This window comes from Pseudomonas sp. NY11955 (assembly GCF_048068035.1).
In the GTDB taxonomy this organism is placed as follows: domain Bacteria; phylum Pseudomonadota; class Gammaproteobacteria; order Pseudomonadales; family Pseudomonadaceae; genus Aquipseudomonas.
Genome location: NZ_JBLUPS010000021.1, coordinates 1 through 91,361 on the forward strand (window position 1 = coordinate 1; position 91,361 = coordinate 91,361).

At 61.7% G+C, this 91,361-nt stretch carries 108 protein-coding genes and 2 pseudogenes; 77 read left to right on the top strand and 33 right to left on the bottom strand.

Annotated features, from left to right (window positions below; translation table 11 throughout):
• Window positions 1-97: 97 nt before the first annotated feature.
• The 5 genes from ACNFBR_RS26380 to ACNFBR_RS26400 form a co-directional block, all read right to left on the bottom strand.
• Complete coding sequence (locus ACNFBR_RS26380) at window positions 98-295, bottom strand: hypothetical protein (protein ID WP_416737448.1); 198 nt, start codon at window positions 293-295, stop codon at window positions 98-100.
• A gap of 320 nt (window positions 296-615) precedes the next feature.
• The gene (locus ACNFBR_RS26385; protein WP_416737449.1) at window positions 616-816 is read right to left on the bottom strand and encodes a hypothetical protein; all 201 of its coding nucleotides are present in this window, start codon (window positions 814-816) and stop codon (window positions 616-618) included.
• 63 nt (window positions 817-879) lie between these two features.
• Entirely contained in the window at window positions 880-1,113 is a 234-nt protein-coding gene (locus tag ACNFBR_RS26390) for a hypothetical protein (RefSeq protein WP_416737450.1), read from the bottom strand.
• Window positions 1,114-1,619: 506 nt separating this feature from the next.
• A complete protein-coding gene (locus ACNFBR_RS26395; protein ID WP_416737451.1) occupies window positions 1,620-2,003 on the bottom strand; it encodes a hypothetical protein in 384 nt (127 codons plus the stop codon).
• A gap of 22 nt (window positions 2,004-2,025) precedes the next feature.
• Window positions 2,026-2,742, bottom strand: a complete 717-nt coding sequence (locus ACNFBR_RS26400; protein WP_416737452.1) for an XRE family transcriptional regulator — start codon at window positions 2,740-2,742, stop codon at window positions 2,026-2,028.
• A 107-nt stretch (window positions 2,743-2,849) separates the two neighbouring features.
• Between ACNFBR_RS26400 and ACNFBR_RS26405 the strand changes: the two genes are divergently transcribed.
• From ACNFBR_RS26405 to ACNFBR_RS26610, 42 genes are all read left to right on the top strand, one after another.
• Complete coding sequence (locus ACNFBR_RS26405) at window positions 2,850-3,053, top strand: transcriptional regulator (protein ID WP_075044575.1); 204 nt, start codon at window positions 2,850-2,852, stop codon at window positions 3,051-3,053.
• Between the two features lie 30 nt (window positions 3,054-3,083).
• Complete coding sequence (locus ACNFBR_RS26410; protein WP_103444649.1) at window positions 3,084-3,284, top strand: hypothetical protein; 201 nt, start codon at window positions 3,084-3,086, stop codon at window positions 3,282-3,284.
• Between the two features lie 18 nt (window positions 3,285-3,302).
• Window positions 3,303-3,509 carry a hypothetical protein gene (locus ACNFBR_RS26415; protein WP_416737453.1) on the top strand — a complete coding sequence of 69 codons (207 nt, stop codon included), beginning with the start codon at window positions 3,303-3,305 and terminating at the stop codon, window positions 3,507-3,509.
• 152 nt (window positions 3,510-3,661) lie between these two features.
• On the top strand, window positions 3,662-4,390 hold the full coding sequence (locus tag ACNFBR_RS26420) for a Rha family transcriptional regulator (RefSeq protein WP_416737542.1): 729 nt from the start codon (window positions 3,662-3,664) through the stop codon (window positions 4,388-4,390).
• The gene (locus tag ACNFBR_RS26425; RefSeq protein ID WP_416737454.1) at window positions 4,387-4,842 is read left to right on the top strand and encodes a hypothetical protein; all 456 of its coding nucleotides are present in this window, start codon (window positions 4,387-4,389) and stop codon (window positions 4,840-4,842) included. Before ACNFBR_RS26420 ends, ACNFBR_RS26425 begins: the two co-directional genes overlap by 4 nt.
• Window positions 4,839-5,738: a helix-turn-helix domain-containing protein gene (locus ACNFBR_RS26430; RefSeq protein WP_416737455.1), complete on the top strand. Its 900-nt coding sequence runs from the start codon at window positions 4,839-4,841 to the stop codon at window positions 5,736-5,738. Before ACNFBR_RS26425 ends, ACNFBR_RS26430 begins: the two co-directional genes overlap by 4 nt.
• Window positions 5,728-6,531: a hypothetical protein gene (locus tag ACNFBR_RS26435; RefSeq protein ID WP_289713881.1), complete on the top strand. Its 804-nt coding sequence runs from the start codon at window positions 5,728-5,730 to the stop codon at window positions 6,529-6,531. Before ACNFBR_RS26430 ends, ACNFBR_RS26435 begins: the two co-directional genes overlap by 11 nt.
• Window positions 6,528-6,926 carry a recombination protein NinB gene (locus ACNFBR_RS26440; protein WP_416737456.1) on the top strand — a complete coding sequence of 133 codons (399 nt, stop codon included), beginning with the start codon at window positions 6,528-6,530 and terminating at the stop codon, window positions 6,924-6,926. Before ACNFBR_RS26435 ends, ACNFBR_RS26440 begins: the two co-directional genes overlap by 4 nt.
• Window positions 6,926-7,522: a recombination protein NinG gene (locus ACNFBR_RS26445; protein ID WP_416737457.1), complete on the top strand. Its 597-nt coding sequence runs from the start codon at window positions 6,926-6,928 to the stop codon at window positions 7,520-7,522. Before ACNFBR_RS26440 ends, ACNFBR_RS26445 begins: the two co-directional genes overlap by 1 nt.
• Window positions 7,519-7,668, top strand: coding sequence for a hypothetical protein (locus ACNFBR_RS26450; protein WP_165605142.1), 150 nt, complete (start codon window positions 7,519-7,521; stop codon window positions 7,666-7,668). Before ACNFBR_RS26445 ends, ACNFBR_RS26450 begins: the two co-directional genes overlap by 4 nt.
• On the top strand, window positions 7,659-8,249 hold the full coding sequence (locus ACNFBR_RS26455) for a hypothetical protein (RefSeq protein ID WP_416737458.1): 591 nt from the start codon (window positions 7,659-7,661) through the stop codon (window positions 8,247-8,249). Before ACNFBR_RS26450 ends, ACNFBR_RS26455 begins: the two co-directional genes overlap by 10 nt.
• A gap of 405 nt (window positions 8,250-8,654) precedes the next feature.
• Window positions 8,655-8,966 carry a hypothetical protein gene (locus tag ACNFBR_RS26460; RefSeq protein ID WP_019751350.1) on the top strand — a complete coding sequence of 104 codons (312 nt, stop codon included), beginning with the start codon at window positions 8,655-8,657 and terminating at the stop codon, window positions 8,964-8,966.
• Window positions 8,966-9,235 (top strand): hypothetical protein, encoded by a 270-nt coding sequence (locus tag ACNFBR_RS26465; RefSeq protein ID WP_416737459.1) that lies wholly within the window; start codon window positions 8,966-8,968, stop codon window positions 9,233-9,235. Before ACNFBR_RS26460 ends, ACNFBR_RS26465 begins: the two co-directional genes overlap by 1 nt.
• Window positions 9,236-9,334: 99 nt before the next feature.
• Window positions 9,335-11,080, top strand: coding sequence for an anti-CBASS protein Acb1 family protein (locus ACNFBR_RS26470; RefSeq protein ID WP_416737460.1), 1,746 nt, complete (start codon window positions 9,335-9,337; stop codon window positions 11,078-11,080).
• Window positions 11,081-11,118: 38 nt separating this feature from the next.
• Window positions 11,119-12,009, top strand: coding sequence for a phage minor head protein (locus ACNFBR_RS26475; protein WP_416737461.1), 891 nt, complete (start codon window positions 11,119-11,121; stop codon window positions 12,007-12,009).
• Between the two features lie 3 nt (window positions 12,010-12,012).
• On the top strand, window positions 12,013-13,125 hold the full coding sequence (locus tag ACNFBR_RS26480) for a DUF2213 domain-containing protein (RefSeq protein ID WP_416737462.1): 1,113 nt from the start codon (window positions 12,013-12,015) through the stop codon (window positions 13,123-13,125).
• Window positions 13,125-13,640, top strand: coding sequence for a hypothetical protein (locus ACNFBR_RS26485; RefSeq protein WP_416737463.1), 516 nt, complete (start codon window positions 13,125-13,127; stop codon window positions 13,638-13,640). Before ACNFBR_RS26480 ends, ACNFBR_RS26485 begins: the two co-directional genes overlap by 1 nt.
• Before the next feature lie 10 nt (window positions 13,641-13,650).
• Window positions 13,651-14,628 (top strand): major capsid family protein, encoded by a 978-nt coding sequence (locus ACNFBR_RS26490; RefSeq protein ID WP_416737464.1) that lies wholly within the window; start codon window positions 13,651-13,653, stop codon window positions 14,626-14,628.
• Between the two features lie 9 nt (window positions 14,629-14,637).
• Window positions 14,638-14,997 carry a hypothetical protein gene (locus tag ACNFBR_RS26495; protein WP_416737465.1) on the top strand — a complete coding sequence of 120 codons (360 nt, stop codon included), beginning with the start codon at window positions 14,638-14,640 and terminating at the stop codon, window positions 14,995-14,997.
• A gap of 45 nt (window positions 14,998-15,042) precedes the next feature.
• On the top strand, window positions 15,043-15,480 hold the full coding sequence (locus tag ACNFBR_RS26500) for a DUF4054 domain-containing protein (RefSeq protein WP_416737466.1): 438 nt from the start codon (window positions 15,043-15,045) through the stop codon (window positions 15,478-15,480).
• A complete protein-coding gene (locus ACNFBR_RS26505) occupies window positions 15,471-15,974 on the top strand; it encodes a hypothetical protein (protein WP_416737467.1) in 504 nt (167 codons plus the stop codon). Before ACNFBR_RS26500 ends, ACNFBR_RS26505 begins: the two co-directional genes overlap by 10 nt.
• The gene (locus ACNFBR_RS26510) at window positions 15,974-16,393 is read left to right on the top strand and encodes a hypothetical protein (RefSeq protein WP_416737468.1); all 420 of its coding nucleotides are present in this window, start codon (window positions 15,974-15,976) and stop codon (window positions 16,391-16,393) included. The genes ACNFBR_RS26505 and ACNFBR_RS26510 overlap by 1 nt, the downstream gene beginning before the upstream one ends.
• Window positions 16,386-16,943: an LIC_12616 family protein gene (locus tag ACNFBR_RS26515; protein ID WP_416737469.1), complete on the top strand. Its 558-nt coding sequence runs from the start codon at window positions 16,386-16,388 to the stop codon at window positions 16,941-16,943. Before ACNFBR_RS26510 ends, ACNFBR_RS26515 begins: the two co-directional genes overlap by 8 nt.
• Window positions 16,927-18,054, top strand: coding sequence for a DUF3383 family protein (locus ACNFBR_RS26520; protein WP_416737470.1), 1,128 nt, complete (start codon window positions 16,927-16,929; stop codon window positions 18,052-18,054). Before ACNFBR_RS26515 ends, ACNFBR_RS26520 begins: the two co-directional genes overlap by 17 nt.
• Window positions 18,055-18,067: 13 nt before the next feature.
• Window positions 18,068-18,472 (top strand): hypothetical protein, encoded by a 405-nt coding sequence (locus tag ACNFBR_RS26525; protein WP_416737471.1) that lies wholly within the window; start codon window positions 18,068-18,070, stop codon window positions 18,470-18,472.
• The gene (locus tag ACNFBR_RS26530) at window positions 18,469-18,948 is read left to right on the top strand and encodes a phage tail assembly chaperone (protein ID WP_416737472.1); all 480 of its coding nucleotides are present in this window, start codon (window positions 18,469-18,471) and stop codon (window positions 18,946-18,948) included. The genes ACNFBR_RS26525 and ACNFBR_RS26530 overlap by 4 nt, the downstream gene beginning before the upstream one ends.
• A 269-nt stretch (window positions 18,949-19,217) precedes the next feature.
• Window positions 19,218-19,739 carry a KilA-N domain-containing protein gene (locus tag ACNFBR_RS26535; protein WP_054572992.1) on the top strand — a complete coding sequence of 174 codons (522 nt, stop codon included), beginning with the start codon at window positions 19,218-19,220 and terminating at the stop codon, window positions 19,737-19,739.
• Between the two features lie 21 nt (window positions 19,740-19,760).
• Entirely contained in the window at window positions 19,761-21,539 is a 1,779-nt protein-coding gene (locus ACNFBR_RS26540) for a phage tail tip lysozyme (protein WP_416737473.1), read from the top strand.
• The gene (locus tag ACNFBR_RS26545) at window positions 21,536-22,180 is read left to right on the top strand and encodes a phage baseplate protein (protein ID WP_416737474.1); all 645 of its coding nucleotides are present in this window, start codon (window positions 21,536-21,538) and stop codon (window positions 22,178-22,180) included. The genes ACNFBR_RS26540 and ACNFBR_RS26545 overlap by 4 nt, the downstream gene beginning before the upstream one ends.
• Window positions 22,177-22,482: a phage baseplate plug family protein gene (locus tag ACNFBR_RS26550; RefSeq protein WP_416737475.1), complete on the top strand. Its 306-nt coding sequence runs from the start codon at window positions 22,177-22,179 to the stop codon at window positions 22,480-22,482. Before ACNFBR_RS26545 ends, ACNFBR_RS26550 begins: the two co-directional genes overlap by 4 nt.
• Window positions 22,472-23,407 (top strand): baseplate hub protein, encoded by a 936-nt coding sequence (locus tag ACNFBR_RS26555; RefSeq protein WP_416737476.1) that lies wholly within the window; start codon window positions 22,472-22,474, stop codon window positions 23,405-23,407. The genes ACNFBR_RS26550 and ACNFBR_RS26555 overlap by 11 nt, the downstream gene beginning before the upstream one ends.
• A gap of 41 nt (window positions 23,408-23,448) precedes the next feature.
• Window positions 23,449-24,090, top strand: coding sequence for a Gp138 family membrane-puncturing spike protein (locus tag ACNFBR_RS26560; protein WP_416737543.1), 642 nt, complete (start codon window positions 23,449-23,451; stop codon window positions 24,088-24,090).
• Window positions 24,087-24,452, top strand: coding sequence for a hypothetical protein (locus tag ACNFBR_RS26565; protein WP_416737477.1), 366 nt, complete (start codon window positions 24,087-24,089; stop codon window positions 24,450-24,452). The genes ACNFBR_RS26560 and ACNFBR_RS26565 overlap by 4 nt, the downstream gene beginning before the upstream one ends.
• Window positions 24,453-25,712, top strand: coding sequence for a baseplate J/gp47 family protein (locus ACNFBR_RS26570; protein ID WP_416737478.1), 1,260 nt, complete (start codon window positions 24,453-24,455; stop codon window positions 25,710-25,712). It abuts the gene before it with no gap.
• The gene (locus ACNFBR_RS26575; RefSeq protein WP_416737479.1) at window positions 25,709-26,368 is read left to right on the top strand and encodes a DUF2612 domain-containing protein; all 660 of its coding nucleotides are present in this window, start codon (window positions 25,709-25,711) and stop codon (window positions 26,366-26,368) included. The genes ACNFBR_RS26570 and ACNFBR_RS26575 overlap by 4 nt, the downstream gene beginning before the upstream one ends.
• Window positions 26,368-27,234: a phage tail protein gene (locus ACNFBR_RS26580; RefSeq protein WP_416737480.1), complete on the top strand. Its 867-nt coding sequence runs from the start codon at window positions 26,368-26,370 to the stop codon at window positions 27,232-27,234. The genes ACNFBR_RS26575 and ACNFBR_RS26580 overlap by 1 nt, the downstream gene beginning before the upstream one ends.
• A complete protein-coding gene (locus ACNFBR_RS26585; protein ID WP_416737481.1) occupies window positions 27,234-27,443 on the top strand; it encodes a hypothetical protein in 210 nt (69 codons plus the stop codon). Before ACNFBR_RS26580 ends, ACNFBR_RS26585 begins: the two co-directional genes overlap by 1 nt.
• A gap of 7 nt (window positions 27,444-27,450) precedes the next feature.
• Window positions 27,451-27,900 carry a terminase small subunit gene (locus ACNFBR_RS26590; RefSeq protein ID WP_416737482.1) on the top strand — a complete coding sequence of 150 codons (450 nt, stop codon included), beginning with the start codon at window positions 27,451-27,453 and terminating at the stop codon, window positions 27,898-27,900.
• Window positions 27,897-29,507 (top strand): phage terminase large subunit, encoded by a 1,611-nt coding sequence (gene terL / locus ACNFBR_RS26595; RefSeq protein ID WP_416737483.1) that lies wholly within the window; start codon window positions 27,897-27,899, stop codon window positions 29,505-29,507. The genes ACNFBR_RS26590 and terL overlap by 4 nt, the downstream gene beginning before the upstream one ends.
• Before the next feature lie 542 nt (window positions 29,508-30,049).
• Window positions 30,050-32,416: a hypothetical protein gene (locus ACNFBR_RS26600; protein WP_416737484.1), complete on the top strand. Its 2,367-nt coding sequence runs from the start codon at window positions 30,050-30,052 to the stop codon at window positions 32,414-32,416.
• A 59-nt stretch (window positions 32,417-32,475) separates the two neighbouring features.
• Entirely contained in the window at window positions 32,476-32,907 is a 432-nt protein-coding gene (locus ACNFBR_RS26605; RefSeq protein ID WP_416737485.1) for a lysozyme, read from the top strand.
• A complete protein-coding gene (locus ACNFBR_RS26610; protein WP_416737486.1) occupies window positions 32,904-33,434 on the top strand; it encodes a DUF2514 domain-containing protein in 531 nt (176 codons plus the stop codon). Before ACNFBR_RS26605 ends, ACNFBR_RS26610 begins: the two co-directional genes overlap by 4 nt.
• On the opposite strand, the gene ACNFBR_RS26615 is transcribed toward ACNFBR_RS26610, so the two are convergent.
• Entirely contained in the window at window positions 33,412-33,651 is a 240-nt protein-coding gene (locus ACNFBR_RS26615; protein ID WP_416737487.1) for a hypothetical protein, read from the bottom strand. The two genes, ACNFBR_RS26610 and ACNFBR_RS26615, sit on opposite strands and share 23 nt — an antisense overlap.
• A 146-nt stretch (window positions 33,652-33,797) precedes the next feature.
• Between ACNFBR_RS26615 and ACNFBR_RS26620 the strand changes: the two genes are divergently transcribed.
• The 10 genes from ACNFBR_RS26620 to ACNFBR_RS26665 all read left to right on the top strand — a co-directional run bounded on the left by ACNFBR_RS26620 (window position 33,798) and on the right by ACNFBR_RS26665 (window position 46,742).
• Complete coding sequence (locus ACNFBR_RS26620; RefSeq protein ID WP_416737488.1) at window positions 33,798-34,091, top strand: hypothetical protein; 294 nt, start codon at window positions 33,798-33,800, stop codon at window positions 34,089-34,091.
• Window positions 34,088-34,387, top strand: a complete 300-nt coding sequence (locus ACNFBR_RS26625) for a hypothetical protein (RefSeq protein ID WP_416737489.1) — start codon at window positions 34,088-34,090, stop codon at window positions 34,385-34,387. Before ACNFBR_RS26620 ends, ACNFBR_RS26625 begins: the two co-directional genes overlap by 4 nt.
• 107 nt (window positions 34,388-34,494) lie before the next feature.
• Entirely contained in the window at window positions 34,495-35,481 is a 987-nt protein-coding gene (locus ACNFBR_RS26630; RefSeq protein WP_416737490.1) for a LysR family transcriptional regulator, read from the top strand.
• Between the two features lie 213 nt (window positions 35,482-35,694).
• Window positions 35,695-37,236, top strand: a complete 1,542-nt coding sequence (locus ACNFBR_RS26635; RefSeq protein ID WP_416737491.1) for a UxaA family hydrolase — start codon at window positions 35,695-35,697, stop codon at window positions 37,234-37,236.
• 35 nt (window positions 37,237-37,271) lie between these two features.
• Window positions 37,272-38,330 (top strand): Ldh family oxidoreductase, encoded by a 1,059-nt coding sequence (locus ACNFBR_RS26640; protein ID WP_416737492.1) that lies wholly within the window; start codon window positions 37,272-37,274, stop codon window positions 38,328-38,330.
• 20 nt (window positions 38,331-38,350) lie between these two features.
• Entirely contained in the window at window positions 38,351-39,568 is a 1,218-nt protein-coding gene (locus ACNFBR_RS26645) for a fumarylacetoacetate hydrolase family protein (protein WP_416737493.1), read from the top strand.
• Window positions 39,569-39,667: 99 nt separating this feature from the next.
• A complete protein-coding gene (locus ACNFBR_RS26650) occupies window positions 39,668-40,975 on the top strand; it encodes an MFS transporter (protein WP_416737544.1) in 1,308 nt (435 codons plus the stop codon).
• Window positions 40,976-41,221: 246 nt separating this feature from the next.
• A complete protein-coding gene (locus ACNFBR_RS26655; RefSeq protein WP_416737494.1) occupies window positions 41,222-42,871 on the top strand; it encodes a VRR-NUC domain-containing protein in 1,650 nt (549 codons plus the stop codon).
• Window positions 42,868-45,129, top strand: coding sequence for an ATP-dependent DNA helicase (locus ACNFBR_RS26660; protein WP_416737495.1), 2,262 nt, complete (start codon window positions 42,868-42,870; stop codon window positions 45,127-45,129). Before ACNFBR_RS26655 ends, ACNFBR_RS26660 begins: the two co-directional genes overlap by 4 nt.
• A gap of 212 nt (window positions 45,130-45,341) precedes the next feature.
• Window positions 45,342-46,742, top strand: a complete 1,401-nt coding sequence (locus tag ACNFBR_RS26665; RefSeq protein ID WP_416737496.1) for a PAAR domain-containing protein — start codon at window positions 45,342-45,344, stop codon at window positions 46,740-46,742.
• A 393-nt stretch (window positions 46,743-47,135) separates the two neighbouring features.
• On the opposite strand, the pseudogene ACNFBR_RS26670 reads toward ACNFBR_RS26665, so the two are convergent.
• Window positions 47,136-47,486: pseudogene (locus ACNFBR_RS26670) on the bottom strand (hypothetical protein); the annotation flags it as partial.
• A gap of 70 nt (window positions 47,487-47,556) precedes the next feature.
• Here ACNFBR_RS26670 and ACNFBR_RS26675 point away from each other — a divergent pair.
• The 4 genes and pseudogenes from ACNFBR_RS26675 to ACNFBR_RS26690 all read left to right on the top strand — a co-directional run bounded on the left by ACNFBR_RS26675 (window position 47,557) and on the right by ACNFBR_RS26690 (window position 50,352).
• Window positions 47,557-48,964 (top strand): annotated as a pseudogene (locus ACNFBR_RS26675) (PAAR domain-containing protein).
• The gene (locus ACNFBR_RS26680) at window positions 48,951-49,352 is read left to right on the top strand and encodes a hypothetical protein (RefSeq protein ID WP_416737497.1); all 402 of its coding nucleotides are present in this window, start codon (window positions 48,951-48,953) and stop codon (window positions 49,350-49,352) included. The pseudogene ACNFBR_RS26675 and the gene ACNFBR_RS26680 overlap by 14 nt, the downstream one beginning before the upstream one ends.
• Window positions 49,353-49,494: 142 nt before the next feature.
• Entirely contained in the window at window positions 49,495-49,896 is a 402-nt protein-coding gene (locus ACNFBR_RS26685; RefSeq protein WP_416737498.1) for a hypothetical protein, read from the top strand.
• Between the two features lie 42 nt (window positions 49,897-49,938).
• On the top strand, window positions 49,939-50,352 hold the full coding sequence (locus ACNFBR_RS26690) for a hypothetical protein (protein WP_416737499.1): 414 nt from the start codon (window positions 49,939-49,941) through the stop codon (window positions 50,350-50,352).
• Between the two features lie 94 nt (window positions 50,353-50,446).
• Here the strand turns inward: ACNFBR_RS26690 and ACNFBR_RS26695 are convergent, their stop codons facing one another.
• Window positions 50,447-51,628: an NnrS family protein gene (locus ACNFBR_RS26695; RefSeq protein WP_416737500.1), complete on the bottom strand. Its 1,182-nt coding sequence runs from the start codon at window positions 51,626-51,628 to the stop codon at window positions 50,447-50,449.
• Between the two features lie 215 nt (window positions 51,629-51,843).
• Between ACNFBR_RS26695 and ACNFBR_RS26700 the strand changes: the two genes are divergently transcribed.
• The 9 genes from ACNFBR_RS26700 (at window position 51,844) to ureG (ending at window position 58,696) form a co-directional block, all read left to right on the top strand.
• Window positions 51,844-52,758 carry a site-specific integrase gene (locus tag ACNFBR_RS26700; RefSeq protein WP_416737501.1) on the top strand — a complete coding sequence of 305 codons (915 nt, stop codon included), beginning with the start codon at window positions 51,844-51,846 and terminating at the stop codon, window positions 52,756-52,758.
• A gap of 374 nt (window positions 52,759-53,132) precedes the next feature.
• Complete coding sequence (locus ACNFBR_RS26705) at window positions 53,133-53,966, top strand: urease accessory protein UreD (protein ID WP_416737502.1); 834 nt, start codon at window positions 53,133-53,135, stop codon at window positions 53,964-53,966.
• A 9-nt stretch (window positions 53,967-53,975) separates the two neighbouring features.
• Window positions 53,976-54,278 (top strand): urease subunit gamma, encoded by a 303-nt coding sequence (locus ACNFBR_RS26710; protein WP_416737503.1) that lies wholly within the window; start codon window positions 53,976-53,978, stop codon window positions 54,276-54,278.
• 19 nt (window positions 54,279-54,297) lie between these two features.
• Window positions 54,298-54,615, top strand: a complete 318-nt coding sequence (locus ACNFBR_RS26715; protein WP_416737545.1) for an urease subunit beta — start codon at window positions 54,298-54,300, stop codon at window positions 54,613-54,615.
• Window positions 54,612-56,315, top strand: a complete 1,704-nt coding sequence (ureC, locus tag ACNFBR_RS26720) for an urease subunit alpha (protein ID WP_416737504.1) — start codon at window positions 54,612-54,614, stop codon at window positions 56,313-56,315. The genes ACNFBR_RS26715 and ureC overlap by 4 nt, the downstream gene beginning before the upstream one ends.
• A gap of 10 nt (window positions 56,316-56,325) precedes the next feature.
• Window positions 56,326-56,823: an urease accessory protein UreE gene (ureE, locus tag ACNFBR_RS26725; protein WP_416737505.1), complete on the top strand. Its 498-nt coding sequence runs from the start codon at window positions 56,326-56,328 to the stop codon at window positions 56,821-56,823.
• Window positions 56,824-56,841: 18 nt separating this feature from the next.
• Complete coding sequence (locus ACNFBR_RS26730) at window positions 56,842-57,387, top strand: HupE/UreJ family protein (RefSeq protein ID WP_416737506.1); 546 nt, start codon at window positions 56,842-56,844, stop codon at window positions 57,385-57,387.
• The gene (locus tag ACNFBR_RS26735) at window positions 57,387-58,061 is read left to right on the top strand and encodes an urease accessory protein UreF (protein ID WP_416737507.1); all 675 of its coding nucleotides are present in this window, start codon (window positions 57,387-57,389) and stop codon (window positions 58,059-58,061) included. Before ACNFBR_RS26730 ends, ACNFBR_RS26735 begins: the two co-directional genes overlap by 1 nt.
• An 11-nt stretch (window positions 58,062-58,072) precedes the next feature.
• A complete protein-coding gene (gene ureG / locus ACNFBR_RS26740) occupies window positions 58,073-58,696 on the top strand; it encodes an urease accessory protein UreG (protein WP_010953755.1) in 624 nt (207 codons plus the stop codon).
• 123 nt (window positions 58,697-58,819) lie between these two features.
• Here ureG and ACNFBR_RS26745 read toward each other — a convergent pair whose 3' ends face one another.
• From ACNFBR_RS26745 to mcpP, 11 genes are all read right to left on the bottom strand, one after another.
• Entirely contained in the window at window positions 58,820-59,548 is a 729-nt protein-coding gene (locus tag ACNFBR_RS26745) for a DUF899 domain-containing protein (protein WP_416737508.1), read from the bottom strand.
• A gap of 94 nt (window positions 59,549-59,642) precedes the next feature.
• Complete coding sequence (locus tag ACNFBR_RS26750) at window positions 59,643-61,844, bottom strand: LTA synthase family protein (protein ID WP_416737510.1); 2,202 nt, start codon at window positions 61,842-61,844, stop codon at window positions 59,643-59,645.
• A 136-nt stretch (window positions 61,845-61,980) separates the two neighbouring features.
• Window positions 61,981-63,261, bottom strand: coding sequence for a hypothetical protein (locus ACNFBR_RS26755; protein WP_416737511.1), 1,281 nt, complete (start codon window positions 63,259-63,261; stop codon window positions 61,981-61,983).
• A gap of 46 nt (window positions 63,262-63,307) precedes the next feature.
• Complete coding sequence (locus ACNFBR_RS26760) at window positions 63,308-64,060, bottom strand: hypothetical protein (RefSeq protein WP_416737512.1); 753 nt, start codon at window positions 64,058-64,060, stop codon at window positions 63,308-63,310.
• Window positions 64,061-64,105: 45 nt separating this feature from the next.
• A complete protein-coding gene (locus tag ACNFBR_RS26765) occupies window positions 64,106-64,786 on the bottom strand; it encodes a C39 family peptidase (RefSeq protein ID WP_416737513.1) in 681 nt (226 codons plus the stop codon).
• Window positions 64,787-64,846: 60 nt separating this feature from the next.
• Window positions 64,847-66,298: a heme utilization protein gene (locus ACNFBR_RS26770; RefSeq protein ID WP_416737514.1), complete on the bottom strand. Its 1,452-nt coding sequence runs from the start codon at window positions 66,296-66,298 to the stop codon at window positions 64,847-64,849.
• A 49-nt stretch (window positions 66,299-66,347) separates the two neighbouring features.
• Complete coding sequence (locus ACNFBR_RS26775; RefSeq protein ID WP_416737515.1) at window positions 66,348-66,926, bottom strand: adhesin; 579 nt, start codon at window positions 66,924-66,926, stop codon at window positions 66,348-66,350.
• Between the two features lies 1 nt (window position 66,927).
• Window positions 66,928-67,368, bottom strand: coding sequence for a hypothetical protein (locus ACNFBR_RS26780; RefSeq protein WP_416737516.1), 441 nt, complete (start codon window positions 67,366-67,368; stop codon window positions 66,928-66,930).
• Window positions 67,369-67,665: 297 nt separating this feature from the next.
• Entirely contained in the window at window positions 67,666-68,223 is a 558-nt protein-coding gene (locus ACNFBR_RS26785) for an AAA family ATPase (RefSeq protein ID WP_416737517.1), read from the bottom strand.
• On the bottom strand, window positions 68,220-68,786 hold the full coding sequence (pnuC, locus tag ACNFBR_RS26790) for a nicotinamide riboside transporter PnuC (RefSeq protein ID WP_416737518.1): 567 nt from the start codon (window positions 68,784-68,786) through the stop codon (window positions 68,220-68,222). Before pnuC ends, ACNFBR_RS26785 begins: the two co-directional genes overlap by 4 nt.
• A 179-nt stretch (window positions 68,787-68,965) precedes the next feature.
• Window positions 68,966-70,600 (bottom strand): methyl-accepting chemotaxis protein McpP, encoded by a 1,635-nt coding sequence (mcpP, locus tag ACNFBR_RS26795; RefSeq protein WP_416737519.1) that lies wholly within the window; start codon window positions 70,598-70,600, stop codon window positions 68,966-68,968.
• A gap of 299 nt (window positions 70,601-70,899) precedes the next feature.
• Here mcpP and ACNFBR_RS26800 point away from each other — a divergent pair, with 299 nt between their 5' ends.
• Both ACNFBR_RS26800 and ACNFBR_RS26805 read left to right on the top strand, forming a co-directional pair.
• A complete protein-coding gene (locus ACNFBR_RS26800) occupies window positions 70,900-71,730 on the top strand; it encodes an undecaprenyl-diphosphate phosphatase (protein WP_416737520.1) in 831 nt (276 codons plus the stop codon).
• Window positions 71,723-72,136 carry a DUF1294 domain-containing protein gene (locus tag ACNFBR_RS26805; RefSeq protein WP_416737521.1) on the top strand — a complete coding sequence of 138 codons (414 nt, stop codon included), beginning with the start codon at window positions 71,723-71,725 and terminating at the stop codon, window positions 72,134-72,136. The genes ACNFBR_RS26800 and ACNFBR_RS26805 overlap by 8 nt, the downstream gene beginning before the upstream one ends.
• Window positions 72,137-72,194: 58 nt before the next feature.
• Here the strand turns inward: ACNFBR_RS26805 and ACNFBR_RS26810 are convergent, their stop codons facing one another.
• Complete coding sequence (locus ACNFBR_RS26810) at window positions 72,195-72,554, bottom strand: MmcQ/YjbR family DNA-binding protein (RefSeq protein ID WP_416737522.1); 360 nt, start codon at window positions 72,552-72,554, stop codon at window positions 72,195-72,197.
• Window positions 72,547-73,449, bottom strand: coding sequence for a LysR substrate-binding domain-containing protein (locus tag ACNFBR_RS26815; RefSeq protein WP_416737523.1), 903 nt, complete (start codon window positions 73,447-73,449; stop codon window positions 72,547-72,549). Before ACNFBR_RS26815 ends, ACNFBR_RS26810 begins: the two co-directional genes overlap by 8 nt.
• Before the next feature lie 133 nt (window positions 73,450-73,582).
• Here ACNFBR_RS26815 and ACNFBR_RS26820 point away from each other — a divergent pair, with 133 nt between their 5' ends.
• Window positions 73,583-74,194, top strand: a complete 612-nt coding sequence (locus ACNFBR_RS26820; RefSeq protein WP_049277030.1) for an FMN-dependent NADH-azoreductase — start codon at window positions 73,583-73,585, stop codon at window positions 74,192-74,194.
• Window positions 74,195-74,333: 139 nt separating this feature from the next.
• On the opposite strand, the gene ACNFBR_RS26825 is transcribed toward ACNFBR_RS26820, so the two are convergent.
• From ACNFBR_RS26825 to ACNFBR_RS26835, 3 genes are read right to left on the bottom strand one after another with little or no spacing between them, the layout of a single operon-like run.
• Window positions 74,334-75,536, bottom strand: a complete 1,203-nt coding sequence (locus ACNFBR_RS26825; protein WP_416737524.1) for an NAD(P)/FAD-dependent oxidoreductase — start codon at window positions 75,534-75,536, stop codon at window positions 74,334-74,336.
• An 11-nt stretch (window positions 75,537-75,547) separates the two neighbouring features.
• Window positions 75,548-76,147 (bottom strand): helix-turn-helix domain-containing protein, encoded by a 600-nt coding sequence (locus ACNFBR_RS26830; RefSeq protein WP_416737525.1) that lies wholly within the window; start codon window positions 76,145-76,147, stop codon window positions 75,548-75,550.
• Window positions 76,148-76,186: 39 nt separating this feature from the next.
• A complete protein-coding gene (locus tag ACNFBR_RS26835) occupies window positions 76,187-78,139 on the bottom strand; it encodes an FAD-dependent oxidoreductase (protein WP_416737526.1) in 1,953 nt (650 codons plus the stop codon).
• 298 nt (window positions 78,140-78,437) lie between these two features.
• Here ACNFBR_RS26835 and ACNFBR_RS26840 point away from each other — a divergent pair, with 298 nt between their 5' ends.
• The 4 genes from ACNFBR_RS26840 to ACNFBR_RS26855 all read left to right on the top strand — a co-directional run bounded on the left by ACNFBR_RS26840 (window position 78,438) and on the right by ACNFBR_RS26855 (window position 80,491).
• Window positions 78,438-79,322, top strand: coding sequence for an EamA family transporter (locus ACNFBR_RS26840; RefSeq protein ID WP_416737527.1), 885 nt, complete (start codon window positions 78,438-78,440; stop codon window positions 79,320-79,322).
• A gap of 69 nt (window positions 79,323-79,391) precedes the next feature.
• The gene (locus tag ACNFBR_RS26845) at window positions 79,392-79,712 is read left to right on the top strand and encodes a YbjQ family protein (protein ID WP_003253898.1); all 321 of its coding nucleotides are present in this window, start codon (window positions 79,392-79,394) and stop codon (window positions 79,710-79,712) included.
• Between the two features lie 138 nt (window positions 79,713-79,850).
• Window positions 79,851-80,039 (top strand): hypothetical protein, encoded by a 189-nt coding sequence (locus tag ACNFBR_RS26850; protein ID WP_003253897.1) that lies wholly within the window; start codon window positions 79,851-79,853, stop codon window positions 80,037-80,039.
• A 140-nt stretch (window positions 80,040-80,179) separates the two neighbouring features.
• Window positions 80,180-80,491: a hypothetical protein gene (locus tag ACNFBR_RS26855; protein ID WP_416737528.1), complete on the top strand. Its 312-nt coding sequence runs from the start codon at window positions 80,180-80,182 to the stop codon at window positions 80,489-80,491.
• Window positions 80,492-80,537: 46 nt separating this feature from the next.
• Here ACNFBR_RS26855 and ACNFBR_RS26860 read toward each other — a convergent pair whose 3' ends face one another.
• Both ACNFBR_RS26860 and ampC read right to left on the bottom strand, forming a co-directional pair.
• Window positions 80,538-80,870, bottom strand: a complete 333-nt coding sequence (locus ACNFBR_RS26860; protein WP_416737529.1) for a hypothetical protein — start codon at window positions 80,868-80,870, stop codon at window positions 80,538-80,540.
• Between the two features lie 301 nt (window positions 80,871-81,171).
• Window positions 81,172-82,314 carry a class C beta-lactamase gene (gene ampC, locus ACNFBR_RS26865; RefSeq protein WP_416737530.1) on the bottom strand — a complete coding sequence of 381 codons (1,143 nt, stop codon included), beginning with the start codon at window positions 82,312-82,314 and terminating at the stop codon, window positions 81,172-81,174.
• A gap of 118 nt (window positions 82,315-82,432) precedes the next feature.
• On the opposite strand from ampC, the gene ACNFBR_RS26870 reads away from it, so the two are divergent.
• Window positions 82,433-83,425, top strand: a complete 993-nt coding sequence (locus tag ACNFBR_RS26870; protein WP_416737531.1) for a bile acid:sodium symporter family protein — start codon at window positions 82,433-82,435, stop codon at window positions 83,423-83,425.
• Window positions 83,426-83,439: 14 nt separating this feature from the next.
• Here ACNFBR_RS26870 and ACNFBR_RS26875 read toward each other — a convergent pair whose 3' ends face one another.
• A complete protein-coding gene (locus ACNFBR_RS26875; RefSeq protein WP_416737532.1) occupies window positions 83,440-84,033 on the bottom strand; it encodes a DUF4157 domain-containing protein in 594 nt (197 codons plus the stop codon).
• Entirely contained in the window at window positions 84,020-84,583 is a 564-nt protein-coding gene (locus ACNFBR_RS26880; protein WP_416737533.1) for a TetR/AcrR family transcriptional regulator, read from the bottom strand. The genes ACNFBR_RS26875 and ACNFBR_RS26880 overlap by 14 nt, the downstream gene beginning before the upstream one ends.
• A gap of 89 nt (window positions 84,584-84,672) precedes the next feature.
• Here ACNFBR_RS26880 and ACNFBR_RS26885 point away from each other — a divergent pair, with 89 nt between their 5' ends.
• Both ACNFBR_RS26885 and ACNFBR_RS26890 read left to right on the top strand, forming a co-directional pair.
• Entirely contained in the window at window positions 84,673-85,404 is a 732-nt protein-coding gene (locus ACNFBR_RS26885; RefSeq protein ID WP_416737534.1) for an SDR family oxidoreductase, read from the top strand.
• 29 nt (window positions 85,405-85,433) lie between these two features.
• The gene (locus ACNFBR_RS26890; RefSeq protein ID WP_416737535.1) at window positions 85,434-86,048 is read left to right on the top strand and encodes a 2-hydroxychromene-2-carboxylate isomerase; all 615 of its coding nucleotides are present in this window, start codon (window positions 85,434-85,436) and stop codon (window positions 86,046-86,048) included.
• Here the strand turns inward: ACNFBR_RS26890 and ACNFBR_RS26895 are convergent.
• The 5 genes from ACNFBR_RS26895 to ACNFBR_RS26915 form a co-directional block, all read right to left on the bottom strand.
• Complete coding sequence (locus ACNFBR_RS26895) at window positions 86,021-86,320, bottom strand: hypothetical protein (RefSeq protein ID WP_416737536.1); 300 nt, start codon at window positions 86,318-86,320, stop codon at window positions 86,021-86,023. The genes ACNFBR_RS26890 and ACNFBR_RS26895 overlap by 28 nt on opposite strands.
• Window positions 86,321-86,322: 2 nt before the next feature.
• Window positions 86,323-86,868 (bottom strand): cupin domain-containing protein, encoded by a 546-nt coding sequence (locus tag ACNFBR_RS26900; protein ID WP_003248033.1) that lies wholly within the window; start codon window positions 86,866-86,868, stop codon window positions 86,323-86,325.
• Window positions 86,869-86,949: 81 nt separating this feature from the next.
• Window positions 86,950-88,155 (bottom strand): MFS transporter, encoded by a 1,206-nt coding sequence (locus ACNFBR_RS26905; RefSeq protein WP_416737537.1) that lies wholly within the window; start codon window positions 88,153-88,155, stop codon window positions 86,950-86,952.
• Between the two features lie 83 nt (window positions 88,156-88,238).
• Window positions 88,239-88,772, bottom strand: a complete 534-nt coding sequence (locus ACNFBR_RS26910) for a cytochrome b (RefSeq protein WP_416737538.1) — start codon at window positions 88,770-88,772, stop codon at window positions 88,239-88,241.
• Window positions 88,769-89,821: a catalase family peroxidase gene (locus ACNFBR_RS26915; protein WP_416737539.1), complete on the bottom strand. Its 1,053-nt coding sequence runs from the start codon at window positions 89,819-89,821 to the stop codon at window positions 88,769-88,771. The genes ACNFBR_RS26910 and ACNFBR_RS26915 overlap by 4 nt, the downstream gene beginning before the upstream one ends.
• A 124-nt stretch (window positions 89,822-89,945) precedes the next feature.
• On the opposite strand from ACNFBR_RS26915, the gene ACNFBR_RS26920 reads away from it, so the two are divergent.
• Window positions 89,946-90,467 (top strand): sigma-70 family RNA polymerase sigma factor, encoded by a 522-nt coding sequence (locus ACNFBR_RS26920; RefSeq protein WP_416737540.1) that lies wholly within the window; start codon window positions 89,946-89,948, stop codon window positions 90,465-90,467.
• Window positions 90,464-91,216: an anti-sigma factor family protein gene (locus ACNFBR_RS26925; protein WP_416737541.1), complete on the top strand. Its 753-nt coding sequence runs from the start codon at window positions 90,464-90,466 to the stop codon at window positions 91,214-91,216. Before ACNFBR_RS26920 ends, ACNFBR_RS26925 begins: the two co-directional genes overlap by 4 nt.
• The last annotated feature ends 145 nt before the right edge of the window (window positions 91,217-91,361 follow it).

Here is a 91,361-nt window from a genome sequence, read left to right on the forward strand (position 1 = left end):
TCCGGCGAGCTCTCACTCACCGCCGGCGGCATCCGGTTGTCGTACTCAAACTGTGCTGCTCGAAGTGCGCCCATAGTCGCCTCCAGATGATCCGTGGTTACTCGTAGTCGCCTTCGTCGGCGGCATAAGCACCAGAATTGGGATGGTTGTGATCCTCTTCGCCGCAAACACGGCACTCGAGGTAGCTGCAGTCGAAAGTGCCGCCAGGCACTGAAGCGTCACCGCCCCAGTCGCTGACGTACTCCCAGTCATGGTCGACTTCTCCGTCAACGACCTCGCATTTGCTATCGCTCATGGCGACCTCGTTAGGTTGTGCAACCGCATTGGTCAGGCGCAGGCGCGGGTGACCAAACCCACCGTGAAAGGTGGCCTGGCGCCTGCCTAATGCGGTCGAAGTGAAGGGAAGGGGATGCGGGATGCATCGGAGATTGATCGGAACACCAGGGCGCTACTCCTGCTTGGTTCCCGCCGCGTTTCTGGTATTGGCCGTCTCGCATTTACCGGCTCAGGAGGTTCACGGGTCTTTGCGATCCTAGCGCTGCAGCTCGCTTGAGCACGCTCCGATCAATCTCCGATGAACCATGCGATGGGGAGCAGGGCATCGGGCAGTTAACGTCAGGCGGACGGGGCGCTTTCAGCCTTCGCCGTGGCGCTTGCTTGCTGCTCTACCAGCTTGCCGATGAGCACTTTCCGGTCTTCAAGCGAAAGGCTCCATGCTGCGTAGTAGATGCCTTCGTCGATGGCGCCGTCGTACTCCATGGTGGAGTTCGGATCCCAGAGCTTGTACTTGATGCGGTTGGTTGGCCGCTTCGCCATCGTCTTGCCCTCCAGGGCGGTTGATTTCCCGTCTGGCCCTGTCGCCAAGGCCAGCCAGTGAAATCACTTTATGCCTGCGGCAAGCCGGAATTCTTTCCAGTCTGCTTCCGTTACATGGGTGGTTTCGTCACCGATGTCTTTGCCGCGGTCGATGTCGTCAACCGGAGTCTTCGGGTAGAAGTCGCCGTGGGTATCTGGCGATCCCCGTACCTCTCCATCCGGATCACAGAAGAAGTGATCGATTCCTTCGGGCCATTCGCTGACCTCGCAGCCCAGTACCGCAATCAGTCTTGCCATGCTAATTCCTCCAGTGGATTCCCAAAGCACCCGGTCGCCCAGGTGCTTCAGTGAATCTCGTGGTGTTTCCTCACTGCTCGCGCTGTGCCAGGTGCTGACGCCCGTTCTTAGGGCATCCCAGCAGGGAGCGTTCGCAGCGCAACCCTCCATCCGCTTTCCGTGGCCCGGCCTGTGTTCCTGCCGTGCTGACGTTCCGCCTGACTTCGAGCTGGCCAGTTCCAGAGCTGGCATGGGGATCGAATTTATTGCTCGCGCTGTACCGTTGCCGGGATCGATCCGCGAGGTTCCCATCAATGTGAAAGAGCGGTGAGGCTTGAGGGCCTCCCGAGGGGCTGTGTGGCGCCTCGATGGGTTTAAATCTACAACCTAAAGTTACAGTGCGCAACCCTTTTGGTTGTAGTTTTTTTCGTAAAGGTTGTAAGTTGTTCATTGGCTTAGACTTTTGGTTGTAGTGGCAGGCGCAAAAAAGCCCGCACTAAGCGGGCTTCGATCTGTTCTGGATTCTCTCAGCTGCACCTGCTGAGCATGAATTGCGAAAGCGACAGCTGAGCAGCTGTCATATCCAGCGGTTTTACATACACCTTTTCGCCAACCGCCTCGATCTTGTAGTCGATAGAGAAAGCTGCATCACCCTTGCCGGCAATGTAGAGAGTTGCCAAGCCCTTGCTGGCCAGCGCCCAATCGCTTTTCACCGTTACGGTGTCTATTCGGGCCATTGCCCGACAGGTTTGGCTTGACTCTGCTAGCTCATCCACAATCGTTGCGCCGAGCCTGCGCACGAGCTTCTCGCTGGTCAGCTCAAAATTTTTATGGCCATCCCACAGAACGGAAAGATAGCCGCACCCAATCAGTAGGACGATAAAAGCAGAAAGTTTTTTCAGAAACGACAAAATCGCACTCCTTTGCGGCTGGCTACCAAAGAACGGAAGACCAGAAAACCTTGCCTTTGATGTGAATGTTCTGGTCGACCATTTCCCGGGCGGTGTACTCCTCGTCCGGATGCTCGTCACGATTGTAGCTCCGCATTCTAATACCTCCGCCAGGCAGTCGGTAAAGCATCTTCACGCGAAGCTGACCATCATGGTCGATGGCGTACATCTTCCCATCCACAACTGCAGTGCTGCCCTGGTCTACGCCGACGGTGCTCTTGTCAGGCAGTACGGGCTCCATGCTGTTTCCGCTGACCGTCACACACACCGCGTCGTCTGGCTGTACCCCCTGCTTACGAAGGGTCAGTTTTCCAAAGCGGAGTTTCTGCTTATGGGACTGTTCAACCACTGTCCGGCCGCTGCCGGCGGATAGCTCCACTTCCTTGAGGAAAGGCACGTAAACCTCATCGTCATCCAATGGCGTGTCGTCATCCCAGGCATCGATAGGGCCCAGGATTGAGGCATTGGAGTTGGGATAGCCGACCGTGCGGGACGGAACATCCTCTCCGGTTATCAGAAACGCGACGGTGGTAGAAAGGGCAGATGCCAACTCATCAAGACGTTTCCCTCTAGGGGTAGACACCTCTGCTTCCCACTTCTGTACTGCCTGCGGTGTAACCGAAAGCCTGCGTGCAAGCTCTGATTGATTCAGGCCGGCCTGTTCTCTTTTTCGCGCTATGCGCTGACCTAATGTACTCATCCTCAAATGATGCAACCACAGGTTGTAAATATCACTGTGAATCTCAGTTGTAGTTTTTCCACGGCTGCGATAACCTTTGGTTGTAGTTGTAACTTTGAGGCGTAAAAATGACAGAGCTACCTATTTGTAGAGCGGCCAAAGCCGCTGGCGGCCAATCCGCCCTCGCTCGAATCCTCAAGGTCACGCCTCAAGCGGTGCAGAAAATGTGCGCCTCGGGTCGTGTGCCGGCCGAGCGAGTTTTGGAAATCGAGAAAGCCACCGGTGTTTCTCGCCATGAGCTGCGCCCCGACATTTACCCGTGCGCCGCCTAACCCACCCCACAAGCAAGGAGCAAGACCCGCATGTACGCCGACCAATCCCATAAGCGTGATACGCCTCGGAAGGTCCGTTTCAACAAGACCCTGGATCGCATCCTGGCCAGGGCGGCAGAGCGAGCCGAAGAGCAGCACGCCACCTACCTCTACCTGATGATCGAGTGGGCGGTTGAGAACGGCGCGATCGAAGCCTTGAGCAAGGACGACAAGCAGTCTAGCGCGGCCTAGAGGCCCTATGGAGGTCACGTGGCTGAAATCGACTACGAGCACCTGAGTTATGGTGCGAAGAGACAGATCAGTGCTTTTGCCCTCAGTAAGGGCTTAAGCATCGACCAGGCGCTTGAGGCTGTTGCTATCGAGTTCCTGGCCATGGGTGGTCCGAGTCGCCTCGGAAGGCCCAAAGCACAGGTAGTCCAATTGGTCCCGAAAGAGGGCCTCAAAAGTGACACCTAAAACGCAGGCGCAAAAAAACCGGGCGGCCACCCGGTTCTTTGTACTGCATTCGTAACGCTTGAGTGAGGTCATCATATATGCACCAGACCATCCAAAGCAATACCGTGGCCCTCGCGCCACAAAATGCGAACCACGATTCTGTGGCGCGCACGATGTCATCGCGCGAGATCGCGAATCTTACCGGCAAGCGTCACAACAACGTGAAGCGCGACATCGCCGCCATGCTTGCTGACCTGAAAGAAGATGCGCTCAGTTTTGAGCACATCTACCTGGACGGGCAGAACCGAGAGCAGGTTCAGTACTTGCTCGATCGCGAGCACACGGATTGCCTGCTGACCGGGTATAGCCCGGCCTTGCGCATGAAAGTTATCCGCCGCTGGCGAGAGCTGGAGGGCCAATCCGAGGCCCGCCAGGCCGTCATGGCCAATGGCACCAAGGTGATCGGCGAGATCGCAATCATGGAGTGCTTCACGCGTCTGTTGAAGCCTGCCGCATCGTGCCGGATGCAGATGCTGACCAAGATTGCCGAGAACAACGGTCTCGACCCGAAATTCCTGCCCAGCTATGCCGTGGATGCGCCGCCAGATGCAGATGGCGGAAGCTCGTTGCCAACCAAGGCCCTGACCTCCTTGCTCAAGGACAACGGCATCCGCATGTCGCCCGCGTCGTTCAACAAGGCCCTGCAGCAGGCCGGCCTGCTCAAGGTCATGCAGCGCAAGAACTCCAAGCAGGAGACGGTCACGTTTTGGGCCATCACTGACAAGGGCCTTCGCTACGGCAAGAACCTGACAAGCCCGCAATCGCCTCGCGAGACGCAACCTCACTGGTACGTGGATCGCTTCCCTGAACTGGCCGAGATGGTCAGGAAGGGGCGCCCATGAAATACGTGACCCTTGTTGTAGAAGATTCTGCCGAGCCGATTCACCTGGGCATGGCGCTGGCTGGTGGTCGCGTTACTGCGGCTGGTATCGGTGACTATTCCCTGTACTGCGACTTAATGGAGGCCGCGAAGGATCTCGTGCTGCTGATCGAGGACGGTGCGCTCACACGTGACGCAGTTCTCGAAGCTGCGGCTCAGAAGGTGCGCGACCTTGTAACCGCACTCGACGACACTGGGGATGGTCTCAATTCCGAGCATGGCGCATTGCGGATTGACGCCAAGCGGTATCGCTACATGCGCGACTTCCCCTACAACAACTCAGCCAGGGCGGTAGGGATCACCGATGGCCGCCATTTCTGGCTTCAGCACGACGCTGCCGACCAGGCCATCGATAAGGCGATGTCCGATGACGCCGAGCTTCTTGCGTGCATGGCCAGGGAGCACGACCAATGAGCATGGAACTGATGGTCAAGGCCATGAAGACCAAGGTCGGCAATCCGCTGCGCAAGCTGGTGCTCATCAAGCTGGCCGACAACGCCAACGACATGGGCGAGTGCTGGCCGTCATACCAGCACGTTGCCGATCAGTGCGAAATCAGCAAGCGCTCGGTCATGAACCATATCAACACCCTGTGCGGTGCCGGCCTGTTGCGCAAGGAGATCCGCAAGGGCGGCCCAAAGGGCAACTCCTCGAACGTCTACTACCTGACTTTGAGTGGTGCAGCAGATTCACTAGGGGTAGTGCAGCAGATTCACCAGGGTAGTGCAGCAGGTTCACCCCCTAGTGCAGCAGATTCACTAGGGGGTAGTGCAGGAGCTGCACCCAGAACCAGTCACTCTTTTGAATCAGTAAAGGAACCAGTCACTGAACCAGTTGCGACCCAGGCTGAAGCCGTGGTCGCGGAGGGTATCGTGGTTCCGTTTACGGCTCAGCAGCCGCGCTGCGAGATCCCAGCAGATATGCCAGGGCCGAAGGACCAGTCCTGCAAAACCTTCAAGGCGTGGGCCAACTACGCCATGGCCTACCGAAATCGTCATGGGGCATGGCCGGTATGGAACGCCAAGGCCGGTGGCCAGATCGGCCAGTTGGTGGATCGGCTCGGCATCGACGTTGCCCATCACGTCGCCGCGTACTTCGTCAGGATCAACGACAGCAAGATTGTCAGCCGCATGCACAGCCTTGGCGACCTGCTCCAGAACGCCGAGGCGTACCACACCCAGTGGTTCACCAATCGCCAGATGACCGGCACCACCGCCCGCCAGATCGAGCACACCCAAGCCAACTTCAGCGCTGCCGAGCAAGCCCTGGAAGCGCTGCGAGCCAAGAGGGCTGCAACCCATGTTGAGTGAAGACCAGCAAGATCAACTGCTGCTGTCCCTGTTCGCCACCGCCGAGGTGATGGGGCAGCAGCTCACCCAAGGTGCCGCGGTGCTCATGGTCGAGGATCTGCGCGAGTACAGCGAATCCGTGCTGGCCGATGCGCTCCGCACCTGCCGCCGTGAAGGTGGTCGTCTGACCGTAGCCGCGATCCTGAGGCACGCGCAGGCCGCTGATGGCAGGCCTGGCAAGGACGAGGCATGGGGTATCGCCATGGCAGGCTTCGACGAGCGCGAAACCGTGGTGCTGACTGACGAAATGCGGGTGGCCATGAACTCGGCTGCCGCTATCTTCGAAGCTGGCGACAAGGTTGGTGCTCGAATGGCCTTCATGAGCGCATACGAGCGTCTGGTGGCTCAGGCTCGTGCAGAGGCCCAGCCGGTCAACTGGGGCGTATCCCTCGGGTTTGATCCAAACAGTCGAACCCAGGCCATTGAGCGCGCCGTGCGCCTGCAATTGCTGCCCCCGGAGCGCGCAGCCTTGTACCTGGCTGATCTGCGCACAACCCCGATCACCGAGGACGGCCAGGCCATTGCAGGTCTGCTCACCGGTGAGGTTCGCGCCCAGGCCAGCCCCAAGGTGCGGGAGAAGATCGCTGAAGTGCGCTGCATCCTTGAAGCCGCCAAGGCCAAGAAAGACCGCCAGCGCGCCAAGGAAGCCCAGCGCCGCCGGGTCGACACCTACCTACGCAAGCGGCAGACACGGGTCGCCATTGCTCAGTTGAACATCAAGCGCGCCGGGCAGCCGGCCGGGGAGGGGGTGTGACTGAGTTCCTGATGCGAAGCATGGGCGACGTCAACGCGCTGCTGGGGCGCCTGCAGGCCCAAGACTTCACCAAGCCCAAGCTGATCGTCATCCGAGACGAGAAGCGCCCGGACGTCTGCAACCGGAAGATGTGGGCCATGCTCCGCGACGTCTCCCAGCAGGTGGAATGGTACGGCCGCAAGCTCACCGCTGAGGACTGGAAGCACATATTCAGCGCGGCGGTGCAGAAGCAGGATGCGGTGCCAGGCATCGACGGTGGATTCGTCGTCCTGGGCGTCTCGACCCGCAAGCAGTCACGGAAGTGGTTCAGCGACCTGTTCGAAGTGATGCACGCCTTCGGCGCCGAGCATGGCGTGCGCTGGACTGAGCCGGATCGGTGGGGAGGGCGGTACTAATGCTCGCCAAGGAGATCAAGCCGAAGAGGTGCAAGGCGCCCGGTTGCGGCCAGCACTTCAAGCCGACCATGACCACGCAGAAGGTGTGCTCCATCGCCTGTGCGCTGGCTATGTCGAAGGATTCGAAGGTGCAGAAGGTGGCGGCCAAGGCCATCACCCGGCAGGCCCGGGAAGACCTCCAGGCGCGCCGGGAGAAGCTGAAGTCGAAGGGTGACCACCTGCGGGAGGCCCAGCAGGCTTTCAACGCATATATCCGCGAGCGGGACCGCCTGGCGGGGTATCGCTGTATCTCCAGCGGTCGGCCACTCGACTGGAACGGCAACGCGGTCGATGCCGGGCACTACCGCAGCACCGGTGCTGCGCCGCATCTGCGATTCGACGAGAACAACTGTCACGCCCAGTCGAAGCACGACAACCGGTATTTGTCCGGCAACGTGGCGGATTACCGCATCGGCCTCATCCAACGCATTGGCCTGGAGGCTGTAGAGGCCCTCGAAAGGGACCAATCAGCCCGGCGCTACACGATCGAAGACCTGCAGGCAATCAAGGCCCTGTACAGGCAAAAACTCAAAGACCTGAGGAGGGCGGCAGCATGACGCCGGCATGGGGATTCCTGATTTTGGCCACCCTCATGGTTGTGGGTGGAGTGGCGTTGTCCTGGGCGGGCGCAGTGCGCCGCAAGCGATATGCGGAAGAGTTCCTGGTGCGCCGGGCGGAGAAGAGGGCAAAGGCATGCAACTGAACAGCGCGCGTCAATCCTGGCATGACTGCCTGTATATCCCGTGGGACAGCCAGGGCGTCTTTATCGAACAGCTTGGCCTGCTCGGCGCAATGGTTCAGACCACGGAGAAACAGCGGAAGGCAAGCCATGCTGTGCACCAGGCCCTGGCCGGCGGTGTGCAGGCGGCAATCTTCAAGCTCCCCGGAAGCCTCCGCGCCTTCGGCAACTTCATGTACGCCCCCGACTGCACAGACGATGAGCGCGAAGTTGCGGAGGAAGCGATCTTCGGCATGGCCATGGCCAAGTCTGGGCGCATGACCGCGGCAAAGCGTGAGCGCTGCGAGTACGTGTGCAAGGGCGTGATGTTCCGGTACCGCCGCATGCACCAGGGCGGGCAGTCCTCAGCTCAGGATCCTTTCGCCAGTGCGGAGTGGTTCAAGCGGTGGATCGACGAAACCTATGGAGTGGCGTTGCCGTCCTGTGCCTGGGCCCGTGACTGGGAGCCTTTCGTGCAGATCTGCTTCGAGGTCTGTGAGGATCTGGACAAGCGTGCACTGTCTCCGGTGGCGGCCGCAATTTACGAAATGAAGGAGGCCGCTTGAGGGCCTATTGCGTTCCCGCACGCGTAGTGGCACTATTTGTCCATTGTTAAAGTTTTGCCTTTGGCAAACATCCATCAGAACCCGGCCCTTGCGCCGGGTTTTTTGTTTGTTCTGAGTGGTGCGGAACCCACAGCCAGGGTGGCCCGAAAGGGATGCCTGGACGCGGATAAGCCGGTAGCGCCGCGATGCAGAAAAACACCGGCAGCCCAAGATCCCGTTCCTCACATGCTTCACGGGGTGCTTGAGGTGGATTCGGCGAGACCGATGCAGCAGGGTGTCGGCGCGGACGAAGCCTATGGCGGACAGGATGGGAGAGACCCTCACAGATTTCGTTATGTGCTGCTCCGCACGTTTGCCCGGTCCCTCAATAGGGTCTCACCGGGCCTTTTCTTCTAGGAACAATTCATGGCCGAACCAGCAAGCACGACTGCCGGCGTCCTGCTGGTGAAGTACGGCGTGATCATTGGTGGCTTCGCGGGGGCGATTCTCTCGCTGACCTTCCTGCGCGGACTCACCCGGGGCCAGGCAGTCGCCGCCTTCTTCACCGGCTTCGCTTCGGCAGTTTTCTGCACCCCGCTTGCCATCAGCTACTTCAACCTTGGCACAAGCGGAGAAACCCAATACGGCGTGGCCTTTCTGATAGGCCTTCTGGCAATGAACATCATCCCGGTGCTGAAGTCGCTCGTGGGTCAGTTCGGAGCCAAGGGAGCTACCTGATGAGCTCGACCCTAATTTCAATGCTGATAGGCGCCAATGCGTTTTTGAGCGTGATGGTGGTGATCGCCGCGTGCGACTACCTGCGCCGGATCAGGCCGATGGATGAGCCGATGCTTGCTGTTGCGTTCTACCTGGTGGCCATCGGCGCATTCGGATCGTTCGTCCTGGCCATGAGCGGCCATGTGCCCACCCTGTACGGTGTGATCCTCAAGCTGGGGATCGTCCTGTATGCGGTAGCCCGGCGCGGACATGTATTCCAAGCGGGATAGCGCGCCACAAAATCATGAAGTGCCATTTCGTGGCGCGGAGAACAATCTGTGACCACATCAAAACCGCGAATTCAAGTGCCATCTGGCGGGGTTGTCCACATGGACAGTCTTTCCAACCTGGTAGCCAACATCGGCACCAACCGGGACAAGCGCACGCACAACCAGTTCGGGTTCCAGTTCGTCACGCCATATGAGCTTGAGGCGGCCTACCAGTCGAACTGGCTGGCTCGGCGCATCGTGGACAAGCCAAACGAAGACGCCCTACGTGAGTGGCGCACCTTCTCGGGCAAGGATGCGAAGAAGATCGCCGCCGAAGAGCGCCGCCTGGGCGTCCAGCAGAAGTACCTCGACGCATGCTGCTGGGCTGACCTGTACGGCGGCGCGGCCATGCTGATGATCACCGGCCAGGACCTGAGCAAGCCTCTGGACCTGAACAAGGTGAAGAAGGGCGGCTTGAAGAACATCGTCGTCTTCGACCGCTGGGACATCCAGCCGAGCCAGTTCAACTTCACCGATCCTCTGGCGGCTAACTGGATGCTGCCTGAGGTGTACACGGTCGTGAACGGCCAGCAGCAGATTCACTACTCGCACGTCATTCGCCGCACCGGTGCCCGCCTGCCGCGTCGTATGGCTCAGTTCGAACAGGGCTGGGGTGATAGCCGCCTGCGTCGCTGCATGGAAGACCTGCGCGACGTGGTGGCCACCAAGGGCGGTATCGCGTCTCTGGTTCTTGAGGCCAACGTCGACACCATATCGGTGAAGGGTCTTCAAGGCGCGCTTGCCAGTCCGCAGAAAGAGCAGATCACCGAGCGCTACCGGTTGTTCGGCATGCTCAAGGGAATCATCAACCTCGGGCTGCTGGACAGCGAACACGAGACATACGAGCGCAAGAGCATCACCTTCTCAGGCCTAAGCCAGATCATGGAGCAGTTCATGGTGTGGACTGCCGGCGCCGCCGAGATGCCGGTTACCGAGCTGTGGGGGCAGTCTGCTGCCGGCCTGAGCGCTACCGGGGACGGCGATCTCAAGACTTACCACGGCACCGTCAAGGGCAAGCAGGACGGCCAGATGCGCCGAGACCTTGAACGCCTGGATGAGGTTCTGCTGCGATCCGCCCTCGGCACCTACCCCGAAGACATCGAGTTCGAGTGGAATCCGCTCTACCAGAAGTCGAGCGTGGAAGAGGCTCAGGAAGACTTGGCAGACGCCCAGGCCGATGCGATCAACATCGAGAACCGCATCATTCGCCCGAGCCACGCCATGCGCCGCGCTCAGTCGAAGGGTCGATACGCAATCACCGACGAGCAGATCGCCGCCCAAGAGCAGCGAGAGAAGGACGAAGACAATGGCCTTGGCGCTGACGAGGACCTCGACAGCTTTGATCTCGATGCGAAGCCTACGACTGACGCAGCCCTTAATGGGTTCGTGTCGGTAAAGCCTGACAAGCTGTCAGCCAGCGTTATCGCAAAGCATGTGCTTGACGCTGGCGTGGGAAGCGGGGTTCTGGAGGGTGACCTGCATGTGACTCTGTTCTATGCCCGCAACGGCATCCCATCAGGGGCGCCAAGCGATGGCATGTATATCGCCAACCTGACGGACCAGTACGAGATCATCGGGCAGTCTCCATGGCGTGCACTGGTAGTCAAGCTGGACTCTCCCGAGCTGCAAGCGCGCTTCGATGAGATTCGCGCAACAGGGGCTGAGCACAGCTATCCCGACTACTTGCCGCACCTTAGCCTCAAGTACGACCCGACAGACGATGAGCTGGAGGCGATTCGAGCCAACCCCCTGCCGCTGACATCGATCGTTCTTGGTGGTGAAAAATGGAAGCCAGTAAAAAGCTGACCCCGCTTGAGGTGCTGACGGCGACGAACAAGGCGGTGATGGGGCGCAAGCGAAAGCCTCGCTCCCCTGATCCGGTAAAGCCAAGCCAAGACGCCGAGCGCTTCTATCTGGGCCAGCTGAATGGCTTGGTAAGGCTCATGTCGCGGCAGCTGTACGCTGTCCTCGCCCCTGAGCTGGCCCGGTTGAAGCCTCAGTACACTGCCGACAGCGTGACCACCATGGACGGATGGACCGACGACATACTCGCGGTGATCCGCCGGGTGTCGTCGACGTTCACCACCAACCTGTTCGATCAGCAGGCCCGACGGGTAGCGGCGGGCACCATCAGCCGGGCCGAGGCCGACAACGGCGAGGGCTTCCGCAGGTCGGTCAACCGCGCTGTCGGCGTGGACTTCGAACTGATCACCAAGCCCAAGGGCATGGTCGACTACCTCGAAGCCTCCACCGCCGAGAACGTCAACCTGATCAAGTCCATCCCCGCCGAGTATTTCCAGCGGGTGGAGACGATCGTGCTGGGCGGCATGAAGAGCGGCCTCGCTCCGACAGCTATCGCCAAGCAGATCCAGGAGCAGACCGGCGTGAGCGCCCGACGGGCCAGGCTCATCGCCCGGGACCAGGTGTCGCAGCTGAATAGCGACCTGACCCGCCAGCGGCAGACAGCGGCCGGCATCGAGTTCTACCGCGTCGAGACGGCCAAAGACCAGCGCGTCTCAGGCGACCCCAGCGGCAAGTACCCCAACGCCAAGATCAGCTGCTACGGCATCGCCAAGCAGGACATCGGCTACGGTCCGGGTGTGTACAAGGTCTCCGAAGGAGCCACCTGGCGCGGCGTCACCGGCCTGCACCCAGGCAAGCACCATCCGCTCTGCCGGTGCGTAGGGATATCCCTGATACCCGGCGTGAACTACTTCCCCGACAAGAACGGGTAGCACATGAAGAAAATGACCATCGACGCGGCCTTCACGCCGACGTCGCGCACTCGCACGCCTGAGGGTTACCTCTGCGTGAAGGGCATCGCGGCCCGCACGGGGGTTTACCAGTACGTTTCGACCGAACTGGACCTGCCGGGCCCGGCCCGCATCGTCAACGTCTACAAGCCCGCAGAAGAGCTATTCAGTCCCGAGTCGATGGCCACCTACGTCGACAAAGACGTGACCAACGATCACCCCGAGGACCTGGTCGACTCGACCACCTTCAAGGAAGTCTCCGTAGGCCACGTTCGCGGCGTTGAGCAGGACGGCGATCACCTGGTCGTCGACATGATCATCAAGGACCAGTCAGCCATCGACGACATCGAGTCGGGCAAGGCTGAACTGTCGCCTGGGTACACCGCCGAGTACGTCGAAGAGGCCGGCACCGCCCCGGACGGCAAGGCGTACGAGTACACCCAGCGCACCATCCTGAACAACCACATGGCGGTTGTAGAGGCAGCACGGGCCGGAAAGGTCGCCCGTATTTTTGACCACAAACCGAAAGGTACCCCAACCATGGCGACCCGGAAGCTCTTTCTGGACTCCAACAAAACCGTCTCCGTCGTGCTGGACGAGGAGCATGCAGTGATCGTCGAAGACGGCATTGCAAAGCTCATGAAGTCCCTCGACGAAGCCAACGAACGTGCCGACAAGGCCGAAGCCACCAAGGACGAAGCCGAGGAGAAGCTGGAGGAAGCCAAGAAGGCAACCTCAGACGCCGCCATCGGCGAGCGCGTCAAGCTCACCCTCGACACCATCGCCCTGGCCCGCAAGCTCGTGAAAGGCTTCGACGCCAAAGGCCTGGTCTCCCCCCTGGAGATCAAGCGCGCCGCGATGATGCAGCACAAGCCAACTCGCGACTGGGCCAGCAAGTCTGATGCCTACGTCACCCACGTTTTCGACTCGGCTGCCGAAGAGGCTGAAGAGAAGAAGACCGAGGACGAGGATGACGACGACAGCAAGTCGACAAACGACAGTCTCGCCAACCTGGCCAACGACATGAAGAACCGTCCGAAGCTGACCAATGACGGCTCCAAGGCCTACAACGACTTCCTGAACGGGGTGACCAAGTAATGGCAACCGCAATCGATACCTTTGGCCAGTACGCTGGCAAGGCCTTCGAGGGTCAGATCAACGACCTGTCGATGGCCGACATCACCACCGTAGTGGCCGACCTGGCCATTCCGTTCGCCCGTGCCGTCGTAGTTGGCTCGGCTGCCAAGCGCGGCAAGCTGCCTGTGGCAGCCGCTGCCATGTTCCTGGGTATCTCGGTACGCAAGACCGTTGGCGTGAGCTCCAGCTACATCACCGGCGATACCTCCAACCCAACCAACGGCAACGCCGTAGGCGGTTACCGCCTGGGTGAGGAAGTGAGCCTGGTCACTCATGGTCGCATCTGGGTCAAGACCGTTGACGGTGCCACCGTCGGCGCCCAGGTCTACGCCAAGCCAACCACTGGCGAGCTGACCAATGCTTCCACCGCTGGCAACCACGTCCTCGATGGCTGCACCTTCCTGACCGCTGCGGCGGCCGGTGAGCTTGCCCTGGTGCAAGTGAAGGCCATCAAACAAACCACCATTGCCGCCTAAGGAGCGACCTATGAGAACAATGGACGCTGCGGCCCAGGCGCAACTGGGCTTCCTGGTCGGTAACCTGACCTACATCGAGCAAGAGGTTCTGCGTCAGCCGTACCCGGAGATCAAATACGCTCGAATCATCCCGGTTGATACCTCCGCCCCGGACTACATCGAGTCCATCGGCTTCAAGGTGCTGGACTACAAGGGTGAGCCAGCGCCTATCGGTGACCTGTCGCACGACTTCCCCCTGGCCGAGATCGCTTCGAAGATCGGCGGGGTCGACGTTGTCCAGGCTGGTCTGGGCTACACCTACACCCAAATCGAAGTCGGCAAGGCCATGGAAATGGCCAATGCTCAGGGCTTCGGTGGTGCGATCAACTACCTGGCCGAGAAGCCAATCGCCACCCGCACCCTGACCGAGCAGTGGCTGGACCGTGTCGCCTTCGTCGGCGACGCCCGCTGGCCTTCGTTGGCCACTGGTGGCCTGCTGAAGTACCCAGGTGTGCCAGTAACCTCCAGCGGCACCCTGCTGGGTGGGGCGAACAAAACCATCGCCCAGATCCTGGCTGGTGGCGGCGAGACCGCAGCCAACGAGATCTTGACCTTGCTCAACAAGGCCATTCTCCAGGTCTATGCGGTGCAGACCAACTCGATCTTCCGGCCAACGCACATCCTGCTGCCGCTGACCGAGTACGGCCTGCTGACCACCTTCCGTATCCCGAACACCTCGGAAACCCTGGTCAGCTACCTGGAGCGCGTGCTGCAGATCACCATCGAGCCAATCCTCCAGGCGGCCACGGCCGGCGCTGGTGGCGGCAATCGTATGATGATCTACACCAAGAACGCCCAGTTCGCTAAGTTCCACCTGCCGATGCCGTACCAGCTCAATGCGCCAATTCCGTCGCATGGTGGCCTGCGCTTCGAAGCGGCCGGCGTGGTTCGTACCGCGGGCACCGAGTTGCGAGTGCCAGCCTCCCATCTCTACGTCGACAACATCTAAGGGGGTCGCATGGCCAAGCCGAAGAAAGACGACGATGCGAAGGTGTGGACCAACGTCAGTGCCAACCCGGTGATCCTGAGCGACGGCAGCACTGTCGCTCCGGGCGAAGCCACCACCGAAGCCCAAGCCGCGCTGATATCGGGCTCCTGCTGGGAAGAGTGGCGGGTTCTGGTGCCAGGCTCCGCCGAGCAGAGCTTCGCTGCTGATCAGCAGATTGACGAACTCCGCCAGGAGAACGCCCAGCTTCGTCAGCAGCTCGCCGATGCCTCTAGCGCCGCATCCAGTGCCGCGGCAGAACACAGCGAGGCTGTTGCCAAGCTCAACCAGGAGATCGAAGCCCTCAAGGCCCAGATCAAGCCTGCCGAGTAACACAGAGCCCCTGTCTGGGGCTCTACCAATTTTGAGGCACGCGACATGGCTGAACTCGACATCGAGGTGACGCCCGAAATAGTCGCGGACTTCCGCGGCTTCTACGAAGAGTTCGCAGATCCGGCTAAGTGGTCAGACCCGAAAATCACTAAGGCGCTGAACATCGCCAAAGGCGAGCTTGGTGCCTGCCGCTGGGACAATGACTACAGGCCCTATTCATTCCTGCAGCGCGGGTGGTTCGCCCTCGCAGCGCATTACCTGACCTGGAATGCCGCTACATCTGCCGCGACCAGCGCTGACGGTAGCGCTACGACGCCATACGCCACGGCCAGCAAGAGCGTGCGCGATGAGTCGGTGTCGTACGCCGTTCCAAGCGCGAACGCCTCGCTAACGGCTTGGGAGGCAGCCCTGGCTATTACTCCTTATGGACTCGAGTACCTACACCTTCGCGACAGGGCCGGCATGGGAGCGATATGCGTATGATCCGGCCGACCGTCAGCCTAATAGGCCGCCAGCAGGTAGAGCAGGCCATGAAAGAGCTGGCCCAGCGCCTGGAGCGAGATCAGCGCGTGCTAGTCGGCGTACCAAAGGGGGCTGGAACCTACGAGGATGGGTTGACTATCGCCACCATCGCCGCGGTTAACAACTTCGGTTCGGCTGACGGTCAGATCCCGGCTCGCCCGTTCCTGCAGCCCGCTGTCGAGGAAGGCGCGCCGGTCTACCGAAAGCTGGCGGAGGTCATGCTACCCAAGGTGCTGTCCGGTGAAATGGAAATGCAGACCCTGCTCGAGCAGATAGGAATGCTGGCCGAAGGGCACGTCAAGCAGAAGATCACAGACCTGCGCACGCCACCCAACGCCCAGTCGACCATCGACAAGAAGGGTTCGGATAACCCACTGATTGATACTGGCGCCCTGCGCCAGTCGATTCGCTACGTCATTGACGATGGCACCGATCCTCTTGAGGAGGGCATCTGATGGGCCTGAACATGCGCGGCCACGTCAGCGGCCCTTTCGTGTCGCACCGCGGCGTGCAGAGGATGCGCTACAGCAGCGAGATCATCGACTTCGTCCCGAAGCTGACCCAGACGCTGCTCGACACGTTCGACGCCAACGTCCAGCCGGCCAGCGACAAGGAGATCGAGTTTCTCCAGATCGGCGCTGAGCGGATCAACGACATCCGAGTCATCCACCGCAACGACGGCAAGGGCATCGAGGTATCCGCCCCGGGCAACCTGGCCGACATCCTCGTATTCGCCGAGACGCCAGACCAGCCCGCCACCTGGTGGAAGGCCATGGCCACGGATTACCGCCCCTGGCACAACTTCTGCCGAGCGGTGATCGCCAAGCTGGACCCGGCCGAGATCAAGAAGCTGCAGGGGTACGCCAATGGTTGACACCATCGCCCTAACGAAGACGGTGTGCCAGGTTGTTGTCGCGGCCACCGGCCTTCCAGCCAACAAGGTGATCATCGGCGACCCGGGCACTTCAGCCCCATCCGGCACCTATGCCGCCGTGCGCATCGACAGTCCAGCCCAGTTCGGCCAGGCGCTCAAGGCGCAGCGCAACGTGCCTGCCACCGATGATCCTCGGTTCGAGGACATCATCGAGCGCGTGGCCACCCAGTTCACCATCGGGTTCAGCATCAACATCTACCGCGCCGGCGCAATGGGCCACGCCATGAGCCTCTGCGAGGCAAACAAGCGCGAGCCGATCAAAAGCGTCTTGCGCAAGGCAAAGCTCGGCTGGTCCCGCGTATCACCCATCAACAACCTCACCGGCCTCTACCAGGCGGCCATGGAAGAGCGCTCGCAGGTCACCCTGTACCTCTACGGCGAATCCATCGCAGAAGACCGGATCAACCGGATCTACCGCGTCGGCTTCGAGGTTCAAACCGAACAATCTGGCGCCATTGCGCAAGGGGAAGTAAATGCCTTATCCGGCTGAGAACATCATCAACATCGTGACGAGCATCCGCGCGGCCGGCCTGGGCACTGCCAACTTTGGCGCTGGCATGGTGTTCGCTGATTTCGACTCTTCGAGCGACGCCACCTTCGCCGAGGGCAGCTACCGAGATTACGGCAGCGCCTCTGCTGTGGCTGCCAACTTCAACATCGCGTCGGACCCCTACCTGGCGGCATTGGCTTGGTTCTCGGCGGTGCCGAAGCCGAAGTCTCTGCGAATTTACTTGCGTATCGAGACCGACACCCCAGTCGAGTCGCTGAACGACGCGATCAACAAGCGTATCTGGTTCTATTGGTACGAATTCGAGACAAGCATCCGAGCGACAGACGCCGACGTTCTCGCTCTGATCGCGGCCGGGGATGCTGCCGGCAAGTACTACGCCGGCACCACCAACCAGGCCCTGGTGCGGGACCCATCTTCCTCTGCTGACATCGTCAGCAAGGCCAAGCTGCAGGGTTCTCGCCGGGCGCACATCCTCAGCCACGCCACGGCGCCCTATGCCGGGTTTGAGCTTGGAGCGATCTTCAGCAGGGTTAACTTCAACGCTGCTAACTCGACTATCACTGGCGAGTTCAAGAAGCTGCCAGGTGTAACCGCCGAGGACCTGACCCTGACTGCGTACGGCGCGATGAAGGCGAAGGGCGCGCCGTTCTATACCGTGGTCGAGACTGGCGGCCAGAGCGACGCCGGGCGAGTGATCAACTCGAAGTCCACATCGAGCTATGGCGAGTTCATCGACGACGTGTTCAACCTGGACGGCTTCACCAATGCCTTGTTGGTCAATGTGTACAACGCCCTGACCGGCGCCAAGAAGCTTGGACAGGTTCCGTCCGGCCAGCAGGTACTGATCGACGCCGCAGCACAGATTGGCGAACGCTTCATCGGCAACGGCTACCTTGGGCCGCGCACCTATACCAATAGCGAAACCGGTGATGAGGCGCTCAGCGATGGCTACGAGATCCTCAGTTCAGCGAACGACATCCTCGATCTGACCGACGCCGAGCGCGCTGAGCGCTTCTCGGCCCCCATCATCATGCGTGTCTTCCCGGCAGGCGCCATCCACGCAGTCGACATCAACGTGGATGTCGAGTAAGGAGAGCTAGAACATGGCACTGAGTGACCTGTCTGTAGAAAACACGATCGTCGTGATCACCGGCGTTGGCGTTCTGGACGACTGGGGGCGAACCGACCCCCCATTCACCGTCGAGCCGATTGACGACCAGGCCGTCCTGAGTCGCGGCCTTGGTGGGAATGGCGTGCGTTTCCATCGCAAAAACCCTGGCCTTCGCCTGACCGTTAACCTGATGCCAGGAAGTCCGCAGGCCCTGGCATTGCAGGCTCAGATCAATGCCAAGTCCGAAGTCTCTGGATCCTACGCCTCTATCGCGGGGCTAGAGGGCGCGGTCTTCTCCGAAGGCGTTATCACCCGCGGCAAGTCCATGGCGCGCGGCGGCCCAGGCCTCAACGATGCCACCTTCGTTATGGAATTCAACAAGGCGAAAATCGCATGACCCAGGCCCAGGACTTCGTTCGCACGATTGAGCATGAGGGCGTGACCTACACCTTCGGCATGCCTAGCGCAGAAAAGCAGCGAGCCGTGCTGTTCCGTCTCGGAAAATACGGGGTAGAACCGCTGATTCGCGGCCTGGCCCAGGCTGAGCTTGGAGCCGCCTCTTCGGTGGCTATCGCCGGCCAAATCGTCGGCGTGATGCTGTCGCGCATCCCCGAGGATGACTTCAACTTCATCTGCGACACGATGCTCGGCAAGCTTCACAAGGATGGCCAGGCGGTCGGGATGGAGCAGTTCTCCGGCCGCCTGAAGACCTACTTCACCCTGGTGGTGCTGGCCCTCGGGAACGTGTTCGAGGATTTTACCGGACTCCTGACCCTCTTCCAGAGCTCTACCGGTTCAGCCGAGGAGCCAGGGGCGAGTCAGGAGAACGCCTCAATCCAGCCATCGACTGGGACCTCTGGCGGCCCTGCATAGGGATTCCTGGAGTCTGTCCTCCGCTCTGCACATACAGCCAGCTGCAAGACGGCACCTATTCGCTGGGCTGGGTCAAGCGCGCCAACCTGGCGCTGGATGAAATGCTGTATGAGCGACGCCTGGCAGAAGAAAGAAGCCAGTAACGCCCCCTATTTTCGCCGAAAGGCAACCAAACACGCAGCCTAGGCCCGTACAGCCGAACGGTGGATGTTCGTTCATCCGTCCGCCCCGGCTGCGTTTCTATTCGCCTGATGAACGAGGTGTCACAGATGATCGAGAGCAACGTCATTCCGTTTCACTACCAAGGCAAAGCCGTGCGCTTCAACAGCGACGGTTGGATCAACGCCACGGACGTAGCCAAGCGCTTCGGCAAGCGCCCGGTCGATTGGCTTCGCCTGCCCGCAAGCATCAGCTACCTCAAGGCTCTGGCGAGAGCGCTGGGCCTGGACACCGAAGTGGGAAAATCTCACTTCGGTCTTGTCGAGGCAGTGAAGGGCGGCAAGGGTCAGGGTACCTGGCTCCACCCAAAGCTGGCCGTTGCGTTCGCTCGCTGGCTCGATGACGACTTCGCCGTATGGGCCGACCTGCATATTGACGCTCTGCTGCGCGGCGAACTGAACGAGAAGCAGCAATTTGACCGCGCCTGCCGCGCCCTTGATGACGCGAAGGCCGTTGCAAGCCTAAGCGGCCGCGAGCTGGCCCGCTGGCGCAACAAGAAGCCTGGCCTGGAGCACCAGGTTGAGTACTGGCGCGACCAACTGCAAATGACCCTTGGCCTCGACGCGGCCTAATACCGGCGAGGTATCGAATTCGTGAAGGTCCTTGAATCGTTTCTTATTGCTCTGGGCCTCAAGGTCGACGAGAAGTCCTTCCAGCAGGGCCAGAACGCCTTCACCGGCCTGACCAACTCCGCGCTCAAGCTTGGCGCCGTGCTCGCTTCGAAGCTGGCCATCGACAAGGTGGTAGGCGACTTCAAGGCGGCCGGTACCGAGCTGGATAACTTCAACCGACTGACCGGCCTGAATACGCAGAGAGTCCAGGCGCTCGGACAGGCCTACACCGCTATGGGCGGCAGCGCCTCGGATGCCCTTGGCACATTCCAGAAAATCCAAGACCTGATGGCCTCGCCACAGACAGGAAATGTCGGATGGTTCGGCGATGTGGCCAAGCTTGGTCTGGACCCAAACGCCATCATTGGCGCGCAAGACACAGCCGAGGCATTGGCCAACATTGCCGGCGCGTTCGAGAAGATGACGCCACTGAATCAGCGTCTGGCCGGGCAAGCCCTGGGATTCGACGAAAACACCGTCCGCCTGCTAATGAAGGGGCGGGACGAGGTTGAGCGCCAGCTGGACTCCCGCGGCAAGCTGGGCATCATGACCCAGAAGCAGGTCGAGGATGCGGCGCGCCTGACCAAGGCCACCAGCGAGCTCAACCTGGTCTTCACCGACATGGGAAACACCATTGCTGGCGAGCTGGTTCCGGCCTTCGCCGAGATGGCTGAGGACTTCACCGAGTTCTATCGCGCAAACAAGGACCTGGTCGATTCGGGACTGGAAACATTCTTCGGTACCTTGGCCAAAAACATTGAGCTGGTCTCAGCGGCGCTGATCCTTATGGGTGGTGCCAGCGTGCTCAAAGGCCTTGCCGCTATTAGGGCTCTGGCTGGAGGCACTGCCGCTGCTGGAGGCGCTGCTGCTGCCGGATCTGCTGCTGGAGTTTCGGCCATGACCGTGGCAGGCGGAGGACTTGCGGCACTTCTCTACTCCAGCGGGCTAAACGCTGGCGAAGAGGAAGAACTGCGTAATAACCGCCTGCGTAAGGGTGGATCGGAGGCAGCAGCAGCGGTCATCGACTTCTTTCGTGCCAAGGGCTGGACCGAGGATCAGGCCAAAGGGATTGCCGCCAACCTTGAGCAGGAAAGCGGATTCCGCGCTGATGCTGTTGGTGACGGCGGAAATGCATACGGGCTCGCCCAGTGGCATCCGGACCGCCAGGCGAATTTCACCAGGTTCTCCGGCAAGGACATTCGTCAATCTACCGCCCAGGAGCAGCTGGATTTCATCCACTACGAACTGACCCGGGGGCGTGAAAAATCGGCGGGGGAACGGTTAAGGATGGCCGGTAGCGCCAGTGAAGCGGCGGCCATCGTCTCGCAGTATTACGAGCGCCCGGCCGACCAAAGTGGAGAGATGGCTAGGCGTTCGGCCATAGCTGACTCTTACGGCGGCACACCTGGAGCAGACAGATCCGTACCAGTGGTTGACCTGAGCAACCCAGAGCAGTGGAAGAAAATGCAGGCTGAGCTTGCCAGGGGTTCACGCAGCGGACCAGGTGTTCTTGAGCAGGTCGATGCATGGGCAAAGTCTCAGCGCCGTGCGCCGGGACCCTACACGGCAAGCGACGTTGTGAGGCAAGAAAACCCGCCAGCAGGCAGTCGTTCGGGGCCTTCGCAGCCGGTGCAGAACGTGGACAACCGTCAATTCCACATTCATGGCGCCGACACCGAGAAGGTAAAGCAGCTCTACAACGAGCATCTTTCCACCCTGATCGACCAGACCACAGAAGACTTCAGGAGCCCGGAAATATGAGCATTGCCAACGGGGTAATGAGCATCTTCTCGAAGACTCTGCCAAAGATTGACCAAATCGAGTTTGACGCCAAGCTTGAGGGGGTGACCAGCAAGGCCGTTCATTTGACCCAATTCCCGGTCGAGTTCGGCGCCAACGTAAACGACCATGCCATTCTTTTACCTGACCGATATCTGCTTACCGGGGCGGTATCCAATAGCCCTCTTGGCATGGGCCTTGGTGAGATTGGCGCGATGGGCGATCTTGGCGCGGCAATTGGTGGTGCGTCTCCATCCAGCACGGTAGGAGGAGCCGTCGGGTCAGCTGTGGCCGCTTACCTTCTGGCTGGTAGCGAAGCCACTCGTGCAGCTACGGCATGGGCGGCCCTGACCGCCATGCTGCAGGCCCGCGCGCACTTCGATTTGATCACTGAATACGAGACCCTAAGGGACATGGTGCTGATCCGCCTGGACCAGCGAACGCGACCCGAGGATGAGGATGGCTTGGTATTCGTGGCCGAGCTGCAGCAGGTTCGCATAGTCAAGTCACAGGTCACCCGAGGAGTTACCTCGGCTGAACAGCTCCAGAAAAACGATCCGGTGGCTACTCAGGGCGCTCCGATGGTGTCAACTGGGTCTGCATCAGTCGAGGTCATGCAATGAGTCGCTACAAGGTACGGGTCCAGGCGCTGCCTGCGCAGACGTTCAGCGCCCAGCTGGGTGGAAGCACGCTCACCTTCGAACTGCAATGGATGGCCAGGTTAGAGGTGTTTCGCGTGAATGTGGTAAACGCCGCCGGCGTCGTTCTGACGGCTGGCCGATTCTTGCATCCAGATGTCGACCTTCTGGCCGGACTGTATCCGCCGCCGAGTGTGGCATACGGTTCTCTTGTCCTGCAGGGCGCTCAGCCCACTCCTGGCAACCTGGGAATCGACAACACTCTGGTATGGTCCGATGAGCGATGAAATCTACCTGCGCCGCTACCGGCTAAAGCTTGGCCGCGACACTAGCGCCAGAATCTACGAGATGCAGCCTGACGGCGATGGTTTACGCATAACCTTCCAGGTTATCCATTTTGCTGGTAACGCTTTCAGCGTGGCCGAGATCACCATCTATAACGTCTCCGACTATGCCACCCGTCAAATGCTCGGCGATGGATCGGTGAAGAAATATGAGTTCATCTCACTCGAGGCCGGCTATGCGAGCACTTTCGGCACCGTGTTCCTTGGCCAGATCACCAACGTGCAGAAAGTGCTGGAAGATGGCGGATCAACCCGCGGCGTGAAGTTTTTCTGCCGCGCGCAGGCGAAGGAGCGCGACCAGCGGATCATCAACCTGACCTTGTCGCCAGAAACTGACCCGGTTCAGATCATCGAAGAGTGTGCTGAACGCTTCGGTGGCGAGATTCAGTTCTTCGGTGACTTCAGCAATCTGAGGCGGAGATCGGGCGGAAGCGTGCTTCAGGGTAATCCAGTTGCTTGCATGAATGAGCTTGCCGCTACCTATGAATTCGACTGGATGAACGAGAGCGGCGCCACCAAGATCATCAAGAAGGGCTTCGCTATGGCCAACGAGGTGTTCGTGATCAACGCCGCCACCGGCATGATCGGCTCGCCTGTTGTCACCGACACCGAGGTCGGCATCCGATTCGCACTCAATCCCAAGCTTAAACTGGGTGACACCATCAAGCTTGAGGCGATGGCGCCGAGATTCGAGTTTTCCGACGTGTTCTTCTACAAGGTTCCGCGCACAATTGGCGAAGGCCTCTACAGAATTTACTCCCTGGCCATCATCGGCGACTCCCACGGCGACCCGTGGGAAACCCAAATCAGCTGCTTGCGGCTCGATACGATGTCGCAATCCGGAATATCTGAGAGGGCCGGAAGATGAATGACCCATTAGCGTCAAGGACGCAGGCGCAGTTCGTGAAGATGCTGCGCGAGATCTTCGGCGAGTACCTCAAGGACAACGTCCGGACCAGTGTTCCAGGCCATGTGCTGAGCTTCGACCCGGATACCCAGCTAGCCGAGGTCCAAATAGGCCTGATGCTTGAGGATCGGCTGGGCAATTCCGAGCCGCGCCGCCCAATCGTTCGGGTTCCGGTGCAGTTCTGGGGCGCGACCGGCGGAACTCTGGAGTGCCGTGTGGCTGAGGGCGTTGAGGGATCCATCATGTTCTCGCAAGAGTGCATCGACTCCTGGGTAGACCAGGGTGGCGTGGCCGAAAAATCCGAGCCGCGCCGCTTCTCGATCAACGACGCCTACTTCCTGCCGGGTGTTCGCTCGGTACCTGGCGCAATCACCAACTTCGCCAATGACGGCATCCGCCTGCGCAACAACAGCGGGTCGATGTACGCATGGTTGAAGGATGACGCCTCTATCGCGCTGAGCAACGGTGCTGGCTTCATCAACATCGAAGCTGACGGTACGGTGAACATCAACGGCGTGACCATCAGCCCAACGAGCCTTGTGACGACGCCGAACGACGTATTTGCCGGGACGATAAGCCTGAAGCTTCACAAACATTCCGGTGTTCAGACCGGCACCGGTACCAGCGGGGTGTCTGTCCCATGACCGTGCGCAAGCTCGACGCCAGCGGCGACCTGGCCATGGGTCAGGAAAAGCTGCTGACTGGCTATTCAGCCGAAGAGGTGGCGCAGAACGTACGCACCCGGCTCAAGTTGTTCCTGGGCGAATGGTTCCTGAACACAGCAGACGGAACCGACTGGTTCGGTGGCGTGCTTGGCAAGGGATCACGCCTGGCGACCCGCGAGTCGATCATCCGGCGCCGAATCCTACTTACCCCTGGTTGTGTGGGAATGAGCGCCTTCAGCGTAACTTCCGACGCCGTGACCCGCCAGCTTACCGTGGTAGCGACCATCACCAGCGCCTCAGGCGAGAGCGCCGACATCAACTTCGTACAGGCAATCGTCTAAATGGCTGAGATCACTGACCACGGCATCACAGGCACGTCGCTCAACGACTACCTGGCCGACATCAACACGCGAACGCTGGCCATCGACCCGGATTGGAACATCGACCCGGACAGCCCGGACGGCCAACGCATCGGCATCGAAGTCGAGATGCTGACCAATCTGGACGAGGCCGTGGTCGCCGCCTATCGCAGCAAAGACCCGGACAGCGCGACCGGCGAGGCGTTGCGCAATATCGGCAAGATATCCGGCGTGCCTATCCGCGATGCCACCTACTCCGTCGCTTCGATCACCATCATCGGCTTGGCCGGCACAATCATTGCCGCCGGCTCGCAAGTGCGCAGCCGGATCGATAACACGACCTGGCTGACCACTGCCGCGATCATCATTGGTGTCAGCCGGGCGGCTACCGGGTTCGTCACCTGTAAAACAGCAGGCCGAGTTCTGGCGGGCCCTGGTGAGCTGACCATCATCGGCACGCCCCAGCCCGGCTGGTCATCGGTCACCAATCTGGAGGCTGCGCCTGGCGAGGACGCCGAAAGCGATGCTGACTTCAGGCTTCGCCGCAATCTGTCGGTCGCCCGGTCCGGGAGCAATATGGTCGACAACATGACCGCCAACGTGGCCAGCGTGGCGGGCGTAACGGCCGTGAAGATTTTGGAGAACTCGGAGGATGCGCCGGTCGACCCCGATGGGATTCCGGTCAACTGCATCGCGGTGATCGTCAACGGTGGGTCAGATGCGGATATCGGCCTGGCCATTTACGAGAAGAAGAACCCAGGCTGCGGCATGTTCCCCCGCTACAGCGCGAAGACTGGCGCCTGGGTTGACCCGCAAGGCGCGAACGGCGTGAAGGTGGAAGTCACTTCCCCGGTGACCGGCAATAAAAGCACCGTGACCTTTCAGCGCGTCACCGGCCTGCCGGTTTACGTCGCGCTCACCTACAAGAAGAAGGGCGACCTTCCTGGCGACATTGATGACGAGCTCAAAAAGGCCGTCTTGGCTGACTCGACCCGCTCCCTGTTCGCCGACGAAGAAACAGTCGGATTCAACAAGGGTGGCTACGATATCGGCGAGCTGGTGCCGGTCGGGCGCCTGTATACGCCGGTCAACAAGGTGCTCGGCAAGTATGGCGACAGCTACGTCACTTCGCTCACCATCGGGCTGAGCGCCGGATCCCAAGGCTTAACGCCGATTCAGCCGAGCATCGCCCAGATCGCGACCTTTGACGCCGACAACATTGCGATCACGGTGACTCCATGATCATGGATCACGTAGAGCGCGCCAAGTCCCGCATAATCAACGAATACCGGGGAAAGTCACGCATGACCAGGTGGCTGACCCTGGTCCCGGAGATCGCCAATGCGCAACTCGAAAAGACGCTCAGCGAGATCTATCTCAGCTACGACGTAGACACCGTCAGCGGCGAAATGCTCGACATTATCGGGCGAATCGTAGGGGTTCCTAGGCCGATACTGCAGGCTGGAGCCTACGACGTGTTCGGCTACGCGGGAAACGACAACTACACGAACTATAACGTCGCCCCCTACATCGGCGATGGCGGGCAGGTTGATGCACCGCTGAACAACGACCTGTACCGAAAGCTGGTTAGGGCCAAGATTGCCCGAAACATCAGCGACGGCACCATCGACAGCATCATCCAAGTGGTCGAGATCATCATCGGCATCAAGGTCACCGCCTTGGTCGATAACGGCGACATGTCATTCGACATCGGCATCGCCTCGGCTCTGGACAATAACACCATGTTTCTGCTGGAAAACTTCGATCTGGTCCCGCGACCGCAAGGCGTGCGTCTCGGCGAGATATTCGTCCTGCCGTCGAACATTGAGGCAGTCGAAGATTCCTCCCAGCACATCTACGACTACGCAAACATTACCCTCCCTGGAGACGTGGCCTGATGGCAAGACAGCCTTTTAACACGCGCTGGGCTCAGGGCGTCGAGTCCGAGGACAGCCTCAACAGCTTCAAAGATCCCGGAGTCCTCCGCCTGGGTACTGGCTGGGAGGGCGGGCAGGACAAGGACGCTCCGCCGGCCGGCCATGAAAATTGGTGGCACAACCGGGTCGACTCGGCCTTGCAGGGCGTCGAGCGCAACGGCGTCATGGACTGGCACGAGAAAGCGCAGTACGGCCTTGGTGCGCCAACCTACGGCAGCGACGGCAACTTCTACGAAAGCCTGTCTGCTGGCAACACTGGCAATGACCCAGTGCTCACCACTGGCTTTTGGCGCTACGCCGGTACTACGTTTTTCAACGGCCACCAGCCGGGTGACGTGAAGATCGTTGCGCACAATGGAATCCCTGCTCCGGGCTGGCTGAAGTGCAACGGTCCTTTGCTCCTGCGCGCATCGTACCCACGGTTGTTTGCCCTCATCGGCACTACCTACAACACCGGCGGTGAAAACTCATTGCAGTTCCGGGGCCCGGACTACCGAGGCGAGTTTCTGCGCGGATTCGATGATGGTCGCGGCGTAGATACCGAGCGGTCCTTCGGGAGCTATCAGGTTGACGCGCTCCAGAACATCGTCGGTCAAATCAACTCAAGACCATTCCTCGCCACAGACATCGCCGGGGCGATTGCGAGCAGCACAGGCGCCTTCTCAAGCACCATCCAGAGCGGCGCAGGCGGGGCAACACCTATAACGGCTGATTCAGGGTCGACGCGTCAGCTTGACACAACAACCTTTGACGCCTCGCGCTCGGCTCGCACGAGCACCGAAACCAGGCCACGCAACAGGTCTGTCAACTACTGGATCAAATACTGATGCCTACTCAACTGCAGGACGGCCAGCTCCTGGTCTATCAAACCGATGCGGATGGATTGTATGTAGGCACTACAGCCGCGGACCCAGATCCGCAAAACATCGGCCAATGGCTGATGCCGGCTGGCTGCGTGGATGTCAAACCGCCGGCCATCACCGGCGGAAAACGCCCCCAATGGGTCGGCTACAAGTGGAAACTGATCAGCCTGTAGGTGACATATGGAACGTAAGGCCAAAAGACGCTTCACCGACAAGATGGAGCTCTTCTGCCTCGCCTATGTCGAGACCGGTAATGCCGCCGAATCCTATCGGCGCGCCTACAACACCGAAAACATGGCCACGGCCACCATCGGCCGGGAGGGTTACAACCTCCTCCAGAGCCCGCTGGTGAAGGCCCGCATTGAAGAATTAAGGACCAAGGTCATGGAACGTCACGAAATCACCGTGGACACGCTCCTGGCTGAGCTGGAAGAGGCGCGCCTGAAGGCGCTGAGCGCAGAGACACCGCAGGCCGCTGCTGCCGTCGGCGCCACCATGGGTAAGGCCAAGCTGCTTGGCCTGGACAAGAAGATAGTCGAACTCACCGGGAAGAACGGCGCTCCGATCGAGACCAAGTCCACGGTCAAGGTTGATCAGGCCGCCCTTGAATCCGTGCTGTCACGCCTATGAGTGCGCTCCTCGACTGGGAAGCCATGAGCATCGAGGAGAAGCAGGCCGCCAAAAGCATCAGTGAGCATTCACCGCTCTCGTTCATGCGAGTGTGGTTCCAGCTGAACCAAGGCATGAAGATGCTTTGCAACTGGCACCACCGCTACATGGATCACACGGCCCTGCGAGTGCTCAGCGGCGAACTGAAGAACGTCGTGTTCAACATGCCACCAGGTGGCACCAAGACCGAGTACTGGTCGATCCACCTTCCTGCCTACGCTATGACAGTGCGCGACCGGACGCGGACATTGAACGTTTCCTACTCGAACTCGCTGGTAGTGGAGAACTCCGGGCGCATCCGTTCAATTGTCTCAAGTCCTGAGTATCAGGAGCTGTGGCCGGTCTCGATGGGCAAGGCCGACGTCGAGAACTGGTCGCTGATCGACGAAAAGGGTCGTACCCGGCACCAGTTGTTCAGTCGTTCTACTGGCGGTCAGATCACCGGTTGCCGAGGCGGCTACATCTCCAAGGACTTCACCGGCTTCATCAATCTGGACGACCCGGAGAAGGCCGACAGCGCGTTTTCGGCGACCATGCGGGCAAAGGCGCAGCGTATCGTCACGAACACCCTGCGCAGTCGCCGAGCTTCGCCAGATACGCCGGTAATCTGCACTCAGCAGCGCCTTCATACTGACGATGTGTCGGGCTTCCTGCTCAAGGGCGGTATGGGCCTGGACTTTACGCACATCAAAGTTCCGGCCCTGGTGACCCGCGACTACATCGCCAGCCTTCCGGCGGAGATCCGCGAGCACGCCGAGCGCGACGTGTTCAGCGGTCCTTCAGTGGTCCGAGGCGGCGCCGAATACTGGTCATACTGGCCTGCCAAGGAATCGGTTCACGACCTGATGGCGCTGTGGGACAAAGACGCCTACACGATGGTCAGCCAGTACCAGCAAGAGCCTGTTGCGCTCACCGGCGGCATGATCGATGCCGACTGGTTCAAGACCTACGAGCAACTCCCTTTCCTGGTGTGGCGCGGCGTCTACGTCGACACGGCGCAAAAAACAGACGAGCAGCACGACTTCTCGGTGTTTTCCCACTGCGGTCTGGGAATCGACGGAAACCTCTACATCATCGAGATCGTCCGCGGCAAGTGGGATGCCGGCGACCTTGAAGCCGAAGCCTTGAGGGTTTGGCAGCGCTGGAAGCCCTGGGACCAGTTCAGGCCAGCAGCTCTTCGCTATATGAAGGTTGAGGACAAGTCCAGCGGTACAGGCCTGATCCAGACCATCAGCAAAAAGGGCTCAATCCAGATCGAGCCTCAACCCCGCGGCCCGAACTCCAACAAAGTGGTGCGATGCATGGATGCCGTGCCTTGGTTCAAGTCTGGCCGGGTTTTCGTGCCTGCCATATTCGACGATCAAGGCAATGCAATAAGGCACGTGAAAGACCATCGAGGCGAGATCATTGGACCTACCGAGTGGGTAACCCCATTCCTAACCGAGGCATCTGCGTTCACAGCTGACGACACCCACGACTTTGATGACCAGGTCGACACCATCTTCGACGCTGTCGCCGACATGCTAATCAACAGCACTGGCAACTTCTTCTCCAGCAACTGGCTGTAAGCCCACCAAATGCCCGAATCGTCGGCCGGATACGGCCGCGCTCAACAAATTCGCCCCAAGGAAATGACATGGCTGACCAAACACAGCGGCTTGAGATCGCCACAGTAAAGGCTGAGGTCGGTAGCAACATCCTCTATCGCTTCTCGAACGACGCAGCGAACGCCGAACCTATACCAACCGACTCCGGCAACCTTCAGAACCTGAAGCAGATCGCTGCTGGAATTGAAGCTGACGGCGCGACGGCGGTGGATCAGGCGGTTGCCGATGGGATAGTTGACCTTACGGCCGCAGTTAACAGCGCCAAGTCGTCGGCGGATGCTGCGGCAGCCGTAACAAATCCATTCCCAAGCGTGGCAGAAGGCTTGGCTGCGACATCCGGAACTGGATCGACAAACCGTTTCTTCTCTGTTCCTGGAACTGGCTCTACTCTGACTGCGCTGTATCGAAACGATGCTGGCTCGGCTACGATTATCGGATCTATTCTTAGCGCCGCCTCTGATTCCGTAACTATCAACCGGGGCAAAGCCTTCCCGCTCCGGCAGATGAACCGTGGCGGTACCACCTCTGCAGCCAGCACGGTGCTCAACAACCTGATCCTCGACGTGAAGGTGATCGGCGACGAGGCGGATATCGACGGCAAGTACTTCCGTATCGCCTACTTCCAGAACGACGCCACCATCGGCTCGAATGCGGACCAGGGCATCGTGATCGAGCAGTTCGATGCGGCCACCTACGCATCGGCAGGCACGGCCACCATCATCAACAAGCACACCGACGCCCCGGCATCCATCGTGCGAACTGGCGGTGTGCAAACGTTCGTCATCGTGCCGCCTGGCGCGCCGCAACTACGCTTCATCATCACCATTGATGCGGCTGCCTTGCCGGCGGCCGGGACGCCGATCAACGCCCAGACAGCCGGCAATGCGGCCTATTCGTGGATCATCGACCCGGCCTGCTACCTGCGTGTCGCGGGGCTGGGTGATTCGCTGACCATCAATCGCGGCAAGGTCTACCCGCTGCGCAAGATGACCCGCAACGGCACCACCAGTGCCGAGCCGACCGCCTTCAGCAAGGCGATCCTGAACATCTGCATCATCGGCGCACGTCCAGGCAAGTACTACCGCCTGGCCTACTTCGTGAACGGCAGCACCGCTTTGCCCTCGGCCAAGCCTGATGGCTGGATCATCGAGGAAATCGACCAGACCAACTACGCGACGGCCGCCAACGTTGCTACCCAAGTCATTACAGTGACAGACGCGGGAACCCCGACCATTACTCGGGACGGCATCCAGACAGTGGTGCTGGCCAGCACCGTGGCGCTCGACCTGCGAATCCTGATCACCCTGGACACTGCCCAGCTGCCGGCGTATGGCACCTTTATCGGTGCGGCCAACACGATCAACCCGGGCTACAGCTACATCATCGACCCGAGCCGCTACATCCCGGCGAAAAGCGAATCGACCAACTCGATCAGCCTCAACGCTGGCCAGATCGTTCCTTTCCGCAACACCAGTCGCGGCGGCTCGGTATCGACTCCAAGCCCCCTGCAGACCAACGTGATCCTCAACGCTCGGGTGATCAACGCCAAGCGCGGCAAGTACTACGGCCTTCGCTACTTCCAGAACGGCAACGCCGCCGTGGTACCGGCAGCTGATGGCTGGATCGTGGAAGAAGTAGACATCGCGGGCTATGACGCCTCGGTCATCACCACCGGTAACAGCATCTCGGCCCTGGCCGATCCGCAGCCGGCGATCGACCGCACCTTGGGCATCCAGACGCTGCTGATCAACACCAAGACCGATGTGCGCATCGAGGTGGTGCTGGACGCTTCCAAGCTGCAGGCATATGGCACCCAGTACGGAATGAACGCCACATTCCAGAACGGTTACTCGCAGGTGATCGACCCGGCCTGCTACGAATTCCCGGTAACAAGCGGGGGCACGCCCTCGCGAGTGACCTATAGCGTCGATTCGACGGGGCGTCTCACCCTGAGCTGGCCGGATGGGGTTGGCACTCGGGGCTTTGTCTTTGGCCTGAACGGGGCCAATAGCCTGGCCAACTTTGCCCAGGTAATCCTGAACGGCGGGGTGATCAGTTCGTTCGCCACCGACTGGCTGCCGCCCATGATCTTCGACGCCGTGAACGACGGCGACGGTTGGCCCAACCTTGAGTTCACCGGTGGCAACCACCTGGTGGACGGCAAGGTGACGGCTGCGTCTGTCGCTTATGTGATCGAGGCCGATGGGGTCACCCTGGTGCCGGGGTCGAGCGGAACGGCCAGCAGGGTTACTTGCCGCATCATCAACAAGCTGATGGCGGGTAACACCGTGAGCCTGGGGCGGTATCCACTGCTGCAGGCCTTCCAGGTCGACTTCATGCCCGGTGTGGCCGGTGTTCACGCCGAGATCATGGCGCTGGAGGACTTGGATATCTACATCGACTACGCCTGCCAGATCGTGACGAGTGGCGTCAACGACACGATGTTCTACCTTGGCGGCCAGTTCCCCACGCCGATCCCGTTCGACGGCACGGTCAACTCTGGCGCGCCTTCGGCGTATCCCGATGCGTGGGCCGTGCTGACTACCAGCGCCAATGGCCAGCTGGCGGCATGGATCGACCGGGACTATGGGGTGGCTGCGGAGGAGCATATCTACGAGGGCTACGGGAAGATCATCGGTGGCGGTTCGGCGAGCACCAAGCAGTACACGTCAGCCATTCACAAATTCCTGCAGCGAAACCCCGCCAATGCGATGCGGCTGGAGGCCGGCAAGTCATACCAGTGGCGAGGTGGCTACTCCTGGGGGCCGGTCAGCCTGCCGGACGGCATGGTTGCCACCCTGCGCTACATGGACGAGTGGCGAATCCGCCGAGCGTTCGCAGTTTCGGCAAGCAAGGTCCTGAAACCGTAGGTCCTGCCTCATATCGATGCCCGCCCTGCGCGGGCTTTTTTGTGCCTGGAGAAAACCACATGCGTACATCGCAACGCGGCTTGAGCCTCATCAAGTCGTTCGAGGGCCTGCGCCTGCAGGCCTATCAGGATTCAGTAGGGGTCTGGACCATCGGCTACGGCGCGACTCGAGGCGTGAAGGCCGGCATGAAGATCAGCAAGGAGCAGGCCGAGCGCATGCTGCTGAACGATGTGCAGCGCTTCGAGCCGGAGATCGAGCGCCTGGTAACGTCGCCGCTGAACCAGAACCAGTGGGACGCCCTGATCAGCTTCACCTACAACCTGGGGTCGGCCAATCTCGAATCGTCGACGCTCCGCCGACTGCTCAATGCCGGCAACTACGCTGCGGCTGCTGAGCAGTTTCCGCGCTGGAACAAGGCTGGCGGCCAGGTGCTGGCCGGTCTGACCCGTCGTCGCGCCGCTGAGCGGGATTTGTTCATGGGGGCGGCGTGAGCCGCTGGGTATGGTCCGGCGTGCTGGCGTTGCTGCTGACCTCTCACTGGGCGGCCTACGAGCACGGTCGGTCAGTGGAGCTTGCCAAGGCGGGCAAAGCGTCAGCACAACGAGACAGTGGCGACCGCCTGGCCGAAGTCATCGGCGAACGATCGGCGCGCCAGGAAGAACACCGGAGCGCAGATGCGCAGCAAGAGGCGAGAGTAAAAGGGTATGAAGAAAGAACGATTGCTGATGCTGGCGCTGCTGACGCCTATGCTGCTGGCCAGCGGCTGCGCAGTGACGCCACCCAGTTCGCCGCCACCGTCAGTTGCCCCGGCCCGGATACCGCCGCTGTCGCCAGAGGCCAGGCAGCCACCCGCGCCGCCATGGTGCTCTCCGACCTGCTCGCACGGTCTGACGAAAGAGCGGGAGAACTGGCGGCAGCGCTTGACCGAGCCAGAGTAGCCGGGAGGCAGTGCGAGCGCGAGTATGATGCCCTAAAGCCGCCTGGATCCTCTGATGCTATTCCTGGTTCGAGTCGATGACCCTACGGACCTCCAGCGCTTTCTGTCTCTTGGCGAGCGTATTGCCAACATGCCTATCAAATACGTGCTTCTGTTTTTCGCTCAAGCTGTCGTATCCGCTGTGAATCACCTGCTGCGCAATTCCATAGCCTGGCGTTCCCTCAACCAGAAGCCCCTCATCAACTAAGTCCTGAATTGCGTCGTTCATATCCCAGTCAATGTGATCATTCCACCCCATGGTCTTCTCCACTCTAGGTCATGAGCGTACACAGTAGCCCCGGCAAGCAGGCGTGGCAATTGGCCATTGCTGGCGGCTGATCGGTCATTGCCGAATCGGTAGAGCGCAGGATACGATACTGTATCTTTGTACAGTGTCGGTGCCGCATGTACTTCCTCCTCGTTCGACGCCGCGAGCATGGCGTGGCCATACCCTCTGATCAGCTCCGGAAGATCAAGCCCCTGCGGGCGGATGTTCACATAGGTGACCATCACAGCGAACCGCTGGGCCGGGTGTCGACCCAGGCCTGGGTGTTCAACCCGACGCCTGGGCCCGACATCATCCCTCGGTTGCATGACGCCAAGGTCAATGGCATGGCCCAGCTCGGCATGAACATCAACGGAATCGAGGAGATCGACGGCGTACTGTATGCGCAGTCGTGGTGGTGCAGGGCAGAATGAAGAATGGACTTCCACAGGCCTGGATGGCCGAGCTAAGCGATCAGGTTGCTTTGGTGACTGATCCTGATGGCCGCGCTGCGGTGCTCAGTGAGATGGCCTACGCCGCTCACCGGCGCCGGGATGTCGATGACAATGAGCTGGTCGACATGCTCGAGCTTGCCGAGGCAGGCAGGATGTGGGCGCTTATGGAGCACGAGGAGGCTTGGGCTATTGGTCTCTTCGGGGATTACGATCCTGACCACTATGGCGGACACCAGGTGATCAAGGGTTCCGGAAAACCGCCAAGCTGTGAGTAGCTATATAAAGGAAGGGAAACGGTCGGCAGAACGCCGGGGGCAGGAATAGATGCGTTGTCATAAAGCTGGCATTATCGAGCCATTCAGGCCCCAATAGGACCTAAAGGATGTCTTTCCGAAACGATGCAGCCCCCGTGGTTAAAGGGCTGCAACTTAGTCACGCAAGCTTTTGCAACTGGATCCGCTACAAGCACCTGGTGCTGATCGACACTTTGGCGCGCACGCGCAACATGCATGCCACTGCCGCGCGCATGAACCTCAGCCAGCCGGCACTCAGCAAGATGCTGCGTGACCTTGAGGAGCAGTTCGGCTTTGCCCTGTTCGAGCGCCTGCCACGCAGCATGCCACCCACCGAGCTGGGTGAATACGTGGTGCGTTACGCCCAGGGTGCGCTGGCCGAGTCGCAACAGTTCGTCGACCAGGTCAACCGCCTGCGCAATGGCGGGCACGGCTTTATCCGCGTTGGCGGGATCTTTGCCGCTACCGCATTGGTGCTGCCCCAGGCCATCGCCGCCATCAAGGTGCGCAGTCCGTTGCTGTCGATTGAAGTGGTGGAGCATTCCAGCGATCACCTGCTGACCATGCTCGAGCAGAACAAGCTGGACATCATGATTGGCCGCTTCACCGAAGAGCGCTTCAGCCAGTTGTTCGACTTCCAGCCGCTGGAGCCCGAGCCCTTCAGCCTGGTGGTGAACAGCGAACACCCGCTCAACCAGCTCGACAGCACACCCCTTGACGCATTGGGCGACTGGCCGTGGGTGCTGTACCCGGTGGGTACGCCGATCCGCAACCGCCTGGAGCAGGCGTTCCGGGTGGCCGGTATCGCCACGCCTGCAGACAGCGTGGAGACCATCTCCATGCCGATGTTCCTGCAACTGCTGCAATCAGCCCCGATGATCGCCATGTTGCCGCGCTCGATGGTTGCTGCGCAGTTGGCCAGCGGGCAGTTCAAGGAACTGCGCAGCCCCTTGCATGTGCCCGCGCTGGAATATGGCGTGGTTACCCGCAAGGATGAACCGCTGAGCGCTGCGGCCCGGGCGTTTGTCGAGATCTTGCTGGAGGGCGCGCAGAGCCGCAGGGCAGCGCAAGGGTAGCGACCACGGGGCCGCTACGCGCCCCATCGCAGGCAAGCCAGCTCCCACAGGTCTTGCCAGATTGCCGGCGATTTACGATCTCGCTTCGACACGCTTTTGCGATAACTTCAGGTTATCGCTTGATCGGATCATCTCATTGGGAATGCTGCGCAAGGCTTCTTACAGTGGCAACAGCCAAAACAAGAAGCCAGCCGCGCCGCCCTGAGAGGTCCCATGCAACTGATTGCCAAGTCCGGTGACCTAGCCGTCATCCGCCTCAACCCGCTGGACAATGTGCTCATCGCCCGCCAGGCCTTGCCGCAAGGCCTGCACCTGGATGCCGAGGCGATTACCGTGCGTCAGCCGATTCCCTCGGGCCACAAGCTTGCGACCGAACGCGTGGAGCAGGGTCAGCCGCTGCGCCGTTACGGGCAGATCATCGGTTTTGCTTCGCAGGCCATTGATGCTGGCGACCACGTGCATGTGCACAACGTACAGATGGGTGATTTCACCCGTGACTATGCCTTTGGTGTCGACACCCGCAGCCAGCCCTGCAGCGAAGCGCAGTTCCAGGGCATCGTGCGCGCCGATGGCCGGGTCGCCACCCGCAACTACATCGGCATTCTCACTTCGGTGAACTGCTCGGCGACCGTGGCCCGGGCCGTGGCCGACCATTTCCGCCGTGACATCCACCCCGAGGCGCTTGCCGATTACCCGAACATCGACGGCGTGGTGGCCTTGACCCACGGCGCAGGCTGCGCAGTGGACCCCAGCGGTGAAGCCTTGGGCCTGCTGCGCCGTACCCTGGCCGGGTACGCCGTTCACCCCAACTTCTCGGCCGTGCTGATCATCGGTCTGGGCTGCGAAACCAACCAGATCGAGAGCTTGCTGGAAACCCAGGGCCTGCAAGCGGGTGCGCAGCTGCGCGCGTTCACCATCCAGGGCATTGGCGGCACCTCGAAAACCATCGCTGCCGGTATCGCCCAGGTCAACACGCTGCTGGCCGAGGCCAATCAGGTGCGGCGCCAGCCGGTCAGTGCCCGGCACCTGGTGGTCGGCCTGCAGTGTGGCGGCTCCGATGGGTACTCGGGGATTACCGCCAACCCGGCTCTGGGCAATGCGGTTGACCGTCTGGTGGCGGCTGGTGGTACCGCGATCCTTTCCGAGACCCCGGAAATCTATGGCGCCGAACACTTGCTGACACGTCGCGCGGTAAGCCGTGAGGTGGGTGAAAAGCTGGTGGCGCGCATCCGCTGGTGGGAAGACTACTGCCAACGCATGAATGCCGAACTCAACAACAACCCCTCAGCCGGCAACAAGGCAGGCGGGCTGACCACCATCCTCGAGAAGTCCCTGGGCGCGGTGGCCAAGGCGGGCTCCAGCAACCTGGTCGATGTGTACCAATACGCGCAAGCCGTGCGTGCCCAAGGCCTGGTGTTCATGGACACCCCTGGCTACGACCCGGTCTCGGCTACCGGCCAGGTGGCCGGTGGGGCCAACCTGATTGCCTTCACCACCGGCCGTGGCTCGGCTTACGGCTGTGCCCCGGCGCCGTCGATCAAGCTGGCGACCAACAACCGGGTGTTCGAGCACCAGCAAGAGGACATGGACGTCAATTGCGGTGGCATCGCCGACGGCTCCACCACCATCGAAGAACGCGGCGCGTACATCTTCGAGCAGATGCTGCGCATTGCCTCCGGCGAGCGCAGCAAGAGCGAACAGCACGGCTATGGGCAGAACGAGTTCGTGCCTTGGCAGATCGGTGCCGTGACCTGATCGACCGCTCCCGTCCCATTTTCGAGGCAACTGCAATGACTCAAGACACGCCGTACAACGTGCAAGCGCTCACCACTTTTGTCGAGCGGCTGTTCATGAACGCCGGTGCCGATGCCGAAGTCGCCCAGGTGGTGACCCGGGTGCTGCTTGAAGGCGAGCTGCTCGGCCACCGTACCCATGGCCTGAACCTGGTCAGCCGCTACATCGACGGCATGCTCAGCGGGCAGGTCAAGGCGCGGGCGCAGGCGCTGGAACAGGTCGCGGACAGTGGCATTTCCAGCCTGTTCGACGGCCACTATGTGTTGGGGCCGTATTGCGTCAGCCGGGCCCTGGACTGTGCGGCCAAGGGCGCGACTGCGCAGGGCATCGGTATTGCGGTGGTGCGCCGTGCCGCGCATATCGGCTGCCTGGCTGCCTACCTCAAACCCTACACCGACCAGGGCCTGGTGGCCATGGTCTACTCGTCGGACCCATCGGTGGGGCTGGTCTGCGCCCAGGGCGGCATTGACCCTGTGTACACCCCCAACCCAATTGCTGCCGGCATTCCGACCCAAGGCGAGCCGATACTGCTCGATGTCAGCATGTCCACCGTCACCCTCGGCCTGATCGGCCAATGCCGCGATGCCGACCGCCGCTTGCCGCACCCGGTCCTGGTGAGCAATGACGGTAAGCTGAGCGACGACCCGCGCGATTTCTTTACCCGTCCGCAAGGCAGCATCCTGCCCCTCGGTGGCCAGGCCTTTGGCCACAAAGGCTTCGCCCTGGCGCTGTTGGTCGAGGCCCTGACCTCGGGGCTGGCCGGCCATGGGCGCAAGGATGCACCTGGTCAGTGGGGCGCCTCGGCCACTGCCGTGGTCATTGACCCGCGTTTCTTTGGCGGCCTAGAGGCGTTCACCGCCGAAACCAGTTTCCTTGGCCAATTGGTTCTTGCCAGCCGCCCGCTCGACCCCGAGCGCCCGGTACGCCTGCCCGGGCAGGCTGGCCTTGCCCTGCGGCGCCAGGCCTTGGAGCAGGGCATAAGCCTTTCGCCACAGCTAGTGGCCGACCTTGACCGCCTGGCTGGGCAATTGCAGCTGCCGGCACTTTCCCAATGATGTACAAAAAGGGTACACAGATGACTGAACGATCGAACGCCAATCAACCGTTGCCGCTGAGCCATGCTGCCAGCGTGTTCGACAACGGCAGTTGGGTAGGGCGGGTTTGGCTGCCGGAACAAGGGCCGGCGGTAGTGCTGGTAAAAGCCGGCGCTGTCTACGATATCAGCACCCACGTGGCGACTGTATCGGCTCTGTTGGAGGTGGCGGACCCGGTGGCCTACCTGCGGGCCTTGCCGTTGGCCAAACCGTTGATTGCCTTGCCGGCATTGCTGGATAACAGCGACCCCGACCAGCGCGACCCGCGCCAACCATGGCTGCTGGCGCCGATCGACTTGCAGGCAGTGAAGGCTGCAGGCGTGACCTTCGCCACCAGCCTGCTGGAGCGTGTGGTGGAGGAACAGGCCAAGGGCGACCCGGCCAAGGCCGACGCTATACGCGACACCCTGGCCAGCCGTATCGGCGCCGACCTGTCGCAGATCGTGCCCGGTTCGGCCCAGGCCGAAGCGCTGCGCAAGGTGCTGGTAGAGCAGGGCTTGTGGTCGCAGTACTTGGAGGTGGGCATCGGCCCGGATGCCGAAGTGTTCACCAAGGCCCAGCCGCTGTCGGCGGTTGGCCATGGCGCCGATATCGGCATCCACCCCAAGTCCAGTTGGAACAACCCAGAGCCGGAAGTGGTGCTGGCGGTGGCCAGCGATGGCAGCATCAAGGGCGCCATGCTCGGTAACGACGTCAACCTGCGTGACTTTGAAGGGCGTAGCGCCTTGCTGTTGTCCAAGGCCAAGGACAACAACGCTTCCACTGCTCTGGGCCCGCTGCTGCGCCTGTTTGACGAAAGCTTCGACCTGGACGATGTGCGCGCTGCCGAGGTGGACCTGCGGGTGGAAGGCGAGGACGGCTTCATCTTGTCCGGGCGCAGCTCCATGCGCCAGATCAGCCGTGACCCGCAAGACTTGGTGCAGCAAACTCTCAACGAAAACCACCAATACCCTGATGGCCTGGTGCTTTTCCTCGGTACCCTGTTCGCGCCCAAGCAAGACCGCGATCAGCCGGGTAACGGCTTTACCCACAAACCGGGTGATGTGGTGAGCATCAGCAACCCGCAACTGGGTACGCTGTGCAACCGCGTGACTACCAGCGACCGGGCACCGCAGTGGGCCTTCGGCCTGCGCGCGCTAATCGACAACCTCGGCCGACGTGGCCTGCTGGAGGTTGCAGCCAGCGCACGGCAGCTTTGAACCATACGCTGCGTCAGGGAGGGGCGCAGCACCCTCGATGGATCGTCAAGGCGCTGACAGCGCGGCAACAATAATAATAAAGGTCATCACATGAACCCTATGAAGAAGTACCAGCGCATCACCGTTGTGTTCCTGCTGCTGATCGGCATCGTCAACTACCTGGACCGTAGTGCGCTGTCGATTGCCAATACCTCCATCCAGAAAGACATGATGATCAGCCCGTCGCAGATGGGCATTCTGTTGTCGGCGTTTTCCATTGCCTATGCCTTTGCCCAGTTGCCCATGGGCATGATCATCGACCGCCTGGGCAGCAAGATCGCCTTGGGTGCCTCGTTGCTGGGCTGGTCGATAGCCCAGGCAGCGTTCGGCATGGTCAACAGTTTTGCCGGTTTCATGGGCCTGCGGGTGTTACTGGGGATCGGCGAGGCGCCGATGTTTCCGTCGGCGGCCAAAGCCTTGTCGGAGTGGTTCGATGCCAACGAACGCGGTACCCCAACCGGCGTGGTCTGGTCGTCGACCTGCCTCGGCCCATGCCTGGCGCCACCTTTGCTGACGCTGTTCATGGTCAACTTCGGCTGGCGTGGCATGTTCATCATCACCGGCGCGATCGGCGTGGTGCTGGCGGTGTGCTGGCTGGCGTTCTACAAAAGCAAGGCGCGTTACCTGGCAGAGCTTGCGGCCGAAGGCAAACCCTTGCCGGGCGAGCGCCAGGCTCCGGTAACCGCTGCTCCCGCGCCGAAGGCATCGTACTTCGCCGGCTGGCTCGACCTGTTCAAGCACCGCAGTACCTGGGGCGCTGTGCTGGGCTTCATGGGTGTGATCTACATGCTCTGGCTGCACCTGACCTGGTTGCCGGGCTACTTCGAGCGCGAGCATGGCCTGGACCTGTACAAGACCGCTTGGGTGGTGTCGCTGGCCTATGGCTTTGGTGCGGCGGGTACCATCGTTGCCGGGCGGTTCTGTGACTGGCTGGTAAAACGTGGCATGAGCGTGCTGGGCAGCCGCAAGTTCAGTGTCATCACCGGCCTGGTGCTGGCGGCGCTGTTCACCTTGCCCTTGTCGTTCGTCACCGGCCTGACCGGCTGCATCATCCTGCTGTGCCTGGCGTTGTTCAGCATCAACATGGCCAGCGCCACTGCCTGGATGATCGTCAACACCATTGTCGACAGCCCGCGCGTGGCCTCGTTTGGTTCGATCCAGAACTTCGGCGGGTACATCGCCGGTTCCGTGGCACCGATCGTGACTGGCTTCAGCATCCAGTACTCGGGCTCGTTCACCACCGCGTTCATGATCAGCGCAGTGGTGGCGCTGTGCTCGGCGGTGGCGTACTTCCTGCTGCTGCAGGCGCCGATTGGCAGTGCCAAGGACGAGGCGGGGGAGATGAAGGCCGCCACTGAACAGGGCTGAAACCTGAAACAAGGCGCCCACCTCGATCGCATTGATGTGTAGGAGCAGGCTTGTGTTGCGAAGAGGCCATGACTGGCAAATATAGCCTTTTGTCTTGCTGGCCTCTTCGCAGCACAAGGCTGCTCCTACGGGGCCTGTGCTCGCCTTGGTATCGAAGCGTTGATCGTGACGCGACCCACGGTGCTTGTCAGGTACACTGGTCTGTATGTATAACCAGTGCCTGTTGCCGCCATCTGACCTCTGCCCGTGATCGCCCACTCCGTCGACGACCCGTTCTACTACCTGCATAACTTTCGTCAGGTGGTGCTGTGGGTCGAACAGCGCTACCAGGACCTGCTCGATGATCAGGAACTGGACTTCATCCGTGCCTTCAGCCAACTGCAAGCGCCCGCCCAGGCCTTGATGGTGCGCATGGTCATGCGCAAAGGCGAAATGTTTCGCAGCGACCGGCTCGACTACGCCGAAATTGGCGACACCGCGTTGGCGCTGCAACCGTTGCAAGCCCTTGGCTGGGTGCGGGAGCCCGAGCAACTGGAACTGCAACAACTGTTCGCCTTGCTGCGCAAAGATGAACTTGCTCGCTGTTTCGCCCGGCAACTAAACCGCGCACGTGCCGCCAAGCATGAGCTGCTGGCACAGCTTCAGCCCCTGGAACTGGCGGCCCGGCCACTGAGCGAATGGTTTCCCGACAGCGAGGTGCGCATTTACCAGTGGTGCCTGCAGCCTGTGTGCGACCGCATGCGCCTACTGTTTTTCGGCAACCTTTACCAAGACTGGTCAGACTTTGTCCTCGCCGACCTTGGGCTGCTGCGCTACGAGCAGGTACCGTTCAGCACCGATTCTCGCGCCTTGCAGCAACGTGACGATCTCGACCTGGCCATGGCGTTGCACCAATGCGCCGAACGCCTGGAGCAAGGTGGCGACCCCGTGCCAATCCTGGCGACCCTGCAGGGCCTGCGCAGCGAAAACCCCTGGCTGGCGCGGCGCCATGCGCGGCTGCAATTCGCCCTGGGCCAGCAATGCGAGCGCCTGGGCGACTGGGACCTGGCAATGGCCGTGTACGCGCAGTGCGACCATGCCCAGGCGCGCATTCGTCAGGTGCGGGTACTGGAGCGTAGTGAACAGTGGCCCCAGGCCCACGCTCTGGCGTTGCAACTGGCTGCGGCACCGGCCAATGCATTGGAAGTACAGGCACTGGAGCGCATGCTGCCCCGCCTGGCGCGTAAGCTCGGTGGCCCGCCACAGCGGCGCCAGCGAGTCACGCCGCTGGAACTGATCGAACTTGAACTGCCCCGTGAGCACGCAGCGCTGGGCGTGGAGGAAGCCGTGCGTCAGCACTTGGTGCAAGCGGGTGGCCAGGCACATTACGTGGAGAACACGCTGTTCAACAGCCTGTTTGGTCTGTTGTGCTGGGAGGCTATCTTCGCCCCGGTGCCCGGCGCGTTCTTCAACCCGTTCCAGGCTGCCCCACAGGACCTGCACGACAGTGACTTCCAGCAACGGCGCAGTGCAGTGTTCGAGCATTGTCTCGGGCGCCTCGACGACGGCAGCCATCGCCAGGCGATTCTCGATTGCTACAAGGCCAAACAGGGCCTGCAGTCGCCGTTCGTGTTCTGGTCCATGCTCAGCGAGGAACTGCTGGAACAGGCCTTGACTTGCCTGCCGGCCGCCCAGTTGAAGCAGTGCTTCCTGCGCTTGTTGCAGGATATTCGCAGCAACCGCGCCGGCATGCCCGACCTGATCCAGTTCTGGCCGGAACAGGGCCGCTATCGCATGGTCGAGGTCAAGGGACCTGGTGACCGCCTGCAGGACAACCAGCTGCGCTGGCTGGAGTTCTGCAGGCAACACGGCTTGCCCGTCGCGGTGTGCCATGTACGCTGGAGCGAAACCCCTTGAGCTACAGCGTGGCAGTGCGCGCTTTGTGCGAGTTCAGCGCCAAGGTCGGTGACCTGGACCTGCGCTTCACGCCGTCGCCCACCGCTCAGGAAGGCATCGAAGGGCATCAGCGGGTAGTGGCCCGACGTGCTGCGGGCTATGAGTCGGAAATCACCCTTGAAGGGCAGTTCGAAACCCTCAAGGTGCGGGGCCGCGCCGACGGTTATGACCCCGTCAGCAATCGCCTGGAAGAGATCAAGACGCACCGAGGCGACCTGGCGCGTCAGCCGGCCAATCACCGTCAGTTGCACTGGGCACAGGCCAAGGTCTATGGCTGGCTGATGTGCCAGGCACGTCAACTGCCGGCCATCGAGGTGGCGCTGGTGTACCTGGACGTGGACAGCGATGACCAAACGCTGTTCAGTGAACGCTATACGGCTGCTCAATTGCAGGCTTTCTTCGAAACCCAGTGTCAGCGCTTTCTAGGCTGGGCCCAGTTTCAGCAACGACGTTTGGCCGAACGTGACCAGGGCCTTCAGGCGCTGAGTTTCCCCTACCCACAGTTCCGCCAGGGCCAGCGGCAGTTGGCCGAAACGTTGTACAAGGCGGTGAGCACCGGGCGTTGCCTGATGGCCCAGGCCAGCACCGGCATCGGCAAAACCCTCGGAACCTTGTTCCCGTTACTGAAAGCCATGGTGCCGCAGCAACTGGACAAGCTGTACTTTCTCACGGCCAAAACCCCTGGCCGGGCGCTGGCCCTCGATGCCATGCGCCAGATCGCCGATGCAACGCCGCAGCCCGCCTTGCGCACACTGGAGCTGATCGCCCGCGACAAAGCCTGCGAGTACCCGGACAAGGCCTGCCATGGTGAATCCTGCCCATTGGCCGCCGGGTTCTACGACCGCCTGCCAGCAGCGCGCGAGGCTGCGGCCGCACTGCCGTTGCTCGATCGCGCCAATCTGCGCGAAGTGGCCTTGGCACACCAGGTATGCCCGTATTATTTGGGCCAGGAGATGGCACGCTGGGTCGACGTGCTGGTTGCTGACTACAACTACTATTTCGACGCGCACGCGCTGCTGTTTGGCCTGACCCAGCTCAACCAGTGGCGCGTTGCGGTACTGGTTGACGAAGCGCACAACCTGGTCGAGCGTGGGCGCGGCATGTACAGCGCCAGCCTTGACCAGGGCCAACTGCTGGCCTTGCGCCAGAGCAAACCGCCCGGGCTGGTCAGTGCGCTGGACCGCCTTAACCGGCAGTGGAACGCGCTGTATAAAGAGCAGCGGGCGCCATACCAGGCCAGTGAGTCGTTGCCCGAAGGGCTGTTGCGTGCCCTGCAGCAGTGCATCGGGCTGATTCAGGAGCAGATGAACCAGGCGCCCGCGCACATGGACCCGCAGGTGTTGCAGTTCTTCTATCAGGCCCTGCAGTTCAGCCGGGTGGCCGAGCTGTTCGATGAGCACTTCCTTTTTGACATCAGCCAGCGCCAGGGCCCGCGCAAACGGCGGCTGGCCACGCTGTGCCTGCGCAACGTCACCCCGGCGCGGCTGCTGGCGCCACGCATGCAGGCGGCGCGCAGTGTGACGTTGTTTTCTGCCACGTTGAGCCCGCGGCACTTCTACAGCGACCTGCTGGGCATGCCAGCCGACACCGCCTGGCTCGAAGTGGCCGCGCCGTTTCGCGCCGAACAGCTGGAAGTGCGCATTGCCAGCCAGGTGTCTACCCGTTACCAGCAGCGCCAAGCCTCCCTGGCACCGATCGTCGAGTTGATTGCCCGACAGTATGAGCGCATGCCGGGCAACTACCTGGCGTTCTTCAGCAGTTTCGAGTACCTGCAGCAGGTGGCCGGGCTGCTGGCCGAGCAGCATGGCCAGATCCCGCTGTGGGCTCAGGAACCGGGCATGGACGAGGCGGCCCGTCAGGTATTTCTCGATCGCTTTGTCGCCGATGGCCAAGGTGTCGGCTTCGCCGTATTGGGCGGTGCTTTCGGCGAAGGGGTGGACTTGCCAGGCACGCGGTTGATCGGCGCGTTTGTCGCCACCCTGGGCTTGCCGCAGGTCAACCCGGTCAACGAGCAGTTCAAGCAGCGCCTGGGGCGGCAGTTCGGTGCCGGTTTCGACTACGCCTATCTCTATCCGGGGGTGCGCAAGGTGATCCAGGCAGCAGGCCGAGTTATCCGTGGTGACCAGGACCGTGGCGTACTGGTGCTGATCGACGAACGTTTCGCCGAGCCCAGGGTGCAGCAGATGTTTCCGGGGTGGTGGCCGGCGGCTGTTTTCTAGTGGTCTATTACCTTGAAAATCGGTCGCAGTCAGATAAATAAATTCTATGTTGTAGGAAAGTTGAGTTTTGTCACTCAGAAAAATCTATTAATTTCTCAGTAGATAGCGCTCTGATAATTTGTAGGAATTATCTGAATTTCACCCCCGGGCATTTGAACCCCCTTTGCGGATGTTAGGTTTTTCAACCTCAATCATGCACAGGGAGTTTGTATATGCGCGCCAGTCTGGATGGAAAAGGTCAGGCGGTAGATGGCGATGTCACCACGACGGGGGCGGTTTGTATTGCGACAGGCGCCGGCTATCTCGACGAGGGTCGGATGGTACTCCGCGAAGGTGACCACACCACGGCATGCCCACTTTGTGGGCAGGAAGGAATCGTCGCCGAAGGGGTGGATTTTGTCATTTCTGATGGCCAGCGGGTCGCCATGGATGGTGCGCTGGTTCTTTGTGGCTGCTCGCCGGGCAGCAATCGGGTGGTCGCTCCATTGTATGAAGCACCGCCTTCCCGGCAGCCCGTTGTGGGGCGTGCAAATAGTCACTTTGCCGAGCCATTAACCGCTGTCTACCCCGAACGTTTCTCCCAACCTGTAGTAGGTGCATTGCCCGGTACGCTGGAGCCTGGCTTTTACGTGGTCCCTCGAAGCATGTCGTTCCCCCAGGTGCTGCTGCAACTGGCCGAGCACGATGCCACGTTGCCGATCTCACGGTTGCAGCGACTCAACCCGACGTTCGAGCAAGGCTTCAAGGCAGGGGAAATCTTCGTTATCGGCGATCCGGACAACGCAAATGCCTGCACGCGCGAGGAGGGAGAGCTGATGGCGGCTGCCCAGCATGCACGCCGCGCTCTGGAAGTACTCGACCACGGCGAAGCGGATTTCATGATGCAGCACCAGGCCGAAATCGCCGGCTTGCTCAGCGACGCAAGCCTGTCGATGGGCGTGGGCAAGGACATGCTGGATCAAGGTTTGAAACAGGTCAGTCACACATTGACCAGTATCGAACAACTCCACCAGCAAGAGTTCATGCGCCACGGCCACCTGAACAGCCCGAGCTTCTTCGCTGAGCGGCAACGGCTTCTACAGCAATTGGATGGGCAATTGAAAACGGCATTTCTGAACAAACAACTGAACCTTGGAAATTATGAGCGTTTGAGGAAGAGCTTGAATATTTCGACCAAGAGCCTGGTGCTCCATTGGTCGAAAGCGGGCGGGCCGGGGCAGATTCCGGGGTATGCGACCCATCTGGATAAGGTGGCGGGGCTCGGCAGGTACCTCAATTATGGTGGGTATGCTGCGCTTGGGCTCGGTGGGGCTTCGTCCTACTTGAAAGTGCAGGAGGTATGCCGGGTAGGAGAAACTGAAGCTTGCAAGGCCGTGCGCCTAAAGGAAACTGGAAGTTTCAGTGGTGGTGTTGTTGGCGGAGCCGCGGGAGGATTCATCTCAGGGCTGGCAGTCACTTCGGTGTGTGCTGTTTTCGCTATTGGAACAGTAGGCATAGGGGCTGCAACGTGCGGCATAGCTCTTGTCGGAGCTGGCTCTATGGCTGGGGGCTTGGCTGGCGAAGCTGTAGGGGAGATGTGGGGAGAAAAGATTTATGAATTTATCGCTGATTGATATAAACAGCTGGCCACTGAAAATTCAGCTGTTATTTCTTTCAGCGCCATTTGCTTTGAGCTTGGTCGGCTTGGCAGTTAGTGGTTACGTCGCTTGGTCTCGCGAGTTTGAGGTTGTTAGTCACTCCATACGAAGCAATGCCTATATAGAACGGATAAAATGTTTTTGGGGGACCACTACCTACCGAGCACGGTGGATGGTGGTCTGTGCTGTCTGCGGTTTACTGACCTTTCCTCTTCTTCATTCAAGAATAGGAGTTGTTGACTTACATGAAATAAACGCTTTCCCTTCAAGACTAAAGTTCAAGCTGGTTTTTTCTAGTTGGCTCGTGTTAATAGGCTCAGCGTGGCTAGCGGTTGCGTATGTAGTGGTGAGACATTAGTCGTTGATTGATCAAGCCCGCAATTGCGGGCCTTCTTTCTTCTGCCCTGCGTTGCCTGGTGTATTCGAATCCTGTCCCTGTTGGCTATTGTGAGCCGTCGCCGTCTTCCCCCGCGTCTTGATCAACGAAACCACCACCCCACCCAGCAACAACCCGAACGTCACCCCGAGCAACAGCAACGCCGGCACCTTACCCACCATGCCGTGGTAGAAGATTTTGCAGCCAATGAAGATCAGCACCAGCGCCAGGAACAATGGGGTGGCATAACGCAACGCCTTGGTGTGCCCGGGCGGGGTCTGGCGGATGAAGAAGTGCGAGCCATGGATCTGCTCGGTAGCTTGTAGGAAACATCTGATTTTTTTCCCGGAGCATTTGAACCCCCTTTGCGGATGTTAGGTTTTTCAACCTCAATCATGCACAGTGAGTTTGTATATGCGCGCCAGTCTGGATGGAAAAGGTCAGGCGGTAGATGGCGATGTCACCACGACGGGGGCGGTCTGTATTGCGACAGGCGCCGGCTATCTCGACGAGGGTCGGATGGTACTCCGCGAAGGTGACCACACCACGGCATGCCCACTTTGTGGGCAGGAAGGAATCGTCGCCGAAGGGGTGGATTTTGTCATTTCTGATGGCCAGCGGGTCGCCATGGATGGTGCGCTGGTTCTTTGTGGCTGCTCGCCGGGCAGCAATCGGGTGGTCGCGCCGTTGCATGAAGCACCGCCTTCCCGGCATTCCGTTGTGGCGCGTGCAAATAGCCACTTTGCCGAGCCATCAACCGCTGTCTACCCCGAGCGTTTCTCCCAACCTGTAGCAGGTGCATTGCCCGGTACGCTGGAGCCTGGCTTTTACGTGGTCCCTCGACGCATGTCGTTCCCCCAGGTGCTGCTGCAACTGGCCGAGCACGATGCCACGTTACCGATCTCACGGTTGCAGCGACTCAACCCGACGTTCGAGCAAGGCTTCAAGGCAGGGGAAATCTTTGTTATCGGTGATCCGGACAACGCAAATGCCTGCACGCGCGAGGAGGGAGAGCTGATGGCGGCATGCCCAGCATGCACGCCGCGCGCTGGAAGTACTCGACCACGGCGAAGCGGATTTCATGATGCAGCACCAGGCCGAAATCGCCGGCTTGCTCAGCGACGCAAGCCTGTCGATGGGCGTGGGCAAGGACATGCTGGATCAAGGTTTGAAACAGGTCAGTCACACATTGACCAGTATCGAACAACTCCACCAGCAAGAGTTCATGCGCCACGGCCACCTGAACAGCCCGAGCTTCTTCGCTGAGCGGCAACGGCTTCTACAGCAATTGGATGGGCAATTGAAAACGGCATTTCTGAACAAACAACTGAACCTTGGAAATTATGAGCGTTTGAGGAAGAGCTTGAATATTTCGACCAAGAGCCTGGTGCACCATTGGTCGAAAGCGGGCGGGCCAGGACAGATTCCGGGGTATGCGACGCATCTGGATAAGGTGGCGCGGCTTGGTAAACACCTCAAACATGGTGGATACGCTGCAATAGGTTTGGGTGGGGCTGCATCTTACCTAAAAGTGCAGGAGGTCTGTCGCTCCGGAAACGAAGAGGCCTGCGCGAGGATCCGATATGTTGAAGCCGGATCATTCAGCACTGGAGTAGCGGGCGCGATGGCAGGAGCTGCATTAGCTGGAGCAGTGGCTGGTACGTTGTGTGCCGTTTTTAGCGTAGGTACTGCCGGTTTTGCAGCACCAGCGTGTGGAATTCTGGTAGCGGGAGGGGGGAGCTTTGCAGGTGCGAAATTAGGGGAAATGGCCGGAGGGTCTTTCGGGGAGTTCATCTATGAGGCTTCAAATGATGAGCTTTGAAACCTGGCCTGTGCTTTTGAAAATAGTGTTTATAGCCACCCCTTTTGTTATTTCCCTGCTGGGCGCCTCCATTAATCTTCATATCACCCTATCGCGGGACTTTCACGTCGCCTGCTCAGCGATTACGAGTAACCCATACTTAGAGCAAGTGAAGGTGGTTTGGGGTACATCAAGCCTCAAGTGGCGGTGGATGCTAGTTTGCAATATAGGCGGCCTTGTTACGTTCCCAGGCTTGGCTTTGCGTTACGGCAAGTTGGACATTGCTGAGTTAAAAGCATTTCCGCCAAAGCTCAAGCGTAGGCTTGGAATTTCTGTATGGTTATCAATTATCGGGTCTACTTGGATAGTGTTTACGGTTGCGGTACTTGAGCTTTCCAAAACACCATGATATCCGAATGATAGAAGCCGGTAGTTTTGCCGGTAGTCTTGGATTAGGTCGCTCGTCGCCACAGGAGCAAGACTAGCCGCCGGTAGCCTCGTGGGGGAGGAGCTTGGTCAGAAGTCAGGTGGGTTTATCTACGAGGCTACAAGTGATTGAAATTAACGACTGGCCGCTATTTGCAAGGCTAATACTAGTATTAGGGCCATTTTTTGTTGGATTGCCGGGCCCGGCGATCCTTGCTTTCCTTGTGCTAAGGAAAGATTACGATGTCGCATGCTCTGCGATACAAAGCAATCCGTACCTTGAGTCTGTGAAGCAGGTGTGGGGTGGGCGACGGTTCAAGAAACGTTGGATGCTGATGTGCATGGTTGCTGGGCTGATAACATTTCCGCAGTTGGCATTGCGCCGAGGGAAGCTAGATCCTCATGAATTAGAAAGCTTTCCTCCAAAGTTAAAATTCAAGTTGGTTCTTGCGGCCTGGTTGACAATGATTGGTTGTATTTGGGCGGTTGTTGCTTATGCCCTTGTTGGCGTCTCGTCAGGGGGGTAGGCGCTGCATGGGGAAGACTTGCAGGCGTGGACTTTTCTACTGATGATTTCCGATATTCTGAATTTCGAAGGCTGGCCTGTCGTCATGAGGATTTATTTTCTAATCACCCCATTTGCTATTTCCCTTCTAGGGGTGTCGATTAACCTTCATGTCACGCTAACACGCGACTTTCATGTTGTCTGCTCATCAATCACCAGTAATCCTTATATAGAGCGGCTAAAAGTCTGCTGGGGAGCATCAAGTCTGAAGTGGCGCTTTATGCTGGTCTGCAGCATCGGCGGCCTTGTTACTTTTCCCCAACTCGCTTTGCGTTTTGGCAAGCTGGATATTGAAGAATTAAGAGCTTTTCCGCCAAAGCTCAAGCGAAGGCTTGGTATTTCTGTGTGGTTGTCAATCATCGCTTTTGCCTGGATGGTGCTTGCAGTTGCTGTGATCGAACTTTCCAAAGAGAAGTGACTTTGTCCAAGCCGCTTTAGAGTTTCATCGTGTCACGAAAATTGCCGGAGTCCGCTCTGCGTTCCTGTCGCAACACAAGGCGCACAACGACCCATTAGCCCGGCATGCCGTCTGTCCTGGGCTGTAACAGCATGGGCAGGTAATGGCGCAGGAACAAGAGCAACGCCAGGCACCAGCACAGGGCCGAAAGGCTAACCCCCAGCGCTGAGAACAGCGGCAGAATCACCCGGGCCAGGGTCGCCAGCTGCATCAGGGCAAAAGCCCAGGCAATGCTGTTTGGCACCTGCAGTGGCCTGCCGGTGTGGCCCAGGCTGACTCGCGCCATCATGGCCAGAATCAGCCCGGTCATGGCGCCAACAGTCAGGGCGTGGGTCACCAGGCTCGGGCTCAGGGCCACCCCGGCGTGCCACAGCGCCATGCCCAGGCAGGCGAGGGCGATCCAGGCGTAGGCCAGGTGCAGCGACCACAACAGCGGTATGCGCCACAGGCCACGGTCGTGCCACAGCACCAGGCGGGTCGCGTGCAGCGCGAACAGGGCGAAGAACAGTAGCGCCAGGCTGGTACGCGGCGTATCGGCGAGGCCTGTGGCAAACGCCAGAGGTACCATCACACTGAGCAGCAGGCAGGCGCGGTCCAGCCAGGGGCGGGCAGGGGCCATGCTCGTGTTTCCCAGGCCACGACGGGTAAAGAACGGGATGACCCGGCCGCCGAGCACGGTCATCATCGCCGCTACCAACCACAACCCGGCAAACACGCCACGACGCTGCCACAGTTCGTCCTGGCGAAGCCAACCGGCCAGGGTCAGCCACTGGCAGGCGGCAATCAACAACACCAGGCCGACGATCGGGTAGTTGTTGCGCAGGCGTCGTTGCACGATCGGTCGCGCCAGGCATAGCGCCACCAGCGGCAGGAAGCTGCCTTCGATCAGCACCAGCAAGCCATCTGGTAACGGCAAGAACCAGCTCGCTCGGCCTAGCAGCCAAAGCAGGAACAGCCCCTGCAGCGCCCGCCCGCTCAAGCCCGGGATGCCGCTCCAGTTCTGCACGGCGGTCAGCAGAAAACCCGCGACAATGGCGGCGGCGAAACCGTAGAGCATCTCGTGGCGGTGCCAGGCAAGCATGCCGCCGGGCGGGGCAGGGTCCAGCGCCCCGGCCAGTACGCCGACCCACAACAGCAGGGCGACCAGCGCAAACAAACTGCCGCCCAGGAAGAATGGGCGAAAACCCAGGCCCCAGACGGCCTGGCGTGGGCGTGAAGCGATCGGTTGCACGAGCATGGGCGGTCCTTGGTTCGTTCGGTAGGCTGCAATTGGGGTAAGATCACGATTCGTGCCAGTTGCAAAGCCCTTGAATATCAAGGTGATGGCACTGTTCAGGGTCCGAATGACATGCGCGTTTCGCGGTCATTGGGACTTGCTTGTATGTCGTTTTAACTTGCTTCAGGGTCTGCCCGGTTCGCTGCCGGCCGACGCTTCGCTACAGGATTCACGTTTTGTCCGACCTTTCGAAAAATCCGCTGCTGCAGTACATGGCCCGCTTGGCCCCATCCAGCCAGCAAACCATGCGCTACATCCTTCAGGACGCCGCCGACCGGCTGGGTTTTGTCGATTGCAACATTGTCGATGTGCCCTGGCATCGGCTCGAGCCTGGCCATGTGATCGCGCTGGTGGCGGCTCTGCGTGCCGACGGTTACGCGCCCAACAGTTCGTCGCTGTACGTCAACGCGATTCGTGGCGTGATGAACGAGGCGTGGCGCCTGGGCCTGATCGAGCATGAGCAGCTGTTGCGCATTCGCGAGGTCAAGCCGGCCACGGGCACTCGCCTGCCGCCAGGGCGCAACCTGCGCCGTAGCCTGATTCGCGAGCTGATGGATGTGTGCGCGGCCGACCCACGCCCACAGGGGGTACGTGACGCGGCGATCATTGCCCTGCTGTATGGCACTGGCATGCGCAAGTCGGAATCGGTCGACATCGACCTCGACCAGGTCGACTTCGAGGCGCGCAGCCTGCAGGTGGTGGGCAAGGGCAACCACCAACTGGTCAAGTACGCACCGCCGTGGGCGTTCGAGAAGCTGCAGGCGTGGCTTGACCTGCGCCGCCAGGACCTGCCAGCCGGGACGGAAGATGACCCGTTCCTGTTCAACCGCATCCGCCGTGGTAGCCACATTACCCGGGCGCGCATTACCAAGCATGCGATCTACTACATCGCCCGCCAGCGCGGCGCGCAGGTGGGGGTGAAGATCATGCCGCACGACTTCCGTCGGGCATTCATTACCCGTGTGATCGAAGAGCATGACCTGTCGATCGCGCAGAAGCTGGCGCACCATGCCAATATCCAGACCACGGCCATCTATGACCGTCGCGATGACAACGAGCGTCGACGCGCGGTGGACCGCTTCGACTACTGAGTTTTGATTGTTTGGGCCGCTTTGCGGCCCTTCGCGGGCACGCCCGCTCCCACCGGTACAGCACAGACCTTCCGGCACTGATCAACCTGTGGGAGCGGGCGTGCCCGCGAAGGGCTGCAAAGCTGCCCCATTTGCTCATATATCGGCACTGAAACAGGGCCCAAACACGCCCCCGCTTTGTGCGTCATCCCCTGTATGCCCGATGCCAGAGCGGTCGCGGCAAAAGTTTCATCATCCTTCACCTGCGGAGTTGGCCCGCAACCTGCTATATCCAGCCTGCGATTTTGATCGAGTGGTCAGGCCGTGCGCGCTAGCAGCCGCCCGCGCCGGACCCTCTAAACGGCCAGCAGGCCACGTATTTCAGGGGCCGCAGGATGTCGCTCGCGGAGCAGATCGAACAACAACCAGACGCCGCAGGCTGGAGCGCTCACCTGCAGTTGCGCTTTGTCCAGCGTGGCGACGTGACCCGCCTTGGTGCGTGGAAGCATTTCGGACCTCTTTTGGTGCAGCGGCCTTTCTACCCTGAAGGTGCACCGTGCCACGTCTATGTACTGCACCCGCCAGGTGGCATCGTCGCCGGCGACCGCCTGGAACTGGACATTCACCTGGAGCCGGGCAGCCACGCGCTGCTGACCATGCCCGGTGCCAGCAAGTTCTACCGCAGCATCGGCCCGACCGCGCGGTTGGCCCAACGTTTTCACCTGGCCGCCGGTAGCACCCTTGAGTGGTTACCGCAGGACAGCATCTTCTTTTCTGGCGCCCGTGCCAGCCTCGCCAGCCGTTTCAACCTTGAGCCGGGCGCCCGCCTGCTGGCCTGGGAAACCCTGTGCCTGGGCCGCCCGGTCATGCACGAGCGTTTCGACCACGGCGCCCTCGACAGCCTTTTGCACATCGAACTACCCGACGAGGTTGGCCTGCATGAGCGCCTGCGGATCGACGGCGGGCACCTGGACAAGCTCGGCGGGCATCCGCTGCTCGCCACCTTCTGCGCCGCACCGGCGGATCAATCAGTGCTGGAGCAGGTTCGCCCGCTGCTCGACGCGTTGGGCAACCCGGCTGGCGCGACCCTGCTTGGGTCGTTGCTGGTGATCCGCGTGCTCGATCACGACAACCAACACCTGCAACGCACCCTGCAACGCCTGTGGCATGTGCTGCGCCCGGCCATTCTCGGCCTGCCCGCTTGCCCGCCGCGTATCTGGGCCACCTGAGAGAGCACCATGGAGCTTACCCCGAGAGAGAAAGACAAACTGCTGCTGTTCACCGCCGCGTTGCTGGCGGAGCGGCGCCTGGCCCGTGGCCTGAAGCTCAACTACCCAGAAGCCGTGGCGCTGATCAGCGCCGCCGTGCTCGAAGGCGCCCGCGATGGCCGCACGGTCGCCGACCTGATGAGCCTGGGGCGTGAAGTACTGACCCGTGAGCAGGTGATGCCCGGTATCGCCGAAATGCTCCATGACGTGCAGGTCGAAGCCACTTTCCCGGATGGCACCAAGCTGGTGACCGTACATGACCCCATCGCCTGAAACCGCCAAGGAGGGCAGCATGATCCCAGGTGAAATCCAGGTCGCCCCAGGCGACATCGAATTGAACGGTGGCCGTGAGACGGTCAGCGTCAGTGTGGCCAACCACGGCGACCGGCCGGTGCAGGTCGGCTCGCACTACCACTTCTACGAGGTCAACGACGCGCTGGTGTTCGACCGTGCGCCAACCTTGGGCTTTCGCCTGGATATACCGGCAGGCACAGCCGTGCGCTTCGAGCCGGGCCAGGCGCGCACCGTGCAACTGGTGGCCTACGCGGGCAAGCGTGAGGTGTATGGCTTTCAGGGCAAGGTGATGGGCACGCTGGAGGGCAGAGCATGAGCCGTATTTCCCGTCAGGCCTATGCCGACATGTTTGGCCCCACCGTAGGTGACCGCGTGCGCCTGGCTGACACCGCGCTGTGGGTCGAGGTAGAGAAAGACTTCACGATCTATGGCGAAGAGGTGAAGTTCGGTGGCGGCAAGGTTATCCGAGATGGCATGGGGCAGGGCCAGATGCTGGCTGCGCAGGCCATGGACCTGGTGCTGACCAATGCCCTGATCATCGACCACTGGGGCATCGTCAAAGCCGATATCGGCATCAAGCATGGGCGTATCGCGGTGATCGGCAAGGCCGGCAACCCTGATGTACAGCCGGGGGTCAACGTACCGGTAGGGCCAGGTACCGAAGTGATCGCGGCCGAAGGCAAGATCGTCACCGCTGGCGGTGTCGACTCGCATATCCACTTCATCTGCCCGCAGCAGGTGGACGAGGCGCTGAACAGCGGTGTCACCACGTTCATCGGCGGCGGCACCGGGCCGGCTACCGGCACCAATGCCACCACCTGCACCCCGGGCCCTTGGTACCTGGCGCGTATGCTGCAGGCCGCCGACAGCCTGCCAATCAACATCGGCGTGCTCGGCAAAGGCAACGCCTCGCGGCCTGAAGCGCTACGCGAGCAGATTGCCGCGGGTGCTGTCGGGCTCAAATTGCATGAAGACTGGGGCTCGACGCCAGCGGCCATCGACTGCTGCCTGGGCGTGGCCGAAGAGATGGACATCCAGGTAGCGATCCACACCGACACTCTCAATGAGTCGGGCTGCATCGAAGACACGTTGGCAGCCATCGGTGATCGCACCATCCACACCTTCCACACCGAAGGCGCGGGTGGTGGCCATGCGCCAGATATCATCCGCGCGGCGGGGCAGGCCAACGTGCTGCCGTCCTCGACCAACCCGACACTGCCGTACACCATCAACACCGTGGACGAGCACCTGGACATGCTCATGGTCTGCCACCACCTGGACCCAAGCATTGCCGAGGACGTGGCCTTTGCCGAATCGCGCATTCGCCGCGAAACCATCGCCGCCGAGGACATCCTCCACGACATGGGCGCCTTTGCCATGACCTCGTCCGACTCCCAGGCCATGGGCCGTGTCGGTGAAGTGGTGCTGCGCACCTGGCAAGTGGCGCACCAGATGAAGCTGCGCCGTGGGCCACTGGCACCGGACACCCCGTACAGCGACAACTTCCGGGTCAAGCGCTACATCGCCAAGTACACCATCAACCCGGCACTCACCCATGGTATCGGCCACGAAGTGGGCTCGGTGGAGGTTGGCAAGCTGGCCGACCTGGTGCTGTGGTCGCCAGCGTTCTTTGCGGTCAAGCCGGCCTTGGTGCTCAAGGGCGGAATGATAGTCACCGCACCCATGGGCGACATCAACGGTTCCATCCCCACGCCTCAGCCAGTGCACTACCGGCCGATGTTCGGCGCGCTGGGCGCGGCACGGCATGCCACCCGCATGACCTTCTTGCCTCAGGCCGCCATGGCGCGCGGCCTGGCTGAGGAACTGAACCTGCGCAGCCTGATTGGCGTGGTCGACGGCTGCCGGCGGGTACGCAAGCCCGACATGGTCCACAACACCCTGCAGCCGCTGATCGAAGTCGATGCGCAGACCTACCAGGTGCGTGCCGATGGTGAGCTGCTGGTCTGCGAGCCGGCCAGCGAACTGCCGCTGGCCCAGCGCTATTTTCTGTTCTGAAGGAGCACCGATGATTGTCTTGACCCGCCGTATCAGTGACCCCGGCACGCTTGCTGTGAGTGGCACCGTCACCCTCGACGTGGACAGCCGTATCAAGAGCCGCTTGCGGGTGACCCTGGACGATGGCCGCGAAGCCGGGTTGATGCTCGAACGCGGCCACCTGCTGCGTGGCGGTGAACTGCTGGCCGATGCCGATGGCTCTCACTTGATCCGCGTGTTGGCGGCGCCCGAGGCAGTGTCCACGGTGCGCTGCGCCGACCCGCACTTGCTGGCTCGCGCCGCTTACCACCTGGGTAACCGCCATGTGCCGCTGCAGATCGAGCCCGGCCTGTTGCGCTTTCAACACGACCATGTGCTGGACGACATGCTGCGTGGCCTGGGCCTGACGGTCGAGGCCGAACAGGCCCCGTTCGAGCCGGAGGCGGGCGCTTACCAAAGTGCGCCCCATGGCCACAGCCATGCTCACGGCCACGATCACCCATTCGTACGCTTGCCTGCCCATTCCTGAACTGCCTTGGAGCAATCGATGAAAAAGACTTTCGCCCTGTTTCTGCTGTTGCTGGCACTGCCAGCCTTCGCCCACCCCGGCCATGACAGCAACCCGCTGCAGGACGGCCTGCTGCACCCGCTGACCGGGCTCGATCACCTGCTGATGCTGCTGGGCACCGGGGTGCTCGCAGCGTTGACCCGGCGCAACCTGACCTTGCCTCTGGCCACCCTGGCGGCGATGTTCGGTGGCGCCGTGTGCGGGCATCTGTTCGGTGACGTGTTCGGCATGGAAACCTTGATTGCCGTGTCGCTGCTGGTGGCTGCCGGGGCGGTTCTGCTGCCAAGCCGGCAGTTGCTGCTGGCCATGGCCATGCCGGTATTCGCCTTGTTCCATGGCTGGGCTCATGGTGTAGAAGCCACGCCCAGTGCGTTCTGGCAATTCAGCGCAGGGTTTGTCACGGTCAGTGGCTTGTTGCTGGCGGCGGGCTTTGCAATCGGTTGCCTGCTGCGCCGCCACAGCGGCCTGCAGAAGGCCTTTGGTGGTGGCCTGCTGGCCGGCGCCGCGCTGGTGCTGGCCGGTTGATGAACAGCGATCTGGCGCTGCTGCGCTTGCTGCAACTGGCCAGCCCCGGCCTGCCGGTGGGCGGCTTTACCTATTCGCAAGGCTTGGAGTGGGCGGTCGAAGCCGGCTGGGTTCGGGGTGTGGATGGCTTTGCTGACTGGCAGCGCGAGCAGGTTCACGACACCCTGGGTTGCCTCGATTGGCCGGTGTTGGCGCGCCTGTACCACGCCTGCCAGGCCGAGGACGCCGATGCGTTCGGCCACTGGAGCCGATTCTTGCTGGCCAACCGCGAAACGGCCGAGCTGCGCCTGGAAGAACAGCAGCGCGGCGCGGCGCTGGCGCGGCTGCTCGACGGCTGGCAACTGGGCCAGGCACCGGCCTGGCGTGCCAGCCTTGAGCTAACCCAGCTAGGCGGCATGGCCTGGCTGGCCGCCCACTGGGCCATCCCGCTGCGCCAGTTGGCCTTGGGCCATGGCTTTGCCTGGTTGGAAGGGGCGGTCATGGCCGGGGTCAAGCTGGTGCCGTTCGGTCAGCAGGCTGCCCAGACCTTGCTGCGCGACCTCGGCGCCGATTTGCCCGCTGCGCTCGACCAAGCGCTTGCCCTGGGCGATGACCAGCTTGGCGGCGGCCTGCCGCTGCTGGCCATCGCCTCATCGCGTCACGAAACCCAATACACCCGTTTGTTCCGTTCCTGAGGACTGCCTGCATGCAAAGCTATCAACAACCCCTGCGCGTCGGTGTCGGCGGCCCGGTCGGTTCTGGCAAGACCGCACTGCTGGAAGCGCTGTGCAAGGCCATGCGCGATCACTACCAGATTGCCGTGGTGACCAACGACATCTACACCAAGGAAGACCAGCGCATCCTCACTGAGGCCGGCGCGCTGGAGCCGGAGCGCATCGTTGGCGTGGAAACCGGCGGCTGCCCACATACGGCCATTCGTGAAGACGCCTCGATGAACCTGGCGGCGGTCGAAGCACTGGCGCGCAAGTTCGGTAACCTGGAAGTCATTTTCGTGGAAAGCGGTGGTGACAACCTCAGCGCCACGTTCAGCCCGGAGCTGGCCGACTTGACCATCTACGTGATCGACGTGGCCGAGGGCGAGAAAATCCCGCGCAAGGGCGGCCCGGGCATTACCAAGTCGGACTTCCTGGTCATCAACAAGACTGACCTTGCGCCGTATGTGGGGGCTTCATTGGAAGTGATGGAGCGCGATACCCAGCGCATGCGGCCGCAGCGGCCTTGGACCTTCAGCAACCTGAAGAAGGGCGAAGGGCTGCAGGCGGTGATCGACTTTATCGTCGAGCGCGGCATGCTGGGTGTGCGCGGTTGACCTCTACGGCCCCTTTCCCTGTGGGGGCGGGCGCGCCCACGAATCAGGCGACACAGTGCCTGGCACAGGCTTCGCCGGTGTTCGCGGGCTTGCCCGATCCCACAGGAGGGCAGGCTGCCGGCATCACGTGTGGCAGCAGTGCGGCTTGCCCGGCTGCGCTTCATACCGATCATGGTGCCGCACCCAGTCCATGGTCCCACCCTCGTTGCGCCCCAGTGGCGCAATGTCGAGGAAGTTGTAGGTATTGACCAGGATGTCCAGCCCGCGGGCGTAGGTTGAGTAGGTGTGGTACACGCTACCGTCCGCTTCGCGGTAGAACGCACTCAAGCCAGGCAGCTCGCTTTCACTGCCGTCATACGGTTCATAGTTGTACTGCCGCTGCCCCTCGCTGCCGACACTGACGCCGAAGTCCTCGTTGAAGCTGCTGCCGTTGGACGAATACCACGGGAACTGCCAACCCATACGCCGGCGAAATGCCTGGAATTCGCCGTACGGCGCCCGTGACACCGCCACCAGCGACACGTCATGGTGGGCCAGGTGCAGGTTGGCGCCGTCAAAATGGTCGGCCAGGAATGAGCAGCCGGGGCAGCCCTCACTCCAGCCCTCGGCGAACATGAAGTGGTAAAGCAGCAACTGGCTGCGACCCGCGAACAGGTCCGCCAGGCTCAAGTCACCGTCCGGCCCTTGGAAGCGGTAGTCGTGCTCGACCTTGACCCAAGGCAGGGCGCGACGGGCTGCGCTCAGCGCGTCGCGGTGGTGGGTAAAGGCTTTTTCGTGCAGCCACAGTTGCTGGCGAGCTGCCAGCCACTGGCTGCGGGGAACCACCGGGTGCCTGTTTTCGCTGGTGCTCATGGTGCTGTCTCCACGCTGGGGGATTCACACCTAGTCGAGCACACTCAGGTCGATTCGACAGGCACCGGTGGCCGGGCGATGAGCGGTAGCTGGCTCAGCCCGAATGGGCGATATGCCCCTCGGCCATTTCATCGGCGCCGTCGTTCTCGCCAGGCAGGGCGGTGATCACGCTGAAGTCGCTGACTTCCACCTTGCCGCCGCCATAGCCCAGCAAATGGAAGGAAAACGCCTTGCGCTCGGTCGGGTTGTCGAAGCTGAACTCCATCTCCAGCGGCTCGTCGGCGGTGACTTTCACCTCTTGCGGCAGGCCCAGTGGCACGTCCTGCTCCAGTTGCTTGGCCTTGAGCTGGATATAGGCTGCACGCTTGGGGTCCAGCGAGCGTACTTTGACTCGCACGCGGGTATGCGAGCCTTCCGGCATTTCCAGGTACTGGGCGCCAATCAGGTTGTCGGCCCAGTCATCGTGAATGCGTTTGCGCAACTTGATCGGCGAGGGGCCGCCGAACTGGTAGCGCAGGTTCAGCGGGGTTTGCAGCAGGGATTGGTCGAGCACCCCGGCCAGGGCGCCGATCTGCTGGCCGAGCAGGCTGTCGCCCGGGCCAAGGTAGCGGGCCTGGTCGGCGATGAAACCCTCGCTGGCATAACGCCGGCAGCGCTGCTGGAAGTCGCATTCGGTGAACACGCCCTGGCCGTTGTGGTAGCGCAGCATGCCGTTGGTGTAGGCGATCATTTCGCGGCCGCTGTCGTAGTCGCGGTACAACGAGCGACCGCCCAACGCGACAGGAATGGGCAGGGCGAAGTAGTCGAGCAGCGAGGTGGCCAGGTCGATATGGCCGTAGGTACCGTGCTTGATGGTCGGTAATTGGGCCTGTTCCGGCGCCAGGGTCAGGTTGAAGCCCCAGGACGATGCCAGGCGCACGCCATCGATGCCGTGGGACTCGTCGGATGTCAGCACCACCAGCGTGTCCTTGAGTACACCCTGGCGCTCGAGGTTGTCGAGAAACGCCCCGACCGCATCGTCCAGGTAGGCCACCGCTGCCTGTTTCGGCGTGTCGTAACGTTCGAGGTACTCGGCCGGCGCCGAATAGGGCTGGTGGGTGCCCACGGTGAGCAGGGTCAGCATCCATGGCTTGTCCTGCTTCTGCAGTTGGCCGACGTAGTCCAGGGCACCTTCGAAGAAGGCGCGGTCATCCTTGCCCCACGGGAAGTCCAGGTAGTTCTTGTTGCGGAACCACTCCAGGCCATGCACCGAGTCGAAACCGATGTGCGGCATGATGCGGTCCTTGGCCATGAAGCGCAGGCCGGCGCCCTGCAGGTAATGGGTGGTGAACCCGGCCTGGCGCAGTTGTGCCGGCAGGCAGGCCTGGTTGCGTTCGTTCTGGGTCAGCAGCTCCACGCCCTTGGGTGTGCCGTTGGCCAGCTTGTCATAGTCACCGCACAGCATCGCGTACAGGCCGCGGATGGTCTGGTGGGTGTGCAGTACGTAGTCCGGCGTGTTCATGCCGCGTTCGGCCCATTTACTGAGCTTGGGCATCAAGTCTTCGTCGAAACGGCTGTGCAGCGCCTGGCGGTTGGGCCGCAGGTAGGCGCCGGGGATGCCTTCCATGGTGATTACCAGCAGGTTGCGGGCGCTTCCCGGGCCGGCCAGCAGCCTTTGCCCATGCAGGTCGGATTGGGTCAGGCCGCTGCTGGCCAGCGGGGTGAAGGGTTGCGTATGGCCCAGCCAGCCTTCGACCTGGCGTTGCAGGTTACCGACCCCGGCGGACATCAGCTGGTGGGTGAGGTTGTATTGCCGCCATTGGTCGGCATCGGAGGGCACCAGTTGTTGGCTGCCCCAATGGACGCCAAACAACAGCACGGGGATGGCCCAGGCCTTGCGCGGCAGTGGCTGGCCGCGCTGTGAGCGGCTGCGCCAGGCACAGGCCAGCCAGGCCAGCAGGGCACCGCCCAGCACCCAGGGCAGCCAGGCATGGGCCAGGCCGCCACCGGTCGAATTCTCCATGAACTGCGGGTCGAGCAGGTAGGTCAGGTCGGCGCTGGTGGGCAACCGGCCCACCGCGCTCACCAATTCCGCCGAGGCTACCCAAAGGGCCGCCCAGGCCAGCAGCACGGGCAGCGCCAGCCACCACGGCCGGCGCTGCAGCAGCAGGACCAGCAGGCTGCCGAGGGCGAGGTCGGACAGGTAACCGAGCGGGTTGGACCAACCCAGCATGGCGCGCGTACCCAGTGGGATCACCAGCACCAAGGCTGCCAGAGCGGCAAGCCGGGTACGTGGGTGGTCGGACAGGTTCTTCACAAAAACTTCCCTTTTGCCATTAAATCGTCATGCATCTGTGCTTGATGATAACAGGCCGGGGCAGGGAAGGCGGTCGGTTACAAGGCTGGTAACCAAAAGCCGGGCCCGTTCGCACGGGCCCGGTCGATGGCAACCATCAGAAGTAGTAGGGGAATTTCAGGCTGAAGGAGAAATCGGGGGCGTCATCGGTCAGACCAATGGACAGGTTGGGGACGATGGTCAGGTTGTTGGTGGCGGCGAAGGTCAAGCCGATGTTGAAGTTGGCGGCGTTGTAGTCGCTGTTGGAGATCGATTGCCAGTCGCCGCCATCCGGTTTGATCTTGCTCTTGCGGGCGAACTGGTCGGACACCGAGAACGACATGCTCATCTTCTCGTTCAGGGCAAAGGCGATACCGCCGCCAATCTGCCACGAGTCGCCGAGCTTGACGTCACCCGGCACCTTGCTGTTGACCTGCGGGCTGATGTCGCTGAACGAGTCCTGCATGTTGTAGGTGTACGACAGGCTGCCGAACAACACGGCCGGGTCGAAGGTCTTGACCAGCGAGATGCCCGGTGTGATGGACCACACGCCGTTGCCGGTCGGCAGGCTGTCCGGCACCGACAAGTTGCTGTTGCCGTCGACTTCGCGCAGTTTGATGCCGTAGGGGTCTTTGCCGGTCGGCGCCTTGACCCGCAGGGTGGCAACTGCGTCAGGCCAGGTTTCGTCTTCGTCGAGGAATTTGTAGGCCACGCCAACGTTGACATCGCCGATTTCCGGGTCGCGGGTGACGGTTGCATCGGAGGTGCTGGCCCCGGCGCCTCCCGCACCGCCGGAGGAGTACGTCGACTCGCGGTACACCACGGGGACGTTGATGTCGAACTGCCAGCGCTGCGCCAGGTTGTAGCGCGCGGTCATGTCCAGGGTCCAGTTGTCAGCCTTGATGCGGTCAAGGTTGATACTGCCGAGGAAGATCGAGTCCAGCGCCAGGAAGCCATTGAGCGTCAGCGCACGGGTATCGTAATGGGTGTAGGTGACACCGGTTTCGAAGCTGAACTTGCCCCCGCCAAAGAAGCCGCTGGCTTCGTCATACAGGTTGGAAACGCTTTGCGCCGGCTCGGAGTCGGCCGTAAGTGCCTGGCCGTAAGAGCTTCCTGAGGTGCCAGGGGTGCCAGAAGCGACGGTCTGAGCACCTTTCACCCCCTCGGCGGGGGACTTGACCAGGCGTTTGGGCGGCGCCGCGGCGGGGGCTTCTTCGACCTGGCGCACGCGCTGCTCCAGTACCATCAGCGCCTGCTGCTGCGCCTCGTAGCGGCGTTTGAGTTCAATCAGTTCCTGTTTCAGCGCCTCGACCTGTGGGTCGGCGGCTGCGTAAAGTGCGGTGGCGGGGGCCAAGGTAGTCAAACACACAAAAGCTCTGAGCGTAAAAGATCGGTACATGGAGTTGCCGTCCCTTCCAACTACTTTTGATGAGACTGAGCGTAGATCAGTATCCGAAGGTGCGAAGACCTTTGAGCTGGTCAAGGCTGCCGTTGAGCGAGGCCGCGGTCGGCACACTCTCACGCATGACGACATTCAACGATGTGACGTTGCTGACCAGGTTGCCGTTGCCAAGCAAGGTCGAGTTCTGCATCAGGCCGCCTTGGGCCAGCCGTTGCATGCTGCTGCCCTGGTTGTTGCTGGCATTGATGTTGAGCTGCACGCCCACGCCACTCGATGACACACTGAGCGCGCCGGCGCCGTTTTCCCCGACCAGGGTCTGGCCGGCGGCCAGCACTTGGCCTTGCTGTTGTACGGCCGGGGCCTGGTTGGCCTTGGTCACGTTGATATCGACATTGTTGTAGGCGGCGTTGTTGTCGCCGGCTGCACGTACCACCTGGGTCACACCCTCGGTGGTGGCAAGGCCGTTGCCGCCTGTGACCACGCCAGTCCCGGCAGCGGGGGCGCTGCTCGACGCCGTACCTGTGCCTTTTTCATCGATCATCGACACATAGAACTGGGGCTTGATGGTCGATTGTTGAACCTGCAGCGTGGAGGTTGCGCCGATCACATCCCCCTTGGCATTTTGCCAGGTACTGGACATGACGATACCGAAGCTCACGATGCGTCCGGGCATCACATAGCGGCCGCGCAGGTTCGCCAGCTCCTGGTCCTTCAGTTCGATGGGTTTCAACGCCTCTGCGTGGCTGGGCAAGCTGGCTGCCAGACAGGCCATGGCCAGCCACAATGAAGTCTTCATGAAATGCTCCCTGGAGCCTCATGCTCCTTGTCATTAGAACAGTCGTTAGAAGAAGTCGCTTTTGATAAAACCGAAGTCCAGCAGCTCGGTGTCCTTCACGGGTGTGAAGTTGTTCACCCGGCCCTTGGCGGTCAGTGGCAGGGGCGGGTCGAGCAGGATGTTGTTCTTGTCGTAACCCTGGCCGATCACGGCGAAGATGATGCCGTTCCAGCCTTTGAGGAAGTCGTCGACCTTGTAGCGCCTGTGGCCCAGTACCGGGTCACCGATGTACACCCAGCCTTTGTCGACCTTCTGCATGACCACGAAATGCTTGTAGCCCCGCACATCCATCAGCACCACGACCGGAATGCGCACGCTGTGCAGGGTTTCGGGCGCTACCCGGTAACCGCGGGCACGCATCCCCAGGCTTTCGACGTAGCGCTTCATGTCGAGCATCGAGAAGCCTTGTGTGCGCACCAGGTCCTGGTCGGCGTGGGCCAGCATGCCTTCGATGATCTGGTGTTCGTCCACATCCAGCCAGTAGGCCTGGCGCAGGATGGTTGCCAGCGCGGCGGCGCCGCAGCTGAAGTCGGTCTTTTGTTGCACCAGGTCGGCGAACTTGCGCTCGCGCACGCTCTGGATCGGTTTGAACACCACGGCGCCGCCCGGCAGGACGGACAGCGGCATTTGTGCAGCTTCGCTCACGCTGGCCAGGCACAGCAAAAACGCCAAGGCGAAAATACGCATGATCGGGTGCCTACGGTATGTTGAAGAAAGGCCCCCCGAAGGGGGCCTCAAGCGCAGCGGTCAGAACGAGGTGTTGGAGATGGCCAGCGAGTTGCTCTGCTGGTTGCCCACACCGGCTGCCACGTTCACGCCCAGGTTGCCGCTGCCACCGTTCACCGAACCGCTAAGGGTTGCAGTGTTGGTAACAGGGTTGGCCCAGCCGGTCGGGGTCAGCACTTGGAAGGACACGGTATTGCTCAAGTCGTAAGCACTGCTTTCGCTGTAGCTCTTCGACACGTCGTTTGAGGATTGCTTCGATTTCTCGCCAGACTTCGAGAAGTCAGACGCCGAAGCATTCTCGTAGGAAGAGTCGTGAGACTTGGTATACGAAGACTCTTTGGACTTGTCGTACGACGATTCACGCGACTTGTCGTAGCTGGAGTCAAAGGCTTTCTCGAACGACGAGTCGTATGCACTTTCGTGCGACTTGTCGACCGACACGTCCAGCGATGCATTCAACGAACCGTCGAAGGTGCTGGAGCGGGTGCGCTCGCGACGGCCGTCATCGGTGGTGAAGGTGCGGGTGGCGTTGGCTGCGGCATCCAGCGAGGCGTTCAGGCTGGCGCTGCTCGACGAGCTGTTGCTGCCGCTGGCAGAGCCATTGGCATTCCAGCTGTTCGAGCCACTTGCGCTCGAGCTGCTGGAACCGCTGGCATTGCTGGTTTTCGAACCGCTGGAGTTCCAGCCACTGGAGCCGCTGGAGCTGGCGCTTTGCGAGCCGGCCACGCTGAAGCTCGATGACGAGCTGCGGTCGTCGGTCGAGTTGAACGTGCCCTCAGCCGAGCTTGAGCCGCTTTTTGTGGTGGTGATGGTAATCGTGTCCACGCGGTAGGTGCGGTCGGCCGCGTTGTTCACGATCAGGCCTGGGCCGTCCTGTTCGGCGGAGGCGGTGGCGGTTGCATTGCCCAGTGGTGCACCGGTGTTGGCGATGGCCATGGTGTTTTTCTGTTGGTTGAGGTCGCCACCGGCGATGTTGATGCCGATGTTGCCCTCAGCCCCGCTGGCCGAGCCGCTCATCACAGCCGAAGACTGGGTCGAGTAGTTGTCGACCCGGTTGTTTCTGCTGGTTTGCTGCACGTCGGCAGTGGCACTGGCCATGCCGAACACGAAGCTGTTGTCCAGGCTGGACTCGGAGCCGGCGTTGGCGATGGCAGCGGCGTTATCTTGCTGGTTGCCGTTACCGGCCGCCACGTTGATGCCCACGTTGCCGCTGGAGCCGGTGCCCGAATCACTCATCTCGGCTTCGTTGATGGTGCCTTGGTTGGTGATGCGGTTATCGGTGCTGTTTTGAGTATCCCAGGCATTGGCCGTTGCATACACAGGGATCTTGGTGGGTGGAGGCGTGTGCTGACCATTGTTATGGTGGCCGTTATGGTGGTCATTGCGCCGATCGTTTTGCCCAGCTTGTACAGCAACAGCCATGACCGCAGCAATTGCGAAAACCAGAGGCTTGATTGCCATCGAGGGTTTCATGGTGATTCTCCGTACGCTATTAGGTTAAGTGTCGTTCTTAACTGAAGGGTCAATCCGCGACCCGGATGCTCAAGGTGTTGGCCATGCGGTTTCCCACCCCGGCACTCTGGTTCAACTGGATCACCCCACGGCTACCGGTGAAGGCCTGGTCACTGGTGGTGACCTGGCGATAGCCGGCTGGAATGTCAGTTGCTCCGGAGTTGTTGATCAGCGCCACGTTTTGTTGCAGGAGGACGCTGTCGTCGATGCTTTGCGGCTGTGCACCAATGCTGATGCTCATTGCGTTGGCTTGCTGGGTGTTGGCGCCCGCGCTCTGGTTGACCCCCAGGGCGCCGCTGCCGTTGCTGAAGGCGTTGCCCTGAATGGTCGAGCGGGCATCCATCGCGGGGTCGGCGGGGGTGGTCAACCGTTGCCGGATCTGCGTGCTGGCGTTTGCTTCAGGCCCCACCGCAATGGCGCGCGCATTGACCTGTTGCTGTGCGTCGCCAGCGGCCTGGTTGACCGAGAGGTTGCCCTGGTAGCGGCTGCCGGAACTGTCGATGTCGGCGTTGTTGATGACCGGGACCAAGGATTGCGCGAAGGCCGGTGCGCTGCACAAGGCGGCCAGAATCAGCAGCATGTGCTTCATCTCACTTGCCCCCGCCAGTCAGTATCTGCAGCGGCGCAAGGCCACGTTGCACACTTGAGTTGACCATGTTGGCGATGCCGTTCCCCGAGCCTCCGGTGCCGCGACCGCCCGACAGGTTGGGCAATTGGTTCTGGTTGCCGAGGTTGCCACCCAGGTTGTTGGTCTGCTGGGTGATCATGTTGCTGATGCCCGCACCGCTGCTGATGCTGGCGAAGTCGCCATCGCTCAGTTCGTTGGTTTGCTTGAGCACATAGGCAGAAGGGTTGGCGTTGACTGTGGTAGGGCTTGGATCGGGGATCAGGGGGGGGATCGTCGCGTTGCGTACTTGTACGTCGCGCTTGATGATGATGATCCCGTTGTCCGCATGGGCGGTCAGGCTCAATGACCCCAATACGCAACCTACCAAAAGCAGGTGATGGAGGCGTTTGTCTCTTTTCCTCACGACGGCAACTCCTTCTTTGAGCGCTGGCCCTGTTCAGCGATGCGAACAACAGAGCAGAAGGTGTGCCGTTTTTGAGAAGCGTTTGCAGATCAAGCGGTTAGAGTAGGAGGCTGACAAACTGCGACGCATTCTGTCTCAGTGATGAAACAGTCGGCCGCACGCCTTGCCGGGCAAGCCAGCAGTGGCCTTGATTGGAAGGGTTTTTGCAGGGGTGTTTCATGCGCTTGACACTGTCCCCGAAGCGGGGGAAAGCCCCGCATTTCCGGGGGCTTTGCCCCACCGGGGTGTGTCAGTGGCTTAACACTCGGTTGGGCAGGCTGGCGCATCGCTATCAAGCAGCTTAGCAACTGCTTGCAGGGCCAGCAATTGGCGCTGCGGCCAATTGCCCTCAAGTATCTGGTGTGGCTGGTTGTGTCGCTTCAGCCAGGCCAGGCTGTCGTCGAAAAAGCGTTGGCGATCGCTGAGCTCGGGTTGGCAACGCTGGCCGTCGGCAACCCAGTCCACGTCTTGTGGGCTGAGCAACAGGTGCAGGTCGTAACGCCGCGCCAGCAGTGCCTGCTCCAGCCAGGCGGGGCAATCGTCGAACAGCGCCTGGCTCCAGAGCATGTTGCTGAGCAGGTGGGTGTCGAGAATCAGCAGCGGTGGTGCCTGCTCGCGGGCGCGGTCTTCCCAGGCCAGTTGGCCCCTGGCGATGGTGGGAATATCGGCGTAGCAGGTATCGCGGCAATGCTGGTCGATGAAGTGGCGCACGTACTCGGCCACCACCACGCCACCGAAATGCGCCTGGATCACCCCGCCCAGCCAGCTTTTGCCGCTGGATTCGGGGCCGCACAGCACCACTACCTTCGTGTTCATGGCTGCACCAACGCCGGGTCACGGCGCCATTCCAGCCAGCCACGTACGGCAATCAGGGTCAGTACGGCGAAGAAGCCAGCGGTGAAATACAGCTGTTGGTGCAGGTACTGGCCCACATAGATGATGTCCACCACCACCCAAAGTGGCCAGCACTGCAGGCGTTTCTGCGCCATCCACAGCTGCGCCACCAGGCTGAAGCCCGTCAGGGTGGCATCCAGCCAGGGCAGGGCGGCATCGGTCCAGTTGGCCATGGCCGCGCCTAGCGCTGCGCTCAACAACACCCCAGCGGCCAGGCCGGTGAACAGCGCCGAGCGTTGCAGGCGAGAGACTTGGCGGGCGTCTTCAGCGTGGTCGGGGCGCTTCCATTGCCACCAGCCGTACAGTTGCAGGATGGCGTAAGCCACCTGCAGCAGCATGCCCGAGTACAGCTTTACTTCGTAGAACAGCCAGCCGTAGATCAGCACCATGACCAGGCCGATGGGCCAGCACCAGGCGTTCTGCTTGACCGTGAGCCAGACAGCGGTGACGCCGAGGACGGCGGCGATGAGTTCAAGGCCGGACATCGGCGATCCTTGGGGCTGCGGGGAAGGGGCGCGATTGTAGCCGGTCGGACCGTGAAGGTGTAGGTACCTGATGCACGATAGGCGAACCCCTGTAGGAGCAGCCTTGTGCTGCGAAGAAGCCGGTAGAAATCTGCTGGATTTACCGGCCTCTTAGCAGCACAAGGTTGCCCCTACAAAAGCTACACGCGGAACTGGCGCAGCAACTGCTCCAGTTCTTCGCTCAACTGCCCCAAGGCCACCCCGGCATTGCTGGACTGGCGCGCCGCATCAGCGGTCTGCTGGGACAGCCCGGCGGTATCCAGCACGTTGCGGTTGATCTCCTCGACCACATGGGCCTGCTGCAAGGTGGCGCTGGCGATGGAGGCATTCAACGCAGTGAGGTTGTTCAGCGCCTGGTTGATGGCGTCCAGGCTGGCTCCGGCCTCACGGGCTTGTTCGACGGTCTGGCGCGACGCCTCGCTGCTGGTGTCGATGGCCTTGACCGCAGCGTCCGACTGACTCTGCAAGTGCTCGATCATGGTATGGATCTCGGCCGTCGACTGCGCCGTACGCTGGGCCAGCAGGCGCACCTCGTCGGCGACCACGGCAAAGCCTCGGCCTTGCTCGCCGGCCCGTGCCGCCTCGATGGCCGCGTTCAGCGCCAGCAGGTTGGTCTGTTCGGCAATGGAGCGAATCACGTCCAGCACGCCGCCGATGCGCGTGCTGTGCCCGGCCAGGTCGCGGATCACCTGTACGGCCTGATCGATGGTCAGCGACAGCCGGTCGATCTGCGCCAGGCTGCCGTGGATGGCCTGTTGGCCGTGACTCACCTGCTGCTGCGCGGTGCGCATTTCCCCGGCGGCCTGTTCGGCGGTCTTGGCCACGTCCTGCACGGCGTAGGTCACTTCATTGACCGCAGTGGCCACCTGGTCCATCTGCAGCGATTGCTGGGCACTGTGCTGTTGTGCCGCGCCCGCATTGTCACCGACGTGCCCGGCGGACTGGGCCAACGCATGGGCCGCCCCCTGCAACTGGCCGACCACGCCTTGCAGCTTGCCGTTGAAGCGGTTGAAGTGCTCGCCCAGGTGGGTGATCTCGTCGCGGCCATGGGTGTCCAGGCGTCGGGTCAGGTCGCTTTCGCCGCTGGCGATGTTGCCCATCGCCTGCACCGCATCCTGCAGCGGGCGCGCGATGCTGCGGGCAATCAGCATGACCACCAGCGCCATCAGCAGGGCAATGCCCACGCCGACCAGCGAGGCGTCGCGCAACTGGCGGGTGAATTCGGCCTGTACGTCATCGACGTACACACCCGAACCGATGATCCAGCCCCAGGGTTTGAACAGCTGTATATAGGAGGTCTTGGCCACCGGCTCACTGGCGCCAGGCTTGGGCCAGCGATAGTCGACCGGGCCGGCTTCCTGCTGGCGGGCCAGGGCGACCATCTCGTTGAACACGGCAAAACCATCGGGGTCGCGGATGGCGGACAGATCCTGGCCGTCGAGCTTGGGGTTGGCCGGATGCATGATCATCTTCGGTCCCAGGTCGTTGATCCAGAAATAGTCGTCGTGGTCGTAGCGCAGTGCGCGCACCACTTGCAGTGCCTGTTGCTGAGCCGCTTCGCGGCTGAGCGTGCCAGCGGCTTCCTGGCCTTGGTAATAGGCCAGCACGCCGGCGGCGGTCTGCACCACGTGGCGGGTCTTTTCCGCCTTGGCCTGGTACAGGTCACCATGGATCTGGCGCAGCATCAGCAGGCCCAGCACCACCAGCATGGCCACCGCCACCACAAGGATCAGCCACAGGCGCCGGCTGATCGACATCGATCTCAGAGTGTTCATCCAGGAGCTCCCGCATTGTTCTTTTTATTGAGGTGCATCGAAGCATGCTTTGCAGCAAGCCCCCACTCGACTAATGGCTAAGTGCTATCTTTGTCACAGTCTGCAGCAGGTCGGGTAAAGCGATTGCAAAGGCGCTCTGCTAGGATTTCGGCCGCGCAAGATGAAACCTTTAACACGCGTGAACTTTTCTACTGGCGTTGCGCCCAACAGTCGCTGTAAAACAGCCGGGCCGCGTGCGGCAATCACAAGCAAATCAAGAACAAGGGGCCTGCAACGAGCAGCGCTCCATCGGGGGAATGATGGATTTTTGGACTGCCTTTCAGGCAATCATCTTGGGCGTGGTCGAGGGGCTGACGGAGTTTCTGCCGATCTCCAGTACCGGCCACCAGATCATCGTCGCCGACCTGATCGGCTTTGGCGGCGAGCGCGCCATGGCTTTCAACATCATCATTCAGCTGGCGGCGATCCTGGCGGTGGTGTGGGAGTTTCGCAGCAAGATTTTCGAAGTGGTCTTCGGCCTGACCAGCCAGCCCAAGGCGCGTCGCTTCACGGGCAACCTGCTGTTGGCATTCATACCGGCGGTGGTGCTGGGCGTGCTGTTCGCCGACCTGATTCACGAGTACCTGTTCAACCCCATTACCGTGGCGGCGGCACTGGTGGTCGGTGGTGTCATCATGCTCTGGGCCGAGCGCCGTCAGCACCGTGTGCAGGTGGACCATGTGGACGACATGCGCTGGAGCCATGCGCTGAAAATCGGTTTCATCCAGTGCCTGGCGATGATCCCGGGCACTTCGCGCTCCGGTTCGACCATTATCGGTGGCCTGTTGTTCGGCCTGTCGCGCAAGGCAGCGACCGAGTTCTCGTTCTTCCTGGCGATGCCTACCATGGTCGGTGCGGCGGTGTATTCGGGCTACAAGTACCGCGACTTGTTCCAACCCGCCGACCTGCCGGTATTTGCGATCGGCTTCGTGACTTCGTTCATCTTCGCCATGATTGCCGTAAGGGCGTTGCTCAAGTTCATTGCCAACCATAGCTACGCGGCCTTTGCCTGGTACCGCATTGTATTTGGCCTGTTGATTCTGGCGACCTGGCAGTTCGGTTGGGTCGACTGGTCGACCGCACATGGCTGAGGCACTGCGCGGGCAACGTGCGGAGGGCGTGCGCAATGTGCGCCTGAAACTGCTGCTGTTAGGCCTGCTGTGCCTTTTGCCGGGCCTGGGAGCGGCACGCATGGCCTGGAGCGACCAGAGTTGGTGGCCGCTTGCGCTGTACCCGGCGATGAGCCTGATCAGCCTGTTGTTGTATTGGCAGGATAAACAGCAGGCGCGTACGCAGGCCTGGCGGACCCCTGAAAAAGTGCTGCATGCCAGTGAATTGCTGGGGGGTTGGCCGGGGGCGCTATTGGCGCAGCAGCTGTTCCGGCACAAGACCCGCAAGGTTTCGTACCAATTGGTGTTCTGGGGGATTGTGCTGCTGCACCAGGTGTTCTGGGCGGATTGGCTGTTTCTTGACGGACGCTATCTGCCCTTTGGTTGATGCATGACTGTACCGGCCTCTTCGCGGGCTTGCCCGCGAAGAGGCCGGTACAGGTTGTCTAGATCAACAACCCCACCTGCAACCGCTTCGGCAACCGTCGCACCACCAACTGGTGCGAGCGCTGTAGCAAGTCACACAGCTCATCCCGGCCCATGGGGTAGGGCAGCGCCATGCTGATCCACCGCGCTCGCGCCAGGTACGGTGCTGGCCTTACCCCGGGTCGGTCGCAGTAGCCGAGAAATAGCTCGTCGGCCACTTTGAACGACAACCCTGCACCCGCCAGGTCAAGCACCGCGAACATCTTGCTGCCCGCCACCGAAAACACTCGGATACCGCCCCATTTGTAGTCTTCCTGCGCGCCCGGCAGGCTCAGGCAAAACGCCGCCACCTGGGCTTCGCTCATCCTGCTCTCAGACATACCGCTCTCCACAGGCTTCGAAAGACGCCGCCAAGTGATCGATCCACACCCGCACCGCAGGCAGCAAGCCGCGCCGGTGTGGATACACCGCCTGCAGGTAGCCACCCGGCAGCGACCAGTCGGGCAGCAGGCGCACCAGCTCGCCACGTTCCAGTTCCTCTTCACAGAACATGCTAGGCAGTGCGGTGAACCCCAGTCCGGCCCGTACAGCTGCGTTACGTACTACGAAATCATCGATCGCTAAGCGCGGTTCCAGGGCGATTTCCTGCTGTTTGCCGTGGGGGCCGAACAGGCGGAAGTGTACCAGCCGGTCTGCTTCGGCGGCGCCTAGCACTGGCAAAGACGCCAATTCGCTCGGTTCGCGAATGTGGTCGGCGAAGCCGGGGGCGGCCACCAGTTGCATCTGCGCCTGGCGCAGACGGCGGGTCACCAAAGCCGGGTCTTCGTCGCCCAGGTCGCGCACGCGCAATGCCACGTCGATGCCTTCGGAAATCAGGTCGACCCGGCGGTTGATCAGCACCATGTCCAACTGCACCAGCGGGTACTGTTCAAGGAAGCGGCTGATCACATCCGGCAGAAAGGCATGTGCCAGTGCAACCGGGCAGGACACCCGCAAACGCCCGCGCGGCTCGCTGCTCATGCTGGCCACGGTTTCATCGGCCGCTTCGGCCTCCAGGAGCATGGCTTGGCAGTGATGCAGGTAACGCTCACCTACTGCGGTGAGCTTGAGCTGCCGGGTGGTGCGTTGCAGCAGGCGTGTACCCAGGCGCTCTTCCAGCTCGGCGATACGCCGCGACAGGCGTGACTTGGGGATGCCCAGCTGGCGCCCGGCGGCGGCGAAGCCACCGGCTTCGACCACGCGTGCGAAGTAAAAGAGATCGTTGAGGTCTTGCATGGGAATGTCTCACTGTTCCACCTGTGGGACAAACTAACGCATTTTTGCCAGCTTATCAGCCATTGATCATCCCGATAGGATTCTCCCCATCGTGATCGCCTACTGACGCGGTCTTCAATCACAGGAGAGTCCCATGAAACTGTTGCACATCGATTCGAGCATCCTGGGCGACAATTCCGCCTCCCGCCAGTTGAGCCGCGAAGTGGTCGAAGCCTGGAAAGCTGCAGACCCAAGCGTCGAGGTGGTTTACCGCGACTTGGCTGCCGATGCCATTGCCCACTTCTCCGCCGCTACCCTGGTAGCCGCGGGCACCCCTGAAGACATGCGTGACGCCGCCCAGGCATTCGAAGCCAAACTCAGCGCCGAGACCCTGGAAGAGTTCCTGGCTGCCGATGCCGTGGTGATCGGCGCACCGATGTACAACTTCACCGTGCCGACCCAGCTCAAGGCCTGGATCGACCGCGTTGCCGTCGCCGGCAAAACCTTCCGCTACACCGAAGCCGGCCCGGAAGGCCTGTGCGGCAACAAGAAAGTGGTATTGGTTTCCACTGCGGGTGGCCTGCACGCTGGCCAGCCGACCGGCGCCGGGCATGAAGACTTCCTGAAGGTGTTCCTGGGCTTTATCGGTGTGACCGACCTGGAAATCGTCCGCGCCCACGGCCTGGCCTACGGCCCGGAGCATCGCAGCCAGGCGATCGATGCCGCACAGGCGCAGATTGCCAACGAGCTGTTTGCGGCTGCCTGATCTAAAGCGCAACGCTTCTGGTCGGTGCCGTACCTGTAGGAGCAGCCTTGTGCTGCGAAGAGGCCGGTAAGCCCAGCAGATTTCTGCTTATCTTACCGGCCTCTTCGCAGCACAAGGCTGCTCCTACAGGATTGCGCGTTCAGGCTACCGGGATGGCTGGATCAGCCGCCGCCAGGGCCGCTGCGCGGTCGGCCGCTGGCGGGTAGATCCACACGGTATTGATCTGTGATTTCAGCACCTTGGCTTCGGCCTTGTCCTCCGGTGGCGACACCGCGCGCTCCCATCCTTCGGTATACACCGCCCCCCAGGCGCCCAGGTCCAGGCACGTCACGTACTTGGGCTGGCTGTAGGTCACGGGTGCTACGCCAATCAACTCCGCAGCGGCATTGTTGCCGGCATGGCGCCCCAGCGGAATCGCATGCTGGCACGACATTACGGCATGGTTGCCAAGCGCGTCACAGGCGGCGTAGGCCACGTCTCCAGCGGCGTACACCGCCTCATTGCCCTTGACCTTCAGGTTGCCATCGACGTGCAGGCGCCCCTGGCGGTCGCGTTCGCCGCTGATTTGCTCGGTGAGGGGGTTGGCCTTGAAGCCCACCGTCCACACCACCGTGCTGGCGTCGATGCGCTGGCCGTTGTCCAGTAGCACGCCGGCAGGGTCTACCGATGCCACCGTAGTGCCACAGATCCACTCCACGCCCAGCGCCGCGCAGGCTTGCTCGATCGCCGGGCGGATACCGTCACCCAGCGCCGCGCCAAGCTTGGCGCCACGGTCGATCACGACTACGCGCAACGCAGCGTCTTCACCCAGTATCGCGCGCAGGCGGGCAGGCAGCTCGGTGGCGGTCTCGATGCCGGTAAAACCGCCCCCGGCCACCACCACGGTGTTGCGTGCCGGCGTGTCCGGCAGGCTGGCCAGCGACTTCAGGTGGGTTTCCAGGCGTGCGGCGCTGTCGAGCTTGTCGACATCGAAGGCATGTTCGATACCGATCCCCTCAGGCCGGTTGAGCACACTGCCGCAGGCCATGATCAAGCGGTCGTAGGGCAGGGCGCACTGGGTGCCGCTGCGGGTACGGTAACCGACCCGGCGAGCCTCCTCATCAATGTGGTAGGCAGTACCTTGCACGAAGCGGACATTGACCGCATCGAACAGCTCCTGCAGCGGCGCGGCCATGGTGTGTACGTCGGGCTCGTAGAAGCGTGGGCGTACATGCAGCTCGGCTTGGGGCGCGAGCAGAGTGACCTCGACATCCTTGCTGCCGTTGAGGTCAAGCTGACGGATGGCGCTGAGCGCGCTCCACAGGCCGGCAAAGCCCGCGCCAATGATCAGAATCTGCTTCATGGTTGTGCTCCTTAGAATGTTGGCGGTGTGATCACCCAGATCACCACGGCATCCACTTCACCGGGGTTGCCATAGCGGTGAGGCTCTTGGCTCGAAAAGCTGAAACTGTCACCTTCGTTCAGTTGGAAATGCCGCTCGCCTACCCACAGCTCGAAGGTGCCGCTGAGGAGGTAGCCAGCTTCTTCACCGTCATGGCTGTAGCTTTGCTGGCTGTAGGTGCCTGGGGGGAAGCGTGAGTGCAGAACCTCCAACTGGCGGTTGGGCTGGGGGGTGAGCAATTGATCGACGATGCCATCCTCGTAATGCACACTCAGGCGGCTGTTGCGCCGTACCACGTAGCCCTGGTCCTCGGGCGCTGTGATGGCTTCGCTGGCGAAGAACCACTGGATGGTCACGCCCAGGCTGCGGGCGATGTTGAACAGTGCCGGGATCGACGGGTAGGAGAGGTTGCGCTCCAGTTGGCTGATGTAGCCGGCGGTCAGTTCACTGTGTGCGGCCAGCTCCGCCAGGGTCATGCCACGGCGCTTGCGCAGGCCGCGGATGCGGGTACCGAGGAACTGCGGCGCGGCGCCCCCGGCTTCGCTGGCGGGGGGCTGGGGAAGTTGGCTCATGCACTTCGGTCCATCGCAAAAGCCGCAGTATGTACAGCCTCAGAGTGCCCAGGCAACCGTGAGGCCATCGTGAATCGCTTCTTCGGCGGTGCGTGGCGCCAGGCAATCCCCAATCCGCCGGACCTCCACCAGGCCGGCCAGTTCAGTGGCCAGGCGGTCTTGCGGTTGATGGCCCAGGCACAGCACCAGGGTGTCGATGCCTTCGAAGATCATCGGTTCGCCGCTGGCGGTGTGCTCCAGGTACACCGTGTTGTCGTCGCTGCCATACAGGCGAGCGTAGGGGGTGATGGGTATGCCCAGGCGATGCAGTTCGCCAGCCAGCTGATCACGTACATAAAGCGGCAGGCTCTCGCCGCAATGGGTGCCATTTACCGCCAACTGCACCTGATGGCCTTCGCGCACCAGGCGTTCGGCGATACCGGGGCCGACCCAGTCGCAGCGCCAGTCGATTACCAGCACCGAACGCCCCGGCTTCACTTCATTGCGCAGCACTTGCCAGGCGTCCACCACCTGCAGCTCTCCGGTGCGCTCGAAGGCTGGCCAGTAGGGGGTGGCGCCGGTCGCGGCGATGACCAGGTCAGGGCGCTCACGTTCGACCAGGGCACGGTCGACCCGGGTGTTGCGCACCACCTGCACACCGGCCAGGGCCATTTCCCGCTGCAGGTTGGTGCTGGCACCGCCGAACTCGCTGCGCCGTGGCAGCAGCTGGGCCAGCAACACCTGGCCACCGAGCTGCGGCCCGGCCTCGTACAGGGTGACCTGGTGCCCCCGGGCAGCGGCCACGGCGGCGGCTTTCATCCCGGCAGGCCCGCCACCAGCGACCATGATGCGCTTGGGCGAGGTCGTGGGCGTGAGTTGCCCGTACTGCAGCTCACGCCCGGTTTCCGGGCGCTGGATGCAGGAAATAGCCAAGCCACGGTGGAAGTGGCCGATGCACGCCTGATTGCATGCGATGCAGGCACGCACATCCTCGACCTGGCCACGTTCGGTCTTGTTCGGCATCGACGGGTCGCAGATCAGCGCGCGAGTCATGCCGCACACATCGGCTTGGCCGCGAGCCAGGATCAGCTCGGCTTCCTGGGGCTGGTTGATGCGCCCGGTGACGAACAGCGGGATATCCAGCTGCTGCTTGAAGGTACCGGCTTCGCGGGCCAGGTAGGCCGCTTCGATAGCCATCGGCGGCACGATATGCACGGCGCCGCCGAGCGATGCCGAGGTGCCGGCGACGATGTGCAGGTAGTCGAGCTGCCCCTGCAAGGCCACGGCGGCCGCCAGCGACTCGTCTTCGCTCAGCCCCTGGCTGTCGCGCTCGTCAGCGCTGATGCGCAGGCCGATGATGAACTGTTCGTCGGTGGCGGCGCGCACAGCGGCCAGCACTTCGCGCAAAAACCTCAGGCGCTGGTCCAGTTCGCCGTTGTAGCCATCGGTGCGTAGGTTCACCCGTGGGTTGAGGAACTGCGCAGGCAGGTAGCCATGGCTGGCAACCACCTCCACACCATCCAGCCCAGCCTGGTGCAAGCGGCGGGCGGCGCTGGCGTAGCCCTGGACGATTTCGTCGATCATCGCCTGGTCCAGCGCGCGCGGCATGACCCGGAAGCGTTCATTGGGCACTGCTGAGGCCGAGTAGGCCACTGCCAGCAGGCCGTCCGCCGACTCCATGATTTCCCGCCCGGGGTGAAACAGCTGCGACAGCACCACGGTGCCGTGCGCATGGCAGGCCTCGGCGAGCTGGCGGTAGCCGTCAATGCAGGCATCGTCGGTGGCCATCAGCACATGCGAGGTGTAGCGGGCACTGTCGTGCACCCCGGCGACCTGCAGCACGATCAGGCCGACGCCGCCGGCAGCGCGATCGCGCTGGTAGGCGATCAACTTGTCGTTGACCAGGTTGTCGGTGGGCAGGCAGGTGTCGTGCCCAGTGGACATGATGCGGTTCTTCAAGCGTTTGCCGCGGATTTGCAAGGCTTCGAACAGGTGTGGGAAGGCGGTCTGCATACAGGCGGCTCCGGTACGGTGTTGTTCTTGTTTTTATTATGAAAGTGTAGCGATAGTAAAAAATCAACTTATTTATTTACTATCGTGCGACTAGGTTTCCCTTACCCTCATAGCGAGCCAAGCTTGCCGAGCGGTGGTTCAGCGCACTGGGGGAGGGAGGTAATGCGCTGCAACTGCCGTGGGAAAAGGAACAGTCACTGTTGCGCAACCCTTGGCCGCAACTGTGCTGGTCCATCGTTGAGGAATAGCCTTATGCTGTAACGAAATATGTCTAAAAAGCCTGCAGAAGGAAGTCGCAATGCCGCTCAAGGACCTGCTCATCGCCCTGGTGGTGATCGTCGCCTGGGGAGTCAACTTCGTGGTCATCAAGGTTGGCCTCGATGGCTTGCCGCCGATGCTGCTGGGGGCATTGCGTTTCCTGTTGGTGGCGTTCCCGGCGATCTTGCTGGTCAGGCGGCCCAAACTGCCGTGGCGCTGGCTGATCGCCTATGGTGCGACCATTTCGCTGGGCCAGTTCGCATTCTTGTTCCAGGCCATGTACAGCGGCATGCCGCCAGGGTTGGCCTCGTTGATTCTGCAGTCGCAAGCCTTCTTCACCCTCGGTTTCGCTGCGTTGTTCCTCGGTGAACGGCTGCGCCTGGCCAGCGTGCTTGGGCTGCTGGTTGCGGCCAGCGGCCTGGCACTGATCGGCAGTGAGGACGGCGGCCATGTGCCCATGCTGGCGCTGGTGCTGACCTTGTGCGGCGGTGCCATGTGGGGCCTGGGCAACATCATTACCCGGCGTTTTGGCTCGGTTGACCTGGTGGCGTTGGTGATCTGGGGTGGGCTGATCCCGCCACTGCCGTTCCTGGCGCTGTCCTGGTGGCTGGAAGGCCCTGAGCGCATCGGCCATGCCTTGGCCAACATCAGCTGGAGTTCGGTGCTGGCCCTGGCGTACCTGGCTTTTGTGGCCACCATGCTCGGCTACAGCCTGTGGAGCAAGTTGCTATCGCGTCACCCGGCAGGCAAGGTGGCACCGTTCTCACTATTGGTACCGGTGATTGGCCTGAGTTCGTCGGCGTTGCTGCTGGGCGAACGCCTGACCGCAACCCAGGGCTGGGGTGCATTGCTGGTGATGGCCGGGTTGCTGGTGAACGTGTTCGGTGCGCGCATCGGCCAGCGTTTGCGGGCGGCTAGCGCGTAAGCCACGCGAGTCTGCCGGACTGCGCTCTGCTAGAATCGGCCTCTTTTGCCTGGCCAACGGAGCGCACCCATGATCATTTCCACCACCAGCCAGCTCGAAGGCCGCCCGATTGCCGAATACCTGGGCGTGGTCAGCTCCGAGTCGGTGCAGGGTATCAACTTCGTGCGCGATTTCTTTACACGGTTTCGCGACTTCTTCGGCGGCCGCTCGCAAACCTTGGAAAGCGCGCTGCGCGAGGCCCGGGAGCAAGCCACCGAGGAACTCAAAGCCCGGGCACGCCAGTTGCAAGCCGATGCGGTAGTGGGGGTGGATTTCGAGATCAGCATGCCGTCGGTACAGGGTGGCATGGTCGTGGTATTTGCCACTGGCACGGCAGTGCGCCTGAAGTAGGGCCACCTGCCACTGGTCGGCCGCAAGGTTCTTGTCCGAGCGGTCTGCAAATGACCAGCTAGTCTCATTTTCACTGGCCGCGTTTCCTGGGCGACTTTTCTGGTTGCCGGCGCGACCGCCACTGGAGGGAGACAGGGCATGAGCGAATCCTTTTTCGAAGACCTGAACGATGCGTTCCCGATCAACAGTCAAGTGCGTTGCGGCCAGGCGGCATTCCGCCTGGGGTTCGCCCATATGACGCTGGATGATTCGGAACAACTTCAGCCTGCACACCTGCAGCGCAGCAAAAAAGGCCGCTTCATGCCGCGGGTACCGCTTAAGAAGTGATCCCGCTCCAGCACAACCCCGCCCAATGGCGGGGTTTTTATTGCCATTCGTTGATCCGCCTCATGGTATTGCCGGGTAGCGCTCGCCGGATGGCCACCGCTGTGGTTTTCTGATGCGGCATTCCAGTAACGGAGGATTGAATGCTCATGCGAGTCAGGGAAAAGACCTATTGGCAGTGGGCCGACGCCCAAATGCACAGCCGCTGCCACGACGAAGCACTCAGCGACGGCACCACACTGGACGTACGGGTGCGCTTGTCGCGCCTGGGGGCGACACAACTGTTTCTGGGTTTGTATGCTGGGGATGGTCGGGCGTTGCTGGAAGAGTACTACCCCACGCGACCGGGCGAGACCATGACCCGCGCGTTGGTGTGGGGTGTCGACCGGGCCCGGGCGATGGCCACGGGTGCCTTGCCCTTGCCGGACACCCGGTTGCACCGGCGCCAGGCATGAAAAAGCCCGGCCTATGCGGGCCGGGCTCTGGTAAGGGTGCGAACCCTCAATTAAGCGGTTCGATCACCTTGACTGCCTGCTGCTCACGGGCAGCGGGCCATTCTTGTTGCAGGGTCTGCAGTAAGCGGCCAACGAACTCGGTGTCGGCGGCGGCCTTCTTGCCGACGTAGCCTTGGCCACGGCGGTAGACCTTGAAGCGGGCACGCATGCTGGGCAGGTGCTCTTCGAATTCATCTTCGACGGTGTTCGGTGGCAGGCGATCGAGGCGCACTTCACCGGTTTGGCTAACCCACAGCAAGTGGTCGTCGAGGCTGTCCTTGCGCAGGGCGAACAGCTGGGCCAATTGGTCGATAGTCGGATTGTTGTTCAAGTTCATCATAAAGCCCCCATTACCCATTCGTAGGTGATTTTCACAGTTGGCGCTACCACGGTGTAGCGCACTACCAAGGCTGCTACAGCAGCATCGCAACAGGGGCTTTCTCACGCTGCCTTTTGGACAGTTTCCCTCTCCACGGACGGCCTGCGTTACCGCGCAGGCCGTCTGGAACACCCTTGCCACCGCTCCCGATCGGGGAGACGGCTTCATCATGCACAAGGGCGATGAACGGCGTCAACCATTTTGTAGTGAATATTTTTGCTCACTACATTCCTGTCGATTTGTTCGACAATCACGGTTCCCGTTACAGTCCCGACAGTATCTCGAAGGCTGCGCGTACCCGCGCTTCGTTCGGATAATTCCGGTTAGCCAGCAGCACGACTGCCAACTGCTCGGCGGGCACAAACGCAGCGTAGGCGCCGAAGCCGTTGGTTGAGCCGGTCTTGTTGTACCAGGCTGCCGGCAGCGCGGGCAGGGCCGGTTGCAAGCGTGTGGTTGCCTGTGGTTCACGGATCAGTCGTGGGCTGTTGCCATCGACCAGCGTGCTCAGCGTGACCGGGTAGGGGTAACGTTCCCAGCCCAGGCCCTGAGTCATGGCACCGACCTGGAAGTAGCCCTGCTGGGTAATGGCAGTGGCTTTCATCAGCGCCGGTGGCAAGCCCTGCGGCTGCATGTGCAGGCGCACATAGCGCAGCAGGTCGCTGGCGCTGGTCTTGATGCCGTAGGCCTCGTCGGCGTAAGGGCCAGGGCCGACGCGCACCGGCTTGTCGGCGGAGTCGTAACCTTGGGCATAAAGCCCTTGGGCGCTGGCCGGCACCTGCAGGTAGGTGTTCTCCAAGCCCATTTTCGTCAGCAGGCCCTCGCTCATCAGGGTGGCAAACGGTTGCTGCTGCGCGCGGGCGGCCAGGTCACCGAACAAGCCCAGGCTTGGGTTCGAGTAGCAGCGTTGGGTACCGGGTTTGGCGCGAGGTTGCCAGTGGCGGAAGAAATCGACCACCTGCTGCGGTGTTTGCACCGTATCCGGGAACTGCAGTGGCAGGCAGTCGGCGCTGTAGGCGCCCAGTTCCAGCACGGTCGCGTCACCAATGGGTACGCCGCCCAGTGCCGGATGATAGCGCTTTGCCGGGGCATTGAGGTCCAGCTTGCCTTCGGCGCTGGCCAGTGCGGCGAGGGTGGCGGTGTAGGTCTTGCTCAGCGAGCCGATCTCGAACAACGTGTCGCGGCTAACCGGCACGTTGTCGGCTTTGCTGGCCACGCCGTAGCTGAAGTAGTGCGCGTGGTCGCGGGCATAGATGGCCACGGCCATGCCGCTGATACCTTGTTCCTGCATCAGCGGGCGGATGATCCGGTCGACCTTGGCTTGCAACAGGTCGTCGGCCTGGGCGCAGGCATGGCCCAAAGTGAGGGTAATGGCGGCTGCAAGTGCAGCCAGGCGAGGGCGGGGCATGGCGGGTCCTTTTATGGAGCGTGTCCGTTGAGCGATACCGCTGGGGGTTCCGGCGTTAGCAGCGAAAAGCCGCAGACCTTATCGTCTGCCCTTGCACAATGACAAGATGGACACAGTGATGAAGTATTTACGCATGTTATTCGACAATTTCACCCTGGCCTTGCTCGGCGTGGTGTTTATCGCCACCGTGCTGCCTTGCTCGGGCGATGGCGCGGTGTATTTCGGCTGGCTGACCAACTTGGCCATCGGCCTGCTGTTTTTCCTGCATGGCGCCAAGCTGTCGCGTGAAGCGATCATTGCAGGTGCCGGGCACTGGCGCCTGCACTTGCTGGTGTTCTCCTGTACGTTCGTGCTGTTCCCACTGCTGGGCCTGGCGTTCAAGCCGCTGTTCGTACCGCTGGTAGGTAACGAGCTCTACCTGGGCGTACTGTACCTGTGTGCCTTGCCGGCCACCGTGCAGTCGGCCATCGCCTTTACCTCGCTGGCCCGCGGTAATGTGCCAGCGGCCATCTGCAGCGCGGCGGCCTCCAGCCTGCTGGGTATCTTCCTTACGCCGTTGCTGGTGATGATGTTGCTGGGCGCCAGTGGTGATACGGGGTCCGGCCTGGATGCCGTATTGAAGATCACACTGCAGCTGCTGGTGCCATTCGTGGCCGGGCAGATTGCGCGGCGCTGGATTGGCGCCTGGGTCAAGCGCAATGCGCGCTGGCTCAAGGTGGTGGACCAGGGGTCGATCTTGCTGGTGGTGTACACGGCCTTCAGCGAGGCTGTGGTGACCGGCCTGTGGCACACCGTATCGCCGCAGCACCTGGCCGGCTTGTTCGTGGTGTGCGGTATTTTGCTGGCGGTGGTGCTGTTTGGCACTCGCCTGCTTGGCAAGGCATTGGGCTTCGACCTCGAGGACCGCATCACCATCCTGTTCGCCGGTTCCAAGAAGAGCCTGGCTACCGGCGTGCCAATGGCCCAGGTGTTGTTCGTGGGCAGCGGGATTGGCGCGATGATCTTGCCGCTGATGCTGTTCCACCAGATCCAACTGATGGTGTGTGCCGTGCTGGCGCAGCGTTATGCCAGCCGCGAGCAGGTGGCGCAGGAGGCTTCGGCAGCGTCCTGACAATCGCGTTGCCGCTACCTGGCTTGCCCGGAAGTACGCGCGCGCAGCGACTTGCCGACCTCGGCCTCGATCTCGTAGGCCGGGCTCTCCAGGTCGTCATAGTTGCGCGTATAGCGCTGGGCAAACTCCTCCACGCCCAGTTCCTGATACTGCTGCACATGCTTGAGCTCGTGCGCCCACAAGGCCACGTTGTCCTCGGCATCGCCAGCCCGGCGGAAGATGATCGTGTCGATCAATGTCACGGCGTTCACATCGGGGTTCTGTAATAGCGCATTGGCTGCGCTCATCTGTTGCTCATCCCCCACCCGAAAGCGGGCCGCGTCGAGCACGGCGAAGTCATACCAGGGTTCAAGTTGCGCCCGGATATGCAATGGAATCGGCTGTACACCGCTAGCCGTGGCTTCGTCGCGTGCCTGGCGCAGGGCAAAAGCCAGGCTGGACGAGGCCATGACCTCGACATCCTTGAGGATCTGCCCAGCCTGGCCAGGGTCGATCGGGGCGCAGAAGCAGCCCATCAGGCACACCTGGTACTGCCCTGGCGGGCAAGCCTGTTCAGCGAGTGCTGGTAGGGCCAGCAGCAACCCCAGCAGTGCGCTAATTCGCCTCATGCAAGGCCTGTTCGACGAATTGGCGGCTGGCGTCCAGTACCTGCGCCTGTACGCTTTCACTGGCCAGCATGCGCCCCACCAGCAGTGCGCCGACGCACTGGCTGATCAGTACCCAGGCCAATTGTTCATCCTCCAGGGTTGTGCTCCAGGCACGGTGCAGTTCCAGCAGCCAGTGCTCAGCCACTTCACGCACCGGTGCTTCGGCGCGGGCAATTTCCACTCCCAGCGGCGGCAGTGGGCAGCCACCCTCGGCATTGTGCAGGTGGGCCAGGCTCAGGTACTGCCGCAGGCAGCGGCCCAGGCGCTCGCGGTTGGCACCCTGGCAGGCCAGGCGTGCCAGCGGGCTGTTGCACAGTTCCTGGCGCACCACCTCGGTAAACAGGTCGTCCTTGGACGGGAAGTGGTTGTAGAAGGCACCCCCGGTCAGGCCGATCGCCTTCATCAACCCAGCTACGCCGGTGCTGGCAAATCCCCCGCGTTTGGCCAGCGCGCCGCTGCTGGCCAGCAGCCGTTCGCGGGTTTGCTGTTTGTGTTCGTTGGAATAGCGCATTCAAATGCCTCTGCAGGCGGGCTTGACGATGACCGCGATCATAACATAGCGTTCGTTTACTAAACGATCATTCACCAATGGAGGTGAGCATGACAGAACAACAAAAAGTAGTGCTGGTGATCGGCGCGGGCGACGCCACCGGGGGCGAGATTGCCAAGCGCTTTGCTCGTGAGGGTTACATTGCCTGCGTAACCCGGCGCCAGGCTGACAAGCTGGAGCCGCTGCTGGAGGAAATACGCGCTGCCGGTGGCCAGGCCCACGGTTTTGGTTCTGACGCGCGCAAGGAAGAGGAGGTCGCGGCGCTGGTCGAGGCTATCGAGCGTGACATTGGCCCAATCGAAGCTTTTGTCTTCAATATTGGCGCCAATGTGCCGTGCAGCATATTGGAAGAGACCCCGCGCAAATACTTCAAGATCTGGGAAATGGCCTGCTTTGCCGGCTTCCTGACCGCCCAGGCAGTGGCCAGGCGCATGGTCCAGCGTGAGCGCGGCACGATTCTGTTCACCGGTGCCACTGCCGGTACCCGCGGCGCGGCGGGTTTTGCCGCCTTCGCCGGGGCCAAGCATGGCCTGCGCGCACTGGCACAGAGCATGGCGCGCGAGTTGGGGCCACGCAACATCCATGTCGCCCATGTGGTGGTGGACGGTGCCATCGACACGGCCTTCATCCGCGACAGCTTCCCCGAGCGCTATGCCCTCAAAGACCAGGATGGCATCCTCGATCCGGCGCACATTGCCGACAGCTACTGGTTCCTGCACGCCCAGCCCCGCGACGCCTGGACCTTCGAACTGGACCTGCGCCCCTGGATGGAACGCTGGTAAGCCCCTATCACCACGCAAGGACCGTAACCATGCACAAGACTGTCGATTTCTATTTTGACCTGGGTAGCCCGGCCAGCTACCTGGCCTGGACCCAACTGCCAAGCCTGTGCGCCCGCCAAGGTGCCACGCTGCGCTACCAGCCAATACTGCTTGGAGGGGTGTTCCAGGCCACCGGCAACGCCTCGCCGGCGACGATCCCGGCCAAGGGGCGCTACATGTTTACCGACCTGGCACGCTTTGCCGCGCGCTACGAGGTACCGTTCGGGATGCCATCAGGGTTCCCGATCAATACCCTGGCCTTGATGCGCGGCGTGCTGGGTACCCAGTTGCGTTCGCCGGAGCGGTTCGAGGCCCTGTTGTCGGCGCTGTTCAATGGGCTATGGGCACAACGCCGCAACCTGGGCGATAACGCAGTTCTGGATGAAACACTGACCCAGGCAGGCTTCGACCCGCAGGTATTTCACGGGTTGACGGCTGACGGTGAAGTAAAAGCTGCGCTGAAGCAGGCGACCGAGGCGGCTGTGGCGCGCGGGGTGTTTGGTGCGCCCACCTGCTTTGTGGGCAATGGGATGTTCTTCGGCCAGGACCGCCTGGACTTTGTAGAAGAAGCACTGCGTCAGGGCGCCAGCAGCCTCTCCAGCTGAGTGCGTTCCCACAGGCTGAGCAGGTCGGTGGGGTTGGTGCCGTAGCGCTGCCAGTCCTCGAGCCCGGCCTGTACACCGTCGGGGGCTTGGCAATGAACGCAATGTGCCAGGCCCTCGGCATCCAGGGCCAACGTCAATCGCCAGCCTTGGATTACGACATCGACCAGGCCGCCATCGCGACGTGCCTGCACCTCAAGGTGATGCACGCCAAGGGCCGCGTTGCGCAGGCTCTGGTAAATATCCCGAGTGTTCAGCGCGCTGCAGCCCGTCAAGTTCAGAAATTCGCGGGCGTGTTGGCGCTGATGATCTCGGCCTCGTCCGGGCCGATGTTCTTGAAGCTGTGCGGCAGGGTAGTGGGGATATAGTAGCCATCGCCCGAGTTGAGCACGCTGACCTGCCCATCGACCCACAGCTCTACGGTGCCGCGGGTGACCAGGCCACATTCTTCACCCTCGGCGTGCACGATTGGCTCGCCCGAATCGGCGCCGGGCGCGTACAGCTCACGCAGCATGCGCATCTGCCGGCCTTCGACGCTGGCACCGACCAGCAGCATACGCAGGCCGTTGCGGCCCAGGTCTGGCTGTTCGCCACCACGGAACACGTAGCGCTCTTCACGCACCGGCTCGTCGAAGCTGAAAAACTCCGCCAGGCTCATGGGAATGCCTTCGAGCAGTTTTTTCAGGGAGCTGACCGAAGGGCTGACGCGATTCTGCTCGATCTGCGAGATCGTCGAATTGGTCAACCCGCTGCGGCGGGCCAGTTCCCGTTGGGAGAGGTTGTTGCGTTCACGCACCAGTTTGAGTCGCGTCCCCGTGTCCATAGCCGCCTTGTAATCAGAGGTGTCAATAATAATGAGCGATGCGCATTAAAACACACTCTGCGCGCTTGCGCGCTGTGCTTGTCAAAGCCGCTGTTCACGCGGCATCGGCCAGAGCCCGACGAGCAGCAAAAGTACCGCCACGGCCAGGAATGGCAAGCGCGGATCCAGGGCATACACCAGGGTGCCAGCCAGCGGCCCGATCACCGCGCCCATACCCTGGGCGGCGCCAATGGAGCCGGCCGTGGCACCTTGCTCGGAGGCCTGCATGGCATTGGCCGCCAGTGCCGAAAATGCCGGGAACACAAAACCCATGCCCGCTGCCGCAACGAAGTAGCAAGCCCACAACCAAGGGGCTGTGGTGGCCAGCGAGCCGCAGGCGAAGCCCAGTGCTGACACCGTAGCGCCCACTCGGATCATCTTGAGCGGTGGCCACTCCAGCTGGCGCAGTATTGCTTGCGCCATGATCAGTGCCACGCCCACCGTGGTCAGGGCGATGCCGGCAGCCTGAGCCGCTTCGGCAGGGCCCAGGTGCAAGCGATCGAGGGCAAAGAAACCGACGATGACCTGCGACACGGTCACACTGAGCATGGCACTGAATGCCACCAGCAATGGCCGGCGCAGGCGTGGGTCGTTCAGCCGCACCGCGCTGGGTGCATGATTGTGGGGTAATGCCTGAGGTTTGAGGGTTAACAGCAGCACCAGGAAGGCCGTGGCCGGCAGCAGCGACATGATGTGGAATGGCAGGCTCAGGCTGTGCCGCGCCAGCAGCGCGGCCAGCGCCGGCCCGACCACCAGGCCCACGGCGTTGGCCGCGCCCAGTGAGGCCATGGCCCGGGCCCGGCGTTGCGGCTCGACATGGTCGGCGATCAACGCATTGCAGCCCACCGGGATGGCGGCGTAAAAAGCGCCGATACAGCCGCGCGCGACCATCAGGCCAATGAACGCCAGGGTCGCCCCCGGCAGCCAGCGCAGCGCACCTTCGACGAACAAGCACAGCAGCCAATAGGCCAGGGTAAAGCCGGCGCTGCCCAGCAGTAGAATGCGCCGGCGGCCCAGGCGGTCTGCCGCGCGGCCCCAGGGCCGGGCCAGCAGCACCCAGACCACACCGGCCACGGTGATAGCGGCGCCGGCTTGCCAGGTGGCCATGCCAAGTTGGCGGGCAATCGGGCCGATCAGGGCGACGAAGGCCATCATCGACATGGTGCAGGCCATGTTGGCCAGCAGCAGTGGGCGCAAGTCCAGAGTGCTGGCAGGTAGAAGGGTGGCAGGATCCTTTGCGACGTTCATAAGCAGTCCAGGGTAGTGCGGCAAGTAAAAGCCGATCTTATTAAGAATAATTGTCGCTTGTCGAACCCCTGGGCTGTTGCAGGTCAATCGCTGCGACGCAAGGGGCCAGGCCACATGCTACGCAACACACCGTCGCGGCGCACCCACGCGTGCATCAGGGCTGCCCCCACATGCACCAGTACCGTGGCGAACAGCAAGTAGCCAGCCCAGCCATGGGCCTGGCGCAGCACGGCATACAGTTGCAGGTTGTGCGGGGCGATGGCGGGTAAGCCGAGCGGGCGCGGGTAGCCGCCCGCCGACAGCATGGCCCAACCCAGCAATGGCATGGCCAGCATCAGCCCATAGAGCAGCAGGTGCGAGGCCCCGGCAGCCCAGCGCTGTAGCGCTGGCAGGTCGTGTGGTAGGGGCGGGTGTGGCACGCTCAGGCGCACTGCGATGCGCAGCACCACCAGCACCAGCAGGGCCAGGCCGGTGACTTTGTGCAGGCCGATCAGCAACGGGTGGCGCGGCGACAGGTCGGCCACCATGCTCACACCGATGAACAACATGGCCAGGATCAGCACGGCCATCAGCCAGTGCAGCAGGCGGGCAACAGGGTGGAAGGCTTGGGGATTCATGGCTGGGCTCCAGTGCTGAGCGATTCGCGGCTACGGCGGTTGAACGATTCCGAATAGGCGGCCGAGCGGGCGGCGAGGATCGGGTCGCCCGACGCCTCTATGCCATGGGGCAGGATCAGCGGATCGAAATTCAGGTCGCGGCAAGCCCCTTGCTCGGGGGCGTCCACCTGTTCCAGCACCAGGGTGCCGGCATCCACGCTGCGCCGCTCGGCGGGCCATGGGCGGGCAGGGTCGTCCACAGGATCGCCTGGGTCGGCCAGGACCAGGCGTAACGTCCAGCGCAGCGGGCCTTGGGCAAGGCGTTGTTGCAGGTCGTGTTGCAGGAATTGCTTGTCATCGACCTGGGTGGGCAATGCCGCAAATGCACTTTGTGGCTCAAGCTGCCAACGCACCGGGTGGGACGCGCCCGCGCCATCGATCAGGCGGAAGGCATTGATACTGTGGTATTGGGTGCTGGCGAAACTGTCGCTGGGTTTGTAGCTTGCCGCCCATTGGCGAAATGCCGCGCTTTCCGGGTGGGCGGCGAAGAACGCCTGCATCCTGGCGGGGTCCGGTTTGCCGGTGGCAGGGTCGGGGGCGCCGGCCAGTACTTGCTCATAGAACCCTTGCGGCGTGCTGACCGCCAGCACCGGTGGGTTGTTCATGCCGGTGCGCCAGATTTGACCGTCATCGGTGCTCAGCTGAATCGCCAAGCTGCGTACCGGTATGCCGGTATCTGGCGCGAACGGGTTGGCACCGCCAATGGCGAAACGGCCGATCACCGGCACCCGCTGCTGGCTGAAGACGCGCGCCGTGGACAGGTTGGCGGCCTGCCCGCTGGGTTGGAAGTAGCCGCTGACGCACAGGCCCTTGGCGTGGTTCTTGCGGTAGCCCGGGTAATGCCCGGCCTGGGCCTCGAAGGTGTCGATGATGCGCTGTGGTGTCAGCCGGCTTTCGCCGAGCCAGCCCGCGGCATAGGCAAAGCCGGCACCTGCGGCCAGCATCACGGCGCCAATGGCGGCCAGGCGCACCGCTTTAGCCGGGCCGTGCAAGGGTGAGTTCATGGTCATCGTCCGGTTCAGGGAAGGTGCTAGTACGACGGGGCGGGGAAAAAGTTATTCCATCGCCGGGAATAGAATGTGTTCACAGACGTCTGCCCTTTACACTGATAACCCCAGAGGCCGGTACCTAGCCATGCACGATCTGGACGACCACCAATGGCGCGAGCTGCTCACCCGCTTGCGCCGCTTCGCCGTGTGGCTGACCCGCGATTCGGGCAGCGCCGATGACCTGGTACAGGCCACGGTCGAGCGGGCCCTGAGCCGCCGCGACCAGCAACGCGACGCCGATGCCCTGCGCGCCTGGCTGTTCACCATTCTTTATCGACAATTTCTCGACAGTAAGCGCCGTGAGCGCCTGCATGCGCGCTGGTTGTCCTGGTTTGGCCGTAACCCGCTCGACGACGAGCCGGTCGGTGACAACCTCGAAACCATCGTGATGGCCCAGGCCGACCTGCAGGCGTTTGCCCGGCTAACGGCGGAGCAGCGTGCCTTGTTGCTGCTGGTCAGCATCGAAGGGTTGAGTTACAAGGAGGCCGCCCAGGCCTTGGGCATACCCATTGGCACTGTGATGTCGCGCCTGTCGCGCGCGCGCAATGCCTTGCGCGAATTGACCGACGGCACCCCCCAGCCAGCGGCCTTGCGGAGACTGAAATGACGCGCCTGATCCCCAGCGAAGACGAATTGCACGCTTACGTCGATGAGCGCCTGGAGCCTGTGCGCCGGGCCGAGGTGCAGGCCTGGCTGGCGGCCAACCCGCAGGCGGCGGCACGGGTGGAGGGCTGGCGTGCCGATGCCCGGCGGCTGCGCACGGCATTGGCCGGGTTTGGCGAACTGCCCGGGGCCGCGCCGCTGGAGCTGGGCCAGTTGCGTCGGCAATTGCGCCAGCGTCGACAACGGCGCTGGGCGGCGGCGGCGGTGGTGATGCTGGCGTTGGGTGTGGGTGGTTTGGGCGGCTGGCAAGTGCGCGATGCAAGCCTGGCGCGCATTGACTTGCCCATGGCTGATGCTGTTCAGGCGCACCGCTTGTTCGCCGCTAGCCAAGCGCTGGATATCCAGGCCAGTGACTCAGGGCAGTTGCGCGACTGGCTGGGGCGCCATTTCAGCCGCGTGGGTCAGCTGCCGGACCTGGCGGGCTACGGCTTTAAACCGGTGGGTGCGCGCTTGCTCAGCAACGAGCAAGGGCCGGCGGCGTTGCTGGTGTTTGAAGATGGCAAGGGCCAGCGCATCAGCCTGTTCCTACGTTCACCTGGCGAGCAGTACCGGCGCATGCCGGATGGGCAGCGGGTCGATGGCCAGCTGGAGGCGCGGTATTGGTCCCATGGGGCTTACAACTTTGCCTTGGTCAGTGCGGCGAACGATGTGCGTGGGGCGGGAGTGGGGGAGGCTTTGCGATTGGGGTTGTGAATGCCGGGCGCATGTCTTGATTCTTGCGGTGTGTGTGAGATCGAGCGCCGCCCGCGCGGCGCATCGCGAGCGAAGCTCGCTCCTACGTTTGTTTCGGGCCAGTAACGCCTGCGCCAACGCGCGCGACCGCCTTGTTTGTACGACG

Bases quoted from the DNA above. Each gene is read 5' to 3' on its own strand.
- ACNFBR_RS26505 (WP_416737467.1), top strand. From the start codon at position 15,471: ATGCGTATGATCCGGCCGACCGTCAGCCTAATAGGCCGCCAGCAGGTA.
- ACNFBR_RS26465 (WP_416737459.1), top strand. From the start codon at position 8,966: ATGAGCTCGACCCTAATTTCAATGCTGATAGGCGCCAATGCGTTTTTG.
- ACNFBR_RS26890 (WP_416737535.1), top strand. From the start codon at position 85,434: ATGCACAAGACTGTCGATTTCTATTTTGACCTGGGTAGCCCGGCCAGC.
- ACNFBR_RS26850 (WP_003253897.1), top strand. From the start codon at position 79,851: ATGAGCGAATCCTTTTTCGAAGACCTGAACGATGCGTTCCCGATCAAC.
- ACNFBR_RS26925 (WP_416737541.1), top strand. From the start codon at position 90,464: ATGACGCGCCTGATCCCCAGCGAAGACGAATTGCACGCTTACGTCGAT.
- ACNFBR_RS26765 (WP_416737513.1), bottom strand. From the start codon at position 64,786: ATGCGTATTTTCGCCTTGGCGTTTTTGCTGTGCCTGGCCAGCGTGAGC.
- ACNFBR_RS26525 (WP_416737471.1), top strand. From the start codon at position 18,068: ATGGCACTGAGTGACCTGTCTGTAGAAAACACGATCGTCGTGATCACC.
- ACNFBR_RS26570 (WP_416737478.1), top strand. From the start codon at position 24,453: ATGGCTGAGATCACTGACCACGGCATCACAGGCACGTCGCTCAACGAC.
- ACNFBR_RS26845 (WP_003253898.1), top strand. From the start codon at position 79,392: ATGATCATTTCCACCACCAGCCAGCTCGAAGGCCGCCCGATTGCCGAA.
- ACNFBR_RS26410 (WP_103444649.1), top strand. From the start codon at position 3,084: ATGTACGCCGACCAATCCCATAAGCGTGATACGCCTCGGAAGGTCCGT.
- ACNFBR_RS26400 (WP_416737452.1), bottom strand. From the start codon at position 2,742: ATGAGTACATTAGGTCAGCGCATAGCGCGAAAAAGAGAACAGGCCGGC.
- ACNFBR_RS26785 (WP_416737517.1), bottom strand. From the start codon at position 68,223: ATGAACACGAAGGTAGTGGTGCTGTGCGGCCCCGAATCCAGCGGCAAA.
- ACNFBR_RS26480 (WP_416737462.1), top strand. From the start codon at position 12,013: ATGAAGAAAATGACCATCGACGCGGCCTTCACGCCGACGTCGCGCACT.
- ampC (WP_416737530.1), bottom strand. From the start codon at position 82,314: ATGCCCCGCCCTCGCCTGGCTGCACTTGCAGCCGCCATTACCCTCACT.
- ACNFBR_RS26495 (WP_416737465.1), top strand. From the start codon at position 14,638: ATGGCCAAGCCGAAGAAAGACGACGATGCGAAGGTGTGGACCAACGTC.
- ACNFBR_RS26390 (WP_416737450.1), bottom strand. From the start codon at position 1,113: ATGGCAAGACTGATTGCGGTACTGGGCTGCGAGGTCAGCGAATGGCCC.
- ACNFBR_RS26755 (WP_416737511.1), bottom strand. From the start codon at position 63,261: ATGTACCGATCTTTTACGCTCAGAGCTTTTGTGTGTTTGACTACCTTG.
- ACNFBR_RS26585 (WP_416737481.1), top strand. From the start codon at position 27,234: ATGCCTACTCAACTGCAGGACGGCCAGCTCCTGGTCTATCAAACCGAT.
- ACNFBR_RS26500 (WP_416737466.1), top strand. From the start codon at position 15,043: ATGGCTGAACTCGACATCGAGGTGACGCCCGAAATAGTCGCGGACTTC.
- ACNFBR_RS26485 (WP_416737463.1), top strand. From the start codon at position 13,125: ATGGCAACCGCAATCGATACCTTTGGCCAGTACGCTGGCAAGGCCTTC.
- ACNFBR_RS26910 (WP_416737538.1), bottom strand. From the start codon at position 88,772: ATGAATCCCCAAGCCTTCCACCCTGTTGCCCGCCTGCTGCACTGGCTG.
- ACNFBR_RS26900 (WP_003248033.1), bottom strand. From the start codon at position 86,868: ATGGACACGGGGACGCGACTCAAACTGGTGCGTGAACGCAACAACCTC.
- ACNFBR_RS26450 (WP_165605142.1), top strand. From the start codon at position 7,519: ATGACGCCGGCATGGGGATTCCTGATTTTGGCCACCCTCATGGTTGTG.
- ACNFBR_RS26695 (WP_416737500.1), bottom strand. From the start codon at position 51,628: ATGCTCGTGCAACCGATCGCTTCACGCCCACGCCAGGCCGTCTGGGGC.
- ACNFBR_RS26885 (WP_416737534.1), top strand. From the start codon at position 84,673: ATGACAGAACAACAAAAAGTAGTGCTGGTGATCGGCGCGGGCGACGCC.
- ACNFBR_RS26735 (WP_416737507.1), top strand. From the start codon at position 57,387: ATGAACAGCGATCTGGCGCTGCTGCGCTTGCTGCAACTGGCCAGCCCC.
- ACNFBR_RS26545 (WP_416737474.1), top strand. From the start codon at position 21,536: ATGAGCATTGCCAACGGGGTAATGAGCATCTTCTCGAAGACTCTGCCA.
- pnuC (WP_416737518.1), bottom strand. From the start codon at position 68,786: ATGTCCGGCCTTGAACTCATCGCCGCCGTCCTCGGCGTCACCGCTGTC.
- ACNFBR_RS26565 (WP_416737477.1), top strand. From the start codon at position 24,087: ATGACCGTGCGCAAGCTCGACGCCAGCGGCGACCTGGCCATGGGTCAG.
- ACNFBR_RS26775 (WP_416737515.1), bottom strand. From the start codon at position 66,926: ATGAAGCACATGCTGCTGATTCTGGCCGCCTTGTGCAGCGCACCGGCC.
- ACNFBR_RS26745 (WP_416737508.1), bottom strand. From the start codon at position 59,548: ATGAGCACCAGCGAAAACAGGCACCCGGTGGTTCCCCGCAGCCAGTGG.
- ACNFBR_RS26535 (WP_054572992.1), top strand. From the start codon at position 19,218: ATGATCGAGAGCAACGTCATTCCGTTTCACTACCAAGGCAAAGCCGTG.
- ACNFBR_RS26830 (WP_416737525.1), bottom strand. From the start codon at position 76,147: ATGAGCCAACTTCCCCAGCCCCCCGCCAGCGAAGCCGGGGGCGCCGCG.
- ACNFBR_RS26860 (WP_416737529.1), bottom strand. From the start codon at position 80,870: ATGATGAACTTGAACAACAATCCGACTATCGACCAATTGGCCCAGCTG.
- ACNFBR_RS26615 (WP_416737487.1), bottom strand. From the start codon at position 33,651: ATGGGGTGGAATGATCACATTGACTGGGATATGAACGACGCAATTCAG.
- ACNFBR_RS26730 (WP_416737506.1), top strand. From the start codon at position 56,842: ATGAAAAAGACTTTCGCCCTGTTTCTGCTGTTGCTGGCACTGCCAGCC.
- ACNFBR_RS26840 (WP_416737527.1), top strand. From the start codon at position 78,438: ATGCCGCTCAAGGACCTGCTCATCGCCCTGGTGGTGATCGTCGCCTGG.
- ACNFBR_RS26800 (WP_416737520.1), top strand. From the start codon at position 70,900: ATGGATTTTTGGACTGCCTTTCAGGCAATCATCTTGGGCGTGGTCGAG.
- ACNFBR_RS26550 (WP_416737475.1), top strand. From the start codon at position 22,177: ATGAGTCGCTACAAGGTACGGGTCCAGGCGCTGCCTGCGCAGACGTTC.
- ACNFBR_RS26810 (WP_416737522.1), bottom strand. From the start codon at position 72,554: ATGTCTGAGAGCAGGATGAGCGAAGCCCAGGTGGCGGCGTTTTGCCTG.
- terL (WP_416737483.1), top strand. From the start codon at position 27,897: ATGAGTGCGCTCCTCGACTGGGAAGCCATGAGCATCGAGGAGAAGCAG.
- ACNFBR_RS26680 (WP_416737497.1), top strand. From the start codon at position 48,951: ATGATGAGCTTTGAAACCTGGCCTGTGCTTTTGAAAATAGTGTTTATA.
- ACNFBR_RS26870 (WP_416737531.1), top strand. From the start codon at position 82,433: ATGAAGTATTTACGCATGTTATTCGACAATTTCACCCTGGCCTTGCTC.
- ACNFBR_RS26470 (WP_416737460.1), top strand. From the start codon at position 9,335: ATGGACAGTCTTTCCAACCTGGTAGCCAACATCGGCACCAACCGGGAC.
- ACNFBR_RS26690 (WP_416737499.1), top strand. From the start codon at position 49,939: ATGATTTCCGATATTCTGAATTTCGAAGGCTGGCCTGTCGTCATGAGG.
- ACNFBR_RS26760 (WP_416737512.1), bottom strand. From the start codon at position 64,060: ATGAAGACTTCATTGTGGCTGGCCATGGCCTGTCTGGCAGCCAGCTTG.
- ACNFBR_RS26620 (WP_416737488.1), top strand. From the start codon at position 33,798: ATGTACTTCCTCCTCGTTCGACGCCGCGAGCATGGCGTGGCCATACCC.
- ACNFBR_RS26835 (WP_416737526.1), bottom strand. From the start codon at position 78,139: ATGCAGACCGCCTTCCCACACCTGTTCGAAGCCTTGCAAATCCGCGGC.
- ACNFBR_RS26915 (WP_416737539.1), bottom strand. From the start codon at position 89,821: ATGACCATGAACTCACCCTTGCACGGCCCGGCTAAAGCGGTGCGCCTG.
- ACNFBR_RS26575 (WP_416737479.1), top strand. From the start codon at position 25,709: ATGATCATGGATCACGTAGAGCGCGCCAAGTCCCGCATAATCAACGAA.
- ACNFBR_RS26855 (WP_416737528.1), top strand. From the start codon at position 80,180: ATGCTCATGCGAGTCAGGGAAAAGACCTATTGGCAGTGGGCCGACGCC.
- ACNFBR_RS26475 (WP_416737461.1), top strand. From the start codon at position 11,119: ATGGGGCGCAAGCGAAAGCCTCGCTCCCCTGATCCGGTAAAGCCAAGC.
- ACNFBR_RS26510 (WP_416737468.1), top strand. From the start codon at position 15,974: ATGGGCCTGAACATGCGCGGCCACGTCAGCGGCCCTTTCGTGTCGCAC.
- ACNFBR_RS26490 (WP_416737464.1), top strand. From the start codon at position 13,651: ATGAGAACAATGGACGCTGCGGCCCAGGCGCAACTGGGCTTCCTGGTC.
- ACNFBR_RS26710 (WP_416737503.1), top strand. From the start codon at position 53,976: ATGGAGCTTACCCCGAGAGAGAAAGACAAACTGCTGCTGTTCACCGCC.
- ACNFBR_RS26405 (WP_075044575.1), top strand. From the start codon at position 2,850: ATGACAGAGCTACCTATTTGTAGAGCGGCCAAAGCCGCTGGCGGCCAA.
- ACNFBR_RS26630 (WP_416737490.1), top strand. From the start codon at position 34,495: ATGTCTTTCCGAAACGATGCAGCCCCCGTGGTTAAAGGGCTGCAACTT.
- ACNFBR_RS26905 (WP_416737537.1), bottom strand. From the start codon at position 88,155: ATGAACGTCGCAAAGGATCCTGCCACCCTTCTACCTGCCAGCACTCTG.
- ACNFBR_RS26875 (WP_416737532.1), bottom strand. From the start codon at position 84,033: ATGAGGCGAATTAGCGCACTGCTGGGGTTGCTGCTGGCCCTACCAGCA.
- ACNFBR_RS26600 (WP_416737484.1), top strand. From the start codon at position 30,050: ATGAACCGTGGCGGTACCACCTCTGCAGCCAGCACGGTGCTCAACAAC.
- ACNFBR_RS26420 (WP_416737542.1), top strand. From the start codon at position 3,662: ATGTCATCGCGCGAGATCGCGAATCTTACCGGCAAGCGTCACAACAAC.
- mcpP (WP_416737519.1), bottom strand. From the start codon at position 70,600: ATGAACACTCTGAGATCGATGTCGATCAGCCGGCGCCTGTGGCTGATC.
- ACNFBR_RS26640 (WP_416737492.1), top strand. From the start codon at position 37,272: ATGACTCAAGACACGCCGTACAACGTGCAAGCGCTCACCACTTTTGTC.
- ACNFBR_RS26380 (WP_416737448.1), bottom strand. From the start codon at position 295: ATGAGCGATAGCAAATGCGAGGTCGTTGACGGAGAAGTCGACCATGAC.
- ACNFBR_RS26635 (WP_416737491.1), top strand. From the start codon at position 35,695: ATGCAACTGATTGCCAAGTCCGGTGACCTAGCCGTCATCCGCCTCAAC.
- ACNFBR_RS26455 (WP_416737458.1), top strand. From the start codon at position 7,659: ATGCAACTGAACAGCGCGCGTCAATCCTGGCATGACTGCCTGTATATC.
- ureG (WP_010953755.1), top strand. From the start codon at position 58,073: ATGCAAAGCTATCAACAACCCCTGCGCGTCGGTGTCGGCGGCCCGGTC.
- ACNFBR_RS26445 (WP_416737457.1), top strand. From the start codon at position 6,926: ATGCTCGCCAAGGAGATCAAGCCGAAGAGGTGCAAGGCGCCCGGTTGC.
- ACNFBR_RS26560 (WP_416737543.1), top strand. From the start codon at position 23,449: ATGCTGCGCGAGATCTTCGGCGAGTACCTCAAGGACAACGTCCGGACC.
- ACNFBR_RS26555 (WP_416737476.1), top strand. From the start codon at position 22,472: ATGAGCGATGAAATCTACCTGCGCCGCTACCGGCTAAAGCTTGGCCGC.
- ACNFBR_RS26880 (WP_416737533.1), bottom strand. From the start codon at position 84,583: ATGCGCTATTCCAACGAACACAAACAGCAAACCCGCGAACGGCTGCTG.
- ACNFBR_RS26825 (WP_416737524.1), bottom strand. From the start codon at position 75,536: ATGAAGCAGATTCTGATCATTGGCGCGGGCTTTGCCGGCCTGTGGAGC.
- ACNFBR_RS26430 (WP_416737455.1), top strand. From the start codon at position 4,839: ATGAGCATGGAACTGATGGTCAAGGCCATGAAGACCAAGGTCGGCAAT.
- ACNFBR_RS26645 (WP_416737493.1), top strand. From the start codon at position 38,351: ATGACTGAACGATCGAACGCCAATCAACCGTTGCCGCTGAGCCATGCT.
- ACNFBR_RS26920 (WP_416737540.1), top strand. From the start codon at position 89,946: ATGCACGATCTGGACGACCACCAATGGCGCGAGCTGCTCACCCGCTTG.
- ACNFBR_RS26665 (WP_416737496.1), top strand. From the start codon at position 45,342: ATGCGCGCCAGTCTGGATGGAAAAGGTCAGGCGGTAGATGGCGATGTC.
- ACNFBR_RS26590 (WP_416737482.1), top strand. From the start codon at position 27,451: ATGGAACGTAAGGCCAAAAGACGCTTCACCGACAAGATGGAGCTCTTC.
- ACNFBR_RS26605 (WP_416737485.1), top strand. From the start codon at position 32,476: ATGCGTACATCGCAACGCGGCTTGAGCCTCATCAAGTCGTTCGAGGGC.
- ACNFBR_RS26650 (WP_416737544.1), top strand. From the start codon at position 39,668: ATGAAGAAGTACCAGCGCATCACCGTTGTGTTCCTGCTGCTGATCGGC.
- ACNFBR_RS26515 (WP_416737469.1), top strand. From the start codon at position 16,386: ATGGTTGACACCATCGCCCTAACGAAGACGGTGTGCCAGGTTGTTGTC.
- ACNFBR_RS26820 (WP_049277030.1), top strand. From the start codon at position 73,583: ATGAAACTGTTGCACATCGATTCGAGCATCCTGGGCGACAATTCCGCC.
- ACNFBR_RS26460 (WP_019751350.1), top strand. From the start codon at position 8,655: ATGGCCGAACCAGCAAGCACGACTGCCGGCGTCCTGCTGGTGAAGTAC.
- ACNFBR_RS26805 (WP_416737521.1), top strand. From the start codon at position 71,723: ATGGCTGAGGCACTGCGCGGGCAACGTGCGGAGGGCGTGCGCAATGTG.
- ACNFBR_RS26520 (WP_416737470.1), top strand. From the start codon at position 16,927: ATGCCTTATCCGGCTGAGAACATCATCAACATCGTGACGAGCATCCGC.
- ACNFBR_RS26770 (WP_416737514.1), bottom strand. From the start codon at position 66,298: ATGAAACCCTCGATGGCAATCAAGCCTCTGGTTTTCGCAATTGCTGCG.
- ureE (WP_416737505.1), top strand. From the start codon at position 56,326: ATGATTGTCTTGACCCGCCGTATCAGTGACCCCGGCACGCTTGCTGTG.
- ACNFBR_RS26425 (WP_416737454.1), top strand. From the start codon at position 4,387: ATGAAATACGTGACCCTTGTTGTAGAAGATTCTGCCGAGCCGATTCAC.
- ACNFBR_RS26580 (WP_416737480.1), top strand. From the start codon at position 26,368: ATGGCAAGACAGCCTTTTAACACGCGCTGGGCTCAGGGCGTCGAGTCC.
- ACNFBR_RS26435 (WP_289713881.1), top strand. From the start codon at position 5,728: ATGTTGAGTGAAGACCAGCAAGATCAACTGCTGCTGTCCCTGTTCGCC.
- ACNFBR_RS26705 (WP_416737502.1), top strand. From the start codon at position 53,133: ATGTCGCTCGCGGAGCAGATCGAACAACAACCAGACGCCGCAGGCTGG.
- ureC (WP_416737504.1), top strand. From the start codon at position 54,612: ATGAGCCGTATTTCCCGTCAGGCCTATGCCGACATGTTTGGCCCCACC.
- ACNFBR_RS26385 (WP_416737449.1), bottom strand. From the start codon at position 816: ATGGCGAAGCGGCCAACCAACCGCATCAAGTACAAGCTCTGGGATCCG.
- ACNFBR_RS26715 (WP_416737545.1), top strand. From the start codon at position 54,298: ATGATCCCAGGTGAAATCCAGGTCGCCCCAGGCGACATCGAATTGAAC.
- ACNFBR_RS26815 (WP_416737523.1), bottom strand. From the start codon at position 73,449: ATGCAAGACCTCAACGATCTCTTTTACTTCGCACGCGTGGTCGAAGCC.
- ACNFBR_RS26625 (WP_416737489.1), top strand. From the start codon at position 34,088: ATGAAGAATGGACTTCCACAGGCCTGGATGGCCGAGCTAAGCGATCAG.
- ACNFBR_RS26530 (WP_416737472.1), top strand. From the start codon at position 18,469: ATGACCCAGGCCCAGGACTTCGTTCGCACGATTGAGCATGAGGGCGTG.